At 61.3% G+C, this 115,343-nt stretch carries 106 protein-coding genes and 1 tRNA gene (2 of these 107 cut by a window edge); 65 read left to right on the top strand and 42 right to left on the bottom strand.

All coding sequences use genetic code 11. From position 1 onward, the window contains the following. From R3X27_RS01790 to R3X27_RS01775, 4 genes are all read left to right on the top strand, one after another. Positions 1-33, top strand: partial view of a hypothetical protein gene (locus R3X27_RS01790; RefSeq protein ID WP_317707096.1) — the final stretch only. It extends 1,461 nt beyond the left edge of the window; only the last 33 of its 1,494 coding nucleotides appear in the window; its start codon lies beyond the left edge, outside the window; it ends in the stop codon at positions 31-33. A gap of 49 nt (positions 34-82) precedes the next feature. Beyond that, positions 83-523 carry a hypothetical protein gene (locus R3X27_RS01785; protein WP_317707095.1) on the top strand — a complete coding sequence of 147 codons (441 nt, stop codon included), beginning with the start codon at positions 83-85 and terminating at the stop codon, positions 521-523. A 118-nt stretch (positions 524-641) separates the two neighbouring features. Continuing rightward, on the top strand, positions 642-1,907 hold the full coding sequence (locus R3X27_RS01780; RefSeq protein WP_317707094.1) for a nucleotide sugar dehydrogenase: 1,266 nt from the start codon (positions 642-644) through the stop codon (positions 1,905-1,907). Between the two features lie 26 nt (positions 1,908-1,933). Further along, positions 1,934-3,295, top strand: coding sequence for a glycosyltransferase family 2 protein (locus R3X27_RS01775; protein WP_317707093.1), 1,362 nt, complete (start codon positions 1,934-1,936; stop codon positions 3,293-3,295). Between the two features lie 128 nt (positions 3,296-3,423). On the opposite strand, the gene R3X27_RS01770 is transcribed toward R3X27_RS01775, so the two are convergent. The 5 genes from R3X27_RS01770 to R3X27_RS01750 all read right to left on the bottom strand — a co-directional run bounded on the left by R3X27_RS01770 (position 3,424) and on the right by R3X27_RS01750 (position 10,073). Continuing rightward, a complete protein-coding gene (locus R3X27_RS01770; RefSeq protein WP_317707092.1) occupies positions 3,424-5,190 on the bottom strand; it encodes a glycosyltransferase family 2 protein in 1,767 nt (588 codons plus the stop codon). A gap of 124 nt (positions 5,191-5,314) precedes the next feature. Continuing rightward, on the bottom strand, positions 5,315-6,478 hold the full coding sequence (locus tag R3X27_RS01765) for a UDP-galactopyranose mutase (RefSeq protein ID WP_317707091.1): 1,164 nt from the start codon (positions 6,476-6,478) through the stop codon (positions 5,315-5,317). An 858-nt stretch (positions 6,479-7,336) separates the two neighbouring features. Next, positions 7,337-8,662, bottom strand: coding sequence for a glycosyltransferase family 2 protein (locus R3X27_RS01760; protein WP_317707090.1), 1,326 nt, complete (start codon positions 8,660-8,662; stop codon positions 7,337-7,339). Positions 8,663-8,672: 10 nt separating this feature from the next. Next, positions 8,673-9,662 carry a glycosyltransferase family 2 protein gene (locus R3X27_RS01755; protein WP_317707089.1) on the bottom strand — a complete coding sequence of 330 codons (990 nt, stop codon included), beginning with the start codon at positions 9,660-9,662 and terminating at the stop codon, positions 8,673-8,675. A gap of 334 nt (positions 9,663-9,996) precedes the next feature. Beyond that, positions 9,997-10,073, bottom strand: a tRNA-Pro gene (locus tag R3X27_RS01750). A gap of 264 nt (positions 10,074-10,337) precedes the next feature. Here R3X27_RS01750 and R3X27_RS01745 point away from each other — a divergent pair. Genes R3X27_RS01745 through R3X27_RS01735 form a run of 3 tightly spaced genes read left to right on the top strand, consistent with a single transcriptional unit; the run spans position 10,338 to position 13,779 of the window. Beyond that, positions 10,338-10,997 (top strand): TetR/AcrR family transcriptional regulator, encoded by a 660-nt coding sequence (locus tag R3X27_RS01745; protein WP_317707088.1) that lies wholly within the window; start codon positions 10,338-10,340, stop codon positions 10,995-10,997. Further along, positions 10,994-12,187: a pyridoxal phosphate-dependent aminotransferase gene (locus tag R3X27_RS01740; protein ID WP_317707087.1), complete on the top strand. Its 1,194-nt coding sequence runs from the start codon at positions 10,994-10,996 to the stop codon at positions 12,185-12,187. The genes R3X27_RS01745 and R3X27_RS01740 overlap by 4 nt, the downstream gene beginning before the upstream one ends. Beyond that, positions 12,184-13,779: a 5-guanidino-2-oxopentanoate decarboxylase gene (locus R3X27_RS01735; protein WP_317707086.1), complete on the top strand. Its 1,596-nt coding sequence runs from the start codon at positions 12,184-12,186 to the stop codon at positions 13,777-13,779. The genes R3X27_RS01740 and R3X27_RS01735 overlap by 4 nt, the downstream gene beginning before the upstream one ends. 21 nt (positions 13,780-13,800) lie before the next feature. Here the strand turns inward: R3X27_RS01735 and R3X27_RS01730 are convergent, their stop codons facing one another. Next, complete coding sequence (locus R3X27_RS01730) at positions 13,801-14,457, bottom strand: SGNH/GDSL hydrolase family protein (protein ID WP_317707085.1); 657 nt, start codon at positions 14,455-14,457, stop codon at positions 13,801-13,803. A 342-nt stretch (positions 14,458-14,799) separates the two neighbouring features. On the opposite strand from R3X27_RS01730, the gene uxuA (R3X27_RS01725) reads away from it, so the two are divergent. Further along, positions 14,800-16,008 (top strand): mannonate dehydratase, encoded by a 1,209-nt coding sequence (uxuA, locus tag R3X27_RS01725; RefSeq protein ID WP_317707084.1) that lies wholly within the window; start codon positions 14,800-14,802, stop codon positions 16,006-16,008. Next, positions 16,008-17,483 (top strand): mannitol dehydrogenase family protein, encoded by a 1,476-nt coding sequence (locus R3X27_RS01720; protein WP_317707083.1) that lies wholly within the window; start codon positions 16,008-16,010, stop codon positions 17,481-17,483. The genes uxuA (R3X27_RS01725) and R3X27_RS01720 overlap by 1 nt, the downstream gene beginning before the upstream one ends. 13 nt (positions 17,484-17,496) lie before the next feature. On the opposite strand, the gene R3X27_RS01715 is transcribed toward R3X27_RS01720, so the two are convergent. Beyond that, positions 17,497-18,432: a hypothetical protein gene (locus R3X27_RS01715; RefSeq protein ID WP_317707082.1), complete on the bottom strand. Its 936-nt coding sequence runs from the start codon at positions 18,430-18,432 to the stop codon at positions 17,497-17,499. A gap of 14 nt (positions 18,433-18,446) precedes the next feature. After that, entirely contained in the window at positions 18,447-19,823 is a 1,377-nt protein-coding gene (locus tag R3X27_RS01710) for a hypothetical protein (RefSeq protein ID WP_317707081.1), read from the bottom strand. A gap of 144 nt (positions 19,824-19,967) precedes the next feature. Between R3X27_RS01710 and R3X27_RS01705 the strand changes: the two genes are divergently transcribed. Beyond that, the gene (locus tag R3X27_RS01705) at positions 19,968-21,227 is read left to right on the top strand and encodes a lytic murein transglycosylase (protein WP_317707080.1); all 1,260 of its coding nucleotides are present in this window, start codon (positions 19,968-19,970) and stop codon (positions 21,225-21,227) included. 43 nt (positions 21,228-21,270) lie between these two features. On the opposite strand, the gene R3X27_RS01700 is transcribed toward R3X27_RS01705, so the two are convergent. Next, positions 21,271-22,599, bottom strand: a complete 1,329-nt coding sequence (locus tag R3X27_RS01700) for a FliI/YscN family ATPase (protein WP_317707079.1) — start codon at positions 22,597-22,599, stop codon at positions 21,271-21,273. A 66-nt stretch (positions 22,600-22,665) separates the two neighbouring features. Here R3X27_RS01700 and R3X27_RS01695 point away from each other — a divergent pair, with 66 nt between their 5' ends. The 14 genes from R3X27_RS01695 (at position 22,666) to R3X27_RS01630 (ending at position 32,541) form a co-directional block, all read left to right on the top strand. Beyond that, a complete protein-coding gene (locus R3X27_RS01695) occupies positions 22,666-23,067 on the top strand; it encodes a FlgB family protein (protein ID WP_317707078.1) in 402 nt (133 codons plus the stop codon). Between the two features lie 11 nt (positions 23,068-23,078). Beyond that, positions 23,079-23,471, top strand: coding sequence for a flagellar basal body rod protein FlgC (flgC, locus tag R3X27_RS01690; RefSeq protein WP_317707077.1), 393 nt, complete (start codon positions 23,079-23,081; stop codon positions 23,469-23,471). 11 nt (positions 23,472-23,482) lie between these two features. After that, positions 23,483-23,773: a flagellar hook-basal body complex protein FliE gene (fliE, locus tag R3X27_RS01685; protein WP_317707076.1), complete on the top strand. Its 291-nt coding sequence runs from the start codon at positions 23,483-23,485 to the stop codon at positions 23,771-23,773. A 4-nt stretch (positions 23,774-23,777) separates the two neighbouring features. After that, a complete protein-coding gene (locus R3X27_RS01680) occupies positions 23,778-24,044 on the top strand; it encodes a flagellar biosynthetic protein FliQ (RefSeq protein ID WP_317707075.1) in 267 nt (88 codons plus the stop codon). Between the two features lie 4 nt (positions 24,045-24,048). Further along, a complete protein-coding gene (locus R3X27_RS01675) occupies positions 24,049-24,762 on the top strand; it encodes a flagellar hook-basal body complex protein (protein WP_317707074.1) in 714 nt (237 codons plus the stop codon). Between the two features lie 12 nt (positions 24,763-24,774). Further along, positions 24,775-25,560, top strand: coding sequence for a flagellar basal-body rod protein FlgG (gene flgG, locus R3X27_RS01670; RefSeq protein ID WP_317707073.1), 786 nt, complete (start codon positions 24,775-24,777; stop codon positions 25,558-25,560). After that, a complete protein-coding gene (gene flgA / locus R3X27_RS01665; RefSeq protein ID WP_317707072.1) occupies positions 25,557-25,988 on the top strand; it encodes a flagellar basal body P-ring formation chaperone FlgA in 432 nt (143 codons plus the stop codon). The genes flgG and flgA overlap by 4 nt, the downstream gene beginning before the upstream one ends. A gap of 26 nt (positions 25,989-26,014) precedes the next feature. Continuing rightward, positions 26,015-26,743: a flagellar basal body L-ring protein FlgH gene (gene flgH / locus R3X27_RS01660; protein ID WP_317707071.1), complete on the top strand. Its 729-nt coding sequence runs from the start codon at positions 26,015-26,017 to the stop codon at positions 26,741-26,743. Between the two features lie 11 nt (positions 26,744-26,754). Beyond that, positions 26,755-27,309 carry a flagellar basal body-associated FliL family protein gene (locus tag R3X27_RS01655; RefSeq protein WP_317707070.1) on the top strand — a complete coding sequence of 185 codons (555 nt, stop codon included), beginning with the start codon at positions 26,755-26,757 and terminating at the stop codon, positions 27,307-27,309. Between the two features lie 126 nt (positions 27,310-27,435). Then, the gene (locus tag R3X27_RS01650) at positions 27,436-28,506 is read left to right on the top strand and encodes a LacI family DNA-binding transcriptional regulator (RefSeq protein ID WP_317707069.1); all 1,071 of its coding nucleotides are present in this window, start codon (positions 27,436-27,438) and stop codon (positions 28,504-28,506) included. A gap of 88 nt (positions 28,507-28,594) precedes the next feature. After that, positions 28,595-29,341 (top strand): glycosyltransferase family 2 protein, encoded by a 747-nt coding sequence (locus R3X27_RS01645; protein ID WP_317707068.1) that lies wholly within the window; start codon positions 28,595-28,597, stop codon positions 29,339-29,341. After that, positions 29,338-29,652, top strand: a complete 315-nt coding sequence (locus R3X27_RS01640) for a lipid-A-disaccharide synthase N-terminal domain-containing protein (protein WP_317707067.1) — start codon at positions 29,338-29,340, stop codon at positions 29,650-29,652. Before R3X27_RS01645 ends, R3X27_RS01640 begins: the two co-directional genes overlap by 4 nt. Then, a complete protein-coding gene (locus R3X27_RS01635; protein WP_317707066.1) occupies positions 29,621-31,093 on the top strand; it encodes an ArnT family glycosyltransferase in 1,473 nt (490 codons plus the stop codon). The genes R3X27_RS01640 and R3X27_RS01635 overlap by 32 nt, the downstream gene beginning before the upstream one ends. Positions 31,094-31,236: 143 nt before the next feature. After that, a complete protein-coding gene (locus R3X27_RS01630) occupies positions 31,237-32,541 on the top strand; it encodes a UDP-glucose/GDP-mannose dehydrogenase family protein (protein WP_317707065.1) in 1,305 nt (434 codons plus the stop codon). An 81-nt stretch (positions 32,542-32,622) separates the two neighbouring features. On the opposite strand, the gene glpK is transcribed toward R3X27_RS01630, so the two are convergent. Continuing rightward, complete coding sequence (gene glpK / locus R3X27_RS01625) at positions 32,623-34,110, bottom strand: glycerol kinase GlpK (protein WP_317707064.1); 1,488 nt, start codon at positions 34,108-34,110, stop codon at positions 32,623-32,625. A gap of 106 nt (positions 34,111-34,216) precedes the next feature. Next, on the bottom strand, positions 34,217-35,815 hold the full coding sequence (glpD, locus tag R3X27_RS01620; RefSeq protein WP_317707063.1) for a glycerol-3-phosphate dehydrogenase: 1,599 nt from the start codon (positions 35,813-35,815) through the stop codon (positions 34,217-34,219). A gap of 189 nt (positions 35,816-36,004) precedes the next feature. Here glpD and R3X27_RS01615 point away from each other — a divergent pair, with 189 nt between their 5' ends. From R3X27_RS01615 to pncB, 9 genes are all read left to right on the top strand, one after another. Beyond that, positions 36,005-36,763, top strand: coding sequence for a DeoR/GlpR family DNA-binding transcription regulator (locus R3X27_RS01615; protein ID WP_317707062.1), 759 nt, complete (start codon positions 36,005-36,007; stop codon positions 36,761-36,763). Positions 36,764-36,873: 110 nt separating this feature from the next. Further along, the gene (locus R3X27_RS01610) at positions 36,874-37,620 is read left to right on the top strand and encodes a metallophosphoesterase (protein WP_317707061.1); all 747 of its coding nucleotides are present in this window, start codon (positions 36,874-36,876) and stop codon (positions 37,618-37,620) included. A 255-nt stretch (positions 37,621-37,875) separates the two neighbouring features. Then, positions 37,876-38,568: a sugar transferase gene (locus R3X27_RS01605; protein WP_317707060.1), complete on the top strand. Its 693-nt coding sequence runs from the start codon at positions 37,876-37,878 to the stop codon at positions 38,566-38,568. A 393-nt stretch (positions 38,569-38,961) separates the two neighbouring features. Beyond that, complete coding sequence (locus R3X27_RS01600) at positions 38,962-41,112, top strand: YjbH domain-containing protein (RefSeq protein WP_317707059.1); 2,151 nt, start codon at positions 38,962-38,964, stop codon at positions 41,110-41,112. Further along, positions 41,109-41,735: a YjbF family lipoprotein gene (locus R3X27_RS01595; protein ID WP_317707058.1), complete on the top strand. Its 627-nt coding sequence runs from the start codon at positions 41,109-41,111 to the stop codon at positions 41,733-41,735. The genes R3X27_RS01600 and R3X27_RS01595 overlap by 4 nt, the downstream gene beginning before the upstream one ends. A 27-nt stretch (positions 41,736-41,762) precedes the next feature. Continuing rightward, positions 41,763-43,139: a polysaccharide biosynthesis/export family protein gene (locus R3X27_RS01590; protein ID WP_317707057.1), complete on the top strand. Its 1,377-nt coding sequence runs from the start codon at positions 41,763-41,765 to the stop codon at positions 43,137-43,139. A 182-nt stretch (positions 43,140-43,321) separates the two neighbouring features. Beyond that, positions 43,322-43,924 carry a bifunctional nicotinamidase/pyrazinamidase gene (pncA, locus tag R3X27_RS01585; protein ID WP_317707056.1) on the top strand — a complete coding sequence of 201 codons (603 nt, stop codon included), beginning with the start codon at positions 43,322-43,324 and terminating at the stop codon, positions 43,922-43,924. 96 nt (positions 43,925-44,020) lie between these two features. Continuing rightward, positions 44,021-46,306, top strand: a complete 2,286-nt coding sequence (locus tag R3X27_RS01580; protein ID WP_317707055.1) for a PAS domain-containing hybrid sensor histidine kinase/response regulator — start codon at positions 44,021-44,023, stop codon at positions 46,304-46,306. A 68-nt stretch (positions 46,307-46,374) separates the two neighbouring features. Further along, entirely contained in the window at positions 46,375-47,667 is a 1,293-nt protein-coding gene (pncB, locus tag R3X27_RS01575) for a nicotinate phosphoribosyltransferase (RefSeq protein ID WP_317707054.1), read from the top strand. 69 nt (positions 47,668-47,736) lie between these two features. Here the strand turns inward: pncB and arfB are convergent, their stop codons facing one another. Continuing rightward, positions 47,737-48,159 (bottom strand): alternative ribosome rescue aminoacyl-tRNA hydrolase ArfB, encoded by a 423-nt coding sequence (arfB, locus tag R3X27_RS01570; protein ID WP_317707177.1) that lies wholly within the window; start codon positions 48,157-48,159, stop codon positions 47,737-47,739. Positions 48,160-48,588: 429 nt separating this feature from the next. Beyond that, positions 48,589-49,221, bottom strand: coding sequence for a queuosine precursor transporter (locus R3X27_RS01565; protein WP_317707053.1), 633 nt, complete (start codon positions 49,219-49,221; stop codon positions 48,589-48,591). Between the two features lie 308 nt (positions 49,222-49,529). Here R3X27_RS01565 and fliF point away from each other — a divergent pair, with 308 nt between their 5' ends. The 5 genes from fliF (at position 49,530) to R3X27_RS01540 (ending at position 54,372) form a co-directional block, all read left to right on the top strand. After that, a complete protein-coding gene (gene fliF, locus R3X27_RS01560) occupies positions 49,530-51,152 on the top strand; it encodes a flagellar basal-body MS-ring/collar protein FliF (RefSeq protein WP_317707052.1) in 1,623 nt (540 codons plus the stop codon). Then, on the top strand, positions 51,149-51,751 hold the full coding sequence (locus R3X27_RS01555; RefSeq protein WP_317707051.1) for an ABC transporter ATP-binding protein: 603 nt from the start codon (positions 51,149-51,151) through the stop codon (positions 51,749-51,751). Before fliF ends, R3X27_RS01555 begins: the two co-directional genes overlap by 4 nt. Beyond that, positions 51,744-52,025 carry a FliM/FliN family flagellar motor switch protein gene (locus R3X27_RS01550; protein ID WP_317707050.1) on the top strand — a complete coding sequence of 94 codons (282 nt, stop codon included), beginning with the start codon at positions 51,744-51,746 and terminating at the stop codon, positions 52,023-52,025. The genes R3X27_RS01555 and R3X27_RS01550 overlap by 8 nt, the downstream gene beginning before the upstream one ends. Before the next feature lie 6 nt (positions 52,026-52,031). Next, the gene (fliP, locus tag R3X27_RS01545; protein ID WP_317707049.1) at positions 52,032-52,769 is read left to right on the top strand and encodes a flagellar type III secretion system pore protein FliP; all 738 of its coding nucleotides are present in this window, start codon (positions 52,032-52,034) and stop codon (positions 52,767-52,769) included. Positions 52,770-53,121: 352 nt separating this feature from the next. Then, positions 53,122-54,372, top strand: coding sequence for a hypothetical protein (locus R3X27_RS01540; protein ID WP_317707048.1), 1,251 nt, complete (start codon positions 53,122-53,124; stop codon positions 54,370-54,372). A gap of 40 nt (positions 54,373-54,412) precedes the next feature. Here R3X27_RS01540 and R3X27_RS01535 read toward each other — a convergent pair whose 3' ends face one another. From R3X27_RS01535 to R3X27_RS01515, 5 genes are all read right to left on the bottom strand, one after another. Further along, positions 54,413-55,459, bottom strand: a complete 1,047-nt coding sequence (locus tag R3X27_RS01535) for an L-idonate 5-dehydrogenase (protein WP_317707047.1) — start codon at positions 55,457-55,459, stop codon at positions 54,413-54,415. Between the two features lie 9 nt (positions 55,460-55,468). Next, positions 55,469-56,746 carry a TRAP transporter large permease gene (locus R3X27_RS01530; protein WP_317707046.1) on the bottom strand — a complete coding sequence of 426 codons (1,278 nt, stop codon included), beginning with the start codon at positions 56,744-56,746 and terminating at the stop codon, positions 55,469-55,471. Between the two features lie 4 nt (positions 56,747-56,750). After that, positions 56,751-57,251 carry a TRAP transporter small permease gene (locus tag R3X27_RS01525; RefSeq protein WP_317707045.1) on the bottom strand — a complete coding sequence of 167 codons (501 nt, stop codon included), beginning with the start codon at positions 57,249-57,251 and terminating at the stop codon, positions 56,751-56,753. Positions 57,252-57,313: 62 nt separating this feature from the next. Further along, complete coding sequence (locus tag R3X27_RS01520) at positions 57,314-58,291, bottom strand: TRAP transporter substrate-binding protein (RefSeq protein ID WP_411572443.1); 978 nt, start codon at positions 58,289-58,291, stop codon at positions 57,314-57,316. Positions 58,292-58,316: 25 nt separating this feature from the next. Next, positions 58,317-59,000, bottom strand: coding sequence for a GntR family transcriptional regulator (locus tag R3X27_RS01515; RefSeq protein WP_317707044.1), 684 nt, complete (start codon positions 58,998-59,000; stop codon positions 58,317-58,319). Between the two features lie 142 nt (positions 59,001-59,142). On the opposite strand from R3X27_RS01515, the gene uxuA (R3X27_RS01510) reads away from it, so the two are divergent. After that, a complete protein-coding gene (uxuA, locus tag R3X27_RS01510) occupies positions 59,143-60,348 on the top strand; it encodes a mannonate dehydratase (protein ID WP_317707043.1) in 1,206 nt (401 codons plus the stop codon). Between the two features lie 76 nt (positions 60,349-60,424). Here uxuA (R3X27_RS01510) and R3X27_RS01505 read toward each other — a convergent pair whose 3' ends face one another. Continuing rightward, positions 60,425-61,111 carry a cytochrome b/b6 domain-containing protein gene (locus R3X27_RS01505; RefSeq protein WP_317707042.1) on the bottom strand — a complete coding sequence of 229 codons (687 nt, stop codon included), beginning with the start codon at positions 61,109-61,111 and terminating at the stop codon, positions 60,425-60,427. Then, the gene (locus tag R3X27_RS01500; RefSeq protein ID WP_317707041.1) at positions 61,104-62,765 is read right to left on the bottom strand and encodes a tetrathionate reductase family octaheme c-type cytochrome; all 1,662 of its coding nucleotides are present in this window, start codon (positions 62,763-62,765) and stop codon (positions 61,104-61,106) included. The genes R3X27_RS01505 and R3X27_RS01500 overlap by 8 nt, the downstream gene beginning before the upstream one ends. Positions 62,766-62,983: 218 nt before the next feature. Here R3X27_RS01500 and trhA point away from each other — a divergent pair, with 218 nt between their 5' ends. After that, the gene (trhA, locus tag R3X27_RS01495; protein ID WP_317707040.1) at positions 62,984-63,649 is read left to right on the top strand and encodes a PAQR family membrane homeostasis protein TrhA; all 666 of its coding nucleotides are present in this window, start codon (positions 62,984-62,986) and stop codon (positions 63,647-63,649) included. Positions 63,650-64,020: 371 nt separating this feature from the next. On the opposite strand, the gene R3X27_RS01490 is transcribed toward trhA, so the two are convergent. Continuing rightward, complete coding sequence (locus R3X27_RS01490) at positions 64,021-64,593, bottom strand: DNA-3-methyladenine glycosylase I (protein WP_317707039.1); 573 nt, start codon at positions 64,591-64,593, stop codon at positions 64,021-64,023. A 203-nt stretch (positions 64,594-64,796) separates the two neighbouring features. On the opposite strand from R3X27_RS01490, the gene R3X27_RS01485 reads away from it, so the two are divergent. The 7 genes from R3X27_RS01485 to R3X27_RS01455 all read left to right on the top strand — a co-directional run bounded on the left by R3X27_RS01485 (position 64,797) and on the right by R3X27_RS01455 (position 71,923). After that, the gene (locus R3X27_RS01485) at positions 64,797-65,543 is read left to right on the top strand and encodes an EAL domain-containing protein (protein ID WP_317707038.1); all 747 of its coding nucleotides are present in this window, start codon (positions 64,797-64,799) and stop codon (positions 65,541-65,543) included. A 341-nt stretch (positions 65,544-65,884) separates the two neighbouring features. Then, entirely contained in the window at positions 65,885-67,063 is a 1,179-nt protein-coding gene (locus tag R3X27_RS01480) for an acetyl-CoA C-acetyltransferase (RefSeq protein ID WP_317707037.1), read from the top strand. Positions 67,064-67,234: 171 nt separating this feature from the next. Beyond that, on the top strand, positions 67,235-67,960 hold the full coding sequence (gene phbB, locus R3X27_RS01475) for an acetoacetyl-CoA reductase (RefSeq protein WP_317707036.1): 726 nt from the start codon (positions 67,235-67,237) through the stop codon (positions 67,958-67,960). Positions 67,961-68,323: 363 nt separating this feature from the next. Then, a complete protein-coding gene (gene gcvA, locus R3X27_RS01470; protein WP_317707035.1) occupies positions 68,324-69,271 on the top strand; it encodes a transcriptional regulator GcvA in 948 nt (315 codons plus the stop codon). A gap of 92 nt (positions 69,272-69,363) precedes the next feature. Continuing rightward, entirely contained in the window at positions 69,364-70,095 is a 732-nt protein-coding gene (locus R3X27_RS01465; protein ID WP_317707034.1) for a competence/damage-inducible protein A, read from the top strand. Further along, a complete protein-coding gene (locus R3X27_RS01460; RefSeq protein WP_317707175.1) occupies positions 70,095-70,805 on the top strand; it encodes a GNAT family N-acetyltransferase in 711 nt (236 codons plus the stop codon). The genes R3X27_RS01465 and R3X27_RS01460 overlap by 1 nt, the downstream gene beginning before the upstream one ends. Positions 70,806-70,984: 179 nt before the next feature. Further along, positions 70,985-71,923, top strand: coding sequence for an OmpA family protein (locus R3X27_RS01455; RefSeq protein WP_317707033.1), 939 nt, complete (start codon positions 70,985-70,987; stop codon positions 71,921-71,923). A gap of 76 nt (positions 71,924-71,999) precedes the next feature. Here the strand turns inward: R3X27_RS01455 and R3X27_RS01450 are convergent, their stop codons facing one another. From R3X27_RS01450 to R3X27_RS01425, 6 genes are all read right to left on the bottom strand, one after another. Next, entirely contained in the window at positions 72,000-72,905 is a 906-nt protein-coding gene (locus tag R3X27_RS01450) for a LysR family transcriptional regulator (RefSeq protein WP_317707032.1), read from the bottom strand. A 219-nt stretch (positions 72,906-73,124) separates the two neighbouring features. Next, positions 73,125-75,152: an NADPH-dependent 2,4-dienoyl-CoA reductase gene (locus tag R3X27_RS01445; RefSeq protein ID WP_317707031.1), complete on the bottom strand. Its 2,028-nt coding sequence runs from the start codon at positions 75,150-75,152 to the stop codon at positions 73,125-73,127. 96 nt (positions 75,153-75,248) lie between these two features. Further along, a complete protein-coding gene (locus R3X27_RS01440; RefSeq protein ID WP_317707030.1) occupies positions 75,249-75,632 on the bottom strand; it encodes a hypothetical protein in 384 nt (127 codons plus the stop codon). Between the two features lie 10 nt (positions 75,633-75,642). Continuing rightward, complete coding sequence (locus R3X27_RS01435) at positions 75,643-76,407, bottom strand: DUF6478 family protein (RefSeq protein ID WP_317707029.1); 765 nt, start codon at positions 76,405-76,407, stop codon at positions 75,643-75,645. A 76-nt stretch (positions 76,408-76,483) separates the two neighbouring features. Continuing rightward, positions 76,484-77,158, bottom strand: a complete 675-nt coding sequence (locus R3X27_RS01430) for a hypothetical protein (RefSeq protein ID WP_317707028.1) — start codon at positions 77,156-77,158, stop codon at positions 76,484-76,486. A 34-nt stretch (positions 77,159-77,192) separates the two neighbouring features. After that, entirely contained in the window at positions 77,193-77,435 is a 243-nt protein-coding gene (locus R3X27_RS01425; RefSeq protein WP_317707027.1) for a dihydroxy-acid dehydratase, read from the bottom strand. 207 nt (positions 77,436-77,642) lie between these two features. Here R3X27_RS01425 and ilvD point away from each other — a divergent pair, with 207 nt between their 5' ends. Further along, the gene (gene ilvD, locus R3X27_RS01420) at positions 77,643-79,481 is read left to right on the top strand and encodes a dihydroxy-acid dehydratase (RefSeq protein WP_317707026.1); all 1,839 of its coding nucleotides are present in this window, start codon (positions 77,643-77,645) and stop codon (positions 79,479-79,481) included. A 150-nt stretch (positions 79,482-79,631) separates the two neighbouring features. Here the strand turns inward: ilvD and katG are convergent, their stop codons facing one another. Further along, complete coding sequence (gene katG / locus R3X27_RS01415) at positions 79,632-81,845, bottom strand: catalase/peroxidase HPI (protein ID WP_317707025.1); 2,214 nt, start codon at positions 81,843-81,845, stop codon at positions 79,632-79,634. Between the two features lie 106 nt (positions 81,846-81,951). On the opposite strand from katG, the gene R3X27_RS01410 reads away from it, so the two are divergent. Further along, entirely contained in the window at positions 81,952-82,872 is a 921-nt protein-coding gene (locus R3X27_RS01410; RefSeq protein WP_317707024.1) for a hydrogen peroxide-inducible genes activator, read from the top strand. Between the two features lie 127 nt (positions 82,873-82,999). Here R3X27_RS01410 and R3X27_RS01405 read toward each other — a convergent pair whose 3' ends face one another. The 4 genes from R3X27_RS01405 to R3X27_RS01390 all read right to left on the bottom strand — a co-directional run bounded on the left by R3X27_RS01405 (position 83,000) and on the right by R3X27_RS01390 (position 88,675). Next, entirely contained in the window at positions 83,000-85,240 is a 2,241-nt protein-coding gene (locus R3X27_RS01405) for a xanthine dehydrogenase family protein molybdopterin-binding subunit (protein ID WP_317707023.1), read from the bottom strand. A 1-nt stretch (position 85,241) separates the two neighbouring features. Beyond that, positions 85,242-85,703: a (2Fe-2S)-binding protein gene (locus R3X27_RS01400; protein WP_317707022.1), complete on the bottom strand. Its 462-nt coding sequence runs from the start codon at positions 85,701-85,703 to the stop codon at positions 85,242-85,244. 147 nt (positions 85,704-85,850) lie between these two features. Next, positions 85,851-86,336 carry a hypothetical protein gene (locus R3X27_RS01395; protein WP_317707021.1) on the bottom strand — a complete coding sequence of 162 codons (486 nt, stop codon included), beginning with the start codon at positions 86,334-86,336 and terminating at the stop codon, positions 85,851-85,853. Between the two features lie 149 nt (positions 86,337-86,485). Beyond that, on the bottom strand, positions 86,486-88,675 hold the full coding sequence (locus tag R3X27_RS01390) for a polysaccharide biosynthesis tyrosine autokinase (protein ID WP_317707020.1): 2,190 nt from the start codon (positions 88,673-88,675) through the stop codon (positions 86,486-86,488). Positions 88,676-88,903: 228 nt separating this feature from the next. Here R3X27_RS01390 and R3X27_RS01385 point away from each other — a divergent pair, with 228 nt between their 5' ends. The 10 genes from R3X27_RS01385 (at position 88,904) to pyrC (ending at position 99,669) form a co-directional block, all read left to right on the top strand. Further along, positions 88,904-90,079 carry a nucleotidyltransferase family protein gene (locus tag R3X27_RS01385; RefSeq protein WP_317707019.1) on the top strand — a complete coding sequence of 392 codons (1,176 nt, stop codon included), beginning with the start codon at positions 88,904-88,906 and terminating at the stop codon, positions 90,077-90,079. Continuing rightward, the gene (locus R3X27_RS01380) at positions 90,076-91,749 is read left to right on the top strand and encodes an ABC transporter ATP-binding protein (RefSeq protein ID WP_317707018.1); all 1,674 of its coding nucleotides are present in this window, start codon (positions 90,076-90,078) and stop codon (positions 91,747-91,749) included. The genes R3X27_RS01385 and R3X27_RS01380 overlap by 4 nt, the downstream gene beginning before the upstream one ends. Next, complete coding sequence (locus R3X27_RS01375; protein ID WP_317707017.1) at positions 91,746-93,650, top strand: asparagine synthase-related protein; 1,905 nt, start codon at positions 91,746-91,748, stop codon at positions 93,648-93,650. Before R3X27_RS01380 ends, R3X27_RS01375 begins: the two co-directional genes overlap by 4 nt. 630 nt (positions 93,651-94,280) lie before the next feature. After that, positions 94,281-95,096, top strand: a complete 816-nt coding sequence (locus R3X27_RS01370; RefSeq protein ID WP_317707016.1) for a hypothetical protein — start codon at positions 94,281-94,283, stop codon at positions 95,094-95,096. 400 nt (positions 95,097-95,496) lie between these two features. Continuing rightward, entirely contained in the window at positions 95,497-95,781 is a 285-nt protein-coding gene (locus R3X27_RS01365; RefSeq protein WP_317707015.1) for a PqqD family protein, read from the top strand. A gap of 4 nt (positions 95,782-95,785) precedes the next feature. After that, on the top strand, positions 95,786-96,217 hold the full coding sequence (locus R3X27_RS01360) for a lasso peptide biosynthesis B2 protein (RefSeq protein ID WP_317707014.1): 432 nt from the start codon (positions 95,786-95,788) through the stop codon (positions 96,215-96,217). Positions 96,218-96,400: 183 nt separating this feature from the next. After that, positions 96,401-97,339 carry an aspartate carbamoyltransferase catalytic subunit gene (locus tag R3X27_RS01355; protein WP_317707013.1) on the top strand — a complete coding sequence of 313 codons (939 nt, stop codon included), beginning with the start codon at positions 96,401-96,403 and terminating at the stop codon, positions 97,337-97,339. A gap of 112 nt (positions 97,340-97,451) precedes the next feature. Further along, positions 97,452-97,859, top strand: coding sequence for a hypothetical protein (locus R3X27_RS01350; protein WP_317707012.1), 408 nt, complete (start codon positions 97,452-97,454; stop codon positions 97,857-97,859). Beyond that, positions 97,856-98,383 carry an aspartate carbamoyltransferase catalytic subunit gene (locus R3X27_RS01345; protein WP_317707011.1) on the top strand — a complete coding sequence of 176 codons (528 nt, stop codon included), beginning with the start codon at positions 97,856-97,858 and terminating at the stop codon, positions 98,381-98,383. Before R3X27_RS01350 ends, R3X27_RS01345 begins: the two co-directional genes overlap by 4 nt. 14 nt (positions 98,384-98,397) lie before the next feature. Next, positions 98,398-99,669, top strand: a complete 1,272-nt coding sequence (pyrC, locus tag R3X27_RS01340) for a dihydroorotase (protein WP_317707010.1) — start codon at positions 98,398-98,400, stop codon at positions 99,667-99,669. Here the strand turns inward: pyrC and R3X27_RS01335 are convergent, their stop codons facing one another. The 4 genes from R3X27_RS01335 to R3X27_RS01320 are packed head-to-tail and all read right to left on the bottom strand — an operon-like array spanning position 99,670 to position 105,020. Beyond that, a complete protein-coding gene (locus tag R3X27_RS01335; RefSeq protein WP_317707009.1) occupies positions 99,670-100,530 on the bottom strand; it encodes a GNAT family N-acetyltransferase in 861 nt (286 codons plus the stop codon). A 3-nt stretch (positions 100,531-100,533) separates the two neighbouring features. Beyond that, positions 100,534-102,261 (bottom strand): GSCFA domain-containing protein, encoded by a 1,728-nt coding sequence (locus tag R3X27_RS01330; RefSeq protein ID WP_317707008.1) that lies wholly within the window; start codon positions 102,259-102,261, stop codon positions 100,534-100,536. Positions 102,262-102,286: 25 nt separating this feature from the next. Then, complete coding sequence (locus R3X27_RS01325; protein ID WP_317707007.1) at positions 102,287-103,747, bottom strand: class I adenylate-forming enzyme family protein; 1,461 nt, start codon at positions 103,745-103,747, stop codon at positions 102,287-102,289. Between the two features lie 4 nt (positions 103,748-103,751). Then, the gene (locus R3X27_RS01320; RefSeq protein WP_317707006.1) at positions 103,752-105,020 is read right to left on the bottom strand and encodes a type III PLP-dependent enzyme; all 1,269 of its coding nucleotides are present in this window, start codon (positions 105,018-105,020) and stop codon (positions 103,752-103,754) included. Positions 105,021-105,101: 81 nt separating this feature from the next. On the opposite strand from R3X27_RS01320, the gene R3X27_RS01315 reads away from it, so the two are divergent. The 3 genes from R3X27_RS01315 to R3X27_RS01305 all read left to right on the top strand — a co-directional run bounded on the left by R3X27_RS01315 (position 105,102) and on the right by R3X27_RS01305 (position 108,105). Continuing rightward, positions 105,102-105,347: an acyl carrier protein gene (locus tag R3X27_RS01315; protein ID WP_317707005.1), complete on the top strand. Its 246-nt coding sequence runs from the start codon at positions 105,102-105,104 to the stop codon at positions 105,345-105,347. 193 nt (positions 105,348-105,540) lie between these two features. Further along, positions 105,541-106,602, top strand: coding sequence for an OmpA family protein (locus tag R3X27_RS01310; protein WP_317707004.1), 1,062 nt, complete (start codon positions 105,541-105,543; stop codon positions 106,600-106,602). 3 nt (positions 106,603-106,605) lie between these two features. After that, complete coding sequence (locus R3X27_RS01305; RefSeq protein ID WP_317707003.1) at positions 106,606-108,105, top strand: caspase domain-containing protein; 1,500 nt, start codon at positions 106,606-106,608, stop codon at positions 108,103-108,105. Positions 108,106-108,403: 298 nt separating this feature from the next. On the opposite strand, the gene R3X27_RS01300 is transcribed toward R3X27_RS01305, so the two are convergent. The 3 genes from R3X27_RS01300 to ahcY all read right to left on the bottom strand — a co-directional run bounded on the left by R3X27_RS01300 (position 108,404) and on the right by ahcY (position 111,568). Beyond that, positions 108,404-108,745: a DUF2853 family protein gene (locus R3X27_RS01300; RefSeq protein ID WP_317707002.1), complete on the bottom strand. Its 342-nt coding sequence runs from the start codon at positions 108,743-108,745 to the stop codon at positions 108,404-108,406. A 152-nt stretch (positions 108,746-108,897) separates the two neighbouring features. Next, positions 108,898-110,112 carry an AGE family epimerase/isomerase gene (locus R3X27_RS01295; RefSeq protein ID WP_317707001.1) on the bottom strand — a complete coding sequence of 405 codons (1,215 nt, stop codon included), beginning with the start codon at positions 110,110-110,112 and terminating at the stop codon, positions 108,898-108,900. A gap of 67 nt (positions 110,113-110,179) precedes the next feature. After that, positions 110,180-111,568 (bottom strand): adenosylhomocysteinase, encoded by a 1,389-nt coding sequence (ahcY, locus tag R3X27_RS01290; RefSeq protein WP_317707000.1) that lies wholly within the window; start codon positions 111,566-111,568, stop codon positions 110,180-110,182. 186 nt (positions 111,569-111,754) lie between these two features. On the opposite strand from ahcY, the gene R3X27_RS01285 reads away from it, so the two are divergent. Together R3X27_RS01285 and R3X27_RS01280 are read left to right on the top strand one after the other, a co-directional pair. Next, entirely contained in the window at positions 111,755-112,351 is a 597-nt protein-coding gene (locus tag R3X27_RS01285) for an HD family hydrolase (protein ID WP_317706999.1), read from the top strand. A gap of 2 nt (positions 112,352-112,353) precedes the next feature. Then, on the top strand, positions 112,354-112,953 hold the full coding sequence (locus tag R3X27_RS01280; RefSeq protein WP_317706998.1) for a hypothetical protein: 600 nt from the start codon (positions 112,354-112,356) through the stop codon (positions 112,951-112,953). An 8-nt stretch (positions 112,954-112,961) separates the two neighbouring features. Here R3X27_RS01280 and R3X27_RS01275 read toward each other — a convergent pair whose 3' ends face one another. From R3X27_RS01275 to R3X27_RS01265, 3 genes are all read right to left on the bottom strand, one after another. Continuing rightward, on the bottom strand, positions 112,962-113,294 hold the full coding sequence (locus tag R3X27_RS01275) for a hypothetical protein (RefSeq protein WP_317706997.1): 333 nt from the start codon (positions 113,292-113,294) through the stop codon (positions 112,962-112,964). Between the two features lie 73 nt (positions 113,295-113,367). Continuing rightward, positions 113,368-113,922, bottom strand: a complete 555-nt coding sequence (locus R3X27_RS01270; protein ID WP_317706996.1) for an ActR/PrrA/RegA family redox response regulator transcription factor — start codon at positions 113,920-113,922, stop codon at positions 113,368-113,370. 119 nt (positions 113,923-114,041) lie between these two features. Then, positions 114,042-114,662 carry an SCO family protein gene (locus tag R3X27_RS01265; RefSeq protein ID WP_317706995.1) on the bottom strand — a complete coding sequence of 207 codons (621 nt, stop codon included), beginning with the start codon at positions 114,660-114,662 and terminating at the stop codon, positions 114,042-114,044. A 97-nt stretch (positions 114,663-114,759) separates the two neighbouring features. Here R3X27_RS01265 and regB point away from each other — a divergent pair, with 97 nt between their 5' ends. Continuing rightward, on the top strand, positions 114,760-115,343 hold the 5' portion of the coding sequence (gene regB, locus R3X27_RS01260) for a sensor histidine kinase RegB (protein WP_317706994.1). 817 nt of this gene lie beyond the right edge of the window; the window shows 584 of its 1,401 coding nt (coding positions 1-584); the start codon lies at positions 114,760-114,762; its stop codon lies off the right edge, out of view.

Here is a 115,343-nt window from a genome sequence, read left to right as displayed (position 1 = left end):
TGCCTTTTGCTGCGCCGCCATTCCCCGGAATGACCGGAAAAACCGTCCAACCCACATCCAGGGACATCCAGGACCGACGACCATGACACAAGACGCCCCTCCGGTTCCCGAGAACACGCCGGACCACCACCTCTCCGAGGAGCTGGAACGCAAGCTGGCCGCACTTGAGAAGCAACAGTTGGCACAACGCGACGCGTTCGATCAGCGTGGCCGGAAACTGATCCGGCTTCAGAACGAGAATTTCCTGCTGCGCGACGCGCTCGAGACGCAGCACGAAACTGGGCTTCCCGGCTCGGAAATCCTGCAAGCCCAGCTTGGGCAGGCACGAAACGAACACGCGGCAGAACGCGACGCCCGGTTCCGGGAAACGGAAATCCTGACGCGCGCGCTCATGGAAGCCGAACAACGCCTCGGGGACGCCCAAAAGCAGATCGACAAGCACTTGGCCAAGCTCCAGAAGAAGAAAAATCGCGGTCTGGCGGGGCGGCTCAAGAAGCTGTTTGGAAAGCGAAAAAGATCCTGATCGGCCAAAGGACCACAGGTCGGCGGTGAACCCGCGCCGACCCGCCTGTGTCATTGCCTGCGCAAGTGGTTCTCACTATAAGCACCTCCGAACGAATTTACTGTCTTCAGGGGGCGTAATGCGTCTAGATTCCGTACGGATTGCAATCATTGGGCTCGGCTACGTTGGGCTCCCGCTGGCGACGGAATTCGGGAAGCGGTACGAGACCATCGGCTTCGACACATCGCGCAAACGAATCGACGAACTGCGCAACGGCATCGACGTCACAGGCGAGGTGGAGGATCTGAGCGTTGCCAGCGGGTTGCGCTTCAGCGACGACCTCGCGGACATTGCGTCGTGCAACGTCTACATCGTGGCCGTGCCCACGCCGATCGACATCGACCACAAGCCAGACCTCACGCCGCTGATCTCGGCCTCCAAAACGGTGGGCAAGGTGATCTCCAAGGGCGACATCGTCATCTATGAATCCACCGTCTATCCCGGCGCAACCGAAGACGACTGCCTGCCGGTGATCGAGGCACTGTCGGGGCTGCGTTTCAACGAGGATTTCTTCGCCGGTTACAGCCCCGAACGGATCAATCCCGGCGACAAGGCCCGCCCGATCACCAAGATCGTCAAGGTCACCTCCGGATCGACGCCGGAAGTGGCCGATTTCCTTGACGATCTCTATCGCTCGATCATCCCAGCAGGCACTTTCAAGGCGAGCTCGATCAGGGTCGCCGAAGCTGCGAAGATCATCGAAAACACCCAGCGGGACGTCAATATCGCCCTGATCAACGAACTCTCGATGGTCTTCTCGCGGCTCGGGATCGATACGGCCGATGTCATCGAGGCGGCGGCGACGAAGTGGAACTTCATGCGCCTCACCCCCGGTCTTGTCGGGGGACATTGCATCGGTGTGGATCCCTACTACCTGCTGCACAAGTCGGAACGGTCCGGCCACATCCCCGACATCATCCGCCTCTCTCGCGAGATAAACGACGGGATGCCCCGGGAGGTCGCGCGACGGCTGGTGCGGGCGATGATCGAGCAGAACCTCCCGGTCAAGGACGCCAAGGTCCTGCTTCTCGGCGCGACCTTCAAGGAGGACTGTCCGGACACTCGCAACACCAAGGTCATCGCATTGATGGCCGCGCTGCAGGAATGGGGAATCGACACCGAGATTGACGACCCCCATGCCGACCCCAAGGAGATCTCCGAGGAATACGGCGTGTCGTTCACAAAACCCGAGGACGGTGCGTATGAAGCGATTGTTCTGACCGTCCCCCACAAGGAATATACCGCCGCGGGACCACAGGCCCTGCGCCGGTACCTGAAACCGGACGGCGTGTTCTTCGACCTGAAAGCGGCATTCGACAAGGCGGAATCCGATCTGCGGCTTTGAGGCGCGACGCCGGGAGGAGAGCTGGGATGGAAGACTGGACAGGAAAATGGCGTGACCGCCTGGTGAAGTCCGGGTTGTTCGACCCAGACTGGTACGCCCGGGCCTATCCTGACGTGGCGCGCAGCGGCATGGAACCTCTGGAGCACTTTCTTGCCCTGGGCGCTGCCATGCGCCGCGACCCCGGGCCGGGTTTCAGCGAAGCCTTCTACCGGATTGCTGATCCGGCGCAGCAAGGGGCCACCGAGAGCGCCCTGCGCAGACGTCTGGAAATGGAAGAGCCGAAAGTTCGCGCCCATCTGGTGATGGTGGCTGCCAAGGCCCTGTGCGACGCGGGGCGGATCGACGATGCGATGACCCTTGTCCGGGAGCATGCGCGCTCGCTCGTACCGTCGCCTGCCTGGATCCTGAGGGCGAACCGTGCGCTGCTGGCCGGTTCCGAACGCGACTGGCTGGCGAGTTTGAACGGCTACCTCGATGCGTTCGATATCCTGCCGATCGTGCTCGCCGACGGCGGGACACTGCTGCACCGGCTGACAACCGGTCCGGTCGCGAAAACGACTGGCGGGCCAAAGGTCAGCGTTCTCATGAGCGTCTTCGATTCCGAAGACACGGTGCAGGCCGCGGTCGAATCGATCCTCCACCAGAGTTGGACCAACCTTGAGTTGTTAATCGTGGACGATTGCAGCACCGACGGGACCTGGACGATCCTGCAACAGCTTGCGGATGCGGATTCCCGGGTCAAGATTCGCCGCAACCAGAAAAACCTTGGTCCGTTCGTCTCAAAGAACATCGCCTTGCAGGACGCGACCGGCGCATGGATCACAGGGCAGGACGGCGATGACTGGTCCCACCCCCAACGTCTCGAGAAGCACCTGCGGGCGATCCTGCAGAGCGAGGGCGCAGTCAAGGCCGGTACCGTGTCGATGTTGCGCGTCGGCACCACCGGCTGTTTCGAGGATTTCATTCCGGCGAGCGCGCACCATTCTCCCGATGGAATCCGACGACGGGCCTTCATTTCCTGCCTGTTCGAGCGCGAGACGCTGAACGATAGGCTCGGCTTCTGGGATTCCGTGCGGTTCGGTGCCGACGGCGAGATGATAAAGCGGGCAGAGAAAGTGTTGGGACCGGCCTTCCAGGATCACGATCAATTGACGATGATCTGTTTCAACCTGTCGACAAGCCTCACCAACCACACGGAGTTCGGCTTGCGCACGGCCGCCGGTGTCTCCCAGACCCGCCGGCAGTACAACGAGGCGTTCCATGAATGGCATATGCATACTGATCCCGCGCGCCTGCGCCTTTCGTTTCCGCTCGAAAAGCGCCCGTTCGAAGTTCCCGAGGTATTGGCGGCAGGCTCTTCTGGCAACGATTTATCCAATGAAACGTGACGCCCCGTTCTACGAAACAACATGGTCGTGGAACTGCCCCTAAAGTCCGGGGCATTGTTTGGACGACGAACGGGAAGAAGAGATGGCTCGGATACGCTATCGGACGAGACTTTCCAGCACGCCCGTTCTCAATCGCCCGTTTCAAGCCCCAGGACAGACTGCCAATAGGTTTCGGTTCTGAAATCACCTGACCGGTGAAGGTAAGCGCTACGAATTTCAGCGCGGTTTTTACGCGCGGTCCGGATCAATTCATTTACGACCGTCTCGAGCTCGATATACGTGGCCTGATCCCTTTCAAAGACACACGGAACATCCTCGTAGTTGAGAACGACGCGTTGGAACGCCCAAGTGTCGAATCTATGCGAGTTGTTTGCGGTCTTTATAACGCCGATTTTTGTTTCATCCTTCACCGCGGAAAAATTCGTCTGAGGTCGCTGAAACAGTCGACTCACCAGAGAGCCTTTCTTCGGTGGAACAGGCACCAAGCTTTGCAAATCTGACTTTGAGAGTTCCCCTCCTCTTGAAAGGCGCTTGAGTTGCTGAAGACGTTCCTTCGGTGACGGTAAGTGCGCGAAAGCTTCTGGTCCGGCGATAGCATCTTCCAGAGCCCAGATTGCAGCCCTCATCATTCCGAAATCGAACACATTTCCAAATCCGACAATTCTGCGATACAATCGCGTCAATTGGCGCCTTATCCGATCATCTTCTCCATGCATGAAGGCCAAAGCCATATTGCTTCTCTGCGCAAGGTATTCTGAAATCGGGTTCTTCTTGGTTGAGAAATCGTCACAATGCGACGCCACACCATTCAACGTCACGACATTGAAGTCATTCGAGAGTGAAAAATCAATATCGTCACCACGCACAAAGAACGGGAATGGAAGGTGCTTGACCTGGGAAACGGGGAAGGCGAAATACCACCAAGCCCCGTAGTTTCCGTCTTCTCCCAAATCGTTGCGAATCACATTCTCTGGGTAGGAAAGATCTATTTCGCTGCCAATTGGCTTGATCGTCCGTTTCTCCCTTGACATGTCATGATAGAATCTCGCCGATTTCTCGAATTGGACAGTCGGGTTGGACATGATAAGCATGGCGCCGGCGACCGCAGTCCGATCATCCTCAGCATACTCCAGAACCGCAAGCGTCCGCAGGATGCTTTCTCTCTGGCAGGCAGCATCGTCATCCATGAAAAGGACGTGGGTCGCGTTCCGGTCCGACTTGAGCGACTCCATCAGGCCGCGAGTAAACCCGCCGGCTCCACCCAAATTGCGGTTGTGCAGGATTTCGATTCCGGGTTCGACGCTCGGCGTTATAGTTTCACCATTATCGACCACGGTCAAATGAACCTGCCGATCAGGAACCCCTGGCAAGACAACGTTTCGAAACGCCTCGATGGTCTTTTGAATCGAATCCTCACGGTTGAACGTCGTAATGACGATGTCCAGCTTCACCTCGCGCTTCGGAGCGCCTTCAACTGACCACGCCCCCCCGAGAAGGGTGCTTTCTTCTCTGCAACCGACAATCCTGAAGGAAATGGCCGCAAGAGATGAAATCTCATCGTCTTCCAAAGGAATCTCGACCTCCGATCCCAGGTCCAACTCTAGGTCACGAAGCATAATTTTGAGAGCGTGCTCCGTATGCCCGAAGATCTGGCAACGAACGGTTCCAGTTCCGTACAGGCGAAACGCGGCACCCGAAATGGGCGCAAAGGAGCGCCACTTCTTACAGCTAAACACATTGTAAAAGGTACAGAAGTCGGCCTGTTGTCCGAATCGGAGTGCCAATCCACTGTCGTTATAGCGTGGTGGCGAAATATCGTTCTTCCGATAGTAAAGCTCAGCGCTAGCCTGTTCTCCATACTCGGGCAGAACGACATTCTGGAGAATCTTGCGCATGATCGGAACCCTAGTTCGCCCAGCTTGCGGATAACTGGTTCTTGTGGCTAGTGAATCCTTGGCTTGTTGTACCAAGGTAGAAACCCGACCAGTTCAGCGGGGTGCATTGCACGAAGCGCCCCGATCACAGAACGGATTCATAGAAGGTCTGGGGAAGGTCTCCACCCTTGATGGCAGACAGGGCTGCACGACCTGCCTCGAGCGCTTCGCCAATTGTTACATCCATATCCAGATAGCGGTACGTGCCAAGGCGACCGACGAACGTCACACCTTCGGTCTCCCCCGCGAGTTTGACATATTGGCCAAGGAGTTCTTTGTCGGTGGCAAGTCGGACAGGATAATAAGGAGTGTCCCCCGGCTCACATGCGCGAGAATACTCACGGAATTGCAGGCTGCCTTTCGTTTCGTCCAGCGACCATGGCGCAAAAAACTTGTGGTCCGAAATCCGTGTCCAGGGCACATCTGTGTCCGCATAATTCAAGACAGCGTTTCCGATCCCCTCGTCGTCGTCGCTGCGGATCTCCTCGAAATCGAGTGTCCGGTATCCGAGCCGGCCGAGCTTGTGTGCGAAGTAGCGGTCAATTGGCCCAGAATAGAAAACATGCAGTGGCGCCTCGTCCAACTCCTCGAATTTTGCGCCGAGACGCAATTCGATATTCGAATGATCGAGAATTCCTTCAACCAGGTGCGTGTAGCCTTCAGCCGGAATGCCTTGAAACTGATGATTGAAGTAGTTGTCATCATAGGTAAACCGCAGCGGAAGGCGTTTGAGAATAGATGCCGGCAATTCCTTCGGTTCGATCCCCCACTGCTTACGTGTGTAACCGTAGAAGAAGGCCTTATAGATTTCGTCGCCAACGAATTTTAGCGCTTGATCTTCGAAAGTCTGCGGTTCGTCGATATCCTGGCGAGACTTCGAACGGATGAACTCCCGAGCCTCGGCTGGGTTCATCTGCATGCCGAAGAACTGGTTGATTGTGTGAAGGTTGATGGGCAGCGAATAGACATTCCCACCCGAAACGGCCTTCACCCGGTTCACATAGGGCATGAAAGTGGCATACCGATTCACAAGATCCCAGACTTCCTGATTGTCGGTATGGAAGATGTGCGGCCCGTATCTGTGCACCATGATGTTGGTGGCTTCGTCGCGCTCCGTGTGGCAGTTGCCCGCCGCATGACCGCGTTCGTCGATCACAAGGACCTCAAAACCGGCCTCTGCAAACTCACGTGCAATCACGGCACCCGAGAACCCTGCGCCCACGCAAACAATCCTGCGATCCAACGGCATTCCGGCCCCCTTTTGTTTCGTGCAACCTCGCCGGGTCTTCTTGCCATGCTGCCGCCGCTGTAGCAAGGCGATCCGCCACGAGATGACAGACACAAAAAACCGGGTTCAGCGTCGGTATCGGCACTGAGGTTAAACACTTGGACGCCGAGTCCGAAGTTTATGGTCAGACTGTCTTCTATGACATCGAACACCGGGGTGAGTGGACTTGTGGAGTTTTAAGTGTGGCACGTTACGTGGTCTTTCAGTCTTGAATGCTGGACCCCGTTCAGGGTCGGTTGCACCAAGCAAAGGGGGGTCACGAGATGGCAGCGGCATGCGCTGTCTTCCACTGCCAGCGACCGACCGAACCGAAAATACTCAGTTTCTGCTGATTCCAACAGGATTGTTGATCGCCCCCTGAGAAACTCGATCCGTTGATGAATTGGCTCAATCAGGCACCCGGTCGAGTGGATACTACAGTTACGGAAGTCTCGGCCGACGGCACCTGATCCTGTGGAGGCGCCTTCGCCCTGCACGCGTTGTGGAAGGATCTGCGCGCGTCTCTCCGTGATGATGGCTGACGACTACTTCGCAAGGTTGGCGCGGCCATGGTCTGGATGAAGGAGCGGAGAGCCGGTCAACCCTTGGCTCATAGGTCGAAAAAAACGCAGACGAACGAAACTCTCAGCCGGAAAACCTTATCTGTGCCCTGCCAAGGGTGGCGCTGAATGCCATAGCCGCAGGACACCCCCAATGCTGGGTCAACGAACTGCTGGCCTGGAACGTGCAGTCGTCAAGATAGACACCCAATGGCCGGTCGCCACCGCATCGGGTTGGCCACGGGTGTCAAGGTTTTCTCAGACCGCCGGGCGTCGGAATCTATGCATCTGGGCGCCGCGGGTGGCCGGGACCCCGAAGCCGATCAAGACCGACATGCTCCAGATCTGAGCGCAATTCTTCAACGTCCCGCTCCAAGAGCTCCAAAGATGCAAAGCTTCCCTCTCGTTGCACGCGAAGCTCCCGCGATATTTCATCGAGCTTTTCGTCCAGTACCGTCAGGCGCGCATTGACGCCACGCAACAGGACTTTGTCAGCGATATAGGAGGTCAAGCGAAGCGGAGCGCTTAAAATGTCCACCCAGTCAATTTTCACCAACCCATATCGATTGAATTTGAAAACTGCTCGCGCCATAAGACGGCGTTTTCCATATTCGCGAAAGACCTCATCGAAATATCGGCGTTTTCCAGTTCGAGCCATAAGAGCGATCCAGCTCCCCTGATCGCGCTTACCCCTGCCTTCAAGCGCCGAACGAAGCTCGTCCAGGCTGTGTTCTCGAAACCTCGGAGCCATCGCTTCCAACAACTCGACGCGTAACTCCTCGGGACATCTTGGCGCTATCCAACTCGCCTGTCCGATCAGCCAATTCGCGAGATCAACGCTGTAGGTCTCGCGTTGTCCCGCTTTTTCAAGGTCCGCCGCGATAATCGCATGATGGTCGAACATCTTAAAGATCCGACGATCGACGGTGGCCATTGTCTGTTCGGCGCGATTTACCCGGTGTTGACACAATTGCTGAGGGACCCAGACGCAGCGCTTTGCGGCGAGAGACGTGCGCCAGTGAAACGGATTATCTTCGAAGAAGAAATCACCTACGGGGAACCGAATGCCTGCGGCTTCGATCATTTGTCGCCGGTAGATCTTACGCCACGGAACCGCGATGAATGAGAGAAGTTTACGCCGCGTCTCCATATTCAAGGGCAATGAAGTTTCGCGCGGAAATTGCTTCCATAAAAGGAAGTCGGCTGGGTTCGACAACGCACCACTGGCGTCGTCGAGGATGAAGTAATTACAGAGAGCAAGATCGGATTCAGTCCTGATCGCGGCATCGTAGAGAGTGGCAAAAAAATCCCTGTCGTATCTGTCATCGCCATCAGCAAATCCAATGAACTCTCCCGTAGCAGCATCCAATCCGATGTTTGCCGCCGTGGCAACGCCGCCAATGGTGTTTTTCTCATTCAGGATGAGTTTCACATTGTCTTTGCCTTCGGCGAAATCTCGAATAATCTCCTGAGTACGATCCGTTGAACCATCATCGACGACAATTATTTCGAAATTGTCGAGTGTCTGGCCGGCGATGTCGTCAAGGCATTCTTTGATATACGATTCGACATTGTAGGACGTTACGATTATCGATAATTTTCGCATCTGCTTCCCTTCAAGCCAGATCCAGATCCGCACTAAGAATCGCGGGCAAAACTCTGAAGGTTTTTGCTTTTTCAGGATTATCTTCGGCCAGACGCAGGGCATCCGATACTCTGACCCGCCTAAGCACGTCTTTGCTGCGATATAGAAAGTCCGCTCCGTGCGCCTTGTCGATAATTGTTGACGCCCAGATCAGCACATCGACCTTGAAGGACAGGAAATGGTGGTAGTAATTGGCTCTGAGAAACGGTTTTTCGTCGAAGAAATCTTCCACTTCCTCGAGCGCATCAAAAAGCCCAAGGCGCCGCTTGTCGGAAATATTCGTAATGTTACCGCTCGTTATGGGAACAATATGTGTACATATATTTGTTTTTGTGAAGGCAATCCATCGAGCCTGCAACATCGTTTGCCAATGCGCGAACACGTCATTGTGCACAGGTGTATCCCCGAAACGAAGGCCAATGCTTTGCGCGTATCTCGTATTGATTAGTTTGTTCCACGGGTAGTTTGCGATTCGCATGACTTCCGGGATGGCGCCCAGTGTGAAAATGCCGTCAGGAGCAAGTTCTGTCATCCGCGCCCACATCCGGCGCTCGAGCCCGTGCATGTCTCGCGTTGGATGCCCGACACCGGAACTCAGATCGAAGGGCGCCAGAACGATATCCGCATTCGTTGTCACGGCTGCCAGGTGCATGTCAACCAGGCCTGCGGGATGGACCAGGTCATCCGCGTCGAGGAAGATTGTGTACTGTCCCTGAACTTCGTTGAATCCTGCATTTCTTGATCTACCGGCTCCGAGGTTTCGGGTGTTGGTGACGACCTTCAAGTTGCGTTGCTCGGAGCGAAGAGCTTCAAGCATGGGCACCGTTCGGTCGGTCGATGCGTCATCGACGACAATGATCTCGAGTTCGAAATCCCCTATTGCCGCAAGCGTCTTGATCGTGTGCTCTACGTCGTCGCATCTGTTGTGGGTCGGAATAACGACCGAAACCTCGATGGGCATGTTTGATTTTTCCCCGAGTGTCATTGGCTCCCAAGCTCTAGCGTAGGCGCTACCTGAATGAAATGGGCTCTGTTGATGACCACGGCAGAGGCGGGACCCGATCCCTGAAAAGGGCGGTTGCCGCGAAATCGGGGACGAAGTGAAAGCCCTCTGCCGTCACGTCTGACGATGCTCTACCACTTGTTGCCACGCTTCCTGATAGTTGCCACTTCGCTTGCTCCATCGTTGGGGCAGCGTTGCTTTACGAGTAACGAGAGAGTGACAGACAGATGCTCGACCACGCGCGTCGATGCGAGCAACCACATTCGATGCTTTGCACATCAAGTGGTTACATTGGTCGGAGTGAGAGGATTCGAACCTCCGACCCCTGCCTCCCGAAGACAGTGCTCTACCAGGCTGAGCTACACTCCGACCGTGAGGCAGGCGATTACAGGGCCAGGTGAGAAATGGCAAGAGCCTCTACCCGACCTTTTCGACGAAAGACCTTGTTTCTCGCCTGCATGCCAGTCCGTTCCGAGGCTCATGTTGCCAAGCTCTGGTGCAATCATCTTCAGGACCTATGACTTCAGCAAACGACACGAAAACTTCGTCCACAAAACAATACCCAGACGCCACAAGGACTTGTCAATCTCCGCGCTCTGTTATTATACGAACGTATAACAAAGGAGGCGGCCGATGAACGGCGATCAGGAAAGGACGCGTAGCTATCGGCGCGCGTCACCGGACCGGCGGCGGATCGAACTGATGGAAGCAACCCTCAAGGTGATCGCTTCGAAGGGACTCGAAGCCGCCTCGGTCCGCGCGATCTCTGCCGAAGCCGGCGTGACACCCGGGTTGATCCGGCACTACTTCGCGTCGAAGGAAGACCTGGTTTGCGCCGCCTATGCCCATCACATGACAGTGCTGCTGGAGGCTTGCGAATTGGCCCTCGACGAAGTTCAGGGGACGCCGGTCAAACGGTTGGCGGGTTTCGTCCAGAGGACACTGGCGCCTCCGGTTGTCGGCGCACAGGCGGTTCAGCTCTGGGCCGCCTTCATCGAGAAGATCGGGCATAGGCCGAAGCTTCGGCGGGTCCACATGGACAGCTATCGCGAGTTTCGACAGGTGCTGGAGGGGCTGATCGCGGCGGCGCTTACCGAACAGGGGCTGGTTGCCGACGCCGCCCGGGTGCGTCAACTCGCTATCGCCGTCAACGCTCTGCTCGACGGGTTATGGCTCGAGGGTTCCATCCTGCCGGAACAGTTCTCCGCCGAAGACCTCACCCGGATCGGGCTGCAGTCGGTTGGCGACATCACCGGAATTCCCCTCGTGCAGAAGGACAGTGCAGAACAATGAGATATGCTCCGATCACCGACCGTCTGACCGGCCTCGGCAGCGCCAAATGGGATGTCCACATCCGCGCGAAAGACCTGCTCGCACAGGGGCGCGACATCATCGAACTGACAATTGGCGAGCCGGACGTGCCAACCCCGAAGGCGCTGGTCGAAACCGCCATCAACGCGTTGCGGCAGGGGCGGACAGGCTACTCCAACGGGCGTGGCGAGGCGGATCTGCTCGACGCGCTGGCGGCACGGTACACCGCGAGGTGCGGACGAGCGATCGGACCGGATCAGATCCTCTGTTTTCCCGGCACCCAGACCACGCTCTATGCCGTGATGGCCGCCCTTTCCGCCGCTGGCGACGAAGTGCTCGTCGGCGATCCGCTCTATGCGACCTATGAGGGGGTGATCGCCTCGACCGGTGCTCTGGCTGTTGCCGTACCGCTGCGCCCCGAGCGCGGCTTCCGTATCGCGGCGGAGGACATCGCGGCGCGGGTCACGCCCCGGTCGCGGGTGATCTTCCTGAACACACCCCACAACCCTTCCGGCGCGGTGCTGACCCGCGCGGACCTGATCGAGATCGGTGCGGTCGCAAAGGCCCATGACCTCTGGATCCTGTCCGACGAGGTTTATGAGGAGTTGGTCTTTGACGATGTCGAATTCGTGTCACCGCTGGACATTCCGGAGCTGGCCGAGCGGACCGTGGTCGCGACCTCGATCTCCAAGTCTCATGCCGCGCCGGGCTTCCGGTCCGGCTGGTGCATCGGCTCGGCAGAGTTCGCCCAACGCTTGCTGCCGGTTGCCGAGACTATGCTCTTCGGCAACCAGCCCTTCATCGCCGACATGACCGCGAAAGCCGTCGCAGCGCCCTCCGAGGTTGCGGCCGGTATGCGAGCGCGCCTTGCGCGGCGGGCGGATTTCCTTGTGGAACGTTTCGCAGATGTGCCCGAGATCCGGGTGCACCGACCGCAGGCTGGGATGTTTGCGCTGCTTGACGTCTCGGCGCTTGGTCTCTCCTCACTGAATTACGCATTCGAGCTTCTGGAAGAGACCGGCGTGGCCGTCATGCCCGGCTGCTCCTTCGGAACGGGGTTGCCCGGCTGGGTCCGGCTGGCGCTAACCGTGACGGATGCCGATCTCGAACGCGCTTGCGACCGCATCCTGACCCATGCCGCACGGCGGAGCAGCGGAGGGTGTGCGGCATGACGACGGTCGGTGAGGCACTTGTCCACAGTCTCAAGGCGCGCGGGGTCGATACCGTTTTCGGCATTCCCGGCGTGCATACGATCGAGCTCTATCGCGGCCTCGCCGGCTCCGGCATCCGGCATGTTACGCCGCGCCATGAGCAAGGTGCGGGGTTCATGGCTGATGGCTATGCGCGGGCGACCGGCAAGCCGGGCGTGGCTTTTGTCATCACCGGGCCGGGCCTGACCAACATTCTGACGCCGATGGCGCAGGCGCGGGCTGATTCAATTCCCATGCTCGTGATCTCCGGGGTGAACCGACGGGAGTCACTCGGCAAGGGGTTTGGCTGTCTGCACGAATTGCCCGACCAGCTTGCCCTTGCCCGAACCGTGGCGTTGCATTCCGAGACCGTCGAGGAACCCATGCAACTCGAACCGGCCCTCGACCGAGCCTTTGCCGCGCTGACGTCTGGCCGCCCGGGGCCGGTGCATATCGAGGTTCCGACCGACGTGATGCCGATGGAGCATGCCCTCGTACCGGTTGCATCGCCGAAGGAGCCAAACCCGCTACCGGATCTCACGACCGCAGCCCCCCGCCTTGCAGCCGCAAGACACCCGGTGATCCTGGCTGGAGGCGGGGCAACACGGATGGATGCCCCACTGACGCAGCTGGCCGAACGACTCGGCGCGCCGGTCGTTCAGACGACCAATGCACGCGGGTTGATGCATGGCCATCCACTGGCGGTTCCGGCCAGCCCGAGCCTTGCCGCGGTGCGTCGCCTGATCGAAAGCGCCGACCTCGTCCTCGCGCTCGGCACCGAGCTTGGGCCAACTGATTACGACATGTACGCGCTTGGCGGTTTGCCTGATTTTCCACCCATGATCCGCATCGATTGTTGCGCGGAGCAACTGGCGCGCCACCCGGTCAAACTCGCGCTCGAAGGGCGGGTGGAGATGCTGCTGCCGAAACTGGTCGAAGCTCTGCCCGCGGGGACGCCATCGGCGTCGGGAAAACAACGGGCCGCCGAAACACGCGCCGCCGCGATGGCGGGCCTCGGAGACCTCGCCGCGCCCTATCCCGGCCTCGTCGAGATGCTGATAACGCTGCGAGACCGGCTGCCCGGCGCCATCATCGCCGGCGATTCCACGCAAATGATATACGCGGCCAATCTGGCCTATGATCACGACCGGCCCGGCGGCTGGTTCAACGGCTCGACCGGCTTCGGCGCGCTCGGCTATGCAATCCCAGCCGCCATCGGCGCCGCCATCGGAACGCCGGACACTCCGGTCATCGCATTGGCCGGCGATGGCGGAGCGCAGTTTACACAGCCGGAAATGATGGCCGCCGTCGAGGAAAGGTTGCCCGTCCTTTTTGTCATCTGGAACAACTCCGCCTTCCTGGAGATCGGCAATGCCATGCGCGATGTCGGTATCGAGGTCGTCGGCTGCGATCCCGTCGCCCCCGACTACCGATGTATCGCCGCTGCCTGCTCCATGCCGCATGCCAGTGCGGCCCCTTCCCCGGAAGCGATCGCTGCGGCGCTGGACAAGCTGTTGCCACTGGACGGGCCGAAGCTTCTCGAAATCGACGCGAGACGGGGCGGGGCGGCTTAACCCAGACGACTCAAGCGCCGTTCAGGAGGCTGCGCGCGGTGTCTCGATCTCCCCGAGCGGCTCGCTGGCAAGAGCGCGCTCCACGCGTTCCGCCCAGCTTTCGTAGATCGCCGCGCCCGGATGGAAGCCGTCCTCTGCCATGTGCCGCTCGTCAAGATGGTCCATCTCCAACGACAGGAATCGGGCCTCGGGCTGTCCTTGAACGATCTCCCGCAGGGCAGCATCGAACCGCTCTGTGCGCTGGCCAAGGATGCGTCGCAGGGGCTCCGGCAGCAAGGGGAAGCGACCGACCGGCGGGAACGCAGAATGGTAGATGCGCCGCAATCCGTGGCGTTCGACCAGTGTTCGCAGGATTTCCCGCGTGTTCCGCGCCCAGATCGCCTGCGGCACGCCATTCTTCACGTCGTTGACACCCAACGAAATCACCGAAAGGTCGAATTGCCCGAGATCTGCCGCACGAAGACGCTTCAGCGCCCAACCCGTGGTCGCGCCGGAAACCGCGACAAGCTGCCAGTTCACGCGGGATCGCTCGGAGAGCCGGGCGACGAGTTGCCCGGTCAGCGCATCGCGCTGATGCGCGACGCCGACACCGGCCGCAGAGGAATCGCCCAGCACCAACAGTCGCATGGCTGCGCCGTCACCAGTCACGCCATGCCGAGGACCGTCCGGTTCCGGCATTCGGAGTGCCCTTCGTTTCACTTGCAGTGCCTGCGCCAGAGCCCGGGGATATTGCAGCGCTCGTCTCGGCATCTCACCCTCCGGTTTCGCTCGCCACGACCACGTTTCCGAGTTCAGATCCTAGCAAGATGGCACTGAGTCCCAATCTAAAAAATCTCTGAACAAGAACAGGGGACGTAACGTCCAGAGCAGAGAGGCGGCGGTTTTTAGCCCATTTCGCTCCGCCTGGCGCGCTCTGTCGCGGCTCGCAGGGCAGGCTTGCCTACTTGTATGCTAGTCAGCATATCTGCGCGGTGCTATGACACGCCGAGCGGCGCGCCCGCGCCGACAACGGAGGATGCGATGCGACAGACCTGGAGATGGTTCGGCCCGAAAGACCTTGTTTCGATTGACGACGTGCGACAGGCCGGCGTCGAGGGGATCGTCTCGGCGCTGCACCACGTGCCTACGGGCGCGCTCTGGACGCCCGAGGAGATCGAGACCCGCAAACGGGAGGTCGCCACGATGTCCGATGGCAGCGCCTCTACGCTGACCTGGGATGTGGTCGAAAGCCTGCCCGTCTCAGAAGATATCAAGAAGCAGAAGGGCGACTGGCGCGCTCATATCGAGACCTACAAGGTGAGCCTGCGCAATCTCGCCACGGCCGGGATCGAAGTCATCTGTTACAATTTCATGCCGGTGCTGGACTGGACCCGCACCGACCTCGCCCATCGTCTGCCCAATGGCGCGACCTGCATGCGCTTCGACCTCGTGGATTTCGTCGCCTTCGATCTCTTCATCCTCGAACGTCCGGGATCGGAGGACGATTACGACGTGGAGCTGCGCGAAACAGCGACGGCCCGCTTCGCATCGATGAGCGATGCGCAGAAGGCCGCGCTCGCGAATAACGTGGTCTGCGGGCTGCCGGGGGCAGCCGAGAACTTCACCATGGAAGATGTCCGCAAGCACCTGGCCGAATATGCCTCCATGACGCCCGAACAATTGCGGGCCAACATGACCGCCTTTCTCGAGGAGGTCGCGCCGGTGGCGCAGGAACTCGGGTTGCGGCTCTGCTGTCACCCCGATGATCCGCCGATGCCGCTGCTCGGCCTTCCACGCATCATGTCCACCGAAGCGGATTACCGCTGGCTGGTCGAAGCGGTGGACCTGTCCTCGAACGGAATCACGCTCTGCTCAGGCTCGCTCGGCGCCCGGCCCGACAATGACCTGCCCGGCATGATGGAACGGCTCGGCGACCGCGTCCATTTCCTGCACCTGCGCAACGTGAGGCGCGAATCCGACGCGCTGTTCGGCTCGTTCCACGAAGCCGAACATCTCGGCGGCAACACGGATATGGTCGCCGTTGTCCAAGCCGCTCTAAGAGAGGAAGCCCGCCGTCGTGCCGCCGGCCGCGCCGACTGGTCAATCCCCTTCCGCCCCGATCACGGGCAGGACATCCTGGACGACCAGACCCGCCGGACCCAACCCGGCTACCCGTCCATCGGCCGCCTCAAGGGGCTGGCCGAACTGCGCGGCATCATCGCCGCCACCCGCCATGAGGAGATCGCCTGATGCCCCGCCTGAACGCTTCCGTATCGCTGCCTGACACCGTTGCGGCTCCAGGTTTCACGCCGTCCGAGCACGGGACCGGCATCGTCCATCTCGGTCTTGGCGCCTTCTTCCGCGCTCACCAGGCCGTCTATACAGACGATGCACTTGCCCGCTCCGGCGGCAACTGGCGCATCCTCGGCGTCTCGTTGCGCAGCACCGCGCCCGCCGACGAGCTTGCGCCGCAGGACGGGCTCTACACGCTGATCGAGCGCGGCGCGGGCGAACCGAAAGCCCGGATCATCGGCGCGATTTCCCGCGCTGTTTCGGGCGCGACCGATATCGAAGAGGTCCGCAGCGCGCTTGCCGCGCCGGCGACGCGTGTCGTGACCCTGACGGTTACCGAGAAAGGCTACGGGATCGACCGCGCCAAAGGGGGGGCGGACGAGTCCCACCCTGCCGTCATCGCCGACCTCACCACCCCCGAGGCACCGCAGGGCGTGCTTGGCCTGCTGGTCCAGGCACTCAAGCTGCGCCGCGCCGCCGGGGTTGCGCCTTTCACCGTGCTCTGCTGCGACAACCTTCCGGAGAACGGCACAATGCTGCGCTCCGGCGTGGTCGATTTCGCCAATCGCCTTGACGCGGATCTGGCGGACTGGATCGCCAGCGAGGTGGCTTTCCCCTCCTGCATGGTCGACCGCATCACGCCCGCGCGGACAGAGACGACGCTTGCCGATGCCGCGCGCCTGACCGGCCATGACGACGCGGCTGCCATCGAGACCGAACCCTTCACCCAATGGGTCATCGAGGATCGTTTCCCTTCCGGACGTCCGGATTGGGAGGTCGGCGGCGCGCTTTTCGTCGAGGATGTCGCGCCCTACGAGCAGATGAAACTGCGGATGCTCAACGGCGCCCATTCGATGCTCGCCTATTCGGGGTTTCTCGCCGGGCATCGCTACGTGCGGGATACCGTGGCCGATACGGACCTCCGCCGCCTGATCGAACGCCATTTCTCTTCAGCCGCAATGACGCTCGACCCGTTGCCGGGGATCGATTTCGACGCCTACGCCCAAGAGCTCCTTGAGCGGTTTGCCAACCCATCTATCGCTCATGAGACCTACCAGATCGCCATGGACGGCACGCAGAAGCTGCCGCAGCGGATCCTTCAACCGGCCCTCGCGGCGCTACAATCGGGCCAGAATGTCCGGCCCTTCGCTTTCGCGACCGCAGCCTGGATGCGCTACAGCCTCGGGCGGACAGATGATGGCGAACGCTACGCTTTGCGCGATCCGATGGAGGTCGAGATTTCCGAACGACTGGCCAATGCGCAGACGGGCGATAGCATCTTCAGCGCCCTTGCCGCGCTGCGTGGCGTCTTCCCCGAGACGTTGATGGCTGCCCCGGAATGGCGCGGCGAAGTGATCGGTGCGCTGACAAGCATGCTGGAGGTCGGCGTCGCTTCCGCAATCGCGGCCGAGGCGGCCAGCGAATTGCCCTGATCCTCCCTCGAGGTTACATGGCGCTGCGCGCAATCAATGCGGGCAGCGTCTGCCAGGGGCGCGCCATGAGACGGGTCATTCGGTCCAGATCCCCGATCTGCCGGGCAACGGCCAGCAGGATCAGGTGCCGGACTGGAGAGGACATGCTACCCGCTGCCGAAATCCCCGACTGCGGTGTCGCGGCCAGGCTCCGATCCGGCCCGGCTGCGTCCCGTATGGCGGCCTGGATCTCGCGATAACTCTTCTCAGATTGCATCGCGTAGACATTCACGTTGACAGAGACGGACATGCGCGTCTCCTTCTCCTCGCTCTCCGCTCCGAAATACCCCGCCCGATTGAACTTGATACTTGCCGGCACACAGGTGCCATATTGCGCCACCAGTTTCCCACAGATATCGCGGACCCGCTCAAGTGCCGCGCGCCGATTCCCGGTGCTGTAGATCGGAGCCGTATCGTCACTCCGCCGGTTTCCACCAAGATCGACCGTCCCCGTTTGCCAGCCACCGCCACGGACCAGCTTGCGCTCTCCCATATCGAAGCTCGGCCGATAATAGAGACGGGCCGTTATCTCGTACCGCCCGTCGCCCCAATCCCGCACATTGGGCGCACCCACATCGCAAAGCAGACCGATCGTCTCTATCACGTCATCGCAATAGGCAATCATCCGCATTGGTGCGCGCGACGTGACATAAAGCTTGTGGAATACCGGGTCTGGCATGACCTCACCCGGCGCCAGGATGTCCTCGATCCGGACAAACTCGTAAACGGAAACGGAATGCTCCCGGGTCAGCTTCTGCGACGCCTTTCGTTCGGCCGGCCGCGGCGCGCCAAGCCAACTCAGAAGCGACGGCTTCGTTCCATCCGCTGTGACCATTCCCTCCTTGGCCTGGACATTTGGTCCGGTGGCCATCAGAGGGAGTGAAATTGCCAGGAAGAGAGCGGCTCTCATGAGACGTCTTGCTGTCATTGCCCTGCCCTTTTCGGAGCCGGGTTGAGGCGCGACGCATCTCCCCCCAGAGCCGCCGTCAGACGTTCCCAATGGATCGACTCGATTTCCTCAGCGCGCGCCGCTGCGTTGCCAATGACGATGTGGTCCTGATTCAACATCCAGATTGGTCGCTCCTGCAGCGGGACATACGCAAAGGTCGCTTCAGGCACCGGTCCGACCAGCACATGCGCGGCCTCATCTGCTGCGACCACGCCATCCGCCGCGGATTGCCCAAAGCTGCGGGTGAACCACTCGTCGAACCGCGCATGGCCATGCGTGAAGGTATGGATCCGGTTCACGAAGAGCATGTTCTGCTTTTGCGCCTTCTGCCAGCCGAGCCAGTGCTCCTGTGGCTTGCGCCAGGGACTGATGAAACAGTCGTTCTCGGGGGGATCTCCACGATAGTTCACGCGGATTGACTCAAAATCCGCCTTGGAAACGAAATCGCCCGTCCGTAATGCCTGCACGGAAAGCGTATCGCTCCCCGTAGACACTGCCGAACCGCCCGGCGAGATCATCAACACATGGGCGATCTCCACCCCGGGTGCGGGCTGCAAGTTCCAAAGGATCGCGCCGCTCAGGTTCTGCAACACGACATATTGCGGTGCGGAGAGATCCGTCAGGAAGACATCCACGACTCGCATCTCGGGCGAGAGACGACCGCCCTTGTCATAGGCCTTCCCCGGCACGATTTCTGCCTCGACATTGCGCAACAAGCGGTCGGCCAAGGCGGCGTTGGAGAAGGACTGGACACCGACGACAGGTCCGCCCCTGTCGATCCGGATATTGGCGAGCGACTCGCCGGTTCCGAGTGGGCGCGGAACGCAGCTCCCTGCCGGTTCGTAGGTCGTGACGGAGGCTGGAAAAGTGTCAGAGGTATTGGGCTGGAAACCATTGACCACTTCGTCGATCGCCACGTCTCCATACCACGCGGTCGCCACGAGCGGGGAGCGCAGGATACGGCCATCATCGGAGTATTTCAGCGGCGCCTCTGGCTGTTTTTCTTTCTGTGCGACCAAGCTGACAGGACCTCCGAGTGCCTGAACCCCCGCCTTGGCCACCAGGGAAGCTTCCCGGCTGATATCGGTGAGGGAAGCGACCTCGAAAGGCAGGTCGTCGCGCAGAACATATGCCGCCGCCACGCCGACACAGGCCATGAAGCTCATGAGGCCGAGCATCACGCCACCTGCGCCAATGCCCCGCCGAGGCGCCGATCGGATCAGCTTGTCCTCGGGAAGATTGGAGAAATCGGGCAACCGGGGTGGCTTGTAGCCGGGAGTCGCAGCCCGTCGCTTCGCCTCGATACGGCGCAGACGCTCTGCAAACTCGTCCTTTGTTCGATCGCTGGACATAACAACACCTTCGAATTCCCGGCGCCTAGTCTATTGCGCAGTTCGTCAACAATGTGGCTGAAGCAGGGAGATCGTCTGCAATTCCGAACCGACAGGCAAGGGCGACAGAGGCCCCACCAGCGGCTAGGATACCCGCAAACATCCATGACCAGGACCGTGCCCGTGCTTCGCCATTCCCTGTTATTTCTTCTGTTTCTTGCTCTTTCCTGCGTATCGGCCACTGCCCAGAACCGCGCCAAGGTCGAAAACCAGTTCCAGGAATGGTTGGAGACAACGGTCTGGCCCCGAGCGCGCGCGCAATCGGTGTCGCGCCAAACCTTCGATCAGGCCTTTGCCGGGGTCTCGCTCAACTGGAAGCTGCCCGACCTCGTCCCGCCGGGAACAGAACCGGTCACGCCAAAGACCCAGCATCAGGCCGAATTCAGCTCTCCGGCGAAGTATTTCAACCGAAATTCCATAGATGGGGCGACCTCCGTCGGTCGGAAGATGGCCAAACGGCACTCCGCGAGCCTTGCAGCGACGGAGCGGGCAACGGGTGTTCCGGGCCATATCATTCTGGGGATCTGGGGCCGTGAGAGCGCCTACGGGCGGGTCGACATCCCGCTTGATGCGTTCGAGGTGCTTGGGACGAAAGGATTCATGAGCACACGTGCGGACTACTTCACTGACGAACTGATCGCGGCGCTCAAGATTGCAGACTCTGGCCATGTTCCGGCGGATGCGATGAAGAGCAGTTGGGCCGGCGCCTTGGGACAGCCGCAATTCATGCCGACGAACTTCCTGAAATACGCGGCGGACGGAAATGGCGACGGGCGGGCGGATATCTGGGGGTCGGAGGCCGATACGATCGCCTCGATCGGGCGGTATCTGGACGCGCATGGTTGGATACCTGGCCGCGATTGGGGCTTCGAGGTGCGAGTGCCGGACAGCGTCTCCTGTGCGCTCGAAGGGCCGGATCAGGGACGACGCATTGATGACTGGGAGGCGATGGGAATCGCCCGCGTGTCTGGCCGTTCCTTTCCAGCTGCGGAACGAAAGGGTCAGGGGTTCCTGCTTATGCCGGCCGGCCGGCACGGTCCTGCATTCATCGTCACGCCGAATTTCTACGTGCTGAAAGACTACAATATGAGCGACCTCTATGCGCTCTTCGTTGGACATGTCGGCGACCGGATCGCCTATGGCTCCGGTGACTTCTCCGCGCCATGGGGCAAAGTCGGAGGGCTTCTCCGCTCCGACGTGGCCCGGATCCAGGCCGCGCTGGTCAAGGAGGGGAATGATGTCGGCGGAGTGGACGGTCTGCCGGGTTTCAAGACGCGGCGTTCGATCGGTCGTTGGCAGGAGGCTCATGGCCAGGTAGCAACCTGCTTTCCGAGCGCCGCCCTGAAGACGGCGATCGCCCGCTGAGAGATGTCCAGCACCGAGGAGTCCCCGCCTCAAGGGCCGGGTGTCATCCCGAACCGTGCCGCATCAGGATCTCCGACAACCGCGCGAAGGCTCCTTCAGGCCCATCGGGCGAGTTCTCCGAGAGAAAGGCATCCAGAAGCGGATAGACTTGGATCGCGGCATCGATTTCAGGGTCACTCCCGGAAGCATAGAGCCCTGCCTGAATCATGACCTCGGCGCGATCATAGGCGCCGAGTCGCTGCCGAGCGACGCGAATCAGGGTGTTCTCGTCCTTGTTCGCGGCCGCGGGCAGGCTTCGCGAGACAGATCGCAAGAGATCGACGGCGGGAAAACGACCGCGCTCCGCGATCTGGCGATCAAGCACGATATGACCGTCGAGGACGCCGCGCAGAATGTCGGCAATGGGTTCGTCCATGTCAGAGCCTGCAACGAGCACGGTGAAGACCGCCGTGATGTCTCCGCCACACTCCTCGTCACCCGGACCAGCACGTTCTGCCAACGCCATGATCTGATGCGCCGTCGAAGGAGGGAAACCACGCAGAGAAGAGGATTCGCCGGCCGCAAGTGCAACCTCGCGATGTGCCTCGGCAAAACGTGTCACCGAGTCAGCAAGAAAGAGGACATGCCGCCCCTGGTCGCGGAAATGCTCGGCGATGGACATGGCGGTCCACATCGCGCGACGCCGGGTCAGCGGCGGCTGATCGGAGGTGGCGGCGACAACGATGGATTTCTTCATGCCCTCCGGACCGAGATTCGACTCGACGAATTCCCGAACCTCGCGCCCCCGCTCGCCAACAAGCGCGACGACGGCCACGTCACAATCGACCTCCCGGGTCAGGTTCCCCAGGAGCGTCGATTTCCCGACGCCCGAACCGGAGAAGATGCCAACCCGCTGGCCGCGCACCAGCGGCAGCATGGTGTCGAACACAGCGAGACCCGTGGATAGCCGGTTTCCAAGCGCGCGGCGCCGGGTGGCGACGGGTGGTTTCGCGCGCAAGGGACGTTCGGTCAGACCCCGACCGAGGCTTCGTCCATCCAGAGATTGACCATAGGGATCAACGATTCGACCGATCCAATGATCGGACGGGGCAATGACCGGCGCCCCCTTCAGGAGCGCGGGATCTCCGATTCGGACGCCTTCTCCCGAACCGTCCGGAAGCACGACGACACCCTCTTCCGACACATTGACCACTTCACCACGCAAGGCGCCATTCCGAGTCTCCAGCCGAACATGATCTCCCAGGGCCGCTTCCAGATGCAGCCCTCCAATCGTCATTATTCCATGGCCCGCCGCCACGACGCGGCCCACCGGTCGCACCGGTGTCATCGTCTGAACTTCGCAGGCGAGTGTCTCTAGGCTTCTGCCGTTCATGCTGTGTTCCCTTTTTGGTCGCACACCGTTTCTAAAGGAATCGGGGTTAAGCCAAGGTTGAAACCCGTGGGAGAAACCCCGATGACTGACAGAATCGAATTGCTGAGCATGGCGCAAAAGCTGGCGGAACACGCCGCGACGCGTCAGTCTGTCGTCGCGAAGAATATCGCAAATGTCGACACCCCCGGCTTCAAGCGACTGGGCCTTCCAAGTTTCGCGGAGACATATGAAGCTTCCGGTGGCAGCGCATCAATGCGTGCCACCCGGCCAGGGCATCTCGGCGCCATGTCAGACTCGATGCCGATGAAGGCACGTGTTCAGGACGGCGGAACCGTCAAACCAAATGGAAACAACGTCTCCCTTGAAGACGAAATCCTGACATCCGCCGACATCCGCCAGCAACATGAAATGGCACTTTCCATCTATCAGAGTGGGCTGGGCATCATGCGCGCCAGCCTCGGCCGCTAAGGAGAATCCTGATGAGCGACCTTCTGAACACGCTTTCTCTGTCCGCCAGCGGCATGAAGGCACAATCGACCCGCTTGCGTCACATCTCGGAGAACATCTCCAATGTCGACACGCCCGGCTATCACCGCAAGACCGTCGCCTTCGAACCGCTTCAAAGCGGATCGCGGGACATCGGCCAAGTCGTGACCGGACCGGTGCAGCTCGACAATACACAATTGGAGCGCGTCTTCGACCCGGCCCATCCGATGGCCGACGCAACCGGGTATTTCGACGGATCCAATGTCGACCTTGTGGTCGAGATTGCCGACGCCAGACAAGCGCAGCGAAGCTACGAGGCGAACCTCAAGATGTTCGATCAGGCCAGGCAGATGACCTCGAGCCTGTTCGAGTTGCTCAGGAAATAAAGGAGTCCAGAATGGAAATCCGCGCAACCGGTGCCGAACGCGGCTACCAGGCGGCAAAGCCCGCCCTCATCCCGAACGCCAGTCCCGGAAACTCGGGTGACCGTTTCCAACTCGCGGCGGAGAACTTCACCGCGAGCCTGCAGCAGACCGAGGGGACCGCAAAAGCGGCAATGGTCGGCAAAGCCGATCCCCATGCTCTGGTCATGGCGCTGACCCAGACCGAACTCGCTGTCGAAACGGCTTCGACCCTGCGCGACAAGGTCGTCGAAGCCTACCAGGAAATCATGCGGATGCCGGTCTGATCCGATGAATGAGGTCATCTATTTCGATACAATGCGCGAGGGGCTCTGGACGGCGGTGATGATCGCCTTTCCGATCCTGGCTGTTGCGCTGGTTGCCGGCCTTGCCGTCGGCCTGTTTCAGGCGCTGACATCGATTCAGGAAATGACGCTGACATTCGTCCCGAAGTTGCTGGCGATCGTCACGGTGTTCTGGCTGTCGATGAACTACATGACGCAGACGCTGGTCAGTTTCTTCACCGCGCGGATCATTCCGCTCGTTGCGGGAGTCTAGAACCATGAGCACAGGATATGTGACGCTATCGCGCCAATCCGGCCTTCTCAACGAGATGCAGGCAATCGCGAACAATATCGCGAACATGTCGACGACCGGCTTCCGGCGTGAGGGCGTGGTCTTCTCCGAATACATCAAGAGCGGTGGCAATCCGGACCAATCCGTCTCTCTTGCAGCCGCCCGCGGTCGCCATCTCGACCTGACTCAGGGAACGCTCGAACCGACTGGCGGCACCTTCGACGTGGCCATCGAGGGAGACGGCTTCTTCATCGTCAATACCGAGCAGGGCGAACGTCTGACCCGCGCGGGCAACTTCATTCCCGGCGACACCGGCGACCTTATGACCCCCGACGGCAACCTTGTCCTGGACGATGGTGGTGCGCCGATCTTCATTCCCCCGGATGCCAGCGGGATCTCCATCGCGACCGATGGGACCGTCAGTGCCGATGGCCGCCCCCTTGCGCAGCTCGGCGTCGTCACGCCAACGGACCCTGCTGGCCTGACACGCGAGGGCTCTACTTTGTTCGCGGCGACAGGTGGCTACGAACCCGTCGACTCCCCCAGTGTCCTTCAGGGATTCGTAGAGGGATCCAACGTGAATCCCGTGGTCGAGGTTGCACGGATGATCGAGGTGCAACGCAGCTACGAACTCGGCCAGTCCTTCTCGGAGCGGGAAGGAAAACGTCTTTCGAGCCTCATCGACACGCTTTCAAGATAATCGGAGACCGCAATGCAATCTCTCAAGATCGCCGCTACCGGCATGGCCGCCCAGCAGATGCGGGTCGACGTCATCTCGAACAACCTCGCCAACATGAGCACGACCGGCTACAATGCTCGTCGCGCCGAGTTTGCCGATCTTCACTATCAACAGCTTACGCGCCCGGGTTCGATCAATGCCTCCGATGGTACGATTGTGCCGACCGGCGTTCAGATCGGCCTTGGCGTTCGCCCCTCCTCTGTAACGGTCAACCATCAACAAGGCTCCTTGTCGTCGACGGGCGGAGAGTTGGACGTTGCCATCGATGGCGAAGGCTATCTGGAAGTGACCCTTCCCTCCGGCGCTTCCGGCTATACTCGCGATGGTGCCCTGAAACTCTCGGCAGATGGGCTGATCGTGACCTCGGACGGGTTCTCGGTCGTCCCGGACATCACTGTCCCGGACGATACACGAAGTATCTCGATCAATGCAGATGGCGAGATCTACGCCTATTTCGACGGGGAGGTGGATGCGGAACTGCTCGGTCAGTTTACCCTTGCAGACTTCTCCAACGAGAAGGGTCTCGAAGCGATTGGCGGCAACCTGTTCCTCGAGACAGAGGCATCCGGACCGCCGCTTGTCTCCTCGCCCGGCGAGGACGGGTTGGGTACCCTTCGCCAAGGCTATCTCGAAGACAGCTCCGTCGATTCCGTCCGCGAGATCACCGACCTCATTCAGGCCCAGAGGGGCTACGAACTGAACGCCAAGGTCATCACGGCTGTTGATCAGATGCTTGGCGCGACGACGCAGATCCGATGACCCGTGTTTTCCTTTCCCTCCTGCTGACGACTCTGCTTGCCAACCAGTGCTTGGCACAATCGCTCGTCGCGACGCACACGGTGCGTTCCAGGTCCATCATCTCACCGGAAGATGTGAAACTCGTACCAGACCCGCTGCCCGGCGCACTCTCCGATCCCGAAGCTGCGATCGGAATGGAGGCGCGCGTGGTTCTCTATGCAGGACGGGCAATCCGCCCCGAGGACCTCGTCCCTCCCGCCGCAATCGAACGGAACCAGATCGTCATGCTGGTCTTCAACCAGGGCGGATTGGCGATTTCCACCGAGGGTCGTTCCCTGTCACGCGCCGCGATCGGCGAACGCGTTCGAGTCATGAACCTTTCATCCAGAAACACCGTTTCCGGCGTCGTGAGCCCCGATGGGCGAGTCTTCGTCGGTTCTCAAAATTAGAATTCTACAAGAATGGAGACATAGCGATGAGAAACGTCGCAATCCTTGCCGCCCTGACACTGGCCCTCATGTCCTGCGACCGGGTGGCGGATGTCGGAAAACGCCCGGACTTCACAGAATCATCAGGGACCTACGAGCATAGGGCTATGTCCGTTGTGCCTCTTCCCGAGACGCTTGCCCCGAACCATCCGGGCGATACAGCTTCCCTGTGGAGCCGCGACCGGCAATCCTTGCTGGGTGACCGACGTGCTGGTCAACAAGGTGACATCCTGACGGTCGTCATCGAGATCGATGACGAGGCGAAGATCTCCAACTCAACCGAGCGCTCGCGCAGTTCCGGCGAAAACATGGAAGTGTCCGATCTGCTGGGACTGCCGGAACGGCTCTCCAAGCGGCTGCCGGATGGCGCATCCTTCGAGCCCGCTGTGGATTTGAGCTCCTCCAGCTCTTCGGAAGGCGATGGGTCCGTCCAACGTTCGGAGAAGCTCACCTTGCGCGTCGCGGCGACTGTCGTCGAAGTGCTTCAAAACGGCATCCTGAAGATCCAGGGCAGTCAGGAAGTCCGAGTCAATTTCGAGCTGCGGGAACTGCTGGTGACAGGCTACGTCCGTCCCGAAGACATCACGCGCCAGAACGAAATAACATATGACAAGATCGCATCGGCGCGGATCTCCTACGGCGGGCGCGGGCAGATCACGGATGTCCAGCAGCCGCGCTACGGCCAGCAGGTCGCCGATATCCTCCTTCCCTTCTGAGGAGAAACCCAATGCGGTTTGTTCTTCCCCTAGTTCTGGCATTGATCGGCGCCGGTGCCGGCGTCGGTGCTGGCCTGTACCTCAAGCCAGCAGAAGAAAGCGGCGTTCACACGGAAGAAACGCATGGCGAAAATGCGGAACAGCACGCCGAGCCGACAGAATCTGACAATGCTCACTCCGACGGCCACACTTCGAGTTCGGATCACGGTGACGAGGATGCGCATGACCCGACGAGTACAGATTCGGAATTCACCAAGCTCAACAATCAGTTCGTGGTTCCAGTCCTCACCGATGGAAAAGTGAAGTCCATGGTTGTTCTATCGCTCAGCCTGGAAACGCCTATAGGCAAGCGCGAGTTGGTGTATTCGCGCGAACCCCGCATTCGCGACACTTTCCTGCAAGTTCTCTTCGACCATGCGAATGTAGGCGGGTTTGATGGTGAGTTCACCCGGGGAGACCAGATGGATGTCTTGAGGCAGGAACTCAGACTTGCGGCGAAACAGCTTCTGGGGGCCGATATTTACGATGTCCTGATCACGGACATCGCCCGTCAGGACTTTGGTTGACGGGTTCTCATCGACACGGGCCCCATTCCAGGAGCCCGTCAGGTCGCGACAGATTGCCTTGCTCCAAAGCGACTATTGCCTTTCTGGACGCTTTCACCGGCAGACAATTGGCGCTAACACACATGCATGAGCACAGATGAACTCCCTCCCCCCTCCGGACCCGTGACGAAGTCTCATCCGGAGACACGCCGCCCCCTCACGCTCCGCGACGTCTCGGAAGCTTCCGGGGTAAGCGAAATGACGGTTAGCCGGGTATTGCGGAACCGTGGTGATGTGAGCGCAGCGACACGAGAGCGTGTTCTGGCCGCCGCGAAACAACTGGGGTACGTCCCCAACAAGATCGCAGGCGCGCTCGCATCAAGCCGGGTCAATCTCGTCGCAGTCGTTATCCCATCACTGTCAAATCTTGTTTTTCCGGAAGTGATCAACGGGATTTCCTCAGTGCTCGAGGATACGGAGCTTCAACCTGTTCTTGGTGTCACTCACTACCGGCCGGAACAGGAGGAAAAGGTCCTTTACGAGATGCTGAGTTGGCGTCCTTCAGGGGTCATTGTCGCCGGTCTTGAACGCTCCGAATCGTCGCGTGCAATGTTGAGAAATTCGGGGATCCCTGTCGTCGAAATAATGGATGTCGACGGCGAACCCGTGGATTCCATGGTCGGTATTTCTCATCGCCGGGCCGGACGCATGATGGCGCAGGCGATCATCGATTCCGGTTATCGCCGGATTGGATTCCTTGGCTCGAAAATGCCCCTGGACCACCGGGCCCGAAAGCGGCTGGAGGGTTTCACCGATGCATTGGACGCCGCCGGGATTTCGTTGGCCGACCAGGAGTTCTACGAAGGCGGTTCCGGTTTCGGCAAAGGACGCGAGATGACCCAGGCGATTCTCGAGCGGACGCCAGATCTGGACTTTCTGTACTACTCCAATGACCTGAATGGCGCCGGTGGGATGCTCTATTGCCTCGAAAAAGGGATCGCCATTCCTCAGGACCTTGGGATGGCCGGCTTCAACCGGATCGATCTGCTGGATGGTCTGCCGATGCAATTGGCCACAATGGATTCTTGTCGCCGGGAAATCGGTGAAGCCGCTGCACGGATTGTCGCAGAGCGGGCCGGTGCCGATGGTTCGACCGGTGGAGAACAGGTTGTGTTGATGCCAAAGTTGACTTTGGGGGACACCCTTCAACGGAACTGACCGCATCTCATGGACATGCCGATTGTGTTGGCGTTAAACGCCTGCAGGGTACGGTCCGTGTGGTCCGGTGCAGTAGAGCGAGGCCGAAATGATAGAAGTGTCGGTAGTGATCCCGATGAAGAACGAGGAGGCGAATCTCGCGCCTCTGGTGAATGGGATCGCGGAGGCCTGTGAAGGCAAGGCTTACGAAATCATCGTGGTCGATGATGGCTCCGATGACGGCACTCCCTCCGAAGCGCTCCGAATGGCCCAGGAACTCGGCACCGTCCGGTTGGTGTCGCATGCGAATTCGGGCGGACAGAGCGCAGCTGTGCATAGTGGCGTTCTCGCGGCGACAGGGCGTGTCGTTTGCACTCTCGATGGAGATGGACAGAACCCCCCCTCGGAGCTGCCGAAACTGTTCATGCCCCTGCTTGAGGACACAACAGGAAAACTTGGCCTCGTCGCCGGGCAGCGTGTCGCGCGTCAGGACACGTTTTCGAAACGCTGGGCCTCTAAATTCGCCAACGGACTGCGGGGGTGGATCCTGAAGGACGGCACACGCGACACGGGGTGCGGACTGAAAGGTTTCCGCCGGGATATCTTTCTCACGTTGCCGTACTTCGATCACATGCACCGGTATCTTCCTGCACTCTTCCGGAGGGACGGGTGGGAGATTCTTCTCGTCGATGTGAGCCATCGCGAACGGCAGGCGGGCAAGTCGAATTACTCCAATTTCATGCGGGCAATTGTCGGCATTCCGGATCTTCTCGCGGTCTCCTGGCTTATTCGCCGTCGCAAGAAAGCCCAGCCTGAAGAGCTTTTCGCCGAGGTCCAGGAGGCGCCTGAGACATGATCGAACAGGTCTTCCGCATCCTGGCCGTGCAATCCTGGGGCGAGTTCTGGTGGGTCATGATCGGCCTTGGTGGGCAACTGCTCTTCACAGCGCGTTTCCTCGTACAGTGGATTGCGTCAGAACGGGCCGGTCGCTCCGTTATCCCTCTGGTCTTCTGGTATTTCTCGATCGGCGGCGGGCTCGTGCTTTTTGCCTACGCGGTTTATCGTCAGGACCCCGTTTTCATCCTTGGCCAGTCGATGGGTGTATTCATCTATGGCCGCAATCTCTGGCTGATTCATGCCGAACGTCGACGCAACGCTGCCGGCTGACCGCCGCGGATGGTTCTACCCGGCGGCACTGATCGCCTGCGCCATCACGGCATTCCGCATCGCTTTGCTCGCGGCGAACTCGACAGATCTCTTTGTCGATGAGGCGCAGTACTGGCTATGGGGTCAGGAACTCGCTTTCGGGTACTACTCGAAACCACCGTTCATCGGCTGGACGATCCGGGCATTCACCGAGTTGGGCGGATCGGATGCGGAATTCTGGGTCCGGCTGCCGGCGCCGATTCTGCATGGCGTGACCGCCCTTCTCCTCGGCGCAATCGCAGCGCCGCGCGCCGGTAAAATCGCCGCGATATGGGTTACCGCGATCTATCTGACCCTGCCGATGGTGAGCGTCGGCAGCCTGATGATCTCGACCGATACTGTCATGGCCCCGTTCCTTGCATTGGCCCTGCTTGCCTGGTGGCGCGGACTGGACATCGGAGGCTCGCATGTCTGGTCCATCATTGCGGGCGTCGCGCTCGGACTGGCCTTTCTCGCGAAATACGCCGCGATCTACTATGTCCTCGGAGCGGGTCTCGCGGCCATCTTCCTCTGGCAAGGACGGCCAGGATGGGGTCCGGCCCTCTCTGGTGCGGTGGCGTTTCTACTCACGATCTCCCCCAATATCCTGTGGAATCTGGCGAACGGGCTTAGCACTGTAGAACATACCTTGGACAATGCCGACTGGGTTCGGGCACCGGGCGATCGGGCCCAGTTGAACCTGAGTGGACTCGGAGAGTTCCTGGGATCACAGTTCATCATCTTCGGGCCGGTCCTGTTTGCAGCCTTGCTGTGGCTCGGGTTTCGCTATTCCAGCTTGTCTGCCGAACGCCGCTTTGCTCTGTTCTTTTCGCTGCCGATTCTCGCCGTTGTCTCGATTCAGGCCCTTCTCAGCGAAGCGTATGCGAATTGGGCCGCATCGGCCTATCTCGCCGCAACGCTGCTTGTCGTGCCCTGGCTGCTGGAGGGAAGGACGCCCTGGCTTCGCGGCAACCTGATACTGAATGGCGCGGTGGCGATTCTTTTGCCGCTTCTGACGGTGTTCGGAACGGGCTTGCGGGTGGGGCCTGATGGCGATCTGCTTTTGGCACGCTATCTCGGGCGGTCCGAAATGAGCCAGACGATCCTCGATATCGCGGAACGGGAAGGCGTCGGCATCATCGTGGCGGATGACCGCGATGTGCTGGCTGACCTTTTCTACTTCAACCGGGACGGAGATGTGGACGTCTATGCACGCCCGGAAACCGGACGGCCATCAAATCACTACGTGCTGAAATACAGCCTGCCAGAGGAGGTGACCGGCCCTCTCCTCTATGTGCGCAAACGCAACCGGCAACCCGGCAATTGCGCCGCGCCGCTTCTCGAGCATATCGAACCGGAAGATGGCGCTTACGCGCGACGATCCCAGAAGGTCTTCCTTGTTGATGCCAATTGCTTGCGCTAGCGGGTCAGGGAATTGAGCGTTGTCTCGTGGATTGAGCGGCATTTTCGGCGCGACCCGGCCAACAACTCACGGCACAGATTGACAGCACGCGCCAGATGTCCCATTCGCGGTGCGACTTGTCAGGCAGTATCGGAGGCGAAAGAATGAAAATTGCAATGATCGGCACGGGCTATGTTGGCCTTGTCTCGGGCGTATGCTTCTCGGATTTCGGCCATGAGGTTGTCTGTGTCGACAAGAACCCGACCAAGATCGAGATGCTCGAACGCGGTGAGGTGCCGATCTACGAGCCTGGGCTGGACGCGCTGATGGAGCGCAACGTCGCCGCCGGTCGCCTCTCTTTCACCGGCGACCTCGCGAAAGCGGTCGAAGGAGCGGATGCGGTCTTCATCGCCGTCGGCACCCCGACACGCCGCGGCGATGGCCATGCGGACCTGACCTACGTCTATGCCGCGGCCGAGGAGGTCGCGCATTGCCTGAAGGACTACGCGGTGGTCGTCACGAAATCGACCGTACCGGTCGGGACCAACCGTGAAGTGGCGCGGATCGTCTCCGAAGCGCGGCCGGACCTCGAATTCGACGTGGCCTCCAACCCCGAGTTCCTGCGCGAAGGCGCGGCGATCGACGATTTCATGCGTCCGGACCGAGTCGTCGTCGGCGTTACCTCGGATCGCGCCAAGGAGTTGATGGGCGAGGTCTACCGGCCGCTCTTCCTGCGTGACTTCCCGATTGTCTATACGGACCTGGAATCCGCGGAGATGATCAAATATGCCGCGAACGCCTTCCTCGCGACCAAGATCACCTTCATCAACGAGATCGCTGCGCTCTGCGAACGCGTCGGCGCCGATGTCAAATCCGTCTCCAAGGGGATGGGGCTCGACAACCGGATCGGCAACAAGTTCCTTCATGCCGGGCCCGGCTATGGCGGTTCCTGCTTCCCGAAGGACACCAGCGCACTGGCCCGCATCGGGCAGGACTATTCCGTGCCGCAGGAGCTGACCGAGACGGTCATCCGCGTCAATGAATCAATCAAGCGCCGCATGATCGACAAGGTCAAGGAGATGTGCGGAGACAGCTTCAACGGCAAGACCGTGGCCGTGCTCGGCGTCACCTTCAAGCCCAACACGGACGACATGCGGGACTCCCCCTCGCTGACCATCGTTCCGGCCATGGTCGGCGGCGGCGCAAAGGTGCGTGTCGTGGATCCGCAGGGGCGTCGCGAGGGCGAGGGTCTCCTGCCCGGTGTCGAATGGCTGGAAGATGCTTACGAAGCAGCTTCGGGCGCGGATGCGCTGGTTATCCTGACCGAGTGGAACGAGTTCCGTGCCCTCGATCTTGGCCGGGTCGCCGCCTCCATGGCCGCGCCCCGCATGGCGGACCTGCGCAATATCTACACGGCGCAGGATGCCGAAGCCGCCGGTTTCGAGACATATGTCGCCATCGGGCGCTGACCCCATCCCGAGCCGAATAAAGCCCGCTCTGCAGTGATGCAGGCGGGCTTTTTTCTTTCCGATACCGGCAGACCGAGACGATCAGGCGGAGATCGTCGCCGCGACCGCGCGTTTCCAGGCGGCGTATTTCTCGTCGCGATGGGTGTCCTCCAACGACGGTTCGAAACGACGCTCGCGAGACCAGGTCTTCGCGAAACCTGCGCGGTCCGGGTAGAGTCCCGCCTCCATGCCCGCCAGCCAGGCCGCACCAAGCGCCGTGGTCTCCAGGATTTCCGGACGATCGACAGAAGCGCCAATGATGTCGGAGAGGAACTGCATTGCCCAGTCATTCGCCGTCATGCCGCCATCGACTCGCAGCACCGAGTTCGGATCACGCTCCGGCCAGTCAGCTTCCATCGCCTCAAGCAGGTCCCGGGTTTGGAAACCGACACTTTCCAGTGCCGCTTTCGCAAATTCGGCCGGGCCGGTATTCCGTGTCAGTCCGAATATCGCGCCACGGCATTCGGCATTCCAATAGGGCGCGCCGAGGCCGGTGAAGGCCGGAACGAGGATGACATTCTGTTCCGGATCGGCGCTTTGGGCCAGCGGCAGGCTATCGGGGGCAGATTTGATGATCTTCAGCCCGTCTCGCAACCACTGCACCACCGCGCCGGCAATATAGACCGAACCTTCCAGCGCGTAGGTCGGTTTGCCGTTGAACTGGTAGGCGATGGTGGTCAGCAGCCGGTTCTTGGAACGCACCGGCGTGTCGCCGGTATTCAGCAGCGCAAAGCAGCCTGTCCCATAGGTCGACTTGAACATGCCGGGCTCGAAACAGGCCTGGCCGATCGTCGCGGCCTGCTGGTCGCCCGCCACGCCGAGAATCGGGATCGACTCGCCGAATAGCGCCGGGTCGGTCTCGCCAAAGTCGGCAGCGCAATCGCGGACATCGGGCAGCATCTCCACCGGTACGCCCAGCAACTTGCAGATCGACAGGCTCCAACCGCCTTTGTGGATATCGTAGAGCAGGGTGCGCGCGGCGTTGGTGGCGTCGGTCGCGTGGACCTTGCCACCGGTCAGCTTCCAGATCAGAAAGCAATCCACCGTGCCGAAGAGCAACTCGCCCGCTTCCGCCCGCTCTCGTGCGCCCTCGACCGTGTCGAGCAGCCATTTCAATTTGGTGCCGGAGAAATAAGGGTCGAGCAGCAGACCGGTCTTCTCGCTGACAAGTGCCTCATGACCGGCCTCGCGCAGCTCTTCGCAGATTCCGGACGTTCGCCGATCCTGCCAGACGATGGCCCGATGGATCGGCTCGCCGGTCTCCTTGTCCCAGACGATCACTGTCTCTCGCTGGTTGGTGATGCCGATGGCGACGATGTCGGAGGGCTGGAGCGATGCTTTCTCGATCACGCTGCGGCAGGTCCGGACCACGCTGCCCCAGATATCGTCGGGTTCATGCTCGACCCAACCCGAGGCCGGGAAATGCTGGGTGAATTCCTCCTGCGCCGAGTCGCGGATGCGCATCTGGCGGTCGAAGAGGATCGCGCGGCTGGAAGTGGTTCCCTGGTCGATTGCAAGGATATGGGTCATGGCTCCGCCCTGTCTTCTGGGTTGTCCGCCGACACGGTCTCCTCATGCGAACCGGCGGAAGGTTTCTCTCAGGCTGACATGTCGCCGCTTAAACGAAAACGCGTCCTCAGGACGCGTCGGACCTGTCGGGGCGTCGTGCCAGCATGAAGTCTTCAAGCGCCGCGGCCTCTTCCTCGGAGAGCCGTAGTCCAAGCTTGGAGCGGCGCCAGAGGACGTCTTCGGCTGTGCGGGCAAATTCCTTCTCCATCAGCCACACAACCTCTCGTTCCGTGAGGTTGTGGCCGAAATGCTGGCCGAGATCGGCCGCATCGCGCGCCTCGCCGAGCAATGGCCAGAGATCGGTACCGTAGGCCCGCACCAGCCGCTTTGCCCAGGCCGGATCTAGGAAGGGGAAATCGGCTTGCGCCCGGTCGATGAGAGCTCCAACCCCGTCGACCGGAAAATCACCGCCCGGAAGTGGGGCTCCGGCGGTCCATTTCCCGGTGGCACCGGGGACATGGGCGGAGATTTTTTCCAGCGCCGATTCCGCCAGTTTGCGATAGGTGGTGATCTTGCCACCGAAGATGTTCAGCAACGGCGCCCCGCCCGATTTGTCGATCCGCAGCACATAGTCCCGCGTCGCGGCCGTGGCGGAACTGGCGCCGTCATCATAGAGCGGGCGAACACCGGAAAAGCTCCAGACGACATCTTCCTCGGCGATCGGCTTCTTGAAATAGCTGGACGCGAGGGTGATCAGGTATTGCTTCTCTTCCTCGGTGCAGACGGGCTTGGTGTCGGCGCTGCCATGCTCCTTGTCGGTCGTTCCGATCAGGGTGAAATCGGTCTCGTATGGGATGGCGAAGATGATCCGGCCATCGCTACCCTGGAAGAAATAGCACTTGTCGTGGTCAAAGAGCTTGCGGGTGACGATATGCGAGCCGCGCACGAGGCGGACGCTCTCCCGCGTGTCGACATGGACAACGCCGTCGATCACATCCTTGACCCACGGACCCGCGGCGTTGACCAGCATCGAGGCCTGCACTTCGCGACGCGCGCCCGTATCGGCGTTTTCCATCGTGATCCGCCATGTCTCGCCATCGCGAATGGCCTGAATGACCTTGGTACGCACCATGATATGCGCGCCGCGCGCCTCAGCATCGCGGGCATTGAGCGCCACGAGCCGGGAATCCTCGATCCAGCAATCTGAATACTCATAGGCCATGGAGAATTTGTCATCCAGCGGCGCACCGGTCGGATCGTTCTTCAGGTCGACCGATGAGGTTCCGGGCAAGATCTTCCGGCCACCCAGCGTGTCATACATGAAGAGACCAGAGCGGATCATCCAGGAGGGCCGCCGCCCTCTTGTCCAGGGCATGGTCCAGCTGAGCAGCTTGGAGGCTGGCGTCTGCCCATCAAACCGCATGCCCGAATGATAGGGGAGGACGAAGCGCATCGGCCAGCTGATATGGGGCATCGCCCGCAACAGAACCTCACGCTCGATCAGCGCTTCACGGACAAGTCGCACTTCGAAATACTCGAGATAGCGGAGGCCACCATGAAACAGCTTGGTCGACGCCGAGGAGGTGGCAGAAGCGAGATCGTTCATCTCCGCAAGGCCGACTTTCAACCCGCGCCCAGCCGCATCCCGGGCAATGCCGCATCCGTTGATACCGCCGCCGATGATGAAGACGTCAAAAATATCCCGTTCCGGGCGTTTCTTGCTCATGTCGGACTCCGGTCCTTCGCACTCCATTGCCTGCAGAAAGCATGAAATCATGGAGTCGGTCAATCGAATATGTTCGTTTAAGCTCGTTTTCGCGCGAATCTGGGCCGCATTTCCCCTTACTTTCAACGAGGAACAAGAATTTTCAATTTTTCGCTTTCCAAAAGAGAAGATTTCGAACATTTTCGCGCCATGGCACAGAGCTTCCGTCAAACCGACATTCTCGAGCTTGCGCGCAAGCAGGGCAAAGTCACCGTCGAAGACCTGGTGGCGCGCTTTGGCGTGACACATCAGACAATCCGGCGCGACCTGAGCGACCTGGCCGATGCCGGCGAACTCGAACGCGTTCATGGCGGCGCAATGCTACCCTCCGGTGTCTCCAATCTCGGCTACGAGGACCGGCGCGACCTGAATACCAATGCCAAGGCTGAGATCGCGGCAAGATGCGCCGCGACGATCCCCAATGACTGTTCGGTCTTCCTGAATATCGGAACCAGCACCGAAGCGGTGGCACGCGCACTTTTGCAACACCGGAACATGATGGTGATCACCAACAATATCAACGTCGCCAATATCCTCGTTGCCAATCCCGAGATCGACATCATGGTCGCTGGCGGCAAGCTGCGGCGGTCCGATGGCGGCCTCACCGGAGCGACGACGCGCGACGTCATCGAGCAATTCAAGGTGGATATTGCCGTGATCGGCTGCTCGGCACTCGACCATGACGGCGATCTGCTGGATTTTGACATCGAGGAGGTGCATGTCTCGCAGACCATTCTGCAGCAGGCGCGCGCAAGCTATCTCGTGGCGGATCACTCCAAGTTCCAGCGTTCGGCGCCGGCACGGATCGCCTCGCTGGGCGAGATTGACAGCTTCTTTACGGACGCCCCACTCACAGCCTCCCTTGACCGACTGTGCCGCGACTGGGGAACAGACGTCGTTCTGACCTGACAGCCAAGCGGATTTCCGCGGTGCAGGTATCGGCCACACCGGTTGAGGCTCTGGCGCACACGGACCGCAAGCGATATGGGTTCCTGCAGCACGTATGCAAGGTTCAAGGAATGCTGTCCAAACTCTTCCGAAAACGCCCGCCTCAGGTCAGCTTCCAGCCACCCGCACCCGAAGGCGTCGTCGAGATCGTCGGCGACCTGCATGGTCGCGCTGACCTGCTCCAACAACTTCCACCTGTCGAAGAAGGTGCGACGCGAATCCTTGTCGGAGACTATGTGGACAGAGGGCCGGACAGCCGGTCGGTTCTTGAAATCGCCCATGCCCGCAGCGTCGAGGAAGGCTGGATCTGCCTGTTCGGCAATCACGAAGAGATGATGCTGTCCTTCCTGAAAGATCCGGGGCCATCACGTCGTTGGCTCCGGCATGGTGGCCTCCAGACTCTGGAAAGTTTCGGTGTCGGTGGTGTAACCGAGTCCTCGGAAGAAGAACGGCTCCGGGACGCGGCCGCGGCGGTCACCGAGGCTTTGACAGCCGATCTGCGTGAATGGATCGAGGACCTGCCAACGGCATGGACGAGCGGAACGCTCTGTGTGGTTCATGCAGGCCTCGACCCCATGCTTCCCGTCTCGATGCAACCCAGAAGCGTGAAGACCTGGGGGCATCCTGATTTCGGAAGGGTGCCGCGAAGCGACGGAATCTGGGTCGCGCATGGCCACACTATTGTCGATGCGCCCATGGCGGAGAACGGGACCATCTCAACCGATTCCGGCGCCTATGCCACTGGCCGCCTCACCATGGCGCGCGTTGCTCCGGACGGAACAACTCGCTTCGAGGAAGTCTCGCCCAAACGGCGCTAGGAAAATCGCGAATTCGAATTTTTCCAGAAGGGCGGGCTGGGCACGGGAAACGACTGAAATCCGAGAAAAAAGTGGTCGGGACTAGCCGTTCAGCTAGCTTGACTCAGTGTAAAATTTGCCTCAAGTCCGTTGTATATGTAGGTGTGTGGAGTATGTCTTGGGGTACCGACCACGGAAACTCGGCTTCGATTTCACTTGCCCGAAACACGATATGACATTTCGAAACCGGATTTTGGCACGTCAGGATGCATTCTCATGAGCGATCTCGCTGAACCGCTCCGCGCGACGCAGAACGCCCCCCCGGGGCCGTCGTCGCGTGCTGTTCATCTGCAAGGCTTCAAAAAGATCCAAACCGTTCCGGGCGTTTCGCAGGTTGTCTGGGTGTTTGTCGTCAACTGGGTTTTCACATTGCTCGCCCTTCCCAGCTTGTTCGCAGCCGGCCTACTGCTTCTCGTATTGAATCCGCGCTACAATCCCGGGCCGTTGATTTTCCGCCAGAAACGCGTTGGCCGCAACGAACGGGTGTTCACCATTTTCAAGTTCCGGACGATGACGGTTGCACCGGAAGATGCGTCGACCTGCTTCACGGCCAACGAGGCCCGCATCACTCGGCTGGGCGCCGTCCTGCGCAAGTTCCGGATCGACGAATTGCCGAACTTCGTGAACGTCGCACGCGGCGATATGAACGTGATTGGTCCCCGTCCGGACGCCAAGGAGCAAGCGGAAGTCTATGTGAACACGGTCCACGGGTATCGTGAGCGTTTCGAGGTCAAACCCGGGATTACCGGTTTGGCACAAGTGGTTCAGGGTTACGCGGCCTGCGAGGACTCCACGCGCAAGAAGGCCCGCTATGACCGCTTCTACGTCCGCTACCACAGCGCCAAGCTCGATGCTTTCGTGATTGTCCGGACCTTGCAGGTCATGCTCACCGGTTTTGGCAGCCGCTGAACAGCAGACGCGGCGAGAGATAGCGACCTGGGTACATGCGCCGCCGTCATCCTCGGCATCGCTCGCACATGTCGTCTCCGGGACACGACATTGCGCATGCTAACCACCCACGAAGAATCCCTTCCCGGAACATGAGCAAAGACGCCCTGCACGCTATGGCTCAGGGCGTTTTGTTCCGGCATACGTCGCGAGGAATTTTCCGTTCAGGAGCACACCGCTTCAACATGCTACGGAAATCTGGAATCAAACATTTGCTCCGATCCAAGACGACGCGTATGTACCTCCCTAAGAAATGGCTCACCGGCGCAAAAAAGACCGGGAACGAGATGGGACGACGACGCGTAAAGTGCAGGAATACAGACCCGACATAGAAGAGCCGGAAGGGCTCCGGGAATGAGTTCCTGGACGCGATTTCGCAATGCGACCGCTCTGGCATCCTGCCTGCTCTGGGCCGGCGTGGGCGCTTCCAGCGCGCAGGAGTTCTCATACCAACGGGCCAACCAACCGCTCCTGTCGTTCTACGGCATGCCCGGTATGGTCGACATGCCGACTGGCGTTATGCTTCCGGATGCGGAAGTCACGGGAACGTTCTCCTACTATTCAGGCCGCAAGCGCACGGCGCTCGGATTTCAGATCGCGCCATGGCTCTTCGCATCCTATCAGTACTCGATCTCGGATTTCGGAGATCCTGTTAACCTGTATGATCGGGCCTTCGGTCTCTCGGCGCGCCTTTGGAAAGAGAACGCCTGGCGACCCTCCATCGCCATTGGCATCAACGACATGGCCGGCACCAGCGTCTTTGCCTCGGAATACATCTCAGCCACAAAGACCTTCGAGGATCGGCTCAAGGTCACTGCCGGTATCGGCTGGGGTCGTCTCGGTAGCTATAACGGGTTCAAGAACCCTTTGAGTTACATCAACGATAGTTTCGAAACCCGTCCTGAAACGGATTTCGGCGAGGGCGGCACCTTTGAATCCGGTCAGTGGTTTCGGGGCCCGGCGGCCCTCTTTGGCGGTGTCGAGTGGAAGCTCAACGACCAGTGGACCGCCATTCTGGAATACTCCTCGGATGCCTATGAGCGTGAAGTGGACGCAGACGTCTATGAGCACAACACGCCAATCAATCTCGGCCTGCATTACCGGCCAAGCCCGGGGATCAACATCGGCGCCTATGCTCTGAACGGCTCAACAATCGGGATCACCGCCTCTTTCACGGCAAACCCGAAGGCGCCTCCCTTCCGGGACGGCCGCGAGACGGCTCCGCCGCCGGTCTCGCCACGCGCTGGCGGGACCGTCGATCTGGCGGCATGGAACCTGCCGTCGCGCCAGCTCGACGGACAGAGCGAGGCAACGATCCGAGCGCAGGTCGCAACCGCTTTCGAAGCCGACGGGCTTACCCTCGAAGGATTCGAGATCGAGGGCGACAGCGCACGCGTCGCCTTTGCCGGTATCAGGTACAATTCTCGACCGCAGGCACTTGGCCGGGCGTCGCGTATCCTCGCAGCGATGCTTCCGTCACATGTCGAGACCTTCGTGTTGCAACCCCTCGTCTTCGGCCAGGGCACCTCGTCCATCACGATTGTCCGGTCGGATCTCGAGGATCTCGAAGCCGCACCGGACCGTATCTGGAAGTCCTATGTCCGGGCAGAGATCGAGGATGCCGGCGACCTGAGCTTCTCGGACTTCGTGGCGGATGCCTATCCGCAGCACCGCTGGTATGCGCGCCCCTATTTCGCTCCCGCCCTGTTCGACCCCGACGATCCCCTCCGCGCCGATGTCGGCATCGATGTCGGTGGCAGCTATGCACCGCTTCCGGGACTCGTACTCTCCGCGAATTACCGCCAGAAGCTGTTCGGCAATCGGGACGAGTCGACCCGGGAATCGGATTCTGTCCTGCAACATGTCCGCTCCGATGTGGTCGAATACGACAAGAACGGCGCATCCTATATCAGCCACCTGACGGCCGAATACTTCTTCCGTCCGGGGAAGAACATCTACGGCCGCACGACTGCCGGCCTGCTCGAACGGATGTATGGCGGTATCTCCGCCGAACTTCTGTGGAAGCCGACAGAAGGGCCGCTCGCTCTTGGCGGCGAACTGAACTACGTTGTCCAGCGAGATTTCGAGGGTGGTTTCGGCTTTCAGGACTACGATGTCATGACCGGCCACCTCTCGGCGTATTACGAGCTCGGCGGCGGTTATTTCGGACAGGTCGATGCCGGAAAATACCTTGCCGGCGATTACGGCGCGACACTCCAGTTCAGCCGGGACTTCAACAATGGCGTCCGCCTCGGTGCCTTCGCGACGTTCACCGATGTCAGCTATGACGACTTTGGCGAAGGCTCCTTCGACAAGGGCATCTTCGTTGAAGTTCCCTTCGCATGGCTCTCTGGTGTTCCGTCCCGTCAAGGTTTTGCGACTGCAATCCGTCCGATTCAACGCGACGGCGGTGCGCGGCTGGCCGTCCGCAACCGCCTCTATCCCACAGTCAAGACCTACCAGGATCCGGAACTGCGCGAACGCTGGGCGGGGTATTGGCGATGAGACATACCGCAGCGGCCTTGCTGTTGATCCCGGTCATGGCCCTCGCGGGGTGCGACGGAAACGTGGGCCGGCTCGAACGCTTCACCGGCGTCGAACAGAGCGAAGAGTTCAGCATTCCCATTCCCGTCGATGGCTCCAGACCAGTTCTCATGGATGCGGGCCTGGAGAAATTCGGATCGAACGAAGCCCTGGTGCGCGTCTCCAGCCGTGCGGGGGTCGAGATCTGGCGCTCGGAGAGTGGTGACACACTGACCTTGCAGGAGGGCATCGTGCTGGGCACCCGCGCCCTGACACCGGACCTCCTGTCCGTTGAAGCGGCACTGCCGTCCCAATGGTTGGGGGCACCGCGCCCCGCCACTGCGCCGCGCGTGCATCGCTATGTCGATGGCGAAGAACAGGTCTTTATACGCGCCTATAGCTGTGTTCTGTCCGAGACGAGCCCGGTTGAACTATCCCTTGGCACAGAGACTTTGCTGCTGAACCGAACCGACGAAGACTGCTACAACGCGACCCAGAGCTTCACCAACTCCTACTGGATGAACGGTTCGGGTCAAATGGTGTTGTCCCGGCAATGGCTGGGGCCGGAGCTCGAACACCTCGTCCTGAAACACTACCTGCCTTAGCGCCGCCGATCCGAAAGGGTGCCGAAGATGAGAAAAACGAAAATCCTCGCCCTGGCAATGGGAGCCGCATTTGTCCTGTCGTCCTGCGGCGCGATCTACAACAGTCCGCAGGTCACCAGCGGGACAGTCGACGGCACCAAGGTGCGCGTGGTTCCCATCACCGCTGAAACGACCCTCGCTGCGAACCAGACGACCTATCGACCGGCCACCCTGCCCGCGGTCTTCTCGCAATCGGCGGGCAGCGGCGGCGGTCTTCGCGGCTTCGAGTCTCTTCCCGACCCGGCGCTCGAGCCGGAGAACCGCCCGACGAGCCTGTCCAGCCGAATCCCGCCCGAAGCCCCCACTGGTCCCTACCAGATCGGTGTCGGCGATGTCGTCGTCCTGGCAACGCCATCCGGCGGCAACTCGGTGGAAGAACTGTCCGGGCTGCTGGCCGCACAGAACCGGCGACAGGAATATGTGGTACAGGATGATGGTGCGATCTCGATTCCGGATGTCGGTCGGATTCCGATTGCCGGCGACACCATCGACGGCGCGAACGAGAAGGTCTTCCAGGCCCTGGTGCGCAACCAGATCGAGCCGGCCTTCAGCCTGGAAGTCGCGGATTTCAATTCGCAACGCGTGGCGATCGGCGGCGCGGTGCGCACTCCCGCGACGCTGCCGATAGACTTGCAACCTCTCTATCTCGACGAAGCCCTCTCCCGCGTCGGTGGCGCGACGGCCAGTGAGCGGGACTACGACTACGCTTCGGTGCGGATCTATCGCGATGGCGACCTTTACCAGATTCCGTTGAGCGAGCTCTATTCCGACCGCAGCCTGCAGCGAATTACCCTCAAGGATGGCGACAGCGTGTTTGTCGATACCCAATTCGATCTCAACCGGGCACAGGACTATTTCCAGGAACAGATTCAGCTTACCGAGAGCCGTCGGGACGCGCGCCGTGATGCCGTGGATGAGCTCGAAACCGAGATCCTGCTGCGCCGCGCCGAGCTCGACGAGCAACGCGACATTTTCAAGGACCGGCTCGAACTGGGCGCCGAGGACCGCGACTATGTCTACCTGGCCGGCGAGGTCACCAAGCAGCGGCGGTTCCCGCTGCCCTACAATCAGAAGGCTATGCTCGCCGACGCGATCTATGACGATGGCGGCATCCCGACCATCACCGGCAATATCCGCCAGATCTACGTGCTGCGGGGCTCGACCGATCCGCGTGAATTCGGCTCTGTCACGGCGTGGAAACTGGATGCTGGAAACGCGGCGTCGCTAATGCTGTCGACCCGGTTCGAGCTGCGCCCCGACGACATTATCTTTGTCTCCGAACAGGTTGTGACACAGTGGAACCGGATCATCTCCCAGATCACGCCAGGCCTGCTCAACTCGACGATCACCGCGCTGGCGCAGTAAGGCGCGCATCCGCGCCGAGCTTTCTACAACCGCCCCGGCCATACGGGACCACAAAGACACTGCTCCCGCCAGCTCAACCCGGCGGGAGCAGTCGTTTCGAGGCCCGCTCGAGCTGCATGCCTCGCTATGCCTCCATTGACCCGGCCTCACAGCTTGCCTAGCCATTGCACAGGAGGTGGCCCATGACCCAAGCCCTGATTGTGATCGATGTCCAGAACGACTTCTGCCCCGGCGGCGCGCTGGCTGTGCCCGGTGGCGACGAGATCATAGAACGGATCAATGCCATGTTGCCGGACTATCCGGTCCGGGTCTTTACCCAGGACTGGCACCCCGTCGGGCATAGTTCCTTCGCCTCGCAGCATGAGGGCAAATCGCCCTTCGGGTTGATCGAGATGCCCTACGGAGCGCAGGTCCTCTGGCCAGATCACTGCGTTCAGGGCAGCGCGGGCGCCGCATTCCACCCCGCCCTGCAGACAGATCCCGCCGATCTCATCATTCGCAAGGGCTTCCGGCGCGAGATCGACAGCTATTCCGCCTTCTTCGAGAATGACCACAGCACCCCGACCGGGCTGGAGGGCTATCTCAGAACGCGGGGCGTGGACTCACTCGTCATGGTCGGTCTGGCCACCGATTTCTGCGTCAACTATTCCGCCCTGGATGCCGCGCATCTTGGTTTCCGGGTTGAGGTCGGCCTTGAAGCCTGCAGGGCGATCGACCTGGACGGGTCACTCGCTGCCGCTCTGGACGGAATGTCAGATGCGGGAATCGTCCTGACCGATCATTGAGCCAGGAAGAGTTAACCAGTCTGGAAGGCTTTTTTGCTTTCAATCACCACGAAGAGGCCGACCAACACATCCGTCGACCCGTCCTGTGGAGCGAATATGGACCTCGGAACCAAGGCAGCGGACAAGGCACTGGAGGCGTTCCAGGCAAAGCGCTCGTCTGAGGGGCGCTTTCTCTCCTATTGTCGCGGACGGGTGCGAAGTCTTCCGGACAGAATAATCATCATCCCAATTCTGTTTCCGATCCTGCTCTATGTTGGCGGCACAACGATTGCCCTGATCGGAGCCCTGGTCTCCATCTCAGGCGAGTTGCTGGACGTGGCGGTTCTGAAACGATTCGGGCGTCGCCGATCGATGGACGGTCAGGTTTCTGTCGCGATGGGCATTGCCACCCTGACAGGCGGAATCCAGGCCTTGGCAAATACCTATGGCGTGGCGCTGATCTATACGCTCGGTGGTAGCGAGGCCCGCATCCTCGCCGGCGCCGCCTGCTTTGCGGGCATCCTGGATGCCGCCTTGTTGCTGTCGGCTCACCGCGGAGCCGCGATAGCACGAATCCTGGTGTATGGCGTCGCATTGCTGGTGATCGCCATCCAGGAGGTGGGTGTCACCGGTCACGTTGACGATGCCCTCCTATTCGATCTTCTGAGCGTCTCCTTCCTGCTCTACATCTGTTGGACTGTTGTCCGCAAAGTATTCAAATTGCAGAACATCCGAAACGCCACGCGAATGGATATGCTCGAGCGCGCGCAGGAACTGGCACATGTGAATGATGCGCTGGTCCAGTCCCGAAACACTGCGAAGCGCCTTGCGCTCGTCGCCGAACGAGCAAATGACAGCGTCGTCATCACGGACCAAAATGGCGTCATCACATGGATCAATCGCGCTTTCTCCAAAGTGACCGGCTATTCCTACACGGAAGCTATCGGGCGCAATGTCAGCTTCCTCCAAGGGCCTCAGACCGATCCCGCCGCCTCGGAGGCGCTGCTTCGCGCCCGGGAAGAGGTCAGCCCCATCCGCCTCGAGATCATGTGTCACCATAAGGACGGCTCACCGATCTGGATCGAGGCCAATACCTGCCCGCTTTTCGACGACACAGGAGAGGTGTTGAGCATCGTCAGTATCGAACGCGATATCGGCGAGGCAAAGGAACGCGAACATGCGCTGGCAGAGGCCCGCCGCGTCGCCGAGAACTCCGAGCGCGCCCGGCACAATTTCCTGGCGACCATGAGCCACGAGATTCGGACACCTATGAACGGGGTCATCGGAACGACGGATCTGCTGCTGGAAACGGATCTCGACAATCAACAAAATGCGCTGGTGCGGACCATCGCGGCATCCGGCGAGTCCCTGCTCGGAATCATCAACGACATTCTGGATTTCTCAAAACTTGAAGTCGGCCGACTCGAAGTCGCCCAGGAACCGTTCTCACCCAGTGACTGCTTTCGTTCCGCCGTCGATCTCGTCCAACCCCTTGCGGATGCGAAGGAAGTGTCGCTCGACCTCGTGCTGCCGGCAAGCCTGCCGCAAAGCGCCATCGGCGACAATCGCCGTCTCGCTCAGGTTCTGCTGAACCTGCTGGGAAATGCGATCAAGTTCACCGAGACCGGCGGCGTCAGGCTGGAAGTGTCGGTTCGACTGGAACAAGGCAACTGCCACTACCTGATCGCTGTGCGGGATACCGGGATGGGAATCCCACCCGAAAAGCTGGATTGGATCTTCGAAAGCTTCTCCCAAGCAGACTCGAGTATTGCCGGCCGGTTTGGCGGCACAGGCCTGGGTCTGACGATTTCGCGACTTCTCGTTCAGGCGATGGGCGGCGAGATTTCGGTGGCGTCGGCACCCGGTGAAGGATCGGTCTTCTTTGTCTCACTGACCTTGCCACTTGCCGAGACCTCGGAAGCATTCCCGATTGCCGATGCCACCCTGGAGTTCGATCAGGCCGGTCTTCTGGAGGGTTTGACGGTGCTTGTCGCCGAGGACAACCGGACCAATATCCTGCTTCTTGAGCGGATGCTCCATGGAACGGGAGTTCGGACGAAGCTTGCCATCAACGGACGGGAAGCCGTCGAGATGTTCCGCTTGCAAAGACCGGATGTTGTCCTGATGGACATGCACATGCCGATCATGGACGGGCTCGCGGCGACGCGGGCCATTCGGGAAATCGAGACCGGGACCGGTGGAGTGGCCACACCGATCATCGCGCTCACCGCGAACGCTTTTCCGGAAGACCGGGACCTGTGTATGGACGCCGGAATGAACGGGTTTGTCACCAAACCCTTCCGGAAGCGAGATCTTTTGTTGGCGCTCAATGATTTCATACCGCGCGACAGCTCCGGTTCGAAAGACGCTGGACGGCCGAAAGCGCTCCACAAAGGCGCTTAGGTTCGCCTCTTTCCTTCCGGCGCGCGTGTCGATAGCCTGAACCGTACTGTAAGAGAAAGGGTCGCTTCATGGTGGATATCGCCACGCGCGTTTGGAACCACAAATGGAAGATCGACCCGATCGTCCGCTCAATGATCGACTTGGATTTTTACAAGCTGTTGATGTGTCAGTCGATCTTTCGCAACAAGCCTGATGCCCGCGTCGAATTCTCCCTGATCAACCGGAGTTCGGATATCCATCTGGCCGAGTTGATCGACGAAGGGGAGTTGCGGGAACATCTCGACTATGCCCGCTCCCTGTCCCTGACGCGCGGCGAGAGCACCTGGCTGCGCGGCAACACCTTCTACGGCAAGCGCCAGATGTTTCGGCCGGATTTCATGGAATGGTTCGAGCAAATGCGCCTGCCGGAATACAAGTTGGAAAAACGCGACGGGCAATACGAGCTGAGCTTCGAAGGGGCCTGGCACGAGGTCATGCTCTGGGAAATCCCGGCCTTGACGATCCTGATGGAACTGCGTGGCCGGGCTGTCCTGAATCAGATGAAGAAATTCGAGCTGCAGGTGCTCTACGCGCGCGCGATGACCAAGCTCTGGGAAAAGGTCGAGAGACTGCGAAAGGTGCCTGACCTGAAGATCGCGGATTTCGGCACGAGACGTCGCCATTCCTTCCTGTGGCAGGACTGGTGCGTCCAGGCGATGATGGAAGGACTCGGCGATACCTTTATCGGGACGTCCAACTGCCTGATCGCAATGCGGCGTGAGGTCGAGGCAATCGGGACGAATGCCCATGAACTGCCCATGGTCTATGCCGCGCTGGCCGAGGACGATGCCGCATTGGCACAGGCGCCCTACCAGGTCCTGGAGGATTGGCAGGACGAGCATGATGGAAACCTGCTTATCATCTTGCCAGACACCTACGGAACCAAGGGCTTTCTCGAACGAGCACCCGATTGGCTTGCAGGATGGACCGGAATCCGGATCGACAGCGGAGACCCCGTGGAAGGCGCCGAGACGGCAATCGCATGGTGGGAATCGCGCGGGGAAGATCCTCGTGAAAAACTTGTCATCTTTTCGGATGGTCTAGACGAGGACCGGATCATCGACTTGCACCACCGATTCAACGGCCGTGTCCGAGCGAGTTTCGGCTGGGGCACCCTGCTCACAAATGACTTCATGGGGCTCGTGCCAGACGATGCCTTGCGACCGTTTTCGCTCGTCTGCAAGGCTGTTGCGGCCAATGGCATGCCGACCGTCAAACTGTCCGACAATCCCAACAAGTCGATGGGGCCGCCCGAGGAGGTCGCGAGATACAAGCGTGTATTTGAGGTCGGAGAACAGACACCAATTGCGGTGACAGTCTAGGGGCACGCTACAGCCGACCGAAGAGTCGTCTTGGCGCGACAGAGGGCGGTCGACTTCCCTGAGACGCTCTCAATCCTTGTCCGAAACCGGCTTTCGCAATGCCTTGACCGCACCTCGCTGGCTCTTCTTTTCCAACCTGCGGCGCTTGGAGGACAAAGTGGGGCGCGTTGCGATCCGCCTGCGTGGCGCCTGCAGAGCTTTCCGGATCATTTCGGCCAACCGCTCGCGCGCGATTTCGCGATTTCGCGCTTGGCTGCGAGTGTCTTCTACGCGCAGAAGGACCGCACCGTCGGCCGTCCATTTGCGTCCGGCAATCCGTTTGAGGCGCGACTTGACGGCACCGCTCAAGCCAGGGCTGCGCGCGGCCTCGAAGCGCAGCTCTACCGCCGTCGACACCTTGTTGACGTTCTGACCGCCCGGCCCGGAGGATCGGCTGAACTGCTCGGTCAGTTCCCAGTCCTCGATCATGATCTCTTCGCTGATTCTAAGCATTTTTCCGACGTCTCCTGCCTTCCAATAGGCTGAAGGCGGCGTGGTCTTCCAGCCTGAAAAGAGCCGTCTGTCCATCGCGCCACATCTGATTTCCACCAGGCATCGCCCTGATACTAGAGGCTCGGAGCGATGAGGGGGCTTCAGAAGATCAATGGGCACCGGCTCAGCGCAGGCGAAAACGGAAGACAGAACAAACCGGCTGATAGTGAAATGAAAAGGCCGCTCCTATCCGGAGCGGCCTTCCGAGCTATCATGGAGGTGAGGTCTCATGGACACATAAGTCCGTCGAGGAACCTAGGCCTCTCGGGCCTGCCTAACGGCGGGTCTCCTCGATATCATCGACACCCTTCTCCAGCATGACTCTCGACACTGGATCACCTCCTTTCGCTTGTTGCGGTTGCTTTCAGCGTGGCACAAAACGGTTACCTGTCAATGAATATCTGCAGCCTGCCGCTGCAAACGCCCAACAATGAGGCGGAACGGAACCAATGCGATCAGGGCAAGCGACAGCTTGACCATCCAGTCGGCAAACGCGAGCGAGACCCAGAGCGGAGCTTCCGGGCCAGTGCCCAACACGGGGAGGCTGTCCTGAGCCCAAGTCGGGATATTGCCTGGTTCCAGCCCATTGAACGTGGCCGAAAAGGCTATCGAAAAGAAGATCACGGTATCCAGGGAGGAGCCGACAAGGGTCGATGCAAGCGGTGCGCGCCACCAACGGCCCTCACGAAGGCGGTCGAACACCGCAATATCCAGCAGTTGGGCGGCGAGGAAGGCGGTTCCGGATCCAAGCGCGACACGAAGCGTGACGAGCGGCCCGAACTCACCATGGATCTGGCTGCCGATGAGAGAGCAGGCGACTCCGACGAGAAAGCCGATGAAAACGACCCTGCGTGCCGGGCCGGCACCGTAGAGCCGGTTCATAAGGTCGGTGACGAGAAACGCGAAGGGATAGGTTAACGCACCCCATGTCAGCCATTGCCCAAGCAGGTGCTGGACGAGAATATTGGAAACCACGACAACCGCTGCCATGGCCAGGATGCCGGGGAGAAATCTGCGTGTCATTCTTGTTGCCTTCCGTTTCGGAACCCCATGCGAGCTACGGTCGATACCGTATATCAGGTCTCGTGTCTGTCTTCTTCCGCTATCGAAGATGGCGTAATAGGCAGCACATCCACGAATCGCAATTCTTTTTGTCACTCGGGCGGATTTCCGGCGCCGCCATTCCAGGCCAGCTTTCACTTGAGTCCGCGGCGTCCTGCGTTTTTCGCATTTCAAAAGATTCCAAGGGGTTTGCATTAGGCTGATCTTAAGCAGGATTCGGGAAAGATGCCCCCAAGACTCAGAAGAGTCGGTTTCATGGAGGGTGTCGCGTGCAGAACGTACTCGGGATTTGGTCAGGACTGGACACACGCCGCAAGGTGACCGTGGTCGTGGCGACGGTCGCCATGTTCGCGGCCGTACTTGCGTTGTCACAGATGGTCTCTACCAAACGCCTGGAATTGCTATACGCCGGGCTGGAGAGTCGTGCGGCCGGCGATGTTGTCACTGCACTCGAACAACAGGGCGTTGTGTACGAAGTCCGTGGAAGTTCAATCTACGTTGACGCCAGCCAGAGAGACGAGCTGCGTATGATCCTGGCCGGTCAGGGTCTGCCGGCGAATGGTTCGGCTGGATATGAACTGCTCGACAACCTGTCGGGATTTGGCACGACATCTCAGATGTTCGATGCCGCCTATTGGCGCGCCAAGGAAGGTGAACTCGCTCGAACCATCGTCTCAAGCCCGCAGATCAAGTCTGCGCGAGTGCATATCTCGACACCACCGGCGAGTGGTTTTCGCCGCAATCAGGGTGCGACGGCTTCCGTCGTTGTGACCGCTGCGAGCGCGGCGCTGACAGAAACCAATGCGCGCGGGCTTCGATTTCTTGTCGCTTCTGCTGTGCCGAGCCTGAAACCCGAGGAAGTCTCCGTGATTGATGGGGATAGCGGCCAGGTCATCGGGGGAGAGGTCACGCCATCGGTGGAATCGACGAAGCGGGCCGCCGCGCTCAAACGCAATGTCGAGCGGTTGCTGGAAGCCAGAGTCGGACCGGGAAATGCAATCGTGGAACTGAGTCTCGAAGCGGTCACGGAACGTGAATCGATCGTTGAAAGGCGTTTCGACCCGGAAGGCCGGGTCGCCATTTCAACGGAAACAGAAGAGCTTTCTTCGTCTTCCAAGGGATCCGGAGGCAATGGGGTCACGGTCGCAAGCAACCTGCCCGACGGCGACGTCGGTTCTGGCGGTCGCGAGCAGTCCGACCAGGACAGCCAGACCCGGGAACGCACGAATTACGAGGTGTCCGAGACACAGCGGGAAATCCTGCGCGTGCCCGGCGCGGTGAAGCGCATGACAGTTGCGGTGCTGGTCAATGCAGTTTCACAGGTCAATGACGCCGGCGCCGAGGTCACCCTGCCGCGCTCCGAGGAAGAATTGAACGACCTGAAATCGCTGATCGAAGCCGCTGTCGGGTACGACGAAGCGCGGGGCGATCAAATTACGATCCGGTCGCTCGAGTTTCAGCCTTTGGCAACTTCCGGAAGCCTGCCTTCTGAGAACGGCATGAGTCGTCTGGACATGATCTCGATTGCCCAGATCGCCGTGTTGTCGATTGTCGCATTGATCCTGGGCCTTTTCGTCGTTCGCCCGATCATGATGCAGAAGTCGGCGCCCCAGATGCTCGAGCTCTCGCCCCCGGCTTCTGCCGAAGGCCTGATCGCCGAAACGGCTGAAGGACGGCCCGAAGCCCTCACCGGAGAGATCGACACGGGCGACAACACGATGGCCCTACCGGATATCGGGTTTGGGGCTGCCTCCGAGGGCGGATTGCCGATGCTTCCGATGGACTCGGATGATCCCGTTGAGCGGTTGCGACAGCTGATCCGAGATCGTCAGCAGGACACTGTTGAGGTGCTCAAGACCTGGATGGAAGATGATAAGGAGAAAGCGAAATGAGCCGGCCCTGGCAACTCGAGAGCTTTGACACGGCTGATCCCGTAGCATCCGTTTCAATGCCGGTTTCGGACAATCTCCTTGAAGACGAACGACTCCAATCCTTCGACCGGGGCTACAAGGATGGCTGGGATGATGCGGCGAAAGCGCATGCGGAAGAGCAAGCGACCATTACCGCTGAGCTGGCAGGAAACCTTCAGGCCTTGTCCTTTACCTACCATGAAGCCCGCAGTGCGGTGCTTCGCGAAATGGAGGGCATCCTGAAAGGGGTCGTTTCGCGTGTTCTGCCCGGTACGATGGAACGCACGCTCGGCCAGATGATTGTTGAACGAGTCAACGAAGCTGCGGAAAGCGCAGCCGATATCACCGCAGAGATTGTCGTGAATCCCGAAAACGCAGATCGAATTCGTATCCTTATCGAAGGAATGATCGCGCCGCCCGTCCAGGTGCGAGAGGAAGCGTCTCTTGGTGAAGGGCAAGCCTATATCCGCCTCGGCAGCAGTGAACAGAAGATCGACCTCGAGGCTGTACTCGAGGGCCTGTCCGACGCGGTCGCCGAGTTTTTCGAGATACCTGACCAGATGGAGGCAGTAAATGTCTGATATATCGAACGAAACCGGGCATCCATTTTCCCAGGTTCCCGTCGAGGTCCAGGTCTCCGTTGGCAGGGCGCGTCCAAGAATCTCCGAGTTGCTGAAACTGGAACGCAATGCTGTGCTGCCCCTCGACAGGAAGGTCGAGGACCCGGTCGAACTTTATGTCGGCGACAAGTTGATCGCGCGGGGCGAGTTGATCGAACAGGAGGGCGATGGGGAAGGACAGCTTGCCGTCAGGTTGATCGAAATCGCCGGTCTCGGCGAGGCGACGGGGGTCTGACGCCTCATGCGCTTGATATCGGCCACCCTGCTGCTTTTGGGATTGATGGTGTTGGTGCCCGGCATCGCATCAGCTCAGGACCTCTCTCTGGCGCTTGGTGAGGACGTTTCTCTCACCGGGCTGAGTATCCAGCTCTTTGCAGTTGTCGCGTTGATCGGCTTCGCGCCCGGTTTGCTGATCATGGCGACCTGTTTTCCCTTCATCGTGACGGTGTTTTCGATTCTGCGGCAAGCCCTCGGCCTGCAACAATCGCCACCCAATATGCTGATCATCTCTGTGGCATTGGTCCTGACCTATTACGTTATGGATCCGGTGTTGCTCGAGGCATGGTCCGACGGTGTGCAGCCCTTCCTGCGCGAGGAAATGCCCGCCGAAACAGCCATCTCAAGAATTGTCGAACCATTCCGCACATTCATGTTGGCGCGGGTCGATCCGGAGACATTGGAAACCATGGCGGAACTACGAGCCAACACCTCCGGCGGCCAGGCCGATGTCACTGCGCCTCCCCAATCGGTACTAATTCCGGCGTTTCTTTTGAGCGAGATGTCCAATGCATTTCAAGTCGGCTTCCTGATCTTTCTGCCCTTCCTGATCATTGACCTTGTCGTCGCCGCGATCCTCATGTCGATGGGGATGATGATGGTTCCGCCAGCGCTTGTCTCGCTTCCCTTCAAGCTTGCATTCTTTGCGGTAGCAAATGGCTGGACGCTGATCGCCGAAGCACTTGTGACGGGCTATTTCTAATAGTCGTCAGGGGACATGCCCAAATGGAATCTGGCACCCAGGACCACCTCGCCCAGGTAAGCAGATGACATAGATCCGGTCGGTAGACGGCCGCCGCGCACCACGTCGAGTACCCGAAACTCGACCTTTCCCGTTAAGTCCGGTTTTTCTCATCGACCAATGCAATTCGGGTTGAGAGACCACTCTCCTCGGTCACCATCATACCCGCCGGAGAGCCCGTTTCCGCCCTGGAAGATGGGAGGGTATCGCTCGAGCGAGGTTCGTTTGAAGCAATGGACGCCAAATCGAAACTCCTCTAGCGTGCGCTGGACTCCATCCCGTATCGGGCATCGAAGAAGATCTGGAAGCTGACATGACCGAGCTGGTCAACAGACCACTGCCCAATCCACATGGGATCATTCCGCGTATCATCTGGCCGACGCTCCTCGTGCTTCTTTTCAGCGCGACCTTCCTTGTGAGGACGACAAAGCTATCCGCTCTGTCCCAACTCGATGAGCTCTTCTTGGTTGGAGCCTTCGCGATCGGACTATCGTTGAGCCTGCTCCATGGTCGTGTTCACATGCTGGCGGCGGTCTATTTCGCCGGCCTTCTCTGCCTGACCCTGCTCTCTTCCTTTGGCGGCCTCAACCCGACGCTTCCGATCTCGATCCTGTCCGCCCTGCTGTTCTGGAAGCTCCCTCTGGTCGCTTTCGCCTTTCGAAATGCCCCACTCTACGACTTGAGCAATGTAATGCGGGCCTTGTTTGTCTTCTGCGTTGTCGGAGGCGCGGTGAGCCTGTCCTTCCCGTCTTTTTTCATTTCTCTTCTGCCTGACGTCTCCTTCAAAATGAACACGGAGCGCATGGTCGGATTCTTCCTCAATGCCAACCGTCAGGGTGCGTTGGCGAGCTTGCTTTTCCTGTATTTCTGGTTTGTGGGCCGCAAGAAACCCCTGGCTCTGCTTATGCTGGCCATCCTTTTGCTGACCGGATCGCGCTCCTATATTGCGATCACCCCGTTGATCTTCCTCTATTTTCGTCACGTCAGCCAACATAGCCTTTCCACGATGCTGGTCGCGCCGGTCATCGCCACCGCCACGCTCTACCTTCTGATCACGGAGTTCGGAATTCTCGACACCGTTCAGAAGGCGACACAAACGTTGGATTCCGGTCTCCGCTATATCCGGGTGGCCATTCTTGCGGGAGGCTTCACCCTTGCGACGGAGTTCTTTCCGCTGGGGGCCGGAGGAGGCATGTTCGCAAGCCCTCTTTCGCACGGGTCGCAAGCCTATGTGATGCTGGGAATCGATGGATGGGCGACGGTCATCGAAGGCACCGGTATTCACGACAGCGGCATCGGTACAATGCTCGGTGAGTACGGTTTCCTCGGAACAGCGATGGTCTTCTTTCTCCTATTCCGTATGTTCCGGATCTGGGGCCAAGGCCTTCTATCTCCGGTTAATTGCCTCTTCCTTCTGGCGCTGGTTGCCTATCAGAGCCTGTTCCGACAGGTCATTTCCGACTTCTATTTCTCGTTCATCACGATCGCCTTCGCGATCCTGCTCTACCGGCTCGTCGAAGCGCGCCGTCCCCTCGAAAAAGGCGACAACGCGAACCCGACCTAGGTGTTTGCAAGCACTGGCCGGGGCCTCTTTCTTCGTTCTCTTAGACTCCGGCGAATCCGAGTTGGACTTTCACCGCAGAACTCCTGTCGCCGGCCAGTTCGATGGCCTGCACGGCTTCCTCCATCGGGAAGGTCTGCGTGATCATCGGGCGCAGGTCGATTGCACGGCTGTTGATCAGCGAGACGGCCTCGCCAAATTCGGCGTCGAAACGGTGCGTGCCCCGGAATGTGATCTCCTTGGAGACGATGAAGTTGATCGGCAATGGCAGGTCACCGGAAACGCCGACCTGCACCAGCGTGCCGCAGGGCTGCAATGCGTCAATGGCTGAACGGATCGCGGGTTCGGCGGCGGTGCATTCGAAACAGACGTCGAAATGCCCCTTTTCAGAGGTGAAATCCGCCATGCGCTCACCGTTCCTCGCCACGTTGATCGTCTCGGTGGCACCCATCTGCGCGGCCACGGAGAGTGGGACGTCCTGAAGGTCCGTCACCACGACTTCTGCAGCGCCAGCCTCTGCCGCGAGCGCAGCACAGAGCGCACCGATGGGACCCGAGCCGGTCACCAACACCGCCTTGCCCTTCAGATCGCCCGCGCGCGAGCGGGCATGGACGCAGACCGAGAGCGGCTCCGAACAGGCGGCTTCGCCGATGGTGATACCGTCGACGATCTTGTGGCATTGCCCGGCGCCGATGGCGACGCGGTCGCGGAACAGGCCCTGCTCATGCGGCAACCGGATCGCCGATCCCTTGAACCGCATCTGAAGGCAATGGATCGGGCGGCCGGAGGTGCAATACTTGCAAGTACCGCAAGGGTGGGATGGGTTCATCGCGACACGGTCACCCACGGCGAAGCCCTCGACTCCCTCACCCAGTTCGATGATGGTACCGGCAGCTTCGTGGCCGAGGATGATCGGCTCGCGGACGCGGATCACGCCGATACCGCCCTGCGAATAGTAATGCTGGTCGGACCCGCAGATCCCACCCGCGCCAACGGCAACAAGTACTTCGCCCGCAGCGGGGCCTTCGACGGGGATTTCTTCGATGCGGAGGTCATTCTGGCCGTGGAGTCGGCAGACACGGGTTTTCATTGGGCGCTCCTATGGCATGAGCAGGGACGGAAGCCAGGTGGCCAGCGGCGAATAGAAAGAGACCGCGAGCAGCACGAGGATATTCGTCAGCAGGAAGGGGAAGATGGCGCGCACGACTGGCGTAAGCTGCAACTTTGCGATACCGGCGCAGACGAAGAGGCAGACACCGACCGGCGGCGTTGTGAGGCCGATCATCAGGTTGAGCACCGCGAAAGTGGCGAAATGCAGCGGCTCGATACCGACCGCCTGCGCCAGCGACAGGAGCGGCACGAAGAGGATGATCAGCGCCGCGATGGTCTCCATGAACATGCCGACGAAGAGCAACAGCAGGTTGATGATAAGGATGACCACGATGCGGTTGTCGGTCATCGAGAGCACCGCATTGGCGATGGCCTGCGGAATCTGTTCGGAGACGAGGATCCAGCCGAAGACATTGGCAAAGCCAACCAAAGCCAGGATCGCTGCCGAGGAGATGCCGCTTTCGACGAGCACATGCGGCAGTTCCCGCACCGGCAACTCGCGATAGACGAAGGCACCGACTATGAAAGCATATGTCGAGGCGACCACGGCGGTTTCGGTCGGTGTGGCAAGGCCAGACAGCAGGCCGTAGATGATCAGGCCGGTCATCGCCAGCGCCCAGAAGGCAGCACCGAAAGAACGAACGACCTCGCCGACCCCCTGCCATTCCTGGCGCGGGAAATTCTTGCGCACGGAGATGATGTAACAGGTCACCATCATGGCAAGCCCCATCAGGATGCCCGGTACGGCGCCAGCCATGAACATCTTGCCCACCGAGATGCCCGACAACGCGCCGACAATGATCATCGGTACGGAAGGCGGGATGATCGGCCCGACAGTGGAGGAGGCGGCGGTCACGGCTGCGGAGAAATCGGCCGGGTACCCGGCTTTCTTCATCCCCGGGATCATGACTCCGCCGATGGAGGCGGCATCCGCGACGGCGGTGCCGGTTATGCCGCCAAAGAGCATGGAGGCGGCGATATTGGTGAGGCCCAGACCGCCGCGGATCCAACCGACGATGGCATTGGCAAAGCGAATGATGCGGTTGGTGATGCCACCCCGGTTCATCAGGTTGCCGGCAAGGATAAAGCCGGGAATGGAAAGCAGGACGAAGACGTCCATCCCGGCATAGATCTTCTGCGGCATGACCACGAGCGGGATGCCGGACATCACCAGATAGACTGCCGAGGAGAGGCCGAGTGTGACGGCAACCGGCACGCCGATAATTAGGCCGCCAACAAAGACAGTGAAAAGGACCCAGACTTCCATTGCGTCAGCCCTCCTTCTGCTTGAGCGGCAGCCCGTCATCGCCCATCAACATCGCGATCACCCGGAGCGCGGAAAAGACGAAGAGCAGCACGAGAAGCAGCGTGACCGTGAAGTGGATCATGTCCATTCGGACGCCGACCGCAGGTGAGGTCTGCATCTTGCCGATGGAGGTGAATTTCCAGGAGTGGGAGATCAGGAGCAGCGCGAGCCCGCTTGTCAGCACTGCCGAGACCAGCCGGAGCAACCATGGCAGCGGCGAAGGAAGGTTGTCGCAGATCACGTCGACATTGACGAGATCGCCGGAACGAAAGGAGAGTCCAACCCCGAATGCCGCGAGATATAGAAGCGCGAAACGGGTGAGCTCTTCGGTCCAGACCGGCGAGGAGCCGATGGTCCGTCCGACGACCTGGATCAGGACGACGGTGATGAGGGTGGCAAAGGAAAGCGCGACGCCGACCATGCAGATCGCCGCCAGGAGCTTCGTGAGCCGGTCCAGAAGTGCCATTTGGGGATGTCCGAAAAAGGGCACCGACGCCACGAGGACGTCGGTGCAGTCGCTCAGGGAGATTACTCGGCGAAGAGCTGCTCGACGATCGGCTTGATCTCATCGGAGACATTCGCAAGCACGGCGTCCTTGGCCTTGGCGGCATAGGCAGCGCCATCGACCTCGACAAAGGTCATGCCCTTCTCTTCGAGATAGGCGCGGTCGGCGGCGAGGCTGTCTTCCAGCAGGCCACGCTCATAGGCTTGCGCAGCGGCTGCAGCTTCCATGACGGCGGCCTGATCTTCTTCCGACAGCTTGGCCCATGTGGATTCGGCCAGCACCAGGTAGATCCAGGACCGAACGTGCTCGGTCATGTTCACATGACTCTGCACTTCGTTGAAGTTGGCGGATTTGATGAGCGCCAGCGGGTTTTCCTGTGCGCCGATCGTGCCGTTCTGCAGCGAAGTGAAGACTTCGGAGAAAGCCATCGGGGTCGGCTGGGCGCCGAGCATTTTCCACACGTCTACGAAGAGCGGCACGTTCGGCACGCGCATCTTCAGGCCGTTCAGATCGTCTGGGCTGACGAAGGGCTCGTTCGAGGTCAGGTTGCGCGGACCACGAGCGAAATAGGCGATCGGGCGAACCTGGGCCTTTTCGATGATCTGGGCCTTGATCGCATCGCCGATTTCGCCGGATGCGGTGGCATCCATGTGCTCAAGCGACTTGTAGGCATAGGGAACGGCCAGAAGCGCAGCCATCGGCGCCCAGTTCTGAAGGCTTTCGCCCGAGATCGTCATGTCGACGGTGCCAAGCTGCATACCGTTGATCAGGTCGATTTCCTTGCCGAGCGACTCATTGGGGAAAACCTCGACTTCGATGCGGCCGTCGGTCAGCGCCGAGAGCTCTTCGCCGAACTTCACGGCGGCCAGGTGCCAGGGGTTTTCCTCGTTGGCCAGGTGGCCAAGCTTGAGGGTCATGTCGGCGGCCATGGCCGTACCCGACATCAGGGTCGCAACGAGTCCTGCCGAAAGCAGGCCGCCGAGGGTTCGTTTGATGATCATGGATTCCTCCTCTGTGTCAACGCGTCTAGATCTGGTCCTCCGGAGCCTCGATGAAGACATCCGGATTCGCGCGCATGATGTTGGGCAGGTCTTCGAGAACTGCCCGCAAATGGCGACGCGTTGCTTCCTCCGCGCCTTCGTCGTCGCCCTGCTCGATACTGTCGATAATGGCCTCATGCTGGTCTATGAGCCGGTCGTTCCGGTAGAGGTCGAAGCTGAGGAAGCGGACCCGGTCCATCTGGGACTTCAGCCCCTGAAGGATGGTCCAGACATTCCCCTTGCCCGCTCCTTCGGCCAATGTCCTGTGGAACCGTTCATCCGACCGGATGAAGTCCTTCGGCGAGCATTCGGCCAGTTTCTTCTGTTCCGCAATTTGCCGGCGCAACTCGCGGACAAGGGCGGGGTCCCGCTTTTCGACCAGCAACCGCACGATGTCGGACTCGACGGCCTCGCGCACGAAACGGGCATCCAGCACTTCCGCCGGGTCGATCCGGCGCACGACCGTGCCGCGCTGCGGGCGGATCTCGACCAGCCCCTCTTCGGCAAGCTTGATGAAAGCCTCGCGCACTGGCTGGCGGCTGATCCCGAATTGCTGGGCAATCTCAGCCTCGGAGATCCGGGTGCCGGGCGACAACTCGTTCTGCACCACCTGCTGACGCAGGATTCCCCGCAATTGCGGACCGATGGGAAGCGACGGATCGTACGGCACAGCCATCCTCCCTGGTTGCCTGGCGATTCATGTCTTGAGGGTTTCTGCTCCATACTACCATACTTGTCAACGAATTTCGCAGGGACTATCTTCCCGCCCGAAGCCGCAGACTCGCCCTGCGCGCAGCCCTTGGGAGGAAAGAATGAGACAGACTTGGCGTTGGTTCGGTCCGAGTGACCTGGTGTCGACGGATGACATCCGGCAGGCCGGGGCCAAAGGGTTGGTCTCGGCATTGCATCACGTCCCGACAGGGGCGGTCTGGTCTCCTGAAGAGATCGCGACGCGCAAGACCGAGATCGCAACGATGCGGGACGGCTCGCCCTCGGGGCTGAACTGGGATGTCGTCGAAAGCCTGCCCGTCTCCGAAGACATCAAGAAACAGACCGGCGACTGGCGGGCGCATCTGGAAACCTACCGGGCCAGCATGCACAATCTCGCCGCAGCCGGAATCGAAGTGATCTGCTACAATTTCATGCCGGTGCTGGACTGGACCCGCACCGATCTCGCCCACCGCCTGCCCTCCGGCGGGACCTGCATGCGATTCGACCTTGCCGATTTCGCCGCTTTCGACCTTCACATCCTCCAGCGCGAGGGCGCAAAGGAAGACTTTCCTGAACATCTTCGCGAGGCCGCCGCCGCACGTTTCGCAGCCATGAGCGTCGCGGACAAGGAAAAGCTCGCGCGCAATGTCGTCTGCGGTTTGCCGGGAGCAGCGGAGAATTTCACGCTCGAGGATGTGCGCCAGCACCTTGCGGAGTATTCCAGGATCGACGCGGAGCAACTCCGCAGCCATATGGCCGCCTTCCTCGAAGAGGTCGCGCCGCTGGCGCAGGAGCTCGGCCTCCGGCTTTGCTGCCATCCGGACGATCCGCCCATTCCGCTGCTTGGCCTGCCCCGGATCATGTCGACGGAAGCGGATTACAGCTGGCTTGTCCGGGCCGTCGATCTGCCGGCAAACGGCATCACGCTTTGCTCCGGCTCGCTCGGCGCGCGCCCAGACAATGATTTGCCTGGCATGATGGAACGGCTCGGCGACAGGGTTCACTTCCTGCACCTGCGCAATGTGAAGCGCGAGACAAGCGAGATTCGTGGCGATTTCCACGAGGCCGAGCATCTTGCAGGCGACACCGACATGGTCGCGTTGGTCCGCGCCGCGCTGGCCGAGGAAGCCCGTCGCCGGGAAGCCGGCCGCTCGGATTCCGACATCCCCTTCCGTCCAGATCACGGGCAGGACATCCTCGACGATCTCGGCCGTCAGGCCCAGCCGGGATACCCGGCCATCGGACGCCTCAAGGGGTTGGCCGAGCTGCGTGGGATCATCGCCGCAATCAGCCACGAAGCCGCTTGAGTCACGCCTCGCAAAAGATCAACGCGCGCCGAAACTCGGCGCGCGTTGCCGTTGGTCCCGCCATTTCCGAAAAACGCTACTCCGCCGGATGAAACTGCTGCTGCGCACAATCCTGCTTCAACCGCTCCGGCTCGTTCGTCTCAAGATAGGCCTCCTGTTCCGGTGTCAGGTCGATCTCTTCATATCCATCGATCATCGGACGAACATGCGCGCGGAAGCCGTGTCCGAGCGTCAGCAAGTAGACATGGACGATGACGAAGGCACAGATCGCAAAGGCGGCGAGCACGTGGATACCGGCGATGATGGTCAACGCGCGGGAGCTGTCCGGCCCGGACCAGAGATTATAGGTCAGGTAGAGGATACCTGTGCTCCAGATCGCCGGGAAGACCACCATCTTCATGCCAAAATAGGTCGCGACCTGAAGTGGGTTCAGCTTGCGCCAATAGATCTTCTGGTGCGGATGCTCTTCGCCGCGAAACACGCCCCAGGCATAGTAGCGCGCAACTTGAACCAGCCCGTGAAAGCGCGGCACGAACTGTTTCCAGGTGCCCGTGGTGAAGAGCCAGAAGGTGGCGAAGGCCCAAAGCACCAGCAAGATCAGCGCGGCGACCGTATGGATCACCACCAACCCCTTGAACGGCAGCAACGCGTGCATCCCGTTCAATCCGAAGCCGGTGAACATGAGGATCACGATCAGAACCATCTGGCTCCAATGCCAGATGCGTTCGAACAGCGGGTACACCTTGACGCAGCGCTCAGCCATGATCGCCTCCCTCTTTCTTACTGGCGAATTTGCGCAGCAGTGCGTGCCCCGCGACGCCCAGCGCCACGGCCAGGACCATCATCTTGCCGAGCAACCCAACCAGCCCACCGTCCTCTGTCCCCGGCATGTAAACACCGGCGATATTGACCAGCCGACCGTCTTGCGAATGGCATTCCCTGCAATCCATGGCCTCCTCGGCCGGCGCGACCATATGGGTGATCGGCCAGTACATCTCGGTATCGACGAAACCGAACTCGCCGGAATAGCTGTCTGCCTTGCCCGCCGCCTCCATGCCGGCCTGGATCGCCTTGGCCCAGTCGTAGTTCTTCCAGAAGGCGGTGTCGGTTTTCGGCCCGAAGACGTGGGTGTAGACGAGGGTGTTGTTGACGCTGTCATAGGCCTGACGACCCTTCATGACCTTGAACGGCCAGATCCGGCTGTCGCCGGACTGCGGGTCGCCCTGGATGGAATTGACCGGCGCCACGCCTTCGGGGTCGATCTGCTTCTCGTCATTGGTGTATTCGACCACACCGTTGAACCAGGCATAAGACGGCGCGACGTCCTCGGCCCATTCGAAATCACCCTTCTTGGATATGTAGGTGTGCAGGTGCTTCCCGTCGCCCTGGACGTAGTTCTCTTCGGAAAAGGGCTTGCCCTCGGCGTTCATCTTGCCAGCCGTGGACCAGTCCCAGTAGCTCTTGGTCGCAATTCCGCCCTTGGCATATTCGGGAATGTGACAGGTCTGGCAGGCGACCTTGTCGGTATGATCGTTCAGCTTCAACCCGACGATGCTATTCCCATGCGGTGTTGCGCTGTGGCAGCTTTCGCAGCTTGCCGAGAAGCGGTCCCCATGCGGTTTGCCGGTGCCGCCCATGTCCTTGGCCGCCAAGTTATAACGCGAGCCGGCCCAGACATGCTCCTGCTGGCTGTGGCAGGTCGAGCAGGTGAAGTTCAGCCCGTCCGACGCCATGTGCACATCGACATGTTCATCCGGATTATAAAGCGCCGAGGAAAGATCCCCGTGCTTCACGTTATCTCCGCCGCCACCATAGAAATGGCATTGGCCACAATTGTCCCGGCTCGGCATACCGACATTCTGAGCCACTTTCGCGAGATCGACGGCGACAGCCGGTTTGCCGGTGATATCCGTGGCCCCATCGGGAACCGGGTCCAGCGGTGGGTGGCCGGCCATGGTCGCGACCTTGGTATAGGTGCCGGTCGTGTCGTGGCAGATCAGGCAATCGACCGCCGTTTTCTCCTGCGGCGGCGGCTGGCTCATGTCTTCCCAGCCATAGCCCGCATGGCACGAGGTACAGCGCGGCTCGTTGCCGGCAACTGACCCACAAAAGGCGTTTATGACATTTCGCTTTCCGAGTTTCTGTCCCGTCACCGGGTGGTCATAGTCCCAGGTGAAGTGAATCGAATGCATCGCCTGATCATCGACTTCGGTATGGCACGTCAGGCAGGCGGCCGTCACTTCGGGACCAGAGGTGAATGTCTTCTGCAATGGCCTGAGCTTCGAGTGATCGGTCGTACTGACCCTATTCAAAAGATCTTTCGGAAGTGGTTTTCCATGTTCGTCGGACATTCCCGGCGTCGCCGCGAAAAGGGCCGCGGCCACGATTGTGACGAAAACACTCCGGAGTTTCGGCATGGCTAGGTCCTCCCTCGATCAGGGCTCTGCCGCTATTTCGAGGGAACCGCAGGAAGATGTTGATCAGCAATCTTTGATCTATGACAAATATATCTTTTCTTGTTCAGTGTGACGGAAACCTGTCGAAAGGTGGACCCGAAACGACACCTTCTCTGACGTTCCAGACCTCGGATTCTTTTCGTTTGCCGGTTTGGCGGAGCCAAACTACCCTGAGTGCGATGTTTCGGATTGCCCATATTCGCCCCGGCTACAGCCGTGCAGAGCGCATCAGCGACGGCGCAGTGCATTTTGTCGGGGTCATTTCCGCCCTGATGGCTGTTCCGGTGTTGATCGCGCTGACGCTCCTGTTCCGGACGGAAACGGCCGTGGTCGGCGTCTCGATCTATGGCACAACGCTGATCCTCATGCTCAGCTTCTCGGCGCTCTACAACATGATCGACAATACGCGCTGGAAAGGCATCCTTCAGCGTCTCGACCATTCGGGCATCTATCTCAAGATTGCCGGGACCTACACGCCCTTCGTGCTCCTCTCCAGCGCCCAGGTGCCGGGGATGCTGGCCGGACTCTGGGGCTCGGCCGCACTTGGCTCCACGTTGAAAATCCTCGCTCCGAACCGGTTTCGCTGGGTTGCATTGCTGCTCTACCTTGCGATGGGATGGGCAGCCGTCTGGACAGGCGGGGGCATGCTCGCGAACCTTCCGCCCGCTGTCCCCGCATTGATGCTGATCGGCGGGCTCACCTATACGGTCGGCGTCGCCTTCTTCCTGTCAGTGCGCCTGCCCTTCCACAACACGATCTGGCATGTCTTCGTCCTTGCCGGCAGCGTGCTTTTCTTCGTCGCTATCTCGCTCGTCATTGTCGACCTGCCGAGCATCCGAAACTGAACAGAATCCGGGCAGCACCGATTCGCGGGCGCTCGGAGAACCATTTCCCGGCCCTGTTGCGCGAAAACCCGCAAGCGCGCGCCCCATCGCCGATCGCTTAACATTTTGTTAGGAGAATCCGCATCACTAGCTAGAAACGGTGCACAACTTTTTGGGGACAAGCCATGACACGGTCGATTTCCGATATTTTGAAGCGGTCGAACCTCAGCGGCGCGCTCCTTGTGACCGATGGGACGAACTGGATCGGGATGTGGCTGCCGCTACCCGGACAACTCGCACCCGTCCGAGGAGCCCGAACCTCGAATTCCGGCGACGCCTTCGCCCGAGCCGCGACTGCCAATCGCTAAGGAAACCCTGTCAAATCAAATCGTTCACTTGCCTAACAACGCGCACTCCGCGTGACGCGGGCAACAAGTCAGGTGATCGTTCACCATACCCACGGCTTCCATGAAAGCGTAAACGATCGTCGGTCCACAGAATCGGAAACCTTCCGCCTTCAGATCCCGCGAGATTCGCCGCGACAGCGCCGTCTGCGTTGGAACGTCTTCCTGCCGTTCGAACCGATTCTGGATTGGCGCGCCGCCAACCCGCTCCCAAAGGAACTCCGAGAATCCGTCGCGTGATTCGATTTCGATCCAGGCGCGCGCATTGCCGATGGTTGCTTCGATCTTGCCGCGATGACGCACGATGCCCGGATCGCCCAGCAAAAGCGCCACCTCCGCCTCGCCCCAACTGGCGATCACCTCCGGATCGAACCCTGCGAAAGCTCGTCGGAAGTTCTCCCGTTTGCGCAGTATCGTGATCCAGGACAGGCCCGCCTGGAACCCGTCGAGCACCAGCTTCTCCCATAATGCCGCGCCGTCGAATATTGGAACGCCCCATTCCTCGTCATGGTAGGCGACATAAATCGGGTCCGTGCCGACCCATCCGCATCTTTCGGCCATTTTCCATCCCCCCGGATTATCTACGATTTAAGACGGTTTGAAGATTTTACGTTTCCTTCAAGCCTAGGTGCACAAATGGAGCAGAATTTCCAGCGGAGCCTGTCATGCAATCCGGACCCGAACTCTTCTCTCCGGCCGAAATCGACGAGGTGGCCAGCCCGCTCTCGGCCGCCGTTGCCGAGCGGGACCGGGATGTCCTGTCGATGGTGCGCCGCTCTCTTGAACGCAAGGACGTGCTCCTCGCCTACCAGCCGGTCGTATCTGCCCGTCAGACCGGCAAGATCGTGTTTTTCGAAGGGCTTTTGCGAGTGCTGGACGATACGGGACGAGTCATTCCGGCCCGGGACTTCATCAGCGCCTGTGAAAAGACCGAAACCGGGCGCCTTCTGGACTGTTTGGCTCTCGAGATCGGGCTTCAAGCGCTCGCCAAAGCTCCCTCTTTGCGACTCGCGATCAACATGTCTGCCCGCTCAATCGGGTTTTCACGCTGGATAAAGACGCTGCATGCCGGGCTCGACGGGCAACCGACTGTCGCAGAGCGCCTGATTATCGAAATCACGGAATCCTCCACCATCGTGATGCCGGACGTAACCCATGCCTTTATGGAGGAGATGCAGCTCCTCGGAGTCAGTTTCGCGCTGGACGATTTCGGCGCCGGCTACACTGCATTCCGTTACCTTCGGGATTTCGATTTCGACATCATCAAGATCGCCGGCGAGTTCATTCGCGGGATCCATAAGGATCCCGACAACCAGGTTCTTACCCAGGCCATGATCACAATTGCCCGCCAATTCGAGATGTTCACGGTCGCCGAATCTGTCGAGAGCGAGCAGGATGCTCAACTGCTGACAAAGATGGGAGTCGACTGCATGCAGGGGTATTTTTTCGGGGTGCCGACTACCCGTCCGAGCTGGCCGGAATTCCCGCGTGAACTGCTTCAGACAGGCTGACGGGAGCCGCTTCGCTGACCGACATCCGGTAGAACGAACCAAAATAGTGCGACTTCCTTAGATTTTTTTACCGTCTGTTCCGTGGCACAACCCTGACGAGTTCCGGGACTCAAACGGCTTTGCCGGCATTCCCGACGCTGCATTGCAGCATCAAACCGCTTTCAAATCCGATTTGACGCCAATTGTCCCAAAACCGGTCCGTTCATCCCAGCACAGGGTGGGACACCCTGTCCGTTGCCTACTTCCCTGCCGCCCCCTAACCAAGTTACGGATCAAGGGGGTGTTCGAGGGAGGCTGCCAATTTGGCGGCAACGCCCCTTCAGACATGAAGAGGAGTTATCATGACCAATGTTGTTATTGCCTCGGCCGGCCGTACCGCCGTAGGCAGCTTCCTGGGAGCTTTTGCCAACACCCCGGCCCATGACCTTGGCGCCGCCGTGCTCAAAGCCATCGTCGAGCGCGCAGGTGTGGACCCGTCGGACGTTTCCGAGACCATTCTCGGCCAGGTCCTGACCGCCGCCCAAGGCCAGAACCCCGCCCGCCAGGCCCATATCAACGCCGGCTTCCCGGAAGGGTCTGCCGCCTGGAGCCTCAACCAGGTCTGTGGCTCCGGCTTGCGTGCCGTCGCACTCGCCGCGCAGCACATCCAGCTCGGCGACGCCTCCATCATTGCCGCCGGTGGCCAGGAAAGCATGTCACTCAGCCCCCATGCCGCCGCTCTTCGCGCCGGCCAGAAGATGGGTGACATGAAATACATCGATACGATGATCAAGGACGGCCTCTGGGACGCCTTCAACAACTATCATATGGGCCAGACCGCCGAGAATGTTGCCGCGAAGTGGGAAATCACCCGCGAGATGCAGGATGAATTCGCCGTTGCGTCTCAAAACAAGGCCGAGGCCGCCCAAAAAGCCGGCAAATTCGCCGACGAGATTGTTCCTTTCACCATCAAGACCCGCAAGGGCGAGACGATCGTGGATGCGGACGAGTATATCCGTCACGGTGCCACGCTCGAGAACATGCAAAAGCTGCGCCCGGCCTTCGTGCGCGACGGCGGCACCGTGACCGCCGCCAACGCCTCCGGCATCAATGACGGCGCCGCCGCTGTGCTCTGCATGTCCGCCGACGAGGCCGAAAAGCGCGGCATCGAGCCGCTCGCCCGCATCGCCTCCTACGCCACGGCCGGTCTCGACCCGACCATCATGGGTGTCGGCCCGATCTACGCCTCCCGCAAGGCGCTGGACAAAGCCGGCTGGTCCGTCTCCGATCTCGACCTGGTCGAGGCCAATGAGGCTTTCGCCGCCCAGGCTTGCGCGGTGAACAAGGACATGGGCTGGGATCCGGCGATCGTGAACGTGAACGGCGGCGCTATCGCCATCGGACACCCGATCGGCGCCTCCGGCTGCCGCGTCCTCAACACGCTGCTCTTCGAGATGAAGCGCCGCGACGCCAAGAAAGGCCTCGCCACGCTCTGCATCGGCGGTGGCATGGGCGTCGCGCTCTGTGTCGAGCGTCCGTAAGATCCGCGCCCGGCGGAATGTGACCGAGGGGCGCCGGAAGCGGCGCCCCTTTTTTTGACGAATTGGCAGATTCGCTTGTTGTTTCATCCTGACCGGGCAATATTGTTGCGCAGGGCGCCTCAAGTGATTTAACAGAGTTGCCAAAGAATTACGCCAGCTTGGAGGGAGACCATGGCAAGAGTTGCAGTCGTTACGGGAGGCACCCGCGGTATCGGGGCCGCGATTTCAGTGGGCCTGAAGGAGGCCGGATACGAGGTTGCCGCGAATTTCGGGGGAAACGAGGAGGCAGCGGCCAAGTTCACCGAAGCCACCGGAATCAAGGCCTATAAATGGTCGGTCGCCGATTACGAGGGATGTGAAGAAGGCATCAAGAGGGTCGAAGCAGATCTCGGCCCAGTGGACATTCTCGTCAACAATGCCGGCATCACCCGCGATGCCATGTTCCACCGCATGTCCGTGCAACAATGGAATGACGTGATCGACACCAACCTGCACGGCGTTTTCAACATGACCCACCCGGTCTATCCGGGCATGCGCGAGCGCAAATGGGGTCGGGTTATCAACATTTCCTCGATCAATGGCCAGAAGGGCCAGGCCGGCCAAACCAACTACTCGGCCTCCAAGGCGGGCGACCTGGGCTTCACCAAGGCGCTGGCGCAAGAAGGCGCACGGTTTGGCGTAACCGTGAACGCGATCTGCCCGGGCTATATCGCCACCGAGATGGTCAAGGCCATCGACGAGCAGGTCCTCAACACCAAGATCATCCCGCAGATCCCCGCTGGCCGCCTCGGTGAGCCGGAAGAGATCGCCCGTTGTGTAGTGTTCCTCGCGTCCGAAGATGCTGGCTTCATCACCGGCTCGACGATCTCCGCCAATGGTGGCCAATTCTTCGTCTGATCTCGGCAGCCCGAATCCAATCAACCCCCGCGGTGCGAAACCGCGGGGGCTTTTTCATGTCCGGAGCGGTGCCTATTGCCCGGCGGGACAGCCCTGCGGCGACGCTTGCCACCGTCGGGCGCTGTCCTGCGGCCATCTCAGGGCGCTCAGGACACGAAGAGGAGATGAGAAGATGGAGACGAAGGCGGCAGCGCGTTCCTGGCGGGCGACTTCGAAAGCCTGACGGGTGATTTCGGTTGCGGTCGCTTCCTGCATGATGCGCTCCTTCGGGACAGTTCAACTTGATTGACTTCAATATGTCTCGCTGCCAGATTTGTGACAAACGAGAGTTCAACCGCTTTCAGACAAGAAATTCTAAACTGAATGTCCGACCGCCTGCCGCCTCTTACAGCGCTGCGTGCCTTTGAGGCCGCGGCCCGTCACATGTCCTTCGCAAAAGCTGCCGAGGAACTGAACGTCACCCCGGCCGCTCTCTCGTTCCAGATCAAATCGCTGGAGGAACATCTCGGGCAACCCGTTTTCCGCCGTCTTAACCGCGCGGTGGAACTGACCGAGGCAGGCCGCCATCTGGCCCCCGGCACCTCGGACGGTTTCGACGCGCTGACCCAGGCCTGGCGCACGACACGCCGACTCGGCGAAACCCGCAGCCTTACCATTACCGCCGGCCCGGCCTTCACCGCAAAGTGGCTCTCCCCACGCCTCTTCAATTTCGTCAGCGCGCATCCAGAGATCGAGCTGCGCTTCTCGGCCACGCTCAAGCTGGTCGATCTCGATCGTGACCCGGTCGATGTCGCCATCCGCTTCAGTGAAGCCGAGGAAATCGACCTTTTCTCCCACCCGGTTTTCGACGATTGGGTCACGCCCATGATGAGCCCGGCTCTGGCCGAACGGGTCACCGGCCCGGAAAGCCTCCGCGACCTGCCATTGCTGCATCAGGACGACATTGACTTTCTGACCCATCCGGTCGATTGGCCCGCCTGGTTCCGCGCCGAAGATCTTGGACACGCCCCCATGGGCGGTCCGCGCTTCAGCCAGGCCGACCACGCCATTGACGCGGCGGTCTCCGGACTCGGAGTCGTGCTTGCCCGCGCCTCCCTGACCGGAAGTGATGTGGCCGCGGGCCGTCTCAAGGCACCCTTCCCTCTCGCCCTGCGTTCTTCGGCACGCTACCGGTTCCTTTGCCAGAAGGGCGCGGAAACCCGGCCACAGATCGCGGCCTTCCTCGACTGGGTTCAGAGCGAGGCCGGCCATTGTGAAGCACTTGAACGCGGTCGGAAATTCGTCGATGCCGCCAGCATTCCCCGATCCTGACCCCTCCTCGGAGTCGCAATCGCGTGAGCAGGCTTGGACAGCGCCGGAGCGGGGCCTATACCGAAGCAGAGATTTAAAATAGGAGGCACGACATGGCCAACCCGACAGCGGCGATGCTGGTCATCGGAGATGAAATCCTGTCCGGCCGCACCCGTGATTCCAACATGCACCACCTCGCCGGGGCGCTGACGAAACACGGGATTCGTTTGGCCGAAGTCCGCGTCGTGCCAGATGAACCCGCAGCGATCATCGCGGCAGTGCGGGCGCTCTCGGAAGCACATGACCATGTCTTCACCTCCGGCGGCATCGGCCCGACCCATGACGACATCACCGCCGACTGTATTGCCGACGCCTTCGAGACGCCCATCGACATCCGCGATGATGCCCGCGCCAGACTGCAAGCGCATTACGACGCGACGGGGATGGAGCTGAACGAATCCCGCCTTCGCATGGCGCGCATTCCCGACGGTGCGGCGTTGATCGACAATCCAATCTCCGCCGCGCCCGGTTTCATCCTGCGAAATGTCCATGTCATGGCCGGTGTCCCGGTCATCTTCGAGGCGATGGTCGCCTCGGTCCTGAGCGGGCTGACCGGCGGCGATCCAATCCTGTCGCAATCGCTGCGGATCAATCTCGGCGAGGGCGAGATCGCGGGCGAACTCTCCGCGCTTGCCGAGGACTTCCCGAGTCTTTCCATCGGCTCCTATCCTTTCATGAAGGACGGCATTTACGGCACGCAGATTGTCATCCGCGGCACTGACGCGGCAGGAATCGACAGTGCAATGACCCGCCTCTCCCGCGCCTTCCCGGACGACGCGGCGTGATCACGCCGGATATCGCCCAGCTCACGGCAGCGACCGAAGCGACCTGGCCCCCGGCCCGCATTGTCGACCTGCCCGGCTGGACGCTGCGCGATGGAGCGGGGGGCGGGCAGCGTGTCAGCGCCGCGACGGCAACCACCAGTTCTCCCGATATCGCCACCATGATCGCGGCCCAGGAGCGGTTGGGCCAGCCACCTCTGGTCATGATCCGCCCAGGCGAGGAGTCGTTGGATTCGCGGCTTGAGATGGAGGGCTTTCGTATCAAGGATCCCGTCACGCTGTATCTCGCACCGGTCGATGCTCTCGCCATCGCGCCACCGCCGGTCTCGGCCTTCCAGGTGGCCTGGCCACCGATGCGAATCCAGGAGGAGCTCTGGCTGGAGGGGGGCATCGGGCCGGATCGATTGGCGGTCATGGCCCGCGCCGAGGGGCCGAAATGTGCCATACTCGGACGCAGCAAGGATCAACCCGCTGGCACAGCCTTCGTCGCCTGCCATGGCGATATAGCCATGCTGCATGCACTGGAAGTGACACCGCGGCTGCGGCGTAGCGGCACTGCGGTCAACATGATGCACGGCGCGGCGATCTGGGCGCGGGACCATGGCGCGGTCTGGCTTGCGGTGCTTGTCACGCAGGCGAACGCACCGGCCAACGCGCTCTATTGCGGACTGGGATTGTCACCGCTTGGCGGCTATCACTACAGGGTGAAATAACCGATGCGGCTGCTGCAGGAAGGGGGCGTCATGCGTTTGGACCAGGTCGGCGCGAAAACCGCCCCCGCCTTCGGCGCACGCACGCCACGCCGCCAAAGCAGCCAAACAAGCAGATGAAACCACACGCGCTCCTGCTCCTTCCTGCCATTTGCCTCGCGGCCCTGCCAACGCAGGCCCAGATGACCGGATTGCCAGCAGATTCGCGGCTTCAGGCCGAACAGGCGGACCCACTCTCGCGGCTCAGCCTGCCAGCTGGACCATGGACTGCCGACGGAATCGAGACGATCACGGTCGAGGGCGCGGTGACGCGTCAGGCCTGGCAGATCGCCGCAACCGGGCTGACGACGCTACAGATTCTCGCTCCGCTGCGCGAGCAACTCCAGTCCGCCGGATATGTTCCGATCTATGATTGCGCGGCCAGCACCTGCGGTGGCTTCGAATTCCGCTATGCACTGGACCTTTTGCCTGAGCCGGCTATGCATGTCGATCTCGGCGATTTTCGCTACTACCTTGCCAGTCGAACGGGAGAAATCGGCTCGGATCTTGTCTCGCTCCTTGTCAGCCGCGCTTCCGATCGAGGGTTTATCCATATCACGCAGGTTGGCGCGGCGATCGAAGACGGGCTTCTGTCTCCCAAGGCAAAGACCGGAGATACATCCACCTCGCCCCGTCCGCGCCCGCGCGCTGAACAGGGCGCAGCGGAGCCGACCAAATCCGAGCCGCCGAGAGCTGTTCTTCCGGGGAAACTCTCGGAAGGGCTCAACGGGGCAGGTCGCGCCGTCCTCACAGATCTGACATTCGAGACCGGCTCTTCCCGCCTCGCCGACACGACCTTTTCCTCCCTCGACGAACTCGCCGCGTGGCTCACTGCGCACCCAAAGGCGCGGGTCGTGCTTGTCGGCCATACAGATACGAAAGGCGGGCTCGAGGGAAATATCGCGCTGTCACGCAAGCGTGCCGCATCGGTGCGGGATCGCCTTCGCGACCAGTACGGAATCGCATTGGATCGGATGGAAGCCGACGGGGTCGGCTATCTCGTGCCACTTGTCTCAAACAGGACGGAAACCGGCCGCACTCTGAACCGCCGGGTTGAGGTCGTGTTGGCGAGCGACGAGTGACCCAGACCGACGCGTGACAAAAGAACGGCCAGAGCGATGCTCTGGCCCAAGTCTTCTCACACTGAAGGAATGGCTCTTACCAGGTCTGCGGACCTTTTTCTGCGAAACTCTGGACAAGGAAATCGATGAACGCGCGCACCTTTGGTTGGGTGAAGCGTCCGGGCGGATAGACCGCGTAAATGCCAAGCGGCTCTTTCGGAAGATCCGGGATCGCTTCTTCCACCAGGCCATCTTTCATCGCGTCGGCATAAAGGAAGCTGGGCAAATAGGCGATGCCGAGGCCGGACACCGCCGCATTCAGCAAGGACTGACCGTCATTGACGGTAAGCCAACCGGCCGTCCGGATCTGGCGTTTCTCGCCTGACGGCGCCGTCAGCTTCCAGAGATTGCCGGAAGACTGGTTGGAATAATGCAGCAGCTTGTGTTCGTTGAGATCGTCGATCTTCTCGGGCCGGCCATATTGGGCAAAATAGGCGGGGCTGGCGATCATCCGTTTGCTGGTCTCGGTCAATTTGCGCGCGCGCAGCGTTGAGTCTTCGAGTTCACCAATGCGGATGGCCATGTCGAAGCCTTCAGAGATCAGCTCCACATAGCGATTGTTCAGGATCATATTGACCGTGATATCCGGGAATTCCTGCAGAAAATCCCCCAGGATCGGCGAGAGATGATTGACGCCAAAATCGGTCGCGACCGAGATGCGCAGCAGCCCCGAGGGCGCCGATTGCATCGAGGTGACGAGCGCGTCCGCCTCCCCCGCATCATTGAGAACCCGGCGGGCACGGTCGTAATAGGCCAGACCGATTTCGGTGGGCGAGACGCGGCGGGTTGTGCGGTTGAGCAGGCGCGCACCGAGACGCGCTTCCAGTGAGGATACATGTTTGGAAACGGCCGACTTGGAGATGCCCATTTTCTTGGCGGCATCCGTGAAGCCGCCCTGGTCTACGACATTGGCAAAGGCTTCCATTTCCGTCAGGCGATCCATAGAGCGGTCCTCGTGAACTCTTTTCTTACCGTGTCTTTATCGTCACGAAATCCGGCACGATTGGGGCAAGTTGCCGACAATGTCTGGATATCATCGGGCATCGTTGTGTCTGAGGAAACACTTCAGGACAATTTGGCGATGGTGAAGGTCAGGCGTGCGCCAGAACTGACATCGTTGTGGCGCGCCGTGGTGCCTGCGCCAGGGCACCACGGCGAAGGATCAGAGCGTCGCGGCGAGCCGTACGCCCTGGTCGATTGCCCGCTTCGCGTCGAGCTCAGCCGCAACGTCGGCACCGCCGATCACGTGGACCTTCCGGCCTGCCGCGTCCAGCGCATTTGCCAGAGACCGTTCCGGCTCCTGACCAGCGCAGAGCACGATCGTGTCGGCCTCAATGACGCGCGGGTTCTCGCGCGCCGCGCCGGAAGAGACGAGAATGCCGCCGTCCTCGATCGCCTCGTAATTCACACCGCCCACCATCTCGACACCAAGCATCTTCAGCTCGGCGCGATGGATCCAGCCCGTCGTCTTGCCCAGCCGTTTGCCGAGCTTCTCCGCCTTGCGTTGCAGGAGCGTGATCTTGCGCGCGGAGGTCTCGGGCTGCGGTCCGTCGGCGGCCAGTCCACCGCGCTGTTCTTCCGGATCACCCACGCCCCAGATCTCACGCCAGGTCTCGAGGTTTTCGGTCGGGCTCTCGCCCTCGTGCGCGAGATACTGCGCAACATCGAAACCGATCCCGCCGGCGCCGACAATCGCCACGCGCGCGCCAACATCGGCACCGTCGCGCAGCACCTCGGCATAGCCGAGAACCTTGTCGTTCTCCTGTCCCGGAATTTGCGGGTCGCGCGGACGGACGCCTGTGGCAACGATCACCTCATCGAACCCCGTGAGCGCTTCGGGAGTGGCCGCCTCGCCGAGCCGCAGCGTGATCTCCGACCGCGACACCATCGTTTCGAACCAAGCAACAAGTCCGTGGAACTCCTCCTTGCCCGGCACTTGCCTGGCCAGGTTGAGCTGACCGCCGAGTGTATCCGCTTTGTCGAAGAGGGTCACCGCGTGGCCGCGCGCGGCCGCCGTCAATGCGGTCGCGAGCCCGGCGGGACCGGCGCCCACGACCGCGATCGACTTGGAAACATCGGTCGGCACAATCACCAACTTGGTCTCGTGACAGGCGCGCGGGTTGACCAGACAAGTGGTCAGCTTGCCGCTGAACGTGTGGTCGAGGCAGGCCTGATTGCAGCCAATGCAGGGCGCAATCTCGTCGCCCTTGCCCGCTGCGGCCTTCTTTACGAAATCCGAATCCGCCAGGAATGGCCGCGCCATGGAGACCATGTCCGCGCAGCCCTCGGACAGCACCTGCTCGGCCACTTCGGGCGTGTTGATCCGGTTGGACGTGATGATCGGGATCGACACCTCTCCCATCAGCTTCCGTGTCACCCAGGTGAAGGCGCGGCGCGGGACGGAGGTCGCAATTGTCGGAATCCGCGCCTCGTGCCAGCCGATTCCGGTATTGATGATCGTCGCGCCCGCCGCCTCGACGGCCTTGGCGAGCATCACGACTTCCTCCCAGGTCGACCCGTTCGGCACCAGGTCGATCATCGAAAGACGATAGATGATGATGAAATCCGGACCGACCGCCGCCCGGCAGCGCTTCACCACCTCGACCGGAAGCCGCATCCGGTTCTCATAGGAACCGCCCCAGCGGTCGGTGCGCTTGTTGGTATGGGCGACGAGGAACTGGTTGAGGAAGTAGCCCTCCGATCCCATCACTTCCACGCCGTCATAGCCGGCTTCCTTCGCCCGGGCGGCGGCCGTGGCAATGTCGGCGATCTGCTTCTCTATACCGTCTTCGTCCAACGCCTTGGGTGGAAAGGGAGAAATCGGTGACTTCACCGCCGAGGCCGACACGCATTCCGGACTGTAAGCATAGCGACCCGCATGTAGGATCTGCATCGCGATCTTGCCACCGTTTTCATGCACACGGTCAGTGACGATGCGGTGGTTGGCAATGTCCTTGTCGTTGAAGAGCCCTGCCGCGCCGGGAAACACCCCGCCCTCGCGGTTCGGCGCCATGCCGCCGGTGACGATCAGCCCGACATCTCCCGCAGCGCGTTCGGCATAGAAGGTCGCGACGCGGTTCCAGTCCTTCGTCTCTTCCAGCCCGGTATGCATCGACCCCATCAACACGCGGTTCTTCAGCGTGGTGAAGCCAAGGTCCAGCGGCGCCAGCATATGTGGATACCCGGTCATGAATCTCTCCCTGATTTGGATCGCAGGATAGACCGCGCCGGGGGGATGTCACGCGCAACGCCGCGTCAATAATTGACGTGAACGTAAAGCATCGCCCTACTGTGCGGTCTCCAGGCAGTGGCGCCGGAAGGCGCGCTTGAGGAGGTTCAGTTCAGTGCGCAGGAACTCGACCTCGGCCTGCAGATCCTCATCCAGCGCTGCCCCTGCCGCGATGGCAAAGCTCGCCAGCGTCCGCCCGCTCGACTTTTCCTTGACCAGGAAGGACTGAACACCGTCGCAAATGAACGCCATCGGAATCGGCACGCTCAGGGTCCAGACATTGGCCATTTCGGCATCGGCATGCAGCCGGACATTTTCCAGTGCCTCGCCCAGATGCAGCACCTCGATTTCGGGCAAACTGGCATTTCCCTGTGGCGCCACGAGCAGCCCTTGCCAGACTCCTTCGCGCAGCCGCGCATTGCTGATCGTGAGCTCGGCCATGCCGCGCCTCCTACATTTCCGCGCGCGGGCGGCGATACATCGTCATATCCCGGATCTCGACCTGGTTCATCTCCGGGCTTTCAAAGATCAGGTCCAGCCAGGCCTTCTCGACCATGCGTTCGTTCATTTCCGTATAGGCAAGATCGAATTCAAACGTAACCTCGCCAGATTCCGCCCGAATCTCCCGAACCTTCTGCTCCGTGTTCGGTCCGTGCCGGACATTGACCCGAGCAAAAAGCTCCAGCGGGCGCTCCAATCGAAGGAGCATCCGCAACCCGACCAGATGCCGACGCAACAGGCCATTCGTAGCTTCCTCCGGCAACGGGACGGCAAGGGAGAGGAAGGAACCGTCGAAACGGAACACATCCATCTGGAGGCCGAAAGGTGCGATATCGCTGGCAGTGCGGTTGCGGACTTGCCGCAAGGAGATCTCGTTTACCTTGCAATCATGGTACAGCGTGATCTCCGGAGAAACGGCCGTTCCGGAAGGGATACCCGAGAAACCCGGCGTCGGATTGGCCAGTCGGAAAGCGTCCGGGCGCCAGGACCAGTCTGCTTCAGCGGGCGTGGTGAGCGCCGGGCTGATACCGACCATCCGGCCATCCGCCGCGCGGCACAAGCGGTCGATTTCGCGCCGAAGCTCGCCTGCACGGGTTCGCGCCGCCTTCAACTCCGAAAAGTCCAGCGAACCGGCATGGTCGGCCAGCCTGGTCCAGTGCTCCAAGGATCGCTGATCCGCGGACCGCCCGATCAGTTTCTTGACTCCAAACGCCATTCACGCACACCCGAAACTATGTTGCCGACAATCTTTACGGCAAAACCTTTCACTCCTGCAAATGTTTGTCTGGGCTTCACTCGTCGAACAGCCGACCCTGCTCCAAGGGCGACGCGGAACGGATTCGCCGGACGAATTGCTCGACAGTGCGGAACCCTTCGTCGCGGTCGATCGGCTGACCCGGGAGATCGCGCAATGTCGTGGTCACCATGCGTCCGTTCAGCTCGAAGACCGCGCGCCAGCTTTGCGCGCGCTGCTTCGTGGTGTCGTCGGATTCGCTGGCATGGAGATAGAAGACGCCTTGGCGATTGTAACTGGCGCCCAGCGTCATCGCCAAAGGATCGCCGGAACGCGAGAGCGCGGCCCGTCCGGTATCGGATGCAAAAAAGCGGCTCAGTTCTGCCTCGCTGGGAAACTGCGTGCCGGAGCCGTCGACCGCGGCGGTCAACAGTCCGGGCGTCTCTGGACGAGCGGCCCGGGAGTCGCCGGTTATGGCACGGCAGGAACCGAGCAATACGAAGGCTGCTGTCTGCCCGGAAAGCGTCGCCAGCCGATCGATGCAATAGCCGCGAGGCGCGGAGACAACAACGGACTCTTCGAGGACAGGAAGCGAGGTCTCGGCCGCAAACGGATCGACCTCGGACCGGAAAGCGGCGGCCTGTGCGAGCGAGACGCCCAGAAGCAAGGCGGCGCCGAAGAGCGCCGCGAGCCAGATCTGCGGATCAGAGATCCAAGTAAACGTGCCGCTCATTCTTGCCACCCGGATAGGTCTCGGCCCCTTTTTCTCATACCACCACCCGCTGCGCGTATTTCCAAAGCGCGCTGGTGGCGTAGATCCTCTCGAGGGGGCCCGCCCAGTTCTTCTTGCGTTCGGCAAGGTCCTCATCGCTCAGCGCAACAGAGATCTCGCCCATGATTGAGGCGACAGTAATGACATCGGCATTTTCCAGCAACGAGATCGGCCTGCCATGAGCGGCTTCCGGCCCACGATAGCCAAGGCCGGTGAAGACCGGCTGATCCCGTTCCATCCGGGCCACCTTCGATTGTGCCGGGCGCCGTGCCCATGGTCTCGCAAAAGCTGGCCATGCAACCCTCGTGGTACAGGTCTGCCAAGCGCCCCGATCGATCCGCTGCGGGTCGCCGAAACGGGCGCTTTCGTTGTCGGCGTACTTGCTTCTTTCGGGCGCAAGCGGCATGTGAACAAGCGAAGCATACATAACGACGGGTCCAGCGATATGCCACATTACCGATCCAGAAGATCTACCCACGGGCGCAACATGGCCGGAGCGCGCGGCCTCTGGCGTGCAACAGGCATGCGCGAAGACGATTTCGGCAAGCCGATCATCGCCGTCGTCAACAGCTTCACGCAGTTCGTGCCCGGCCATGTGCACCTTAAAGATCTTGGCCAGATGGTCGCCCGCGAGATCGAGGCAGCGGGCGGTGTTGCGAAGGAATTCAATACCATCGCGGTCGATGACGGTATCGCGATGGGCCATGACGGCATGCTCTATTCGCTGCCCTCGCGTGAGCTGATCGCGGATTCGGTCGAATACATGGTCAACGCCCATTGCGCCGATGCGATGGTCTGCATCTCCAATTGCGACAAGATCACACCGGGCATGCTGATGGCGGCGATGCGGCTCAATATCCCGGCGATCTTCGTTTCCGGCGGCCCGATGGAGGCCGGCAAGATCGACATCGAAGATCTGGACATGACGAAGATCGACCTCGTGGACGCGATGGTCGCCGCCGCCGATGACAAGTTCACCGACGAGCAGGTCCAGCATATCGAGGAAAATGCCTGCCCGACCTGCGGCTCCTGTTCCGGCATGTTCACCGCCAACTCGATGAACTGCCTGGCCGAGGCGCTTGGCCTTGCGCTTCCGGGCAACGGCTCGACGCTGGCCACCCATGCCGACCGCAAGAACCTCTTCCTGCAGGCCGGCCGCACCATCGTCGATATCACGAAGCGCCATTACGAGGGCGAGGAAAAGGGCCTGCTGCCGCGCGAAATCGCGAGCTTCGACGCTTTCGAGAACGCCATGTCGCTCGATATCGCGATGGGTGGCTCGACCAATACGGTGCTGCACCTTCTGGCCATCGCCTATGAGGGCGGGGTGGACTTCACCATGGAAGACATGGACCGGCTGTCGCGCAAGGTGCCCTGCCTCTGCAAGGTCGCGCCCAATATCCACAATGTCCACATGGAGGATGTCCACCGCGCGGGCGGCATCTTCTCGATCCTTGGCGAGCTCTATCGCGGCGATCTGCTCCATGCCGATGTGCCCACGGTCCATTCCTCGACCATGGGCGAGGCCATCGCCAAATGGGACATCACGGTCGCCAACAACCCGGAGGCCGAGGAGCTGTTCCGCGCCGCGCCCGGTGGCGTGCGTACGACGGTTGCCTTCAGCCAGGCGAACCGGTTCAAGGATCTGGATACCGACCGCGAGGCGGGCGTGATCCGCTCGGTCGAACATGCCTTCAGCAAGGAGGGCGGGCTGGCGGTGCTCTATGGCAATATCGCCGAGAATGGCTGCATCGTGAAAACCGCCGGCGTGGACGCGAATATCTTGCAATTTTCCGGATCCGCGAAGGTCTTCGAAAGCCAGGAAGACGCCGTGAGCGGCATCCTCAACCGCAAGGTCGAGGCTGGCGAGGTGGTGATCATCCGCTATGAAGGCCCGCAAGGTGGCCCGGGCATGCAGGAGATGCTTTACCCGACCTCCTATCTGAAATCGAAGGGGCTGGGGAAGAAGTGCGCCCTGCTGACCGATGGCCGCTTCTCCGGCGGTACATCGGGGCTGTCCATCGGGCACGCTTCGCCCGAAGCCGCCGAGGGCGGGCTGATCGGGCTGGTCGAAACCGGCGATCTGATCGAGATCGATATCCCTGCGCGCAGCATCAACCTGGCCGTCTCCGAGGAGATCCTTGCCGAACGCCGCGCGGCCAAGGGCCCGCTGCCCTGGAAACCAGCCGAGCCGAGACCGCGCGCGGTCTCCACGGCGCTCAAGGCCTATGCGATGCTGGCCAGTTCCGCCGCCAAGGGGGGCGTGCGTATCCTTCCCGAGTAACTGGACCGGGCGGGCGCTTCATGCTGTCCGCCTTTTCGCTGCTCGACAGAAGGCCTGTTGCAACCATCCAGAAATGTCGCTGGATGTGCAAAGCAGAAACGGCAAGGGGCGGCCCGTTGGAGCCGCCCCTCTTTCGTTATCCGGTTTCGATCAGGCGAGATCGAAGCGATCCGCATTCATCACCTTGTTCCAGGCGGCGATGAAGCTTTCGACAAAGGCGCCTTCCGTCCCGTCCTGGGCATAGACCTCGGCCAGCGCCCGCAGCTGCGAGTTCGAACCGAAGACCAGATCGACGCGCGACGCCGTCCACTTGACCTGACCGCTTGCGCGGTCGTGGCCTTCGAAGAGCTTGGCGTCCGGGGTCGTCGGCTTCCAGGCGGTGTCCATGTCGAGCAGGTTGACGAAGAAGTCCGCGGTCAGTGCGCCGGGACGCTCCGTAAGGTAACCGGTCTGGGAACCGTCGGCATTGATGCCGATGGCGCGCAGGCCGCCAACCAGCGCCGTCATCTCGGGCGCCGAGAGGGTCAGCAACTGCGCCTTGTCGATCAGCAACTCCTCGGCCGGGAGGGTGAAATCGGCCTTGAGGTAATTGCGGAACCCGTCCGCTTGCGGCTCGAGCAGGCCGAAGCTCTCGACATCGGTCTGTGCCTCGCTGGCATCGGTCCGGCCCGGGGCGAAGGGCACGGTGATGTCATGCCCGGCCGCTTTTGCCGCCGCTTCGACACCGGCCGCGCCGCCAAGCACGATCAGGTCGGCCAGCGAGACCTTTTTGCCGCCGGTCTGGGCGGCGTTGAAGGCCTCCTGCACCGCTTCCAGTTTGGCAAGCACGGCGCTGAGCGTCTCGGGATTGTTGACCTCCCAATCCTTCTGCGGCGCAAGCCGGATACGTGCACCATTGGCGCCGCCGCGCTTGTCGGACCCGCGGAAGGTCGAGGCCGAGGCCCAGGCGGTGGAGACCAGATCCTGAACGCTCAGGCCGGCATCGAGGATGTCCGCCTTGAGTGCCGTGATATCGGCCTCGTCGATCAGGTCGTGATCGACCGCCGGCACCGGATCCTGCCAGATCAGCTCTTCCGATGGAACCTCCGCACCGAGATAGCGTGTACGCGGGCCCATGTCGCGATGGGTCAGCTTGAACCAGGCGCGGGCGAAGGCATCGGCGAACTCCTCAGGGTTCTCGTGGAACCGGCGGGAGATCGGGCCGTAGATCGGGTCCATCCGCATCGCCATGTCGGCGGTGGTCATGATCGTGGTCACTTTCTTCGACGGATCATGCGCCGCCGGAGCGAGATGCTCCTCGGACGGGTTGACGGGAACCCACTGCCAGGCGCCGGCCGGGCTCTTCACGAGATCCCAGTCATAACCGAACAGGACGTCGAAATAGCCATTGTCCCACTTGATCGGATTGGCCGTCCAGGACCCTTCGATGCCGCTGGAGATGGTGTCACCGCCGCTGCCCGTACCAAACGAGTTTTCCCAGCCGAGGCCCATCGCTTCGAGCGGGGCGGCTTCCGGGTCCGGTCCGACATTGGCGGCATCGCCCGCGCCGTGGCACTTGCCAAACGTGTGGCCGCCGGCGGTGAGCGCGACGGTCTCCTCGTCATCCATGCCCATCCGGGCGAAGGTCTCGCGGATATCCTTGCCCGACGCGATGGCGCTCGGCTGACCGTCCGGCCCTTCCGGATTCACATAGATCAGGCCCATCTGAACCGCGGCGAGGGGATTTTCCAGATCACGTTCGCCGGAATAACGGCTGTTTTCGGCGTCGCTCTCGGCCAGCCATTCGGTCTCGGCGCCCCAATAGACATCCTCTTCCGGCTCGTAGACATCCGCACGGCCGCCGCCGAAACCGAAAGTCTTGAAACCCATCGATTCCATCGCGACGTTGCCGGCCAGGATGTAGAGATCGGCCCAGCTCAGTGCGTTCCCATATTTCTGCTTGATCGGCCAGAGAAGGCGACGGGCCTTGTCGAGGCTGACATTGTCCGGCCAGGAGTTGAGCGGCGCAAACCGCTGCTGCCCGGTCCCGCCGCCACCGCGGCCATCGGCCGTCCGGTAAGTGCCGGCGCTGTGCCACGCCATGCGGACCATGAAGCCGCCATAGTGACCATAGTCAGCCGGCCACCAATCCTTCGATTCGGTCATCAGAGCCGTAAGGTCCGCCTTCACCGCCGCAAGGTCCAGCTTGGCGAACTCGGCGCGATAGTCGAACGTCTCGCCCAGCGGATTTGTCGCCGGCGCATTCTGGTGCAAAATCCGTAGGTTGAGTTGGTTCGGCCACCAGTCGCTATTCGAACGCATGCTCATATTGGTGGTGCCGTGCACGACCGGGCATTTGCCTGCGGGGGTGTTGTTTCCGTCCATGGGTCTCTCCCTGAGTGAAGTCATCGTCGCGTTTTCACACAGAAACTAGCAGGGAGTATAAATTAAGAGAAATTGCATATTTTCATCATTGTGATAGGTATTGATTATGAATAATCTTACCCTTCGTCAGCTTCGATACTTCGAAGCACTGGCCCGCCACGGCCATTTCGGACGTGCCGCCGAAGATTGCGCAATCTCGCAGCCCGCCCTCTCGGTCCAAATCCGCGAGATGGAGGAAACCCTTGGCATGCCGCTCTTCGACCGTACGACGCGCTCGGTCTGCCTGACCGGGTTCGGCGAAGAGGTGGCCGGACGGGTGCGGGGAATCCTGCGCTCCGTGGACGAGCTGGGTGAACTGGCGCGTGGTGCGGGAGACGACCTTGTCGGGCATTTCCGGCTTGGCGTGATCCCGACCGTCGCGCCTTATCTTTTGCCGGGCGTGATCGGGCGGCTGACGCAAAGGCAGGCCGGGCTGGACATCCGGGTGCGTGAAACGCTGACTCAAACCCTGATCTCGGAGCTGGCGGAAGGGCGGCTGGACGCGGCCATCGTCGCATTGCCGGTCTCAGAGGTCACGTTGACGGAATTTCCACTGTTCACCGAAGATTTTGTCCTCGTCCGCCCAGACGAGGATGGGGCCAAACCTGTGCCGGATGCTCAGGGGCTGAGTGAGATGAAGCTGCTTCTGCTTGAGGAAGGGCATTGCTTCCGCGACCAAGCCCTTGCTTTCTGCTCGACCGGCTCTTCCGCCCCACGGGAACTGCTCGATGCCAGCTCACTTTCGACACTCGTGCAGCTTGTTGGCGCGGGGATCGGTGTAACGTTGATACCGGAGATGGCGGTGGGCGTGGAGACCGGTGCCGCGCAGGTCTCGGTCAGCGCGTTTTCTTCGCCGCGCCCATCACGCGAGATCGGCATGATCTGGCGCAAATCGAGCCCGCTGGACGGACAGATGCGGCAGATCGCGGAGGAGGTTCGACTGGCGGCGGAGCAGTTGCGGCAGGGTGCGGGCGGACGGGCTTTCTGAAGTCGGGTGCGACTGTGCGGACAAAGCTGTCGTTCGCCTTGGTCGCAACCCAAGCCTTGCCCATCCATGCTCAGACCGAACGTCCACTATCGGCGAACCAGACCGACACCTCCCGCAGCACGCTTCTTCAGACGAAATCAACAAACCTGTTGAACGGCATCTCCCGCAAACGCGTGCCCGTCGCATCGAAGATCGCGGCCGCCAAGGCCGGCGCGGCGGGTGGCACCGGCGGCTCGCCGATGCCGCGCACTTTCGGCGCAGTCTCCAGCCCCTTCACGAAAATCTCCGGACATTGATGCATCCGCATCCCTTCATGATCGAAATAGTTCGCTTGCTCGACCATACCGTCCGAATAGGTAATTTCGCAATTCATCGCGTGCCCGAGACCCCAGACAACCGCGCCCTTCACATGGTTGTCGAAATTGACCGGATCGACGATCGTGCCGACATCGGCCGCAACAAATACCTTGTCGATCCGGATGCCATCCTCCGTCTCCGTGACCTCGACCACCTCCGCCACCGGCACACCAAAACTGTCGACGAATGCCAGACCGCGTCCGCGCCCCTCGCCGAGCGAGCTGCCCCAATCGGAGATCTCGCCCACCGCTTCGAGCACCTTGCGCGAGACATCATGGGTGCACAGCCGCAACCGTTCGGCCAGCGGATCTGCCCCGGCGGCGTGGATCAACTCGTCGAGGAAGGCCGAGGCGAAAAAGCCCTGCGTCGACGCCCCGACAGAGCGCCATGAGGAGGTCGGCGCCAGCTCCGGCACCCTGTAGGCGCGGACGCGGAAATTGGGCACAGCGAAGGGCTGGTTCCAGGCGCCGGCGGCGATCTGGCCGTCCGGGCCAAAGACGGGCTGGCCCATTCGAGCGGTCTGGGACGCGCTGGACGAAACCGTTGCCACCTGCAGGTCATAGCTCTCGACACGCCCGTCCTTCACAGTACCCACCCCGCGCGCCATGCCGATCTGGCGTGGGAAGTCGTGAGCAAAATCCTCTTCTCGCGAATAGGTCAGCTTGACCGGCGTACCCGGCATCTGAATGGCAATCTCGACGGCCTGCCGGACATTCTCGAATTCCAGACGGTGACCAAAGCTGCCGCCAGCATATTGCTGGTGAAAGTGGACCTGTCCGATGTCGATCCCGGCAACCCTGGCCGCGATCTGTTGCAGGAAACGCGGCATCTGATGCGCGGCCCAAAGGTCCAGCCGACCAGCCTCGAACAGCGCCAACGCATTGAGCGGCTCCAGCGGAGCATGGGCGACATAGGGCGCGCGATACTCGGATTCGACTGCCTGGCCCTCCGAAACGGCTGCATCGACATCGCCATCATGCCGCCATTCCTTGTCGAGGCGCTCTTCCGTGAAGGAGGCCGCAACTTCCGCCCAATGCCCCTCCATCTCGGCCGGATACGGCGCAGGCCCCCAGTCGAAATCAATCGCCTCGGCGGCATGGAAGGCGCGCCAGGTATTGTCGGCAATCACAGCTGCGCCGCCCGTCACCTCGACCACCCGTGACACGCCCCGCATCTCCAGCGCCGCGCTGGCATCATAGCCGTTCAACGCGCCGCCCTGTCGCGGGTTCACCTTGACGGCGGCATGAACCATGCCCTCTACCTCGAGATCGATCCCGTAAGCTTGCGTCCCGGTCGACTTGGCGAGAATGTCGAGCCGCTGGACCTCCTTGCCGATCAACCGCCATTCCGATGGCTCCCGCAGACGCACTTTGCGCACAGGCGCGAGTCCAGCGGTGTCCGCAGCCAGCTCCTGATAGGTGAATGCAGTGCCATCGGGCAGGATGACCTTACCGGCCTCCGTCCTGAGCGCGGTGGTGTTGATCCCGGACCGCTCGCTCGCAGCCCGTTTCAAAGTCTCGCGCGCCACCGCGCCAGCGGTGCGCAGTTTCTCGAAACTGTCCGGCACCGAACTGGAACCGCCCGTTCCCTGAAGCCCGATGAACTTGCCCAGAACGCCAAGACCGCCCCGGACGGCGCGCGCCTGAACGGACGTATCATGCGCATTGAAGGGTGCCAGTTCAGTGGCCATCGCGGTGTTGTAATAGGCCGGGCTCGGGACGCCCGGCGAGGTCTCGAACTGGCCGAACTCAAGGTCGAGTTCCTCGGCGAGCAGCATCGCCTGCATCGAGACTGCGCCCTGGCCGAGATCGCTATGCGGCGTGATCAATGTGATCTTCTCCGCATCGATCAGCACCCAGGGGGTCAGCGCGGCCTCACCCTCGGCGAGATCGTCGAGCAGCGGGTTCGCGGCCGGCTTGCGGTACAGGTAGGTACCGAAGGCGACGCCGCCTGCTATGGCGACGGAGCCGACGAGAAAGGCACGGCGGGTGATGGTTCCAATCCTGCTCATCTCACACCTCCTGCAGTTTGTCCGCGGCCGTCTTTACGGCCTCCCGGATGCGCGGATAGGTGCCACACCGGCAGAGATTGCCGGACATCGCTTCGTCGATCTCCGCATCGCTCGGAGTCGGCGTTTCGGACAAAAACGCGGCCGCCTGCAGGATCTGCCCGGACTGGCAATAGCCACATTGTGCGACCTGATGATCGATCCAGGCCGCCTGAACAGGATGCAGGGCGTCGGGCGATCCCAGACCCTCGATGGTCGTGATCTCGGCGGTCCCGACATCGCTTGCGAAGGTCTGACAGGACCGGACGGCTTCTCCATCGACATGCACGGTGCAGGCGCCACAGGCTGCAACGCCGCAACCGAATTTAACGCTCTTGATCTTCAACTCGTCGCGCAAGATCCAGAGGAGCGGCATGTCCTCCTCGACATCCACTTCGTGGACCTGTCCGTTCACAGTGAGCTTCACGTGTCTCTCCCCATCGAGCCGGCGACGCGTCCGGTCGAGCCGGCCCGCATCTTGCTTGAGGGCGAACTTGACACATGATCAAACTTTGTCCAAATGAAAAATATGTGAGAGCAATCTGCGGGAGCTGCGCCGGTTCCTCTCCGTCGACTAGCGGAGTGTGATCTCCGCCGTCACGGGGCGCGGCAACGGACGAGGCGATTGCATGATGGCCAGCATCTTGCTCCTGTCAGGCTCCGGTTTGGTGATCAGGAAGACGACGCTGTCTTCGACCGGCTCTGGCAGATCCCGAAGATTGACCCGGCCTGGACCTTCCACGGCTTCCAGATCCTTGAGATTGACGACCGGAACCTCGGCGGCGACAGGCAGGTCGGAAAGCTGGACAACATTCACGCCGTAAAGATCAGGGTCTCGTACATGCACACGCTGCTCGAGGAACTCGGCATCCCCGGTCAGCCGTGCGAAGGCTTCCTGAAAAGGGGCGATGGAAGATACGAGGCGGTAGTTGATCTTGGCGCGATTGGACGGGCCGCCCAAAAGGTAGATCCCGGCACAAATCATGATCGGCAGCGCGAGGTAGCGCAGAAGCACCCAGATACCCGTTGTCCAGAAACTTGAATGATCACTCTTCGACATACAACAACCCACAGGTACCAGAACCGTTTCCAGCCCGGAATGACGCTCAAAAAAGGCAAAACCGATCCCAGAATTCAGGCAAAATCATGATAAATCGTTAAGTCCGGCAGTCCCGTGCGCCTCTGGCGGCACGACGCCAGACGTGCCCCTCAGCTCCGTTTGCGCCGACCGGAACGGGCCCCGCCATAGGTCCCGTACTCGTAATTGTAGCCGTAATGGCGCAGGGATTTCGGGTTCACATGCGTCAGGATAAGGCCGGTCACATTGGCCCCGACCGAGGTCACTGCAGAGATCGCCATCTGCACGGAGTTCAGGGGGGTACTGTCCCATTTGACCGAAAGCAGAACCGCATCGGACTTCGCGGCGATGCTGCGTGCGTCGGGGAAGAGCAGGACCGGCGGCGTGTCGATGATGATCCGGTCATACCGGTTGCGCAGATCCTGGATGAAATCGCTGAACGTGTTCGAGGCGAAGACATCCGCGGCACTGACCGAAACGCTGTCACCCGGCAGGATATCGAAACCGACACGTTTGTCGGAGACGATCGCCTCTTCCAGTGTCGACTTTCCGGACAGGACGGAAACGAAGCCCGGTTGGTCCGTCAGATCGAAATACTGGTCCATGACGCGCCGCCGGATATCGCCCTCCACCAGCAAGACGCGCCGGTCCAGGGCGGCATAGTGATAGGCCAGTGAGATCGAGTTGGTCGTCTTTCCTTCACCCGGCCCACTGGAAGTCATCAGGATGACCTGGGGGGGCTTGTCGAGGTTCGAAAGCTCGATGGATGTTCGCAAATCGCGGATCGCTTCCGCCGAGGGAGAGGTCGGCCGGTCGAGAATGTAGGGGACCAATTTCGCGCGCCGCCGGATCGGAATGAGCGGAACCTGCCCCATAACCGAATACCCTGTCGCACTTTCGAGATCCCGCGCTGTCCGGACGCCGGAGCGGGTCTGTTCCCGTATCAGAACGATGGCGCACCCAAGGACAATGCCGAGAAACAGCGCGACCGCGATCAAACGAACCTTGTTCGGCGAAAACGGCCCGGAGGGCACGACCGCTTGGGAAATGACCCGCGCATCGGCCTTCTGAATCCCATACTGGGTCGAGATCTCCCGCAGGCGAACCAGGAAGCTTTCATAGATCAGCCGGTTGGCCTCGACCTCGCGTTCCAGCTGCTGCAGCGTGACAAGGTCCTCCGATTGTCGCGCAACGGACTCGGCCAGTTCGCCCTCCGATGCCTCAAGTGCCTGCGCCTGCTCTTCGAGCCGCTGTGCGTTTATAAGGGAGCGGGTGCGGACCTGTTCAAGCCGACGGTCGAACGCTGGCTGGTCAATGCCCCCGGACTGGCCCTCTTCGGCCAACCCGTCGAGAAAGCTGTCAGCCGCCGCCAGCAGGATCTGCGCCTGATCCCCGGAGGCAATCGCCGTTTCAAGCGCCTCGTGCCTGATCTTCTCGTTGTCGGCGCTGCGCCGCGTCTCGTCGGCCCGGTCGCGCATATCCTTGAGCTGGCGGTTCATCGCACTCAGCACTTCGACACTGACGAGGTCGATCGATGCATTGTAGCTCTTCGCAGCGGCTTCCGAAGCCTCCAGCTCCAACTGAAGCTCGCTGGCCCGTTCCGACAGCCAGACGACAGCCTGATCGGTGGCCTCGAGTTTGCGCTGCAGCTGGTCGTCGACATAGATATCGGCCAGCGTATCGGCCAACAGCGCCGCCTTGACCGGCGAAACCGAGACCGCGCGAATGACGAAGACGGTGCTGTAGTCGATATTCTCGATACTGATGGCGTTCAGCACGGCCGACACGGCGGCTTCGCGCTGCTTGGTCTCGCGGGAAATCTGCTCGATATCGGGAACGACATGCGGTTCTCCACCGCGCAGGATCAGCGAGACCCGCTGGCGCATTGAGCCAAGGAAGGACTTCTTGCGTTGAGGCGCATCACCTTCCGCTTCCGGAAAGCCGAACTCGGGATCGTTCATCAGATCGAGCCGTTCGACAAGCCGGTGACCGAATTCCCGGGACCGAAGGATCTCCGTCTCGGTCTGCATCGCCTCCTGATAGAGCGGCAGCCCAGACACCACGGAATCGATCGGGCTGACCTGTTCTTCGCGTCCCTCCAGAGCCAGCACCGATCTGGCATCGTAAAGAGGCTCAATCCGGTTGACGACGAAATAGGCTGTCAGGATCGCGGCAACGATCGAACAGATGGCGATGATCCACTTTCCGCGCCATAGAACCCCGACCAGATAACTCAGGTCGATATCCCTCACACTCATGTCCTCGCCGAAATTGGCCTTGCCACTCTCCAGAGCCTGCCTGTCGCCCAAACTCTTGTTCACCGGAAATGCCCTCGATTCAGCCGTTCAAACGCAGAAAACGTTCGAACTGGAAAAAACGCCGCCGTGATCCCGGCGCTTACACGTCTAATCCCACCTATTCCACTTGCTGTACTCTGACAACCAAACAGCGCTTCGAGGCTTCGTCTTTCGACTTTCTTGACATCTCCTCAAGCAGCCGTGACAGGTGAATGGTCAGATGCGCCGAACCGCCAGAGAGCTGAAATACCGATGCCAGCCGACCGCAGGAACAAGACAGAGATCGACACGGTCGACCACTATCTTGCGGCGCTGATCCGGGGCGACGCGCCGCCTCTTCCGGCGCCGGACATCCTGCCTCTCCTGCCGGACCGGGCGCTCCATCATGGCGTCTCTGCACTCCTGCTGTGCCGCCCGGCCGCGCTCTCCCAGCTGCCCGATGACACATCCCGCCAAATCCGGAGCCAGGCGCTGTCTTTCACCGCCTGGGAGATCCACGATAGGGAAACCCTGTTCTGCGCGCTTCACGCTCTGGCAAACCGAGGCATAGCGGCCGTGCTGCTCAAGGGCACAGCACTGGCCTATAGCTGCTATGGGTCGCCCGCCGAACGACCGCGCGGCGACAGCGATATCCTTGTCTCGGAAGCCGATTGGGACGCGGCCAAGGATGCCTTGCTGGATCTCGGCTATCACCGCGATTCCGAGCAGGGCTCAAATCGAATCCTGCAAGAAGAGTTCTCGATCGTCACCGGAGCCGGCACTAGCCATTGCGTCGATCTGCATCGCAATCTGCTGCCCGCCTTTGCCCTGTCCGATATCTTTTCCACGCAGGACTTGCTGGCAGAGGCCCAACCTCTTCCCGCGCTTGGACAGCACGCGTTCCGTCTCTCCTTTTCCGACGCGCTGCTGCATGCCTGCATCCACCGCGCCAAGCATTTCACCACACCCTATTTCATTGATGGCCAGGCAGATTTCACCGCCGATCGCCTGATCTGGTTCTACGACATGCATCTGCTGGCCGACCGGCTCTCCGATCCCGACTGGGCCCGTTTCGAGACCGCCGCCATCGCCTGCGGCGGCGCTTCCCTGTGTCGAAATGGGTTGGAACGCTGCGAGGAGCTGCTCGGCACCACGCTTCCGACCGGCTTGCTCGACAGGCTCGCAAACGCTCCGGAGACCGGCACACTCAGCGAACATCTTGAACGCGCGTCGGTCGCACGGCGGATCTGGTCGGACTTGCTGTCGGTCCCTGAAGGCCAGTCCCGCCTGGCCTATCTCCGACAGATCTTTCTGCCGCCCGGGGCACAGCTGCGCAGGGCCTATCCCGAGCGTGCCAACCAGTCGCTCGCCCGACTCCACCTGCATCGCTATCTGCAACGGCTCCACTATCTGCGCCGCGAGCGACGTCAACGAAGGAGCGAACGGTGACCGTCAGGTTCCTGCTGTCGCTCATGGCGCCCTATCGTACCGGGCTGCAATGGTTGACACTTCTCTTGCTGATCCAATCCGCGATCCTGCTCAGCATGCCATGGCTCGCCGGTCAGCTCGGCGCCGCCTTTCTTTCGGATGAGAGCGGGCATTGGATACAGGAGAGGCCTGTCCTGTTGACGGTGGCGATGCTGGCCCTGCTGGCCGGCAGCGCGGCGTTCCGCGTCGCGTCGAACTGGATCCAGGTCCGGATCTTCGAGACCGTTCTGGCCGACCTCAAGCGTCGCCTCTTCGCCCAGCTGCAAGCCCTTCCTCTCCTGTGGCATCAGGACATGCCGCGAGGCAGCCTGCTGGCACTGGCCAGCTACGAGATCGGATTGCTCGGCGAGTTCATCACCACCACGCTCACAGGTTTTTTCCCGCGCCTTCTCACCGCGGGGGGCGCCTCCATCCTCATGTTCCTGATCGATCCGGCCCTGGCGATCCTCGTTCCGATCCTCGTGCCGGCCTTCTATCTCTTTCACAAGATCATGGGCCGGCGCCTGCGTGGCCTGGCCGTCCGGGTGCGCCAACAGCATGCGGAGGTCGTGACCACGACCGAAGAGATGCTGGAGCTTCTTCCCGTGATCAAGTCCTTCACGGCCGAACCTTTCGAACAGCGACGTTATGATGATCGGATCGACGAACTGCGCCGACTCTCGATGCGACAGCAACAGGTCTACGCGGTTCTGGAACCGGTCTCGCAATTCACGGTCGCGGCGGCGGCGCTGCTCCTGATCCTGCTCGCGGGACAGAGCCTGACCTCGGGCGATCTCGGGCCCGCGGAGACGGTCAGTTTCCTGTTCTATGTCGCCTTGCTCGTTCGGCCCGTATCGCAACTCTCCTCGATCTACGGAGAGATCCAGACCGCGCGCGGCACGCTCGCGCGGCTTCAGTCGGTCTTGTCCGAAACCCCCGAAGACACCGACCCCACCGATCGTCCCACGCCGACCGGCGCGATCCGCTTCGAGGCGGTGAGCTTCGCCTATCCCGGCCGAACGGCGACCGTGCGAGAGCTGGATTTCGAGATTGCCGAGGGTGAGATCGTCGCCCTTGTCGGCGAGAATGGCGCCGGCAAGTCGACCGCGATCAGCCTGTTGCTCGGCTTCTTCCGGCCCGCCGCCGGACGGATCACCCTGGGCGGACGGGATATCTCGGAGATGAAGCTGGCCGAGCTTCGCAGCGCCATCGGCTACGTGCCGCAGAACCGACACCTGAGGAATGCCTCCGTGCGGGAAAACATCGCCCTCGGCGCGCCCGACGCCACGCCCGCGCAGATCGAGGCCGCCGCACGCTTCGCCCAGGCGCATGACTTCGTCACCGCCCTGCCCGACGGCTATGACACCCTCATCGGCGACAAAGGGGTCAAGCTTTCCGGCGGCCAGCAGCAACGGCTGGCACTGGCGCGCGCATTGCTGAAGGATCCTCCGATCCTGATCCTCGACGAGGCGACCTCGATGTATGATCTCGAGGGAGAAGCGGCCTTCGTCGCCGAGTGCCGAGGCGCGCTGGCCGGGCGCACCGTGATCCTGATCACCCATCGCCCCGCAAGCCTCGCCCTGGCGGATCACGTGATCCGGCTGAAGGACGGACAAATCGTCGACGACAACCGGCCCGGAGCGGCTCGATGAGCGGAATCGCCGCCTGCCTCCGCCTTGATGGCGGTCCCGCCGAAGCCGGGCGTCTGGATCTCGTCCTCGACGCCTTGGCCGCAATGGGGCCGGACGGACGCGGCTGCGTCGCCGACGGCCCGGCCCTGATCGGCCACCGCCTGCTGGCGACAACGCCGGAATCGCTGCACGAGCCGATGCCGTTCCACCATCGCGAAAGCGGCTGCGTTCTCACCGCGGATCTGCGGCTGGACAATCGCGAGAGCCTGATCGCGCAGTTCGGACTGACGGGCGCGCGGAGGATGATCGGTGACGGGGAGCTGGTTCTGCAGGCATGGCTTCGATGGGGTGAGGACTGCCCGGAACATCTTCTGGGCGATTTCGCCTTCGCGCTCTGGGATCCGCGGAGCCGACGGCTCTTTGCCGCGCGCGATCACATGGGGATGAAACCGCTCGTCTGGTGGCATGCGCCGGGACAGGCTTTCGGCTGCGCCAGCTCGGCCCGAAGCCTGCTGCACCTGCCTGGACTGCCTGTGCGCCTGAACGAACTGCGGCTGGCCGAGTATCTGATAGACTTCAAGGGCAATGACGACGTCTCGACCTATTTCGTCGATGTCTGGCGGCTTTTGCCCGGCCATTGCCTGACCGTTTCGGATAAAGGCGTCTCGACGCGCTGCTACTGGCGCCAGGAGCCGGTCGAGCCGGTTTTTGGGAAGACGGATGCCGCCTATGCCGACGGGCTGCGCGAGGTACTGACCGAGGCGGTGCAGGCACGGCTGCGCTGCAACGGTCAGGTGGGATCGATGTTGAGCGGAGGGATGGATTCGGGATCCGTCTCCGCCCTCGCCGCGCGCCTGTTATCCGAGCAGGGGCGCGAGCCACTGGCGACCTATTCAATTACCGGGCCGGGACCCTCGGACAGTGCCGAGGCGCGCGGGATCGACGCTGCCATACGTTTGCCAGGTCTCGACCCGACCCTGATTGACCACGCGCAGCTCGATCCGGCGCTCAAGCAGCGAATCCTGACACTGTGCCATTCTGTCGACGAACCGCTCGATTACACAGTTCTCGTGCAGCGCTCGGCCTATGCGGCCGCGCAACAGGCTGGCGTGAAGGTCGTGCTCGACGGGGCAGCCGGTGATGTCGTGCTCTACGAAGGCAGCCTGGTCTACCGGCTTATACGTTCCGGCCACCTGCGTCGCGCCTGGCATGAGCAATCCGAGTTGGCGGAGGTCGCGGGAATGGATCACTCCTGGGCCAAGCGGGAATACCGCAAGGCCCTGAGATCGGCGCTGGTGCCGTTCTGGGGCAGGCAGCTCCGACGCGCCTGGAATGGTCGGGTCCCGCCTGGTCTGCCGAACTCGCGCATTCTCGACCCGGACTTCGCCCGCCGTGCCGGCCTGATCGAAAGTCAGCAGATCAGGGACACCAGCGGAATCGTCCGCAATCACGACAATTCCGTTCGCCGGGTCCTTCGTCTCAACGGGAGTATCAGCTTTGCCCGCGAGATCCTCGCCTGGATGGCAGCCGACGCCGGGGTCGAGGCGCGCGACCCTTTTCTCGACCAGCGGGTGATACAATACTGCCTCGCTCTTCCGCAGGACCAACTGATCAAGGACGGCTGGCCGAAGCTTGTCCTGCGCCGCGCAATGAAGGGCATTCTTCCCGAGGAGGTCTGCTGGATGCGCGGCAAGGGACATCTCGGTAAGCACCTGTTCGTGGCGTTGATGAACCCCACGGATTGGTGGAAAGATCTGCTGCGCGACAACACGGCCTATCTGTCCGACCGGGTCGACTCACGGTTTCTTGTGGAAGCCTTGCAGTTCGAGCGCCTGGAACACGGGCAGTTTTCTGACCTGAATGACACCGCCTATGTCACCGCGCTTGCGGCCTTTTTCGAGTCACACAAACACTTGCTTTAATTCATGAAACTTGGGAAAACCGGGGAGGCTGATGCAAGAGTCAGGGCGAGACCCCATCACCGGGGCCGGGGGTCTGCTTCACCAAAATGGTTGCAGAACGGCATTTGATCCGCGTAGTAGGCCGAACTAGGTTTGACCCGAGGCTCAAGTCGAAATACGCTCGGCGGGAAAATCATTACATAATTCGCCGTGGGAGTATCCAATGACGGATCGAAAAGTCGAAGAAGATCGTAGGGGCGAACAACCCTACAAGGCCCCCAAATTGCAGGTCTTGGGGAACGTGACTGCTGTGACCGCCTCGGGCTCCGGGTTCAAGGAAAACGGCGGCCATCCGTTCAGCAAACCGATTGGCGGATAAGACCGGAGGGTCTTGAGCGGCCGGGTGGGGTCTTTGGCGCATTCGACATGCAGATAGGTTACGGTTCGAGGTCGTTCACGGCCCCGGCCTCCATATCGACATTGCATCTGCCTTTGATTGAAACGCGTCTTTTGCAACTTCCAGCCCGGTTCAACTTCGACGCTGACGCGCCGCGCCCAGAGATGGGGAGCAAATTCAGGCAAGACAGACCGACAATGGACAGCCGCAAGGACAGCCGGTCTCAGCCGAGACAAGAACGGGGATAGAGTCCCATGATCCGGGATCTGTTGGAGAAGTTTTCCTGGCAGATGGCCGACACCCCTCCCAATGGCCGGGGAGGATCTTCCGACCTTATAGCCATTCCTCTCAACAACACCCTCGCCGCGGTGATCGACACCGCGAGCCGGCGCGTCTACCTTGAGAGCGATGCGGCCCTGCCGAAGCAGACCCTCGAACATTACATCCTCGATATCGTGCTTCCACACCTGCTGTCGCATGACGGCCACCTTGTGCTGCATGGCGGTTTCGTGAAGTCCGACGCTGGCGGGATCGGATTCATTGGCCCCTCCGGCGCCGGCAAGTCGACACTGACCGCAAGCTTTTTGGACGATGGCGCCACACTGCTCAGTGATGACACGCTTATGCTGCACCACGACGCGGATGGGGTTACGGTCGAGGCGCTCTATCCAAGCCTGCGCCTGTTTCCGGATTCCCTGTCCAGCGTTTTACCGCAAAGCGGCGAAACACGCACCGTGGCGCATTATTTCGACAAACGGCGATTGAGCTTCGCTCGGACAGCCGAACGAAGTCCGGCGGATGTTCTGTTCTATCTCGACGTGGCGCAAGACGCCGAAGGCGAGATCTCGTTGCGCCGGCTGGAGCCGCGCGCAGCCTGCATGGCGGTGCTGAAGAACTGTTTCACATTGGATGTCGAGAGCCGGGAGGAACTTGCAAACCGCTTCCGGCGGGCTTCCGAAGTTGCCAACGCCTTGCCGGTCTATGCGCTTGTCTATCCAAGAGAGTATAGTCGGCTAGCCGAAATTCGAGCGCAGGTTCTGTCGCTGGTCGCCGAGATCAAGACGCAATAAGAGAAGGATCGGCACCACTAGAATGAACGGTCTCGACGACGATCTTGTGCCCTGTGGCAAGATGCTGACACAGGGAAAGAGGCCGGTCTTTTTTGTGATCCGCGCCTACAAGCTCGGCGCCCGGGCAAGGCACATCGGATCCGGATGTGGAGCAAGACCGGGATCGTTCCCGATATGGATCGGCTCCTGTCTCCAGGCGCGCCGGAGAATGCCTGTGGCCAGGACCACCTCGCATTGGATCATCCGATTCCACTGGAAGCCTTTCCCGCGCATTTCATGGATCGCAAATGCGCCCTATTGAGGGTTGCACAGCTGAGCACCAAGTATCAAATCTAGGCGGGAAGGGTGTGCCCCGTCTAACGTCCAGAAGACGGCGCAACATCCGAGAGAGGAGACGGTCTTGACGCAGAGCATTGACATGACAGCGATCTACAGCACCAGCTCAGAGGCGATGTCGAGTACGCTTGGCGGCGAGACGATCCTGCTACATCTCGCAAGCGGAACCTATTTCGGCATGGATGCGGTCGGCACGTTGGTCTGGAAGTTGCTCGGAGAGGAGCTGACGCCGAAAGAGATCTGCGCACGTGTCACGGAAGAGTTCGAAAACGTGCCCGACCAGGTCAGTGACGACATCCTGGCCTTTCTGGAGCAGCTCGCGGCGCAGGACCTGATTGCGCCGGTCTGATCCCATGCCCCACCGATCCCGGTTCTCCGCCAAGATAGCCCGCGCCAGCCAGATGAGCCGGCAAGACTGGCGTGACCTGTTCGCTGCTATTCACGAGCTGTGGCGGGCGAACCGGACCTTGCGTCGAAAAGGCCTCTCCGAACTCGTGCCTGACCAGTCGGTCGCGCATTGCCGCTCGGAGGTGGAGACAGAGGCGCTCCTGTCCCGGGTCTCCGTCGCGGTTGAGCGCGCGGCGCGGCATGTGCCCTGGCGCTCCAGCTGCCTGGTGCAGGCGCAAGCGGCGCAGAGCTGGTTGGCCCGGGAGGGCATTGCCTCCCAGATCCGCTTCGGCCTGGATGAAACGCAGTCTGGCCCGTTCGAGGCCCATGCCTGGCTGCTGGCGGATGGGCGGGTCATCACCGGCGGTGAGATATCGCACTACACGCCCTTTTCCTGAACCTCACGCTGCCGGACCCCTCTGCATCACACCGTGAAGAGTGCCACCGGCAAGCAGGATCTCGCAGGTCGGTTCGCCGACGATCCCGTGTTTCGAAAAGGCCGGGCGTGGCTGTCGCGCCGCGTTGTCCGCCGGGATGGCTCTGCTATAAGCGGCGCGAGCGGAGCAGATCGGAGAGTTGGGATGACGTTTCGGGGCAGGCATCTTCTGGGGATCGAGCCGTTGCATCCCATGGAGATCACCACGATCCTGGATCTGGCCGACGACTATGTCGGGCTGAACCGGGCGCAGGACAAACATGCGGACGCGCTGGTCGGGCGGACCCAGATCAACATGTTCTTTGAGAACTCGACCCGCACACAGGCCAGCTTCGAACTGGCGGGCAAGCGGCTCGGCGCGGACGTGATGAACATGGCGATGCAGGCCAGTTCGATCAAGAAAGGCGAGACGCTGGTCGACACGGCGCTGACGCTGAACGCGATGCATCCGGACCTGCTGGTGGTGCGGCATCCGCATTCCGGCGCGGTGGACCTGCTGGCGCAGAAGGTGAATTGCGCGGTGCTGAACGCGGGCGATGGCCGTCACGAGCACCCCACACAGGCTCTGCTCGATGCGCTGACGATACGGCGGGCCAAGGGGCGGCTGCACCGGCTCAATATCGCAATCTGCGGAGATATCGCCCATAGCCGGGTCGCACGGTCCAACATCCTGCTGCTGGGCAAGATGGAAAACCGTGTGCGGCTTGTCGGACCCCCAACGCTGATCCCCTCCGGCGCGAGCGATTGGGGCGTCGAAGTCTATGACGATATGGAAGCCGGGCTTGAGGGCTGCGACGTGGTGATGATGCTGCGTTTGCAGAAAGAGCGGATGGATGGCGGCTTCATCCCTTCGGAGCGGGAGTATTACCACCGCTACGGGCTGGATGCGGAAAAGCTGGCCCATGCGAAGGAAGATGCCATCGTCATGCATCCCGGCCCGATGAACCGGGGCGTGGAGATCGACGGCACCATCGCCGACGACATCAACCGCTCGGTGATCCAGGAACAGGTCGAGATGGGTGTGGCCGTGCGTATGGCCGCGATGGACCTTCTGGCGCGTAACCTGACGGCGGAGGCGGCGTGACTTTCTTCTCCACGCGCGGGCTGGAGGGGCGACAGACCGGCCTCTTCGTTTCGGTGGATGCCGGGAACATGACGCCTGCGCGGGAACAGGCGTTGGACGGAGGGCGCACACGATGAGCGATGAACATATCCTGGAGGAATGGCACACTGATCGGAGAGCCTATATTCGCGACCATCTGGTGATCGCTGCGGTTGGCGCGGTGGCGACCTGTCTGGTGCTCTTCTGGATGGGCAATGCGGATTGGTGGGTCGGTGTGATCGCAGCACCTGCGGCGCTGGCCGTGCGTGGCGTCTATCTCGCCTCCGAGGAACTGGCCATGATCTGGCAAATGACACCACAGGAGGTCCGGGGATCGCAGGGCAAGCGCGTGGCGCTGTCGGAGATCGAGAAGGTCCGCTCTCTGGGCAGTTCAGTGCAACTTGTCACTCGTGGCGGCGACAAGCACCTCATGAAATACATGTCCAACCCGGCCGCGGTGAAAACCGCCGTCGCGCGGGCGGCTGGGGTGGCGTTGCCATGAACGAGGCCGCGCCACAGGGTTGGGACGGTATCCTTGAACCCGGCGAGCGGGTCCTCTGGCAGGGGCGGCCCTCGGGTGACATCTCCTGGGCCGGACTGAAGCCGAAGAAGGTGCTGTTCGGGGTGATCTTTTCCAGCTTCGCGCTGTTCTGGACCGTCAAGGCAATCACCATGCCCGTGGAAGCGCCGCTGCCTGTCCGCCTGCTCGTTCCGCTTGTCGGCCTGACGCTCCTGTTCAAGGGAGCGAAGCTTGCCGGGGCGGATCGGATCTGGCGGGCCATCACGCGGCGCTCCAGCAGGTACACCCTGACTGACCGACGCGCCTTTATCGCGACGGATCTGTTCGGGCGGAGGAAATTGAGGTCCTGGCCAATCACGGCGGAAACGGTGATCGACCTCGTCGACGGCACGCGGTCGAGCCTGTTCTTCGCACGGGAAGGCTCCGAGCGTATCGGCTTCGAGATGATCGAGGACGGGCGCGCGGTGCTCAGCCTGATGCGGACGCTCCAAAGGGAAAACACCTGATGACGAGGCGAGACATGACAACGCTTTTCACCAATGCCCGGCTGATCGACCCCGAGGGGCAGACGGATCAGGAGGGCTGGCTGCTGGTCTCCGGAGGAGTGATCAGCCAGGCAGGAACGGGGCCGGTTCCGCATGCCGACAAGATCGTCGAATGCGGCGGGAAATGCCTCGCCCCCGGGATTGTCGACATAGGCGTGAAGATCTGCGAGCCGGGCGAACGGCATAAGGAGAGCTTTCGGACCGCCGGAATGTCGGCGGCGGCTGGCGGCGTGACGACGATGGTCACGCGGCCCGACACGCTGCCGGCCATCGACACGCCGGAAGTGCTGGAGTTCGTCACCCGGCGGGCAAGCGAGGACAGCCCGGTGCGGATCGCACCCATCGCGGCCCTGACCAAGCAGCGCGCCGGGCGCGAGATGGTCGAGATCGGCTTCCTGCGCGATGCCGGCGCGGTCGCCTTTTCCGACGGCGACGCCGTGGCGACAGACACCAAGGTGCTCAGCCGCGCCTTCACCTATGCCCGTTCGCTCGGCGCGCTGGTGATCGCGCATCCGCAGGAGCCGGGCCTGTCAAAGGGCGCCGCGGCGACGAGCGGGAAATTCGCTTCGCTGCGCGGTCTGCCCGCCGTCTCGCCCATGGCCGAGCGGATGGGGCTGGACCGCGACATTGCCTTGGTCGAGATGACGGGTGTGAAGTATCACGCCGACCAGATCACCACGCGGCGCGCGCTGCCGGCGCTCGAGCGGGCAAAGAAGAACGGCTTCGACGTGACGGCGGGCACTTCCATCCACCACTTGACCCTGAACCTGCTGGATGTCGGCGACTACCGCACCTTCTTCAAGGTCAAGCCGCCGCTGCGCTCGGAGAATGACCGGCAAGCGGTGATCGAGGCGGTGGCGTCGGGTCTGATCGACACGATTTCCTCCTTCCACACGCCACAGGATGAAGAAAGCAAGCGGCTGCCCTTCGAGGAAGCGGCCTCCGGCGCGGTCGGTCTGGAGACCCTCCTGCCGGCAGCGATGCGGCTCTACCAGTCGGGAATGCTCACGCTGCCGCAACTCTTCCGGGCGATGTCGCTCAACCCGGCTAAGCGGCTCGGTCTTCCCGGCGGTCGGTTAAGCGCGGGGGCGCCTGCGGATCTCGTGCTGTTCGACCCGGACACGCCTTTCGTGCTGGACCGGTTCAAGCTGCGGTCCAAATCCAAGAACACGCCCTTTGACGGCCAGAAGATGGAAGGCCGTGTGTTGCAGACCTGGGTCGGCGGGGAACAGGTCTTCGCGGCCTGATCACCGCGGGCTACGGGCGCCGTTCGAAAGCCGAATCGGCGCGAAACGATCCGGCGCAGTCTCCGGCGTCAGCGCCATCTCGATGATTTGCTGCGCTTCCGTGCGGGCAGGCGACCGGAAATCTGTCCGCGTGGTCTCCCGGAAGCCGGTCTTCTCCAGAATGCGCAGGGAAGCCGGGTTGTCGGTGAAGACCCCGGCAAACATCGCGGGCAGTGCAAAGCGCGGGATCACGTCGGCGACAAAACCGGGAACGATCTCGCCCGCGAGCCCCCTGCCCCAATGCGACCGCGCAAGGAAATAGGCCAGCGAGTTGTTCAGCGCGCCAAAGCCGATCGATCCGGCAAGCTGCCCCTCGACCTCGATGGCGAGGAAGAAACCGGGTCGACCGCGATAGCGCCGCTGCCGGATCCATTTCGCGGCCGCCTTCTCCGAGAGAGGATGCGCGATATTGATCATCATACGGGCGACTTCCAGATCCCCCGCGATCTCCCGAAATGCTTGGCTATCGCTCTCATCGAAGGGCCGCAGGACAGTGCGTGGCGTTTTGATCCTGAGCTCGGTTTCGCGCAGCCAATCCGCGCGGGTCAGGGGGGTATCGAACCCGGGCAACAGAAGCGCTTCGGCATCCGAGATGCGAAAAGCCGTCTCGATCCATTTCGCCAGATCCGTATCCTCGATTTGGCCGTTGGAGATCTCTGCCCGGATCGCGCGTCCCTTCGGCGACACGGAAAACGCCGCCCGCCTCTGCCCCGCCTGTCGCAACTCGCCCCCGAGAACCGCCTGAAGCGCCGCTTTCGGGGGCATTGCCGCCAGCGCTGCCCTGTCCGGGGTGGGTTCGGCTGTCGGAAAGACCAGTTCCATGGCTCAGGTCACCGGCCGGCCCAGACGCTCCTGCTGTGCTATCAGGTTGTTGAGCGTGTTGGTCGCCGAGGTCTTATATTTGAAATCGGTGGCGCAGAGCTGTCGAAGATACTCGATTGCCCGCGGAACATCGACCTTGCCCAGCGCCCGCGCGAAGAGCCAGGCGAAACGGTCGTCAAGATCCTTCTCCTCCAGCATTGGCCCCAGCTCGTCCACCAGCCCTTGTGGATCCGCACCGAGCATTTCCCGGAACCGATCGTGCAGCAACTCGATCTCGTCCTTCGGCACACTCTGGCGCGCGAGGGGCATGACCGTCTCCACGACAGGAGCAGGCGTTTCGGCAGCCGGGACCTCCCCATCAAACGGTGCATTTGCCGGAATCGGATCGGCGGCAACTTGCGGAGAAACCCTGGACAGTCCGGCCTCGTAGCGCAGCTTGAGCTGCTCCAGCCGTTCCGGGTCGTTGCCTCGCTGCTCGGCCAATGCGACGATCTCGTCGGCCTCCGATTTTCGATTGCACAACAGTGCCTTGCTCACAACCGTCTGCCAGACCGACCACTGTCCCATCCGCTCCGACCGCGCCGCGCGCATGTAATACGACATCGCGGCCTCGCGGCGGTCCGCCTTGTAGAAGACCTGTGCTCGGAAAAAATCCAGCGCCGTGCTGTCGCCCCAGGTGGCGTCATGTTTCTCCAGCGCCTCAAGACCTTTCTCCGGCATGTCCGCGGTCGCAAAATCCGCCATCAGACCGCGGGTCGCGATGACGCTCGCCGCTTCGTTCGGCCCCATGATCGCTTCCAGCAAATTGGCCACGGCCCGGTCCATCACCGGCTGCTGGACATGGTTGAACGTGTTCTCGTGATAGCTGTAGCGGCGATCGCTCAGCGTCACGTATTCATAGGCCGGAAAGTAGAGGCAATCCGGGTGATCGCGCACGAATTGCTCCGCCGCAGCGCGCTGGATCGCTTGGCTTGCCATGTTAGAGACCAGCGCGTCCTGCGCCATATAGGAGGCGGGTTGGGCGACGGCGGAGACAGCGAAGATCAGTTGCGGCGGGGTGCCGGGCCGGGACATGACATGGTCGCGGACCCGCCCCATGGCCGCATAGGCATCCGCGAAATCGAAGCAGTGGAACTCGAATCGTCCCGGCATACGCTCGGCAACACGACCCGGCACCATACCGTTGAGATAAATCCCGTGCAGGTTGTCGAACCAGCATTCGACCGAGCCCAGCGTGATGATGACGATATCGGCCGTGGCTGCGCCACCATAGGCGCGGGCATAGGCACGGCGCAGGAACTCGGCCTCCTCGCGCCCATGGGCGAAGGACCATCCGATCTGAAGATCGCTCCACTCGCCCTCATATTCGACCAGCGTCGGCACACCGCATTCCCACTCTGGCTGCACCGCCCAGCGGATCTCGTTCAGGAGCGTGTCCGTGTTGAACTTGTTGAACCATTTCGGCACCTCCGCGGGCGGGGAGGGCATGGGCGTCTGTTCCGAACTCGACAGCACGGGCTGATCGGCGAAATTCAGCGCGCTTTCGATATTGCGCGCGAAACAGGAGCCACCGACGAAGAAACTCGCGCCGGGGGTGGCGCGCAGATCCGGCTGCATGCGCGGCTGCGCGAAGGGGAGCATGCGCGCGCGCCCTTTTTTGGGCGACGGGTACTGCCGGAGCTTGTTCTTGCCGGTGATGCGCTTGACCGTGTCAGCATCGAAAATCTGCATGCGATCCTCCTCTTCCGGGCGGGTTCTACCGGTCCGGCCTGCTCAGTGCCGGATAATCGATCTTGCCTGCGGCGGTCAGCGGCAACGCCTCGGCGAAGACGAAATCCCGCGGTTGCAGGTATTTCGACATCTCACGCTTGGCGAAACGCTTGACGGTGCGCGTCTCCGTTCCGGGTTTTGGCACACAATAGGCAACAATCTTGTTCCCAAGAAGGCGATGGGGCCGAGAAATCACGGCCACGCTATCGAGCAGCCCGGAACCATGCAGCGCCGCCTCGACCTCATCGAGATTGACGCCGACATCGAGCGATTTGATCTGCCGGTCCATGCGTCCAGTCAGGTGAATTCGCCCTGCGCCATCCACCGCGCCGAGATCACCCGTGGCAACGCCGAGCGTTTCTTCGGGCAGGCCGAGCGGGTTCGGCCCGAGCCTGCGGCGCACGGCGGCGCTGCGCTCCGGATTGGCAAGATAGGAATGGAAGGTCCCAGGGCCGAAATGAGCCAGTTCACCCTCTTCCTCCACCGGCAGCAATTCTCCCTCCGCGCTGAAGGCGGCGACGCGAATGCCGGGAATGGCTCGCCCGATGCCCTCCGTCGTCTCGGCCTGAAGCTCAGGCGTCAGGCAGGCGGTTCGGAAGGTCTCGGTCAGGCCATAATTGAGGAAGGCCTGCGCCTTGGGGAAGGTCTCGCGCACCGCATCGAGCAGATCGACGGAGAAGCGCGAACCGGTCGAGGTCAGCCGACGGACGGAACCTATCTCGGTCCGACCAATATCGGAGACACCGAACAACATGCCCGCGAAGAAGGAGGGCACGCCGGCGATCAGGCTCGGGCGCTCCGCCCCAATAGCTTCGCAGGCCGCCGCCATGGAGGCGTTCTCCGGCAATATCAGCGTCTTGCCCAACGTCAGGCAGCTCAGGAGCTGTCCCCATCCGTAGTCATGCGACCAGGGGACGGGGCAGAGGATGCGCTCCTCCTCGGCATATCCCTGGTAGGCGGCAACGCGGCGGGCACCATCAAGCAGGGTTGTGGCTTTCTGCTGCACGCCCTTGGGCAGACCGGACGAGCCAGAGGTGAACATGATCGACCCGATCTCTTCCGGCACGCGCCCCACGCCCCGCTCCAGCGACGTCTCGCCCGGCTCGGGCCCCGTGGCGAGATAGTCGTTGCTCAGAATCACCGCAGGATCGAACAGCGCCTCGACCGCGATGCGTCGCTCTTCGCGCGTGTTGGGCGACAGGAAGGCCGGGATCGCGCCCAGCGACCAGATCGCGGGGATCGCGGCGGCGGTGGCGATGCCATTGCTGGCCGGAATCAGCACATGCCGGCCCCGTTCGACGCCATCGGCGGAAAACATCCGCGCCAACGCGGCGGCTCGACGGGAAAGCTTGTCGAAGCTCTCGCGGCGGCCAGCATGAACCAACGCATCGCGGTCAGGGTATGTGGCGGCGATCTCGAGAAAGGCCGCAAGCGGGGTGTCTGTCATCGGATCAGCCATCGGATCGCGGCAGCTCCGCATCATGGGGCGCAGCACGCGCCGAGGAAATGTCCCGCAGGGAGTCGCCGGTCCAGAGATACTCCCCGGCCTGCGGGTGGCTGATAAAACCGGAGGGGCTGGCGGTCAGGCCATAGGCGCCGGACATCAGAACGGCAATCCGGTCGCCCGGTGCCAGCGTCGGCAGGGTGATCCGACGCGCCAACGTGTCGATGGAGGTGCAGAGCGGGCCGGCCAGAAGATAGTCCGCCGTGCCGCCGCGCTCGGCCCCAAGCCGGTGGATCGGCCAGTTCTTCTGGAAGACCGAGCCCATCATGCCACAGGCCGCGAGATGGGCATTGAAGCCGGCGTCGCAGACGGCAACCTGCACACCCCGGCTCTCCTTGCAGCTCAGGCAGGTCGTGACCAGCGCACCCACCGGCCCAACCAGCCAACGCCCCAGCTCCAGCGCCCGCTCCGCACCGGCCAGAAGCGGGTTGGCGGCGATTTGCGCCAGAGACGCCACGATCCCGTCGCGCACGGCCACGACATCCAGCGCCTCTTGCCCATCGTGATAGGGCAGCCCGAAGCCGGCCCCGAAGATCAGCTTGCGCGCCGGCGCCCCGGCCAATGTAGCGGCTTCGCCGAAGATGCGTGTCATGTTGGCGATATTCTCGACAATCGCGCTCGCATCGAGACAATTCGACCCGGCATAGATATGGAAGCCCGTCAGATCGAGCCCGGGCCGGGCCTGGATATGGTCAATCGCCGCCGCCATCTGGCCTTCGTCAATGCCGAACTGGCTCGGGTTTTTCGACATCTTGGCACCGAACCCCTTGGGAATGCTGTCAGGATTGATCCGCAGCAGGACCTTCTGCACCACCCCTTTCGTCTCGGCGATCCGCGCCGCCATGTCGATCTCGTCCAGCGCTTCGACCACCAGCTCGGCGCCGCAACCGACAAACCGCTCCAACTCGCTTGCCCGCTTTCCGGGACCGGAATAGCTGATCCGCTGCGCCGGACAGCCCGCTTCGAGCGCGCGCACCACTTCAAAGAAGGAAGACGCGTCCAGATGGCCGGTCGCAGCGGCGATCTGGCGGACGATCTCCGGATTCGGGTTCGACTTGATGGCGAAACTCAGTGTGAAAACATCGCCGAAAAGCCTGTTCAGCTCAGCCAGCCTCTGTTCCAGAGCGGGCCCATCATAGATGTAGCAGGGGGTTGGAAGATCAGAGGCCTTCTCGAAGATGCTCTCGAGGAGAGACAGGGGGTCGCGCGTTTGCAATTTGGATCCATTGACCGGCGAAAAAAAGCACTGCACATAACCTACAAGGCGCCGCGACGCTCCGACAAGAAGGAATTGAGAATGGCCGATACCGGGCAGCTTGCTGGAAAGATACTGGAATTTCTGCGCGACGAGATCGATGACGACGAGATCGTTCTGGATGCCACCACGCCGCTCTTTTCCGACGGTCTCATCGACAGTTTCGCCATGGCCGGGCTGATCGAATTCCTCGAGGAGATCTCGGGCGCCTCCATCGCGCAGTCAGACGTGGTGCTGGAGAATTTCGACAGCGTCGAGAAGATCGTGGCCTTCCTGCCCCGCGACTGACCTGCGGTGGCGCCGGTCACTTTGGCGATGCCAAGACCTCACCAATTTCCGGACCTCGTTGCGTATTTTTCCGTGCCTGCAACAGTTATCCACCTCGATTCATCCTCACGCCGAATTATTTTGTGTTCCCCGGTCGATCCGTTAGGCTTGCTTGAACGCGACAGGAAGCGCCCTTTTGGCGCGGAGGACATAGATGAAACATTTTACCATCGCGCCAGCCGCTTGGCTGGCCGGCCTTTTTCTATCCGGCGCAGCTCTGGCTGATGCACCATTCGACGAAGGCTGGACGCTGGATCCCGCCGCATCCGCGCTCACCTTCCAGTCGATCAAGAAGAACACGGTCGTCGAGACAAGCTCCTTCGCGTCGTTTGACGGCGAGATCGACGAGAGTGGGCAGGCAACGATCACTGTCCATCTCGAGAGCATCGACACCAAGATCGACCTGCGCAATGTGCGCATGCGTTTCATCTTCTTCGAGACGTTCCTGCATCCCCGCGCCACGATCACCACACAGCTCGACCCCGCGTTGTTGGCCGACCTGCCGCAGCGGCGCCGAATGACGCTGCCGCTGGACTTCACACTGGACCTGCATGGCGCGCAAAAAGAACTGACGACCGATGTCGTGGTCACGATGATGAGCGAAGATCAGGTCTTCGTCTCCACCGCGTCACCGATCTCCATCGCGGTGGCGGATTTCAACCTCTCGGACGGTCTCAAGAAACTTGAGGAAGCGGCCGAGGCGCCCATCGTGCCCTCCGCCACGGTCTCCTTCGACTTCATGTTCCAGCGCAACACCGAAGGCGGCGCGGAGGAAATCGCAATGGCCGACACGACATCGGCCGCGCCGGCCGCGAGCCGGGCCCTGGAAAGCAGCGGCTCCCTGGCTCTGGATGAGTGCCGCAACCGGCTGGAGGCGCTCTCGGAAGCCAACGAGGTTTCCTTCAGCTCCGGCTCAACTCGGTTGCGGCCCGAAAGCGAACCGGTTCTGAGCTCCCTTGTCGAGATCATCGGGCGTTGCCCGGACATGGTGATCGAGGTGGGCGGTCATACCGACAGCGTCGGCTCGGAAGCGACGAACCAGCGGCTCTCGGAGCAGCGGGCCAATGCCGTGGCGCGCTATCTCACCGAAGAAGGGATAGACGCGGCGCGATTCCAGACGAAAGGCTATGGCGAGAGCCAGCCCATCGCCGAAAACGACACGGATCGCGGGCGCTGGCGCAATCGGCGCATCGCCTTCGTGATCGTCGGGGAATAGGCCATGCCCGCTCCCTTCCTGACCCGCATCGTCCTGACCCTCGTCTTCCTGGCCGGCGCGATCCTGCCAGCGCAGGCCGAGCCGCGTTTCGCCCTGGTCGTCGGCAACGAAAGCTATGCCAGCGTCACCCCTCTGGACAACCCGGCCGCCGATGCGCGGCTCGTCGCCAAAGCGCTGGAGGATCGCGGCTTCACCGTCACGATGCTGCTGGATGCCGACCAGGTCACACTGATGCGGTCCATTGCCCAGTTTGGCCGCGACCTTCGCTCGGGCGGGGAGGAAAGCACCGGGCTCTTCTACTATGCCGGCCATGCGGTGCAGAGCTTCGGAACGAACTTCCTCCTCCCGGTGGACGTTGCGCTGACCGATGCCGCCGATCTGAGCCTCGTCGCGCTGCGCGCCGACGCCGTGCTGCGACAGATGTCCTCGGCGGCAAACCGGACGAATATCGTCATCCTCGACGCCTGCCGCAACAATCCCTTCGTCGACATTCCGGACATGAACGACAACGGTCTCGCCGAGATGAATGCGCCAACCGGCACGCTCATGGCCTATTCCACGGCCCCGGGAAGCGTTGCGTTGGATGGCACCGGTAGCAACAGCCCTTACACGCAAGCGATGGTCACCGAGATGCAGACGCCCGGACTGACCATCGAACAGATGTTCAAGAATGTGCGCGGCTCGGTACTTGCAGCGACGAATAACAGGCAGACGCCTTGGGAGACCTCCTCGCTGACCTCCGATTTCCAGTTCACACCACAGCGACAGCTCAGCCCCGAAGAGATCGCCGAAAAGCAGTTCTTCGAATCTCTGAAGGCCTCGCGCGACCCGGTTCAGATTGTGCTCTTCCTGCGCACCTATCCCGATTCCGAACATTTCGAACAGGCGCGCGGGCTGCTCAGCTCGGTGCTGGACGGCACTCGCCCAGATACCGGCGGGACAACGCAGGCCGCTCCGGCCCCGGCTCCTGTTGCCGAACCGAAAGCGCCCGAAGCCTCCGAGCGCGAGCTGATCGAAATCGCGCAAAGCTCCGGAAACCCGTCCGATTTCCAGACCTATCTCGATGCCTTCCCGGATGGCGTCTTTGCCGAGCTGGCCCAGATGGAGCTGGCAGCGCTGACCGAAACCGAGCAGGCGCCAACGAGCCCGACGCCGGAAACCGTCGTCGAAGCCAGCGCAAAACCGGCTGAGATCGCGTCGCTCTCTCCCGAAGAGCTGACGATGCAAACGCCCCTCATGCTTGCCGATGAAGTGCTCACCGGCAAGTCGATCGCAACGCTGATCCAGGGGTCGCCGCTCTTTCCACCCATCGAAGGGCTGCCCGACTCCGTCTGGACGGGGCGGCAATGCACGACTTGCCATGAGTGGAGCCAAGACGTTCTTTGCGAGGTCGGCGAGGGCTATGTCACGGCACAAAACACGCGTGCGCTGAGCAAGCAGCACCCCTATGGCGGCGGTTTCAAGCGCGTTCTGAAGACCTGGGCGGAAGGCGGGTGCCGCTGATCGGCGCAACACCGAGGACAACGACGACGCTCGCCGCCTGTGATTGCCAGTCAAACGGGTAATCCTGTTGGGAATACCACGAGGACCCATGGTCCCACACGCTTTCGATGTCCTGAAATAAAAATGGAGGGTCCCCCCCGGAACCCTCCATTACCCCACGTGCCTCAGTTGCACCACACGCGTCGGAAAGTATCACCGGGGTCATCCTTGACCCGCATAGATTGGATACGCGACGGGGCGATTCTTTGCAAACACCGAGTATCGCGCATTTTTCGCAAACTCGACGCTTTCGGGCTGATCAGCCGTAGACGGCTTCCTTGCCGAAATGCTTGGTGAGCATGTAGTAGATCACGGCGCGGAACTTGTTGCGCTCGGATTTGCCATAGGTCTCGACGACCTTCTCGATCGCTTCATCCAGCTCGGGACCATCGGCAAGACCAAGCTTCTTGATGAGGAAATTGGCTTTCACGGTCTCCAGTTCGCCGGGCTGGCTCGAGGCCACGGTGGAGGCATCCGCATTGTAGATCGAGGGGCCGCAGCCGATGGTGACCTTGGTCAGAAGGTCCATGTCAGGCTCAACCCCACATTTGCTCTTCAGATCGTCGGCATATTTCGCGATCAGTTCATCCCGCTTGCTCATTGTATCCCTTCCCTTTTCAACACACTCTTGAATACGGTCGGCGCGACTTGCGCCACCCGCGCCCACGTTAGCCGCGGGATTCGCGGGTAAAAAGAAAAAAAATGCCTGTTATGGCAGGAGTTCGCCCAATCCGCGTCAGGGAAAAGCCGGTTTCAACCCGTTTCTGACGTGCTGAGTGGCCAGAGCCCGGCCGAGGCGCCTTCCGTCACGAAGAGCGCGACATGGTAGAGCAGGCGCGAGAGGCCGGCATCCCAAGTAACCATTCCCGCGCCGTCGAACTGGTTGACCCAGGACGGGCTGCCATCGGCCGCGAAATACCGGCCGAAGATCACACCGGCAATCTCTCGCGCCCGGCGGGCGGAGCGGGCATCGTCCATGTCACGAGCCGTGGCAGCGTGGAACTTGCCCGCCTCGGTCAGTGGCCAAAGCAGATGGGTTGGTTCGGTGACGGTGCCATCGGCATCGAGCGCGTCGTAAAGCGAGCCAGCCATAGGGCCCTCAGTGCGCCAGCCATGGGCTGTTGCAAAGCCCCGCATCCGCCCGACGCGCTGCTCGGCAGCGGCATCGCCCGTCAGGACCGCGTGGCGGTGCAGCAGCCAGGCCCATTCATACTGGTGCCCCGGCTCGCGGCGGCGCCCTTCGGGCGTGTCGATGGGGAGAAGATCGTGGCCGACAAATTCGCGCACGGCTCCCGTGGCCGGGTCGATGAAATAACGCTCGCCTGCGGCCACCATCCGGCGCGCCCGCTCGGCCCAGATCTGATCACCCGTCACCTCAAAGCACTGCAACAGTGCTTCCAGCATATGCATATGCGGGTTTTGCGCGCGAAGATCGCCCGGCGCCGCGCCCTTGGCGGCCATCCGGTCATCTTCCCAAAGCGCGCCCGCGGCGGGATCGCTGAGGGTGGTCTCGATGAAAGACCAGCAGCGGGCGATGTCGTCTTCGCTGACCGCCTCCGACATCCCGTCACGCAGCGTGACCAGCGCCAGCAGGACGAAGCTCTGATCATAGGTCCGGCGCAGTTTCGCCTCCGGCGTCTCCAGCGGCGAGCCGTCCGGATTGACCGCGTAGCGGCAGCCACCATCTTCATCGCGCAGGTAAAGGAGGACAAACGCGTTGATCCGGTGCGCCGCCTCGATCAGCCGGGCATTGCCGCCCATCCGTCCGAGCTGCGCCAGCATGAAGGCGGTGCGCGCCTGCGCGAGAGTCGTCGTGGGTCCCTTCAGGTCCGGCAGCTCCTCGACGACCGGAGCCGGGCCGGTCCCCGCTGGCAAGGCGATATCGAGCCATGCCGGCAGGAACTGCTCGGCGAAACGCGCCGCACGGGCGGCGCCTTCCTCTGCATTGAGAGCGATCGGAGCCGTCATCTTGGACCTCGGTTTACAAATATTGCCATCCCGAGATCTCTTGAACCGAACCCGCGCCGGGATCAAGTCAGTAGCGATAATGCTCCGGCTTGAACGGCCCTTCGACGGTCACGCCGATATATTCGGCCTGCTCCGGCGACAGCTCCGAGAGGCGAACGCCGATCCGGTCGAGATGCAACCGCGCGACCTTCTCGTCGAGATGCTTGGGCAGGATGATGACCTCGTTGCCATAGGCATCGGCGTTCAGCCAAAGCTCCATCTGCGCCAGCACCTGGTTGGTGAAGGAGGCCGACATCACAAAGCTCGGATGGCCGGTGGCATTGCCGAGATTGAGCAAGCGGCCCTGAGAGAGCAGGATCATGCGATTGCCGTTCGGCATCTCGATCATGTCCACCTGGTCCTTGATATTGGTCCATTTCAGGTTCTTCAGCGAAGCGACCTGAATCTCGTTATCGAAGTGACCAATATTGCCGACAATCGCCATATCCTTCATCTCGCGCATATGCTCGAGACGGATCACGTCGCGGTTGCCGGTGGTGGTGATGAAGATATCGGCAGATGCGACGGCGTCTTCGAGCTGCACCACCTCGAACCCGTCCATTGCCGCCTGCAGCGCGCAGATCGGGTCGACCTCGGTAACTTTCACGCGGGCGCCAGCGCCGCGCAGGCTCGCCGAGGATCCCTTGCCGACATCGCCATAGCCGCAAACAACGGCGGTCTTGCCGGCCATCATCGTGTCCGTGGCGCGGCGGATGCCGTCCACCAGCGATTCCTTGCAGCCATATTTGTTGTCGAATTTCGACTTGGTGACCGAGTCATTGACGTTGATCGCCGGGAAGGGCAGCAGGCCCTTCTTGTGCAGGTCATAGAGACGGTGGACACCGGTCGTGGTCTCCTCGGAGACGCCCCTGATCGCAGCACGGGTCTTGGTGAACCAACCCGGGCTCTGCGCCATCCGCTTGCGGATCTGGGCGAAAACGACCTCTTCCTCTTCCGATTGCGGCACACCGAGGACGTCTTCGCCGGCCTCCGCGCGGGCGCCAAGCAGCACGTAAAGCGTCGCGTCGCCACCATCATCGAGGATCAGGTTCGCACCCTCGGGGAACTGGAAGGAGCGGTCGAGATAGTCCCAGTGCTCTTCCAGAGACTGACCTTTGATCGCAAAGACCGGCACTCCACCGGCTGCAATCGCGGCGGCAGCGTGGTCCTGGGTTGAGAAAATGTTGCAGGAGGCCCAGCGGACATCGGCACCAAGCTTGACCAGCGTCTCGATCAGCACGGCGGTCTGGATCGTCATATGCAGCGAGCCGACGATCCGGGACCCCTTGAGAGGCTGAGCCTCACCAAATTCTTCACGCAGCGCCATCAGGCCGGGCATTTCCGTCTCGGCGATATCCAACTCCTTGCGACCAAAATCGGCCAGAGAAATGTCCTTGACGATGTAATCCTGCGCCATGCTGCGCTCCTTGCGATCTTGGGTGATGGCCGGTGACATAGCGTTCGCAGAAGGTTCCGACAAGGGTTGGCGGTGTATTCCGCCTAACGGAAGCTTGCGGTCTCGCTGGCCCGATGTCAGGGCTACACAAGCGCCCCCGATTTCGCTACTCAACAGGAACAAAGCCGCAACACCCGAGGACCGCCCATGGCAAAAGCCCCCCGCGCCTGGCAACGCATGCTCTCCGGTCGGCGTCTGGACCTTCTGGACCCGACGCCGATGGATATCGAGATCGAGGATATCGCCCATGGGCTCGCTTTCGTCGCCCGTTGGAACGGGCAGACTGCGGGAGATTTCGCCTATTCCGTCGCCGAACACTCTGTCCTGGTCGAAGAGATCTTCGGGCGGCTCCATCCGGACGCGCCGGTCAAGTGGCGGCTGGCAGCTTTGCTGCATGATGCGCCGGAATACGTGATCGGGGACATGATCTCGCCGGTGAAATCAGCCATCGGAGCGAATTACGGTGCGTTGGACGATCGGCTGACGGCGGCGATCCATATCCGGTTCGGGCTTCCGGCTCAGATCCCGATCAAGGTGAAAAAGCAGATCAAGAAGGCGGACAGGATCTCCGCCTGGCTGGAAGCGACGCAGCTTGCCGGTTTCTCGGTCTCCGAATCCAACAAGTTCTTCGGCAAGCCGGATGCCACAGTGATCTCCGGACTGACCCTGCATTTGCGCCCGCCAGTTGATGTGCGCGCGGCCTTCACCCACCGGCACGAGGAACTGCTCGACCTGCTCTCCTGAACATGGAAGGCTTCGACCCGTCGACGAAGCGCATGGAGGAGATCGCGGGAATGAAAGCGGGATATATGGCGGTGTGCCTGTTGCTGGGCGCGGGCATGGCGCAGGCAGATCAGGATTGGTGTCGCACAATGTTCGACGCGGCACCGTCCGAACTGGACTCGGCGGTCGTTCAGACACGGGCCGAAAATGCCGACCCCACGCAGGGATTCACCGTGACTTATGACAGCAGCGACCTGCTGACGGCCACCTTCTTCGATGCCGGACTGGATGCACTCCCGGAAGGGACATCAGAACAATACTTTTTCCTGGCCGCACAGGAGGTCGTCGCCGGCAACAAGCAGCTTGCCCATCGTCCGACAGCCAAGCCGGTATTCTACCGGCAGGCGTCAAAGGACGATACTCAACCTGTTGTCTTCAGGATGGATCTGTCCAGCAACTCCGAGACCGAGCCAGTTATCAACGACACGCTCTTTGTCTTCGACTGGGGCGCGTGCATGGTGAAGCTGCGGCTGACCGACCGGATTCCGGAAAAGGAGAAATCGGTCGAGAGGGGGCAATCCATTCTCGGCACCCTGATCGCGGCCTTGCCGGCCCGACCCTGAGCCTCGGATCAGATTGCGCAGGTTTGACCCGCCTGCCCTGACGCCCTGCGCCAACCGACGAAAGCAGGCGGATCATATGGTTTCAGTTCGAAAAAAAGCGTTGTTCCATCTTTCCAGCGCGCCGCACGCAGTCCGGAGCAGGCCTGTGAAACGCTCACCGGACCCTGCCCCATCAGCTTGGACATGGCTTCGATGGCACCCGGTTCGGCGCGGTTGAAATCGATCTCGCGGCCGGTTGCGCCAGCTTCGATGCCGTCGCTGGTGAAGATCGGTTCTGCGACGGGCGCACCATAGCTGACCGCTCCAGTGGGGGTCGGCGCCAATGGCGCACTGGAATTCATGCAACCTGCAAGAACGAAACAACCGGCCACGAAGGCCGGCTGCAGGGTTCGTGTCAGGAGGCCAGGCATCGCCTCAGCGCGGGCTGCGCTTGGCGAGAATGCGCTGGAGCGTGCGGCGATGCATGTTCAGCCGGCGCGCGGTCTCGGAGACATTGCGGTCGCAAAGCTCGTAGACACGCTGGATATGCTCCCAGCGCACGCGGTCGGCGGACATCGGGTTCTCCGGCGGCGGCGGCAGGGCGTCGCCATTGGCCAGAAGCGCCGCTGTGACGTCATTGGCATCGGCCGGCTTGGAGAGGTAATCCGTGGCGCCGATCTTCACGGCGGCCACCGCAGTCGCGATCGCACCATAGCCCGTGAGCACGACGATCCGCGCATCAGGCCGCTTTTCGCGCAGCACCTCGACCACGTCGAGCCCGTTGCCGTCCTCCAGCCGCAGGTCGATCACCGCATAGGCTGGCGGTCGTGCCGTCGCAACGGCTTTGCCCGCCGCAACGGATTGGGCCATTTCGGGTTCGAAGCCCCGTTTCTCCATCGCCCGGGTCAGACGGCGCAGGAACGGCTCGTCATCATCCACAATCAGAAGGGACTTGTCCTCGCCGATATCCTGCAGTTCGCGCTCCACCATCGGCAGCCTCCGGCATTAGCTTTTGAGTTTTTTCGTTCGACCGGACACTAGTGTCATGTCGCCGCAGCGTCAAACAGTTGCGACACGGAAGTGGCCCCTTTGCAACGAATCTTGCGTCCTCACCCCTTCTCCAGGAAGCACTGAACCTTGTCGGCCAGCTGATCCGGAGTCAGTTCACGGCGGAAATACTCCACGAATCCAGTCTCGGGATAGACGAGATAGGTGAAGGTCGAATGGTCGATGAGGTAATACTCGTCCTCCGGGTCGCGAATGGAAAAATAGGTCCGATAGGCCTTGGAAGCCGCGCGAATCTGTTCCTCAGAGCCGGTGAGACCGAGCATGTCCTCATGCAGGTTATAGGTGAAATCCGCCATCGACTGCGCATCGTCCCGCCCGAAATCGACCGAGACGAAGATCGGCTGCACGTCATGGCCACGCTCCTTGAGGATATCGACCGCCTCGGCATTGCGCACCGTGTCCAGCGGGCAGACATCCGGGCAATAGGTATAGCCGAAATAGAGCAGCGAGGGGCGGGTGAAGATCTCTTTGTCGGTCACCGTCTCGCCGGTCTCGCTGACCAATTCGAGCGGCCCACCAATCGTTTCGCTGCCGCCGGCCACCGCGCCGCTCCGGCACTCGGCGTAGACATCCGGCTCGCCACCCATCGTAACGAACAGCGTGCCGCCGATCACGGCCGCCACCGCGACCCCGGCCAGGATTGCAATCCTACTGGTCTTCATCTTCCCTCCTCCGGGCCCCGAACCCGTTTGCCGCCGCCCGGACACCCAGTTATCTAGGTTGGACGAGCCGAAATACGAGAGTCAGGAGCGCCGCTACATGGCCGAACCTTCCTTCCCGGTTTTCGACGGAATGTCGAGAAGCCATTGGGTCCGTCTGCGGACCCTGATCGTGCTGCGATGGGTCGCCGTCTCGGGTCAGCTTGCGGCGATCGTTGCCTCCATCGTCCTCTATGACCTCCAGCTCGAAATCGGTCTCTGCCTGATGGCGGTCGGTGTATCGATCACCGCCAACCTGCTGGCCTCCTTCGTCTATCCGCCCAACAAGCGTCTCTCGGAGAACGAGACTCTGCTGACGCTGCTCTTCGATCTGTCGCAACACGCCTTCCTGCTTTACCTGAGCGGCGGGCTGAACAACCCATTCGCCTTTCTCCTGCTTGCCCCAGTAACCATTGCCGCCACGACTCTCCGGCTGCGCTCCACGGCGCTGATGGCGGGAACGGCGGTGCTCTACATTTCCCTTCTCGGCTTCTTTTACCTGCCTTTGCGAACCTCTGACGGGCTCCTTCTCAACATGCCGGACATCTTCCGCTTCGGTTTCTGGATCGCCATCGTGGTCGGCATCGGTTTCATGGCGCTCTATGCGCGGCGGGTGGCAAACGAGGTCCATTCAATGTCCGACGC

This window comes from Tropicimonas sp. TH_r6 (genome assembly GCF_033101155.1).
GTDB lineage: Bacteria > Pseudomonadota > Alphaproteobacteria > Rhodobacterales > Rhodobacteraceae > Tropicimonas.
The sequence above is the reverse complement of the archived record's forward strand: the minus strand, read 5'-3'. Positions and strand labels throughout refer to the sequence as shown.

Coding starts and splice junctions, on each gene's coding strand:
- R3X27_RS01565 (WP_317707053.1), bottom strand. CDS start 49,221: ATGACACGCAGATTTCTCCCCGGCATCCTGGCCATGGCAGCGGTTGTC.
- R3X27_RS01425 (WP_317707027.1), bottom strand. CDS start 77,435: ATGGAACGGGATCAGCCGGTCTTCACCGGCCTTGGCTATCGTGGGCCG.
- R3X27_RS01595 (WP_317707058.1), top strand. CDS start 41,109: ATGAGACATACCGCAGCGGCCTTGCTGTTGATCCCGGTCATGGCCCTC.
- flgC (WP_317707077.1), top strand. CDS start 23,079: ATGAGCGACCTTCTGAACACGCTTTCTCTGTCCGCCAGCGGCATGAAG.
- R3X27_RS01530 (WP_317707046.1), bottom strand. CDS start 56,746: ATGGAAGTCTGGGTCCTTTTCACTGTCTTTGTTGGCGGCCTAATTATC.
- R3X27_RS01370 (WP_317707016.1), top strand. CDS start 94,281: ATGATCCGGGATCTGTTGGAGAAGTTTTCCTGGCAGATGGCCGACACC.
- ilvD (WP_317707026.1), top strand. CDS start 77,643: ATGCCACATTACCGATCCAGAAGATCTACCCACGGGCGCAACATGGCC.
- R3X27_RS01405 (WP_317707023.1), bottom strand. CDS start 85,240: ATGAGCAGGATTGGAACCATCACCCGCCGTGCCTTTCTCGTCGGCTCC.
- pncB (WP_317707054.1), top strand. CDS start 46,375: ATGGTGGATATCGCCACGCGCGTTTGGAACCACAAATGGAAGATCGAC.
- R3X27_RS01655 (WP_317707070.1), top strand. CDS start 26,755: ATGCGGTTTGTTCTTCCCCTAGTTCTGGCATTGATCGGCGCCGGTGCC.
- R3X27_RS01675 (WP_317707074.1), top strand. CDS start 24,049: ATGAGCACAGGATATGTGACGCTATCGCGCCAATCCGGCCTTCTCAAC.
- R3X27_RS01610 (WP_317707061.1), top strand. CDS start 36,874: ATGCTGTCCAAACTCTTCCGAAAACGCCCGCCTCAGGTCAGCTTCCAG.
- R3X27_RS01640 (WP_317707067.1), top strand. CDS start 29,338: ATGATCGAACAGGTCTTCCGCATCCTGGCCGTGCAATCCTGGGGCGAG.
- R3X27_RS01435 (WP_317707029.1), bottom strand. CDS start 76,407: ATGGCGTTTGGAGTCAAGAAACTGATCGGGCGGTCCGCGGATCAGCGA.
- R3X27_RS01775 (WP_317707093.1), top strand. CDS start 1,934: ATGGAAGACTGGACAGGAAAATGGCGTGACCGCCTGGTGAAGTCCGGG.
- R3X27_RS01360 (WP_317707014.1), top strand. CDS start 95,786: ATGCCCCACCGATCCCGGTTCTCCGCCAAGATAGCCCGCGCCAGCCAG.
- R3X27_RS01465 (WP_317707034.1), top strand. CDS start 69,364: ATGGCCAACCCGACAGCGGCGATGCTGGTCATCGGAGATGAAATCCTG.
- R3X27_RS01450 (WP_317707032.1), bottom strand. CDS start 72,905: ATGGATCGCCTGACGGAAATGGAAGCCTTTGCCAATGTCGTAGACCAG.
- R3X27_RS01455 (WP_317707033.1), top strand. CDS start 70,985: ATGACCGGATTGCCAGCAGATTCGCGGCTTCAGGCCGAACAGGCGGAC.
- R3X27_RS01445 (WP_317707031.1), bottom strand. CDS start 75,152: ATGACCGGGTATCCACATATGCTGGCGCCGCTGGACCTTGGCTTCACC.
- R3X27_RS01740 (WP_317707087.1), top strand. CDS start 10,994: ATGAGATATGCTCCGATCACCGACCGTCTGACCGGCCTCGGCAGCGCC.
- R3X27_RS01700 (WP_317707079.1), bottom strand. CDS start 22,599: ATGAACGGCAGAAGCCTAGAGACACTCGCCTGCGAAGTTCAGACGATG.
- R3X27_RS01330 (WP_317707008.1), bottom strand. CDS start 102,261: ATGCAGATTTTCGATGCTGACACGGTCAAGCGCATCACCGGCAAGAAC.
- R3X27_RS01615 (WP_317707062.1), top strand. CDS start 36,005: ATGGCACAGAGCTTCCGTCAAACCGACATTCTCGAGCTTGCGCGCAAG.
- R3X27_RS01325 (WP_317707007.1), bottom strand. CDS start 103,747: ATGACAGACACCCCGCTTGCGGCCTTTCTCGAGATCGCCGCCACATAC.
- glpK (WP_317707064.1), bottom strand. CDS start 34,110: ATGACCCATATCCTTGCAATCGACCAGGGAACCACTTCCAGCCGCGCG.
- glpD (WP_317707063.1), bottom strand. CDS start 35,815: ATGAGCAAGAAACGCCCGGAACGGGATATTTTTGACGTCTTCATCATC.
- uxuA (WP_317707084.1), top strand. CDS start 14,800: ATGCGACAGACCTGGAGATGGTTCGGCCCGAAAGACCTTGTTTCGATT.
- R3X27_RS01635 (WP_317707066.1), top strand. CDS start 29,621: ATGCCGAACGTCGACGCAACGCTGCCGGCTGACCGCCGCGGATGGTTC.
- fliE (WP_317707076.1), top strand. CDS start 23,483: ATGGAAATCCGCGCAACCGGTGCCGAACGCGGCTACCAGGCGGCAAAG.
- R3X27_RS01680 (WP_317707075.1), top strand. CDS start 23,778: ATGAATGAGGTCATCTATTTCGATACAATGCGCGAGGGGCTCTGGACG.
- R3X27_RS01730 (WP_317707085.1), bottom strand. CDS start 14,457: ATGCCGGAACCGGACGGTCCTCGGCATGGCGTGACTGGTGACGGCGCA.
- R3X27_RS01385 (WP_317707019.1), top strand. CDS start 88,904: ATGCCAGCCGACCGCAGGAACAAGACAGAGATCGACACGGTCGACCAC.
- R3X27_RS01305 (WP_317707003.1), top strand. CDS start 106,606: ATGCCCGCTCCCTTCCTGACCCGCATCGTCCTGACCCTCGTCTTCCTG.
- flgA (WP_317707072.1), top strand. CDS start 25,557: ATGACCCGTGTTTTCCTTTCCCTCCTGCTGACGACTCTGCTTGCCAAC.
- uxuA (WP_317707043.1), top strand. CDS start 59,143: ATGAGACAGACTTGGCGTTGGTTCGGTCCGAGTGACCTGGTGTCGACG.
- R3X27_RS01345 (WP_317707011.1), top strand. CDS start 97,856: ATGAACGAGGCCGCGCCACAGGGTTGGGACGGTATCCTTGAACCCGGC.
- R3X27_RS01780 (WP_317707094.1), top strand. CDS start 642: ATGCGTCTAGATTCCGTACGGATTGCAATCATTGGGCTCGGCTACGTT.
- R3X27_RS01335 (WP_317707009.1), bottom strand. CDS start 100,530: ATGGAACTGGTCTTTCCGACAGCCGAACCCACCCCGGACAGGGCAGCG.
- R3X27_RS01480 (WP_317707037.1), top strand. CDS start 65,885: ATGACCAATGTTGTTATTGCCTCGGCCGGCCGTACCGCCGTAGGCAGC.
- ahcY (WP_317707000.1), bottom strand. CDS start 111,568: ATGGCGCAGGATTACATCGTCAAGGACATTTCTCTGGCCGATTTTGGT.
- R3X27_RS01520 (WP_411572443.1), bottom strand. CDS start 58,291: ATGATCATCAAACGAACCCTCGGCGGCCTGCTTTCGGCAGGACTCGTT.
- R3X27_RS01705 (WP_317707080.1), top strand. CDS start 19,968: ATGACCAGGACCGTGCCCGTGCTTCGCCATTCCCTGTTATTTCTTCTG.
- R3X27_RS01490 (WP_317707039.1), bottom strand. CDS start 64,593: ATGGCCGAAAGATGCGGATGGGTCGGCACGGACCCGATTTATGTCGCC.
- R3X27_RS01715 (WP_317707082.1), bottom strand. CDS start 18,432: ATGAGAGCCGCTCTCTTCCTGGCAATTTCACTCCCTCTGATGGCCACC.
- arfB (WP_317707177.1), bottom strand. CDS start 48,159: ATGCTTAGAATCAGCGAAGAGATCATGATCGAGGACTGGGAACTGACC.
- R3X27_RS01375 (WP_317707017.1), top strand. CDS start 91,746: ATGAGCGGAATCGCCGCCTGCCTCCGCCTTGATGGCGGTCCCGCCGAA.
- R3X27_RS01500 (WP_317707041.1), bottom strand. CDS start 62,765: ATGCCGAAACTCCGGAGTGTTTTCGTCACAATCGTGGCCGCGGCCCTT.
- R3X27_RS01630 (WP_317707065.1), top strand. CDS start 31,237: ATGAAAATTGCAATGATCGGCACGGGCTATGTTGGCCTTGTCTCGGGC.
- R3X27_RS01540 (WP_317707048.1), top strand. CDS start 53,122: ATGACCGAGCTGGTCAACAGACCACTGCCCAATCCACATGGGATCATT.
- R3X27_RS01430 (WP_317707028.1), bottom strand. CDS start 77,158: ATGAGCGGCACGTTTACTTGGATCTCTGATCCGCAGATCTGGCTCGCG.
- R3X27_RS01315 (WP_317707005.1), top strand. CDS start 105,102: ATGGCCGATACCGGGCAGCTTGCTGGAAAGATACTGGAATTTCTGCGC.
- R3X27_RS01275 (WP_317706997.1), bottom strand. CDS start 113,294: ATGAATTCCAGTGCGCCATTGGCGCCGACCCCCACTGGAGCGGTCAGC.
- R3X27_RS01285 (WP_317706999.1), top strand. CDS start 111,755: ATGGCAAAAGCCCCCCGCGCCTGGCAACGCATGCTCTCCGGTCGGCGT.
- R3X27_RS01270 (WP_317706996.1), bottom strand. CDS start 113,922: ATGGTGGAGCGCGAACTGCAGGATATCGGCGAGGACAAGTCCCTTCTG.
- R3X27_RS01755 (WP_317707089.1), bottom strand. CDS start 9,662: ATGCCCATCGAGGTTTCGGTCGTTATTCCGACCCACAACAGATGCGAC.
- R3X27_RS01355 (WP_317707013.1), top strand. CDS start 96,401: ATGACGTTTCGGGGCAGGCATCTTCTGGGGATCGAGCCGTTGCATCCC.
- flgG (WP_317707073.1), top strand. CDS start 24,775: ATGCAATCTCTCAAGATCGCCGCTACCGGCATGGCCGCCCAGCAGATG.
- pyrC (WP_317707010.1), top strand. CDS start 98,398: ATGACAACGCTTTTCACCAATGCCCGGCTGATCGACCCCGAGGGGCAG.
- R3X27_RS01770 (WP_317707092.1), bottom strand. CDS start 5,190: ATGCGCAAGATTCTCCAGAATGTCGTTCTGCCCGAGTATGGAGAACAG.
- R3X27_RS01735 (WP_317707086.1), top strand. CDS start 12,184: ATGACGACGGTCGGTGAGGCACTTGTCCACAGTCTCAAGGCGCGCGGG.
- R3X27_RS01525 (WP_317707045.1), bottom strand. CDS start 57,251: ATGGCACTTCTGGACCGGCTCACGAAGCTCCTGGCGGCGATCTGCATG.
- R3X27_RS01295 (WP_317707001.1), bottom strand. CDS start 110,112: ATGACGGCTCCGATCGCTCTCAATGCAGAGGAAGGCGCCGCCCGTGCG.
- R3X27_RS01505 (WP_317707042.1), bottom strand. CDS start 61,111: ATGGCTGAGCGCTGCGTCAAGGTGTACCCGCTGTTCGAACGCATCTGG.
- R3X27_RS01555 (WP_317707051.1), top strand. CDS start 51,149: ATGAGCCGGCCCTGGCAACTCGAGAGCTTTGACACGGCTGATCCCGTA.
- R3X27_RS01785 (WP_317707095.1), top strand. CDS start 83: ATGACACAAGACGCCCCTCCGGTTCCCGAGAACACGCCGGACCACCAC.
- R3X27_RS01395 (WP_317707021.1), bottom strand. CDS start 86,336: ATGTCGAAGAGTGATCATTCAAGTTTCTGGACAACGGGTATCTGGGTG.
- R3X27_RS01745 (WP_317707088.1), top strand. CDS start 10,338: ATGAACGGCGATCAGGAAAGGACGCGTAGCTATCGGCGCGCGTCACCG.
- R3X27_RS01590 (WP_317707057.1), top strand. CDS start 41,763: ATGAGAAAAACGAAAATCCTCGCCCTGGCAATGGGAGCCGCATTTGTC.
- phbB (WP_317707036.1), top strand. CDS start 67,235: ATGGCAAGAGTTGCAGTCGTTACGGGAGGCACCCGCGGTATCGGGGCC.
- R3X27_RS01550 (WP_317707050.1), top strand. CDS start 51,744: ATGTCTGATATATCGAACGAAACCGGGCATCCATTTTCCCAGGTTCCC.
- R3X27_RS01535 (WP_317707047.1), bottom strand. CDS start 55,459: ATGAAAACCCGTGTCTGCCGACTCCACGGCCAGAATGACCTCCGCATC.
- R3X27_RS01765 (WP_317707091.1), bottom strand. CDS start 6,478: ATGCCGTTGGATCGCAGGATTGTTTGCGTGGGCGCAGGGTTCTCGGGT.
- R3X27_RS01645 (WP_317707068.1), top strand. CDS start 28,595: ATGATAGAAGTGTCGGTAGTGATCCCGATGAAGAACGAGGAGGCGAAT.
- R3X27_RS01710 (WP_317707081.1), bottom strand. CDS start 19,823: ATGTCCAGCGATCGAACAAAGGACGAGTTTGCAGAGCGTCTGCGCCGT.
- flgH (WP_317707071.1), top strand. CDS start 26,015: ATGAGAAACGTCGCAATCCTTGCCGCCCTGACACTGGCCCTCATGTCC.
- R3X27_RS01605 (WP_317707060.1), top strand. CDS start 37,876: ATGAGCGATCTCGCTGAACCGCTCCGCGCGACGCAGAACGCCCCCCCG.
- R3X27_RS01265 (WP_317706995.1), bottom strand. CDS start 114,662: ATGAAGACCAGTAGGATTGCAATCCTGGCCGGGGTCGCGGTGGCGGCC.
- gcvA (WP_317707035.1), top strand. CDS start 68,324: ATGTCCGACCGCCTGCCGCCTCTTACAGCGCTGCGTGCCTTTGAGGCC.
- R3X27_RS01485 (WP_317707038.1), top strand. CDS start 64,797: ATGGTGCGCCGCTCTCTTGAACGCAAGGACGTGCTCCTCGCCTACCAG.
- R3X27_RS01410 (WP_317707024.1), top strand. CDS start 81,952: ATGAATAATCTTACCCTTCGTCAGCTTCGATACTTCGAAGCACTGGCC.
- R3X27_RS01440 (WP_317707030.1), bottom strand. CDS start 75,632: ATGGCCGAGCTCACGATCAGCAATGCGCGGCTGCGCGAAGGAGTCTGG.
- R3X27_RS01580 (WP_317707055.1), top strand. CDS start 44,021: ATGGACCTCGGAACCAAGGCAGCGGACAAGGCACTGGAGGCGTTCCAG.
- R3X27_RS01760 (WP_317707090.1), bottom strand. CDS start 8,662: ATGCGAAAATTATCGATAATCGTAACGTCCTACAATGTCGAATCGTAT.
- pncA (WP_317707056.1), top strand. CDS start 43,322: ATGACCCAAGCCCTGATTGTGATCGATGTCCAGAACGACTTCTGCCCC.
- R3X27_RS01600 (WP_317707059.1), top strand. CDS start 38,962: ATGAGTTCCTGGACGCGATTTCGCAATGCGACCGCTCTGGCATCCTGC.
- katG (WP_317707025.1), bottom strand. CDS start 81,845: ATGGACGGAAACAACACCCCCGCAGGCAAATGCCCGGTCGTGCACGGC.
- trhA (WP_317707040.1), top strand. CDS start 62,984: ATGTTTCGGATTGCCCATATTCGCCCCGGCTACAGCCGTGCAGAGCGC.
- R3X27_RS01280 (WP_317706998.1), top strand. CDS start 112,354: ATGGAAGGCTTCGACCCGTCGACGAAGCGCATGGAGGAGATCGCGGGA.
- fliP (WP_317707049.1), top strand. CDS start 52,032: ATGCGCTTGATATCGGCCACCCTGCTGCTTTTGGGATTGATGGTGTTG.
- R3X27_RS01720 (WP_317707083.1), top strand. CDS start 16,008: ATGCCCCGCCTGAACGCTTCCGTATCGCTGCCTGACACCGTTGCGGCT.
- R3X27_RS01300 (WP_317707002.1), bottom strand. CDS start 108,745: ATGAGCAAGCGGGATGAACTGATCGCGAAATATGCCGACGATCTGAAG.
- R3X27_RS01310 (WP_317707004.1), top strand. CDS start 105,541: ATGAAACATTTTACCATCGCGCCAGCCGCTTGGCTGGCCGGCCTTTTT.
- R3X27_RS01350 (WP_317707012.1), top strand. CDS start 97,452: ATGAGCGATGAACATATCCTGGAGGAATGGCACACTGATCGGAGAGCC.
- R3X27_RS01650 (WP_317707069.1), top strand. CDS start 27,436: ATGAGCACAGATGAACTCCCTCCCCCCTCCGGACCCGTGACGAAGTCT.